Raw genomic sequence first — 110,488 nt, forward strand, 5'->3', positions numbered from 1 at the left:
ACGCGCGCCGCCCCGCGTGACGCGGCACGGCGCCCGCCGCTGCGGCCATCGGACACGCCAGAACATGCCCGACACGAATCGGGCCTAGAATAGCGGATCGGAGGCGGTGCCCGGCGCCGCCTCGCTTCGCCGCCGCGTTCGCGCGGCCCGTGAGAACCCGGCGCGTTGCGCCCTTCTTCCGAATCGCCATGACTACCGCACTCGACCAGCTGAAGCAGTACACGACCGTCGTCGCCGACACGGGCGATTTCCAGCAGCTTGCGCAATACCAGCCGCGCGACGCGACCACGAACCCGTCGCTGATCCTGAAGGCCGTCCAGAAGGATGCGTACAAGCCGATCCTCGAGAAAACCGTCCGCGATCATCGCAACGAAAGCACCGATTTCATCATCGACCGCCTGCTGATCGCATTCGGCACCGAGATCCTGAAGCTGATCCCGGGCCGCGTGTCGACCGAGGTCGACGCGCGCCTGTCGTTCGACACGCAGCGCTCGATCGACAAGGGCCGCGAGCTCATCAAGCTGTACGAAGCAGCCGGCATCGGCCGCGAGCGCATCCTGATCAAGCTCGCGTCGACGTGGGAAGGCATCCGCGCGGCCGAAGTGCTGCAGAAGGAAGGGATCAAGTGCAACATGACCCTGCTTTTCTCGCTCGTGCAGGCCGCCGCGTGCGCGGAAGCCGGCGCGCAGCTGATCTCGCCGTTCGTCGGCCGCATCTACGACTGGTACAAGAAACAGGCCGGCGCGGAGTGGAATGAAGAGAAGGACGGTGGTGCGAACGATCCGGGCGTGCAGTCGGTACGCCGCATCTACACGTACTACAAGACGTTCGGCTACAAGACCGAAGTGATGGGCGCGAGCTTTCGCACGACCAGCCAGATCACCGAACTCGCCGGCTGCGACCTGCTGACGATCAGTCCCGATTTGCTGCAGAAGTTGCAGGACAGCAACGAGACCGTCACGCGCAAGCTGTCGCCGGAAGCGCTGCAGGACAAGCCCGCCGCACGCGTCGCGATCGACGAGGCCGCGTTCCGCTTCCAGCTGAACGACGATGCGATGGCGACCGAGAAGCTCGCCGAAGGCATCCGCGTATTCGCCGCCGATGCGGTGAAGCTCGAGAAGCTGATCGACTCGCTGCGCTGAGCCGCGACACGCGTCAGCGGCTGTCAGCAACACTGGCAACAGCCGTCAGCACGCACGCCGCATACGGCCGCGAACGTCATGTTCGCGGCCGTTTTTATTTTTCATTCCATCGTCAAGCACGCGCACTACAATCCACGTCACGGGTGCGTCGGCCGCCTCCCGAGGCCCCCTTTCCCAGTCAGTCTCGCACGACGCCGAACCCGCGCGGATGCGCAGGCCGGCTCCCCCACTACAGGAGACAACGATGCAAGTCCAACCGTACCTGACGTTCTACGGTCGCGCCGACGAAGCCCTTCAGTTCTACGAAAAGGCAGTCGGTGCGAAGACGATGTGCAAGATGCACTTCAAGGACGCGCCGCCGAATCCCGACTACCCGATGAAGCCGGAGATGGCCGACAAGGTGATGCACGCGAGCTTCACGATCGGCGACTCGATGATCATGTGCTCGGACGGCGACTGCAGCCAGCCCGGCGGCGGCACGCATGCCGGCTATTCGCTGTCGCTGAACCCGGCGACGGTCGAGGAAGGCCAGAAGCTGTTCAATGCGCTCGCCGACGGCGGCGAAGTGACGATGCCGTTCGGCAAGACGTTCTGGGCGCTCGGCTTCGGGATGGCGAAGGATCGTTTCGGCGTGCACTGGATGGTCAACGTCGAGGACCTGTCGCAGCGCGAGGACCTCGCGCAACGCGCGGGCCAGTAACGCACGCGTCAGCCGCCCGGACCGCCGCGCAGCCGCGGCGATCCGGGCGGGACCGTTACTTGCGCAGCGCCTGCTCGAGCGTGTCGCTCGAGCGGCACGCGACGCGCGCGCCCTTCTGCTTGCCGGCCGCCACCACGCCGGCCATGCCCGCGACGTCGATCGACACGGTCACGCCCTGCTTCGCTTCGTCGATGCGCGTGACGACCTTCAGCGTGTGCGTCACGTTCGACGTCTGCTTCAGTTCGGAACAATCCAGGAAGTTGCCCGTATTCGGATAATCGGCATACGCGGCAGCAATGAGCCCCGCGTCGCGATCGCTGACGCGCGCCGCGAGCTTGTGGGCCGCATGGAACTGCGCGACCGCCGCCCACACTTCGTCATACTTGCTTGCGATTGCCGATCACGATGTGCGATGCGGCGCCATCCTTTGACGCGCCGGACGCATCGTCGGCCGCGAAACGAGCACACGGCCACACGCGGCGTTCGCGGCGCACCATGCAAAACGCCCGCGATTTGCATCGCGGGCGTCGTGTCGAAACTGCGACAAAAGACCGGGGAATCAGCCCTCGACGACGTCGAGATAGTCCTCCGGCCGCGTGCGATCCTCCGCATGCGCCATGCCCATCACGCGCACCAGCACGCTCACCGCTACGGCCACCACCAGGTTCACGATCAGCGACCACACGGCTGCATAGCCGGGAATCGCGAGACCGAACAGGTGGATCGTGAAGATCGATCCGGCCAGCTTCAGCGAGATCGCCATCCACGTGCCGCATACGATGCCGGCCGCCCAGCCGGCCAGCAGGCCGCGATGGTCGAGCACGCGCGTGTACAGGCCGAGCACGATCGCGGGCAGCGTCTGGATGATCCAGATCCCGCCGAGCAGCTGCAACTGGATCGCATAGGTCAGCGGTAGCCCGAGAATGAACGCGACGGCGCCGACCTTCACGATCAGTGACACGAGCTTCGCGACGTGCGTTTCCTGCTCGTGCGACATGTTGCGGTTCACGAACTCGCGGTGAATGTTGCGCGTGTACAGGTTCGCGGCCGCGATCGACATGATGGCTGCCGGCACCAGCGCGCCGATGCCGATCGCCGCGAACGCGACGCCGACGAACCACGACGGGAAATACTGGAGGAACAACGCGGGCACCGCGAAGTTCGGGCCGAACGCCTTGAAGTACGGCGCGTACTGCGGCATGTCCTTCACGCCGGAAGCAAGCGCCATGTAGCCGAGCAGCGCGAGCAGTCCGAGCACGAACGAATACGCCGGCAGCATCGCCATGTTGCGGCGGATCGAGTTGCCGGACGACGACGACAGGATCGCCGTCACCGAGTGCGGATACAGGAACAGCGCAAGCGCCGAGCCGATCGCGAGCGTCGCGTACGCACTGTAGCCGTTCAGGCTCGTCGCGTCGGGCGCCTTCAGCAGCAGCTTCGCGGGCGGCACGCTCGCGAAGATGTGCCCGAAGCCACCGAGCTTCGCCGGGATCACGATGACCGCCGCGGCGATCGTGATGTAGATCAGGACGTCCTTGACGATCGCGATCATCGCGGGCGCGCGCAGGCCCGACGTGTACGTGTACGCGGCGAGGATCGCGAACGCGATGATCAGCGGCAGGTCGCCGACGAAACCGGTCGTATCGAAGCCGAGCGCGCCGATCACCACTTCGATGCCGACGAGTTGCAGCGCGATATACGGCATCGTCGCGAGAATGCCCGTCACCGCGATCGCGAGCGCGAGCATCCGGCTGCCGTAGCGCGCGTTGACGAAGTCGGCGGCCGTCACGTAGCCATGCCGCTTCGCGATGCTCCACAGCTTCGGGAACACGACGAACGCGAACGGATAGATCAGGATCGTGTACGGCAGCGCGAAGAAGCCCATCGCGCCGGCGCCGAATACGAGCGCGGGCACCGCGACGAACGTATAGGCCGTGTAAAGGTCGCCGCCGAGCAGGAACCACGTGACGATCGTGCCGAAGCGGCGGCCGCCGAGGCCCCATTCGTCGAGATGGGCGAGATCGCCGCGGCGCCAGTTCGCGGCCAGGAAACCGATGATCGTGACGCCGATGAACAGCAGGACGAAGACGAAGGTTGCACCGAGATTCATCGCGTACCTCCCTGCGGGCCGCTCGCCTTCCACGCGTTCTTGGTCTTGAAGTACACGAACGCGGTGATCACCGCGCTAATGAAGACCCAAAGCAGCTGGTACCAGTAGAAAAACGGAAAACCCAACCATTGCGGTTCGATCTTGCTGTACGACGGTACCCAGACCATCGCAATCAGCGGCAGCACCAGCAGCCAGAGCCAGCGCTTGGCGGCCCGGTTGGCGTCGGCATCGTGAGCCATGACGTCTCCTCTTCTATCCCGGTTATCGATCTTGTTGAGCGGGTACGGCGCCGAGAGGAGCGCAAAACGGGTAGGCTGCGGCTCCCCTGGCTTCGCGCCAGTATAGGAGCCGCCAGCACACGGTCAAGCGGGGGCGAACCCGAGGTGATCCGCCCCTTGTCGCGTGGTTGCACCGGCATGCCGCCGGTGCATGAAGCGTCAGATCGCGAACGAGGTGTCGCGTGCGCCGGTCGTTTCTTTCAAAGCTTTCACCCACTTGCGTGCGGGCAGCTTCAGCGTGTCCTCGATCAGCTTCGCCCGTTCGTCGAGCTGCGCGAACGACACGTCGAGCGCGGGGCCCGAGAACGCGATCGCGATCCGGTTGCCGTCATGCACTTCCGGCAGCGCGATCACGCGATGATCGAACGCCGCGTTCAGGTGCTTCATGTTGCGCACGAAGCTCGGATGATCGCCGAACAGGTTGATCGTCGCGATGCCCGCGTCGGCGAGACAACCGCGCACCGCGCGGTAGAACGCGACGCTGTCGAGCACGGGGCCGCGCGCGGTCGCGTCGTACAGGTCGATCTGGATCGCGCCCGTCGTGCCGCGGTTGGCCGCATCGTTGACGAAATCCCAAGCGTCGGCTTCGTGCACGGCGAGACGTGCATCGTCGGGCGGCAGCGCGAACATCGTGCGCGCGGCGACGATCACGGCCGGGTTCAGCTCGACGGCCTCGACCTTCGCGTGCGGCAGGAAGCGATGCGAGAACTTGGTCAGCGCGCCGGTGCCGAGCCCGAGCTGAACAATCCGCCCGGGCGTTTCGAGGAACAGCAGCCACGCCATCATCTGCTGTGCGTACTCGAGCTCGATATGCAGCGGCTTCGAGATCCGCATCGCGCCCTGCACCCACTCGGTGCCGAAGTGCAGGAAGCGCACGCCGCCCTCTTCGGAGAACGTGACGGGCGCGAAGCGCGGCTTGCGCGGCGCTTCGAGCACGGGCACATCGTCGTGTTCGTCGATGTCCGGGCGGCGCTTCACGCGCGGCGGCTGGAGTTTCTCGGAGCCGTTGTACGCGGACGGCTTGCTGCGCTTGGACGCGCGCGCCTCGGCGGACGCGCGCTTGATCAGTCGGGTCATGTGTGAATCTCGCTGGGTGAAGCTGGTTTTAGCGGACGAGAGGATAGCATTGGCGACGATCCCGCCGCCGAACCGACACGCCTTCGCCACTTCGACGCCATGGCTGTCGGGCCACTTCATCGGAATCGCATCGCTCGCTGATGCGAGAGCAGGGCCTCGCCACCTGGCCGACTCTCTCGCACGCAACGTTTGTCGCGCCAACGCACGGACACGCCTGCGCTGCTCCCGAAATATTCCGTAATCCATGCGCGCCGGCGGTCGCATCAAACAGCTCGCCTGTCGCTCGTCACGGTGCCCTCTACACGCTATGCTCCGACGTCGGCCACGCGTCGCGATGCTTTGAATCTTACGGATTACAAACAAAAACGAGAGACCCCATGACACAGAAAGCACTTCTGGCACACGCCGGCTACGCGGCCGCATTGACCGGCACCTTGCTGCTCGCCGCCTGCGGTGGTGGTGGCGGCGACAGCGGCACGTCGAGCGCGCCCGCCAGCAACCTTAGCGCCGCCCAGCAGAACTATGAAAGTTTCGCGCTGACCACCAACGGCGGGCTGCACTACCTGCACGCGCAGTTGTCGATCTCCACGTCGAGCAGCGGATCGGTGAGCATCGGTCAGGGCAGCTATTTCTATACGGAAGATCAAAGCCTCGCGCAAAGTCCGTCCGGCGGACCGCAGCTATTGACGAAAGGCCTGTCATCGGTCGCCGCGTCACTGCCCGTGCCGACGCTGGCCGACCAGCGTTATGTCGTCAACGGTGCAGTCGTCACGAGCACGCAGGAACAGGTCAGCTACAGCGGCTCGAACGTCCAACTGACGGATCTTGCCGCCGATGGTCACACCGCCGCGATGACGGTTCTCGGCACGAACTACGCGGTCGTGCCGCTGTCCGGAACGATCGCCAGCTCGCCGGCCGAACTGTTCGACGACAGCGCACTCGGCGTCATCACGAACACGATCAACGGCACGTCGCTGTACAACAAGCAGGCAACGTGGCAATCGGGCGCCGCCTATATGAAGGTCACACGCCAAGTGGTCGGCGACACGGTGCTGACCGGCGACTGCGCCGCACCGCAGACCTCCGGCACGACGCCGACGCCGTGCAGCACGTCGGCATCGACGCTGGAAACGTTCTTTCCGTACACGAGCACGGCGGACAACAAGACCTACAACCTGGGCGACGGCCAGATCGTCACGCTTGCGGGCGTCCGTGCGTGGGTCGCCAATACGGCACTCGATGCGCCGACGACCGAATATCGGGTCTTCTATCAGAACAACGGGCAGATCGACGTCGGGACCGTGATCCGCGACGGCACGACGCTCGCGATCACGTCCGCCGGCAGCGCGACGCCGCAGAACTTCTACATCCTGCTGAACAGCGCAGCGATCCAGTCCGTGAAGGCTGCGATCACGTTCTGACGCAGCGTCGTGTTCCGGGCGCGGGCGCGTGCGTGTCGATGCGAACGGTGCCGGGCGATTCGTCACCCTTCGCATGAAGGGACCTGGAGGTAGCCGCCGGCGCGCCATGCCTGGAACGGAATCGGCGCACAATGCGATCAGGTGTCCGCGCGGCGTCGAGGAGGTTCCATGGAGTCGACCAACAAGAAGATCTGGTTCCCGGCGAAACGCTACGGCTGGGGATGGGGGTTGCCGGTCGCGTGGCAAGGCTGGGTCGTCCTGCTGCTCTTTGTGCTCGGGATCGTCGCGGTTGCGACGCACGTCTCGCCCGCCCGGTCACCGCTGGCGTTCGCGGCATGCATCGTGGCGCTGGTGGCTGCGCTCACGGTCGTGTGCTGGCTGAAAGGCGACAAGCCGAAGTGGCGCTGGGGCAAGGACGAATGAGCGACGGATCCGTCAATGCGTCAGGCGCGAATCCCGCGCCACTGCACCAGCTTCTGCTCAAACGTCAGCATCGCGTTCGCCGGGCTCGACGAAGGCAGCACGAGCGTGTCGTACCCCGCCGCGCCGATCACCTCCGCAAACCGCCCCGCCGTCTTGCCGTTGAAGCAGACCTTCTTCAGCAGCGGCGCATGGGCTTTCAACGCATCGAAATCATTCGGCTTCGCGTGGCGGATCGCCGAATCGAGGCTGCCCTCGCGATGGCACGCGGCCAGTACGTCCCAGATGCCGATCCCGTGCGACAGCACGCGTTCGAGCCGCGCGTCGTACGCGAGCTCGTGCAGCCCGTGCTCGCCGAGCACCGTGCCGAGCAGCCGCCAGAACTGGTTGCGCGGATGCGCGTAGTACTGCGCGGCATCCAGCGACGCCTCGCCCGGAAAGCTGCCGAGGATCATCGTGTGCGTATTCGCCGTGACGACCGGCGGGAAGCCCCGCAACATTACGCGCCTCCGCCCGGCCCGCCCGAGCGCGGCCCGTCGCCGTGCGCATCGAGATGGCGCCACAGCGCCGGCAGCATGCACTCGGTGACCATCAACGGCTTGCCGTGACGCTGGAACACCGAGCGCCGCGCGACGAACGCATGCGGCGCTCCCGCACCGCCAAGCGCATGGGTCGCCAGCGCATACAGCGGATGGCCGGCGATCACGCGCCGGCTGACGAGCGCCGAACGCTCGACCTGCGGATCGCTGTACAGCAGCTCCGCGAGCGGCCGCGTGCGCAGTCGCCGCATGGCCTGCCACACCCCCTTGCTGGCGGAAAGCGGCGCGATGCTGTGCGCGGCGACGAACGGCGAGCCGTCGACCGAGAGGATCACCTCGCGCACCCACATCGGCGCGCGCGGTGCACTGGCGACCGCGTCCGGCTCGTCGAACCACGGACAGTCGACGGCCTCGCGCGTCACGCGCACGTTCACGCGGCCGAGCCGCGCGAGGTGCGCGGTCAGCGATCCGCCGCGCGTCAGCCAGTCGCGCTGGTCGAGCGTGCAGCCAGGCCGCGGCGTCTCGCGCCAGCCGGCCTGACCGCCGTCGAATCGCAGGCGCGTCTTCACGCGGCGCGCGACAGCAGCAGCGCGTTGGTCCGCTTCACGAAGCTCGCCGGATCGTCGAGCATGCCGCCTTCGGCCAGCAGCGCCTGATCGAACAGCAGATGGCACCAGTCGCCGAAATCGGCGCTGTCGGCGTTCAACTGCTTCACGAGCGCGTGCTCCGGATTGATCTCGAGGATCGGCTGCATCGCCGGCGCGTTCTGGCCGGCCGCCTTCAGCATCCGCTGCAGGTAGCCGCTCATGTCGTTGTCGTCGGCAACGAGGCACGACGGCGAATCGGTCAGGCGGAACGTGACGCGCACTTCCTTCACCTTGTCGCCGAGCGCTTCCTTCATCTTCTCGACGACGGGCTTGATCGCCTCGCCGGCCTGTTCCTGCGCCTTCTTCTCTTCGTCGTTCAGCTCGCCGAGATCGAGGTCGCCGCGCGCGACGCTCGCGAGCGGCTTGCCGTCGAATTCATGCAGGAACGACAGCATCCATTCGTCGACGCGATCGGTCAGCAGCAGCACCTCGACACCCTTCTTGCGGAACACTTCGAGATGCGGGCTGTTCTTCGCCGCTTGCCACGTATCGGCCGTCACGTAGTAGATCTTGCTCTGCTCGGGCTTCATGCGCGACACGTAATCGGCAAGCGACACGTCCTGCGCATCGGTATCGCCGTGCGTGGACGCGAAGCGCAGCAGCTTCGCGATGCGCTCGCGGTTCGCGTGATCCTCGCCGAGGCCTTCCTTCAGCACCTGGCCGAATGCGCCCCAGAACGTCTTGTACTTTTCCTTGCCGGCATCCTCTTCCGCGTTCGCGAGCTCTTCGAGCATCGACAGCGCGCGCTTCGTCACGCCTTCGCGGATCGCCTTCACGTCGCGGCTTTCCTGCAGGATCTCGCGCGACACGTTCAGCGGCAGGTCGGCCGAATCGACGACGCCCTTCACGAAGCGCAGGTATTGCGGCAGCAGTTGCTCGGCGTCGTCCATGATGAACACGCGCTTCACGTACAGCTTCAGGCCGCCGCGATAGTCGCGGTTCCACAGGTCGAACGGCGCATGCGACGGCACGAACAGCAACTGCGTGTACTCGCTGCGGCCCTCGACGCGGTTATGCGTCCACGTGAGCGGATCCTGGTGATCGTGCGCGATGTGCTGGTAGAACTGCGTGTACTGCTCGTCGGTGACGTCGCCCTTCGAACGCGTCCACAGCGCGCTCGCCTGGTTGACGGTCTCGTCCTCGTCCTTCAGGACCATCTCGCCCTTTTCCTGATCCCATTCTTCCTTCTGCATCAGGATCGGCAGCGCGATGTGGTCGGAATACTTCTGGATGATCGACTTCAGGCGATGCGACGACAGCAGTTCGTCCTCGCCTTCGCGCAGGTGCAGCGTGATCGTCGTGCCGCGCTGCGCGCGCTCGATCGCGTCGATCGTGAAATCGCCCTCGCCCGCGCTTTCCCAGCGCACGGCTTCGCTCGCCGGCAGGCCCGCGCGGCGCGTCTCGACGGTGATCTTGTCGGCGACGATGAAGCCCGAGTAGAAGCCGACGCCGAACTGGCCGATCAGCGCCGCATCCTTCTGCTGGTCGCCGGACAGCTTCGTGAAGAATTCCTTGGTGCCCGAACGCGCGATCGTGCCGAGGTTCGCGATCGCCTCGTCGCGGCTCATGCCGATGCCGTTGTCGTCGATCGTGATCGTGCGCGCGGCCTTGTCGTAGCCGATGCGGATGCGCAGGTTCGGATCGTTCTCGTACAGCGCGTTGTCCGCGAGCCCCTCGAAACGCAGCTTGTCGGCCGCGTCGGACGCGTTCGACACCAGTTCGCGCAGGAAGATTTCCTTGTTGCTGTAGAGCGAATGGATCATCAGGTGGAGGAGTTGCTTGACCTCTGCCTGAAAGCTCATCGTTTCATGTGCCATGGATGCTGTTTCCTCTTACTTGAACTTGGATGGTGTGGCGCAGGCGGCCGGCGCGCGATGCCGCGAGGCCCGCGAACGGGCGACCGCCCGGCGCCGGCGGTTCGCGCGCCTATCTGGGGGTGGCGCGTGCGATTTCAAGGGCCGGCGTGCGGCGCCGCGTCACGACGCGCGCCGCACGGCCGAGTCGATATAGCGCGCGAGAAACCCCGGCAACGCCGGATCGCCGCAGTTCGCGACGTTGAAGCGCGTCCACGTCGACGACGACTGCTGCGGCGAAAACAGGCTGCCGGGCGTCAGCAGGAACCCCGCTTCGTGCGCGGCGGCCGCGAGTGCGTCCGAATCGACCCCCGTGTCGGCCCACAGGAACATCCCGGCCGCCGGCATCGTGAAGAGCCCCAGCCCGGTGCGCTCCAGCATCCGCGCGGTCTTGTCGCGCACGCCGTCGAGCCTCGCGCGCAGCCGCTCGACATGGCGCCGGTAATGCCCTTCGGTCAGGATCTTGTACAGCACGCGCTCGTTGAGCTCCGGCGTCGTCATCCCGACCAGCATCTTCTGGTCGGTGATCGCCTTCGCGATCTCCGGCGCGCACGCGACGTAGCCGACCCGCAGGTTCGCCGCGAGCGTCTTCGAATAGCTGCCGAGGTAGATCACGCGCTTGAGCTGGTCGAGACTCGCGAGGCGCGTGGCCGGATAGCTCGGCGGGCACAGGTCGCCGTACACGTCGTCCTCGACGACGAGGAAGTCGTACGCCTCCGCGAGCTTCAGGATCCGGAACGCCTGCGCGGCCGACAGCGACGTGCCGGTCGGGTTCTGCAGCACCGAGTTGATCACGAGCATCTTCGGCCGCCACATCTGCACGAGCGTCTCGAGCGCGTCGAGATCGGGGCCGTCCGGCGTGTACGGCATCCCGACGAGCTGCGCGCCCTGCGCCGCGAAGCGGCCGAACATCTGGAACCACGCAGGATCGCCGACGATCACCGCATCGCCGGGCTTCACATAGATCCGCGAGATCAGGTCGATCGCCTGCGTGATCCCCGACACCAGCACGATCTGTTCGGGCTTCGCGCCGATCTCCACTTCGGCGAGGCGCGTCTGCAGTTGCTGACGCAGCGGCAGGAAGCCCTGCGCGGTGCCGAAACCGAGCATCTGCGCGCCGGACTGGCGCCCCAGCGCGCGCAGCGCGCCGGTGATCAGCTCGCCGTCGAGCCAGCGGCCCGGCAAATAGCCGAGACCCGGCCCCTTTTCCGGGCTGACGGTATGCAGCATGTTGCGCAGCAGCCAGACGACGTCGATCGTGTTGTGCACCGGCGCGGCCTCGGCCACGCGCGCGACGCTGTCGGCCAGCTGCGGGCCGGCGGCCGTGCGCTCGCGCACGTAGAAGCCCGAGCCGCGCCGCGAGTCGAGGTAGCCCTGCGCGACGAGGCGCTCGTACGCCTCGACGACGGTGAAGCGCGACACGCTTTTGTCGAGCGCGAGCTTGCGGATCGACGGCATCCGCATGCCGGGCCGGAACACGCGTTCGTCGATGCGCCGCCGCGCCCACTGGACAAGCTGGTCGACGAGCGTGAGCGTGGCGGTGTCGTGCGGCACGGGAATCTGGGCGAGTGGGACGGTGGACATGGGCGGCAGCTCCAACTGTACCGAAGGCTATCGCACCGATTGTACCGTTACTGTGCCGGTAGCGACGATTACAGTTGACCGGAATGGCGACGGTGCGGCCACCGTTTCGGCCCCGCCGCACCTGGCACCGCGCCCACCGGCCTGCATTGCGGCCGGTACGCCGGCCGGTCCGGCCACCGCCCCGCGCGTCGCCTGCCCACCATGACACTTTCGCTTCCTGACCGACGTTCATGCCAGCCCGCTCCCTGACACTCGACCATCTCGTGATCGCCGCGCGCACGCTCGACGAAGGCGTACGCCATGTCGCCGACGCGCTCGGTATCGAACCGGCCGGCGGCGGCCGCCACCCGTTGATGCGGACCCACAATGCGCTGTTCGGCGCGTGGGGCGGGCTCTACCTCGAAGTGATCGCGATCGATCCCGATGCGCCGGCGCCGAACGACGGCGCCGCGCCCCCGCGCACACGGCTGTTCGGGCTCGACGACCCGGCCATGCACGCGCGGCTCGCGCAGGGCCCGTTTCTCGCGCACTGGGTCGCGCGCGTCGACCGTCCGCGCCAGCTCGCGCTGTGGCAGCGCCAGTATCCGGCGCGCATCCCGCCGGTCGTCGCGATGCGGCGCGGCGACCTGAGCTGGGGCCTCACGGTGCCCGATGACGGCACGTTCCCCGCGTGGCAAGGCGTAGGCGACGGCCTCCTGCCGTCGCTGATCCAGTGGGACAGCGCCCGCCACCCGGCCGAGTCGCTGCCGGGTGACGGCGTCGCGCTGACGGCGCTCAAGGGCACCCACCCGCATGCGGACGCGATCCGCGAGCAGCTCGACTGGCTCGGCGCCGCCCACCTGCTCGACCTCGAAGCCGCCGACGGCCCGCCCGCGCTGGTCGCCGAATTCGACACGCCGCAAGGCGCGCGCACGCTGCGCTGAGCGCCCCGCCGCCCCTTCGACTACACCGACACTGCAACACGGAGACACCCACGACATGAATTCGCGCGAAACCCGGGGCATGCTGCTCGGCCTCATCGGCGTGATGATCTTCAGCCTGACGCTGCCGATGACGCGTATCGTCGTCTCCGAACTCCATCCGCTGCTCAACGGGCTCGGCCGCGCGCTCGCCGCCGCGGTGCCGGCCGGCCTGCTGCTGTGGTGGCGCCGCGAGCCGCTGCCGACCCGCGCGCAGCTGAAAAGCCTCGCGATCACGTCGGCGGGCGTGATCATCGCGTACCCGGTGTTCTCCGCGTGGGCGATGAAAACGGTTCCGGCCTCGCACGGCGCGGTGGTCAACGGCCTGCAGCCGCTGTTCGTCGCGCTGTACGCAGCCTGGCTGTCGCACGAGCGGCCGTCGAAGGCGTTCTGGGTCAGCGCGGTGGCCTGCAGCGCGCTCGTGATCGCGTTCGCGCTGCGCGACGGCGGCGGCACCGTGCAGGCCGGCGACGCGCTGATGCTCGTCGCGGTCGGCATCGGCGCGCTCGGCTATGCGGAAGGCGCGCGCCTCGCGCGCCAGATCGGCGGCTGGCAGGTGATCTGCTGGGCGCTCGTCGTGTCCGCGCCGTTCCTCGTGCTGCCGGTCGGCTGGCTCGCGTGGATGCAGCATGCCGCGCATCCGGGCCCGCTCGCGCTGCGCACGTGGCTCGCATTCGGCTACGTGACCCTCTTTTCGCAATTCATCGGCTTTTTCGCGTGGTATGCGGGGCTAGCGATGGGCGGCATCGCGCGCGTCGGTCAGGTGCAACTGCTGCAGATTTTCTTCACGATCGCCTTTTCCGCGCTGCTGTTCGGCGAAACTGTGACGCCGTCGACGTGGCTGTTCGCCGCCGCGGTGATCGCCACCGTGGTGCTCGGGCGCCGCTCGGCGGTCGCCGCCGCCCCGCAACCGGCTCGCGCCGGCTGAACAGCTGCGCCATAATGGACGTTTTGCCTGATCGGTTTGCCCACCCGGCCGCGAAGGCTCGATCGCGCTCGTGCCTGCCCACCCGGCGGCGTCGAAGCGATTTGCCCGAACGACCTTTCTTGACTGACCACGATATCCGAACGAGGAGACTATGAATCCGAGCGACCTGCATCCGCCGCACTGGCAGCTTTCCGAACGCGCACGCAAGCTGACGAGCTCTGCCATCCGCGAAATCCTGAAGGTCACGGAACGCCCCGAGGTCATCTCGTTCGCCGGCGGCCTGCCCGCCCCTGCCACGTTCCCGGCCGAACGCATGCGCGCGGCCGCCGATCGCGTGCTGCGCGACGCGCCGGCCGCCGCGCTCCAGTACAGCGCGACCGAAGGCTACCTGCCGCTGCGCGAATGGATCGCCGAGCGCTACAGCGTGCGCGTGTCGCAGGTGCTGATCACGACCGGCTCACAGCAGGCGCTCGACCTGCTCGGCAAGGCGCTCGTCGATCCGGGCAGCCCGATCCTCGTCGAAACCCCGACCTACCTCGGCGCGCTGCAGTCGTTCTCGCTGTACGAGCCGCGCTACGTGCAGGTGCCGACCGACGAAAAGGGCCTGCTGCCGGACGGCCTCACGCCCGAACTCACGCAAGGCGCGCGCCTGCTGTACGCGCAGCCGAACTTCCAGAACCCGACCGGCCGCCGCCTGCCCGTCGAGCGCCGCCGCGCGCTTGCCGCGTTCGCGCAGTCGAGCCCGTTCCCGGTGCTGGAAGACGATCCGTACGGCGCGCTGAACTACCGCGGCGAGCCGCTGCCGACGATGCTGTCGATGGCGCCCGACCACATCGTGCACCTCGGTACGTTCTCGAAGGTGCTCGCGCCGGGCCTGCGGATCGGCTACATCATTGCGCCCGAGGAACTCCACTTCAAGCTCGTGCAGGCCAAGCAGGCCACCGACCTGCACACGCCGACGCTCACGCAGCGCATCGCGCACGAAGTGATCAAGGACGGCTTCCTCGACGAGCACATCCCGACGATCCGCGAGCTGTACAGCGCGCAGTGCGACGCGATGCTCGGCGCGCTCGAGCGCCACATGCCGGAAGGCGTCACGTGGAACCGCCCGGAAGGCGGGATGTTCATCTGGGTGAACCTGCCCGGGCAGATCGACAGCATGAAGCTGCTCGCCACGGCCGTCGACAACCACGTCGCGTTCGTGCCGGGCGCGCCGTTCTTCGCGGACAACGCGCAGCAGAACACGCTGCGCCTGTCGTTCGTGACGGTGCCGCCCGAGAAGATCGAGGAAGGCGTCGCGCGCCTCGGCAAGCTGCTGCGCGAGCGCCTCTGATCCCCTTTTTCCTGTCACGACCCTTTACGAGGAATCGAACACATGGCTAACGTCTACGACAAGCTGAAGTCGCTCGGCATCGAGCTCCCGACCGCCGGCGCACCGGCCGCCGCCTACGTGATGAGCGCACAAAGCGGCAACACGGTCTACCTGTCGGGCCACATCGCGAAGAAGGACGGCAAGGTCTGGGCCGGCAAGCTCGGCGCGGATCTGCAGACGGAAGACGGCAAGGCCGCCGCCCGCTCGATCGCGATCGACCTGCTCGCGACGCTGCACGCCCACACCGGCGACCTGAACAAGGTCACGCGCATCGTCAAGCTGATGAGCCTCGTCAACTCGACGCTCGACTTCACCGAACAGCACGTCGTGACGAACGGCGCGTCGGAACTGATCGCGGAAGTGTTCGGCGACGCAGGCAAGCACGCGCGCTCGGCATTCGGCGTTGCGCAGATCCCGCTCGGCGCGTGCGTCGAAATCGAACTGATCGCCGAAGTTGCGTAACGGACGCACCGTGATGTCCGGTCATCGGGTCCGCTTCAAGCAGGTCGACGTGTTCACGTCGGTGCCGTTCAAGGGCAACGCGCTCGCCGTGGTGTTCGACGCCGATTCGCTCGGCGACGCCGACATGCTCGCGATCGCCCGCTGGACGAACCTGTCGGAAACGACGTTCGTCTGCACGCCGACCGATCCGGAAGCCGACTACCGCGTCCGGATCTTCACGACGGAGGGCGAACTGCCGTTCGCCGGCCACCCGACGCTGGGCACCGCGCATGCTTTCCTGGAAAGCGGCGCACAGCCACGCACGCCGGGTCGGCTGATCCAGCAGTGCGGGGTCGGCCGGGTCGCGCTGCGCGAGCAGGCCGACGGCTGGGCGTTCGCCGCGCCGCCGGCCCGCGTCACGCCGCTCGACCGTTCGGACTACGGGGCGCTGGCTGCCGCGTTGCGCAGCGACGCGCTCGATCTGGATGCCGAGCCTTGCGCGGTCGACAACGGCGCACCGTGGCTGGTCGTGCGGCTGAAGTCGGCGGACGCCTGCATCGGCCTGACGCCCGATCCGGCCGCGCTGGCGGCGCTCACGCGCCGCTACGGCACGGACGGCGTCGCGCTCTACGCGCCGCACGCCGAAGGCGGCCCCGCGACGTTCGAAATCCGCTGCCTGATGACGGGCGGCAACTTCGGCTTCGGCGAGGATCCCGTCACCGGCAGCGCAAACGCCGCGCTCGCCGGGCTGCTGACGCGGCAGGAACGCCGCCCCGGCCAGTCGTATACGGCCCGCCAGGGTACGGCGATCGGCCGCGACGGCCGCATCTTCGTCAGCTACGACGAAGACGGCACCACGTGGGTCGGCGGCCATGTCGTCACGGTCGTCGACGGCACCTTCCTGTCACCCGTCTGACATTTCGCGATGTGCGACGGCGCCGGCCCGTCCGGCGCCGCCTACGATTCGCCCGGCTATCGCAAAAACGTTCCAGCCAGTAATATCGGGCCTAATCCGTTGTTTCGGAGGTCTGTCCATGGTTGCGTGTCCCGCGAACGAACAGACGTCGGGACAACCCGAACCATAGCCAGCCATCCGGACGGATGGCGTACGCGAGCAGGACGCCACCCTCTTCGATGAGCTCCGCCCGGTCCAACCACACGCCGCCGACCCGGCCGCTACGCGCGCCGCGCAGATCGCGCCGGCGTGCGCTATTTGCGATCCCGCTGCTCGGGATGCTGGCGCTTGCGCTGCTGTGGGCCGTGATCATCGCGCGTCTGTCGGTGGAAAAGGACAGCGCGTACAAGGAAGCCGCGGCTTCCGCGGCGATCCTGTCGTCCGCGCTCGAACAGCATACGGTCAAGGCGATCCACCAGGTCGACCAGATCACCCGCTTCGTCAAGTTCGAATTCGAGAAGTCACCGGCCCGCTTCAACCTCGCCAGCGCCGTCGAGAAAGGCGTCGTGCCGAGCGACACGCTGATCCAGGTGTCGCTCGTCAACGCGAAGGGCATCCTGTTCGCGAACACGGCCGAGCTTCACCCGCAGCCGATCAACCTGTCCGACCGCGAGCACTTCAAGGTCCACCTCGCGCACAACGACGACCGCCTGTTCATCAGCAAGCCCGTGCTCGGCCGCGTGTCGAGCCACTGGACGCTGCAGATGACGCGGCGCCTGAACAACCCGGACGGCAGCTTCGCGGGCATCGTCGTCGTGTCGGAAGACCCGAGCTATTTCACGAACGACTTCTACAACAACGCGGCGATCGGCAAGGAAGGCGTGATCGCGGTCGTGTCCGACACGGGCGCCGTGCTCGCGCGGCGCACGGGCTCGCTCAGCAACGCGCCCGGCGCGTTTTCGGCGTCGGGCGTCTACCCGATCGCCGAGCGCGTGACGGGCACGATCATCGACCCGATCGACGGCGTGACGCGCATCGTGTCGTACCGCCACCTCGACGGCTACCCGCTCGCGGTGATGGTCGGGCTGTCGCAAACCGAGGAATTCGCGGACTACTACCACACGCGCAACGTCTACCTGCTGATGACGAGCTTCATCACGCTCGCGATGCTCGCGTTCTTCGGCGTCGCGACGGGCCTGATCGGCAAGCTGCTCGGCCGTGAGCGCGAAATGACGCAGCTCGCCGAATACGACCTGCTCACCGGCCTCGCGAACCGCTACGCGACGCTGCGCGGGTTGCGCAACGACGTGTCGATGCCGACGAGCCTGTCGCGGCTCGGGCTGCTGTTCATCGATCTCGACAACTTCAAGACCGTCAACGACACGCTCGGCCACAACGCCGGCGACATCGTGCTGCAGATGACCGCGTCGCGCCTGTCCGATGCAGTCGGCGACGAAGGCTCGCTCGCGCGCATCGGCGGCGACGAATTCATCGTGGTGATGAAGGGCGACGACGTCGAGCGGCGTGCGGTGCGGCTCGCGGAAGCGATCATCCGGATGTTCGGCGACCCGTTCGACGTGCGCGGCAGCTCGTTCGTGCTGCATGCGAGCATCGGCATCGCGCTGCACTCCGTCGCGAACGAAAGCGAGATCGACCTGCTGAAGAAGGCCGACCTGGCGATGTACAGCGCGAAGGACGCCGGCAAGAACTGTTACCAGTTCTATGCGCCGCACCTGTCGCACCGCGCCGACCACCTGATGCGCTGGGAACAGCAACTGCGCGTCGCGCTCGCCGAGGGGCAGCTGTTCCTCGCGTACCAGCCGAAGATCGACCTCACGCACCGCCACATCACCGGCTTCGAGGCGCTCGCACGCTGGGATCACCCCGAGCACGGGATCATCTCCGCGAACGAATTCATTTCGATCGCCGAATCGACCGGCCTGATCGTGCCGATCGGCGACTTCGTGATCCGCACCGCGTGCGAGCAGATCGCGCGCTGGCGCGACGAAGGCCACGACACGCTGACGCTCGCGGTCAACATCTCGCCCGTGCAGTTCTGGCGCGGCGACCTGATCGAGACGATCTCGCGCACGCTGCAGGAAACCGGCATCGACGCGAACCGGCTCGAAATCGAGATCACCGAAACCGCGATGATGGAATATCCGGAGCTCGTGTCCGAGAAGATCGTGGCACTGAAGAAGCTCGGTATCCGGATCGCACTCGACGATTTCGGCACCGGCTATTCGTCGCTGTCGTACCTGCACCGCTTCTCCGTCGACACGCTGAAGGTCGACCGCTCGTTCGTGCAGGCCATCCCGAACGACCGCAGCGTATGCGTGATGGTGTCGTCGATCGTGCATCTCGCGCGCTCGCTTGGCCTGACCGTCGTCGTCGAAGGCACGGAAACCGAGGAGCAGATCACGTGGCTGGCCGCGCTCGGCGAGATCGAGGCGCAAGGCTTCCTGTTCTCGCGACCGGTGCCGGCCGACGCGATTCCTGCGCTGATCGCACGCTTCGGCGTGCGCGGCGACTCGCCGAACGTGATCGCGCACCGCGCGACCGGCAGCACGGGCGCGTAAGCGCCCCGCGGCCGTGGCGCGCCGTCATTGTTTCGGTTTCCGATCCGATTATCTGGTTCATGAACTAGCGTTTTCGCGCATGGCAGTGTCACGGTGCGCGGCGGACAATTGGGAGGGCCAACGTGTCGGCGGGCCGCCGGCATGGCCACACGCGAGAGATCGGGCTCCGCGCCCACACCACCAACATGACCACCGTCGAAATCGAAGCGACCGCTGATGTCGAACAGGCGCAGGCTTCCCTGTGGGACCTGTTCAAGGTCGTCGCCAGCATTTCGGCGGTCTCATGGGGCGGGCTGTCGATGATGGCGCAGCTCGAACGCCACTACGTGGAACGGCTGCGGCGCATCGAGCCCAACGTATTCGGCGATCTCGTCGCGCTTGCCTGGCTGGTGCCGGGCCCCGTCGGCTGCAACGTCGCGGTGCAGGTCGGCCAGATCCTGCACGGCCGCGTCGGCGCGTGGATCGCCGGCATCGCCAGCGTGCTGCCGTTCTCCATCCTGATGACGCTGTTCGCGATCTTCTATCGCACGCCGCTCGTGCGCTCGCTGGCCGCGCCGATGCTGATCAATCACTTCGGGATGGTGCTCGCCGCGCTGATCGGCGTCACGTGGGCCAAGCAGCTGCGCTCGCTCGCTCGCACGCGGCGCGAACAACTGATCGCCGCGCTGTCGACGATTCTGCTCGCTTTCGCGCATAATGCGGCCGCTTTCGTCGGGATTCTCTTCGCCGCATTCGCGGCGGGCTGGCTGACGGGGCCGCCGCAACGCGACGCAGTCGATTTCACGCTGTCGACCCGCGACCGCAACCTGCTCGTGCTGCTCGGCGTGCTCGTCACGCTGTTCGCGGTGCCGCTACCCGGCGATTACCAGGCGACGCTGCTGTGGCCTCGCCTCGCCGGCGCCGGCATGACGCTGTTCGGCGGCGGCTTTTCCGCGCTGCCCGTGCTCAAGACGCTGTTCGTCACGCCCGCAACGGGCATCTCCGATCACGACTTCACGCTTGCGTTCGCACTGTCCCCTGTCTCGCCGGGACCGCTGCTGAACGTCGTGCCGTTTCTCGGCTACCTGACCGACGGCTGGGTCGGCGCGCTGCTCGCGACGGCCGCGCTGTTCATTCCGTCGGGGTGCCTCGTCGTGTTTGCGCAGAACCACCTGTTCCGGCTCAAGCGCCATTCGCGCTTCGAGCACGGGATGCGCCTGCTGCGTGCCGCGACGACGGGTTTTCTGGTCGTCGCCGTCGTGAGGATCCTGTACCGCGAACCAGCCGACCCCGTTTACTGGCTGACGGGCGCCTTCGCGACGCTATGCTTTGCGCGCTTCAAGGTGCCCGTCTATGCCGTGTACGGCACGGTCGCGGTTGCGTGCGGCGTGTGGCTGCTGGCCGCCGCGCGCTGACGGGCGACCGCCACCGCCCCGCCAGGTGTGCTACCTGCACTCGCCCCTCTCGCCCGTCCAGTCTGTCCTCAACCTGCCTGCACCGCGACCCGGCGCGCCATCCAGCGGGCGCGCAGCGCGTCGTACGCGAGGTTGAAGCAGAACGTGTAAGGCAGGAAGAACAGCACGATGCCGAGGTCGAGCAGCAGCGCCTCGACGAGGCTCACGTTCAGCCACCACGCGGCTACCGGTACCACCATCGCGACGAGGCCGAGCTCGAACATGACCGCATGCGCGATCCGCATGCCGAGCGTGCGCGTCAATCCCGCCCGTCGCTCGAAGCGGTCGAACAGCGTGTTGAACGCCATGTTCCACGCCATCGCGATCAGCGACACCATCACCGTCAGCACGCCGACGTGCGCCACCGGCATGTCGAGCAGCCACGCGCCGATCGGCGCGCACAGCGCGATCGCAACCAGTTCGAACGTCAGTGCATGCAGCAGCCGTTCCGTCACCGTTTTGTTGACCTGTTTCATGATGCCCTCCGATTCGTGTACTTCACTGATGGCAGCCATTTTGATCGGCTAAACCGTATGAATCCAGTTTGATATCATCGGCTTTACCGATATATCGCCATCCGGAGCGCCGCATGCGCCACGCACCCGAAGCCCTGCTCGCATTCGCCGAAGCCGCCTCGCTCGGCTCGTTCACGGCCGCTGCGCGCAAGCTCGGCAAGCGCCAGTCAACCGTGTCGGAGGCGATCGCGAACCTCGAGATCGATCTCGGCGTGCAGTTGTTCGACCGCTCGACGCGCGCGCCGACGCTGACCGACGCCGGGCGCACACTGTTGCCGCAAGTGCAGCGCGCGCTCGAAGCCGGCGCGGCGATCGACCGCATGGCCGCGCGGCTGGCGCGAGGCGAAGAAGCGCGGCTGACGCTGGTCGTGTCCGATACGTACCAGTCGAAGCGCTACGAGGAAACGTTGATGGCGCTCGAACAGCGCTTTCCGGCGCTCGAGCTCGAATGCCAGATCGCCGAGCATGAGGACGTGCTCGACCTGATCCAGCAGGGGCGCGCACAGCTCGGGCTGATGGCCGCGCGGGCGAGCTACCCGGCCGATATCGGCGCGGCGACGATCGCGGAGGAGTCGGAGATCGGGCTGTTCGTCGGCCGCACACACGCGCTCGCCGAATACGGCGACGCCGACGTGCCGCACGCCGCGCTGCGCGACGTGCGCGAACTGCGCCTCAATACCTATGTGAAAACGGAAGGCCGCGGCGCCGACGACCGGATCGTCGTCGGCACGCAGCACTGGCTGGCACCGAGCTACCTGATGCTGCTGGAGATGGCCGTGCTGGGCTTCGGCTGGGCCGAACTGCCGCGCTGGATGGTCGACCACTTTGCGCGCGATCGCCTGTGCGAGCTGCGCGCACGCGGCTGGCCGCGCCGCGTACGGGTCGATGCGGTCTGGTCGCGCAACCGGCCGCTCGGCCCGGTCGGCTCATGGCTGCTCGATGCGATGCTGGCCGCGTAACGGCGCTTGCCGGTGCAGCGGCGGCTGGACGCGGGCCGGCGGGCCCCGGTCGATCAGAACCCGCGCGACAGCACCGCCGCGCCGATCGTGACGACGCCGAGCACGAGGTTCACGAGGACGAGCAAGCGCACCGTATTCACCGCGCGTGCGCCGTCCGGCCACTTCTGCGCCTGCACCGCACGGCGGATGCGCGGGAACAGCGCGAACCGGATATGCCCGAAGATCAGCATCATCACGACGCCGAGCCCGGCCATCGCGTGCAGCGACCACGTCGCATGCGCGCCGCCGAATTCCACCAGCAGGAAGCCGCCGGACAGCAGGATCACGATCACGGAACCCGAAACCCAGTTGAAGAAGCGGCCGAACACGCCTTCGATCAGCGGCAACCGAAGCTGCGGCGACAGGTCGGACAGCGCCGGACGCAGGCAGAAGTTGGCGAAGACCATCCCGCCCACCCACACGGCGACGGCCAGCAGATGAAGAAACAGCGCGACGGAGACAGCATGGGACATGACGGCGATCCTGTGAGGAGTTGGGTGCGGCGAACGGCCGCGTCGTACGCGGCTCAAGCGACGTTCGACCGGATTGTCGCCGCACGGTTCAGACCCCAGGCGCGATTTCACACTATTTTGCAAGTTCCGCGCGACATCGCCACGCTTGCTTACCCGAATCCCCCCGCCAAAAGAAAAGGCCGCACGTCCGCCGAAGCGGAGGTGCGGCCTTCGATCGCGGCCGAGCCGGACGATCGAACGAGCGCAGCGTCAGCCGAGTAGCGGACGCAGCTCGCTGACGACCTTGAGCTTCGTGTCCGGCGTGCGGCCCTTGCGTGCGCGCTTGCCGACGTGCGGCGCCAGCCCCGCATACGACAGCGTCTCGTCCATCGCCTTGCCGCCGCGGCCGGTGCCGATCAGCACGACGCCCGCCGGATCGATCGCGAGCGCCTGAACGAGCGTTTCCTTGTCGTCGAGCGCCATCAGGATCACGCCGCGCCCGCCGCCGGACAGCGTCTTCATCTCGTCCATCCCGAACACGAGCAGGCGGCCGCCGCTCGACAGGCACGCAATCTGCGTTGCTTTCGGCAGCACCGGCATCGGCGCGAGCGGCACCGCGCCTGCGTCGATCGTCATGAACGCCTTACCGGCCTTCACGCGGCTCACCATGTCGCCGACCTTCGCGAGGAAGCCGAAGCCGTTGCTCGACGCGAGCAGCAGTTGCTGGTCGGCCGGCGCCGCGAAGTAATGCATCAGGTGCGAGCCCGATTCGAGCTCGATCAGCGACGTGACAGGCACGCCGTCGCCGCGCCCGCCCGGCAGCACCGACACGTCCACCGAGTACACGCGCCCGCTGCTGCCCCATGCGATCAGGCGGTCCGGCGTGCGGCACTGGAACGCCGCGTACAGGTGGTCGCCCGCCTTGAACGTGAAGCCGGCCGGGTCGAGCCCGTGGCCCTTCAGCGCGCGCACCCAGCCCTTCTGCGACACGACGACCGTCACCGGTTCGTCGACCACCTTCGCCTCGAACGTCGCGCGCTTTTCCTGCTGGATCAGCGTACGGCGATCGTCGCCGTACTGCTTCGCGTCGGCCTCGATCTCCTTGATCATCAGCCGCTTCATCGCGCTTTCGTTCGCGAGCAGTTCCTCGAGCTTCGCCTTTTCGTCGCGCAGCGCTTCGAGTTCCTTCTCGATCTTGATCTTCTCGAGCCGCGCGAGCTGGCGCAGGCGGATTTCGAGAATGTCTTCCGCCTGCCGTTCGCTGAGGCCGAACGCGCTCATCAGCGCGGCCTTCGGCTCGTCCGACTCGCGGATGATGCGGATCACCTCGTCGATGTTCAGGAAGACGATCATCCGCCCTTCGAGGATGTGGATGCGGTCGTCAACCTTCGCGAGACGATGGCGCGTGCGCCGCGTCATCGTCAGCTGGCGGAACTTCACCCATTCGTCGAGGATCGTCAGCAGCCCCTTCTGGCCCGGCCGGCCGTCGGCGCCGATCATCACGAGGTTCAGCGTCGCGTTCGATTCGAGGCTCGTATACGCGAGCAGCGTGTTCACGAATTCCGTCTGGTCGATCGTGCGCGACTTCGGCTCGAACACGAGCCGCACCGCCGCTTCCTTGCCCGACTCGTCGCGCACTGCGTCGAGCAGGTCGAGCATCGCCTTCTTCGTGTTGAGCTGCTCGGGCGTGAGCGTCTTCTTGCCGAGCTTGAGCTTCGGGTTCGTCAGCTCCTCGATTTCCTCGAGCACCTTCTGGCCCGACGTGCTCGGCGGCAGCTCGGTGACGACGAGCTGCCACTGGCCGCGCGCCAGATCCTCGATCTTCCATTTCGCGCGCACCTTCAGGCTGCCGCGGCCGGTTTCATAGGCCGCCGCGATTTCCGTGTCGCTCGAGATGATCTGGCCGCCGCCCGGGAAATCCGGGCCGGGAATCAGGTTCATCAGCTCCGCGTGCGTGAGCTTCGGATTGCGGATCAGCGCGACCGCCGCCGCCGCGACTTCGCGCAGGTTGTGCGAAGGGATTTCGGTCGCGAGACCGACCGCGATGCCCGACGCGCCGTTCAGCAGCACGAACGGCATGCGGCTCGGCAGCGTCTTCGGCTCCTCGAACGAGCCGTCGTAGTTCGGCATGAAGTCGACCGTGCCCTGGTCGATCTCGTCGAGCAGCAGCTTCGCGATCGGCGTGAGGCGTGCTTCGGTGTATCGCATCGCCGCCGCGCCGTCGCCGTCGCGCGAGCCGAAGTTGCCCTGCCCGTCGATCAGCGGGTAGCGCAGCGAGAAATCCTGCGCGAGACGCACCAGTGCGTCGTACGCCGACTGGTCGCCGTGCGGGTGGTATTTGCCGAGCACGTCGCCGACCACGCGCGCCGACTTCACCGGCTTCGCGTCCGGGCCGAGGCCCATTTCGTTCATCGCGTAGAGAATCCGGCGCTGCACCGGCTTCTGGCCGTCGCAGACGTCGGGCAGCGCGCGGCTCTTCACGACGCTGACCGCGTAGCTGAGATACGCCTGCTCCGCGTAGTTGCCGAGCGTCAGCGCTTCGGCGTCCGGTGCATCGGAGCCGGCGAAGAGATCGGAAGTGTTGTCGTCCATCTGAATTCCGTATTCGTAAGTGGCGTGAGGCCGGGCCGGGTGTCATCCCCGGCCGCGCGGGCGCTCGGCTTAGATATCCGCTTCGACGTCGTTGCCCTTTTCCTCGAGCCAGCCGCGCCGCGCGGCTGCCTCGCCCTTGCCCATCAGCATCGTCATGCGCGCGACGGTCGCCTCGTAGTCGAGCTCGCCGAGCTTCACCGGCATCAGGCGGCGCGTGTCGGGGTTCATCGTCGTATCCCACAGCTGCTCGGCGCTCATTTCGCCGAGACCCTTGAAGCGGCTGATGCTCCATTGCGTCTCGCGCACGCCGTCCTTGCGCAGCTTGTCGAGGATCGCTTCGAGTTCGCCGTCGTCGAGCGCATAGAGCTTCTGCGCGGGCTTCTTGCCGCGCGCGGGCGCATCGACGCGGAACAGCGGCGGACGCGCGACGTACACGTGGCCGCGCTCGATCAGTTGCGGGAAATGCTTGAAGAACAGCGTGAGCAGCAGCACCTGGATGTGCGAGCCGTCGACGTCCGCGTCCGACAGGATGCAGATCTTGCCGTAGCGCAGGTTCGACAGGTCGACGGTGTCATCCGGGCTGTGCGGATCGACGCCGATCGCGACCGAGATGTCGTGCACCTCGTTGTTCGCGAACAGGCGGTCGCGCTCGGTTTCCCACGTGTTCAGCACCTTGCCGCGCAGCGGCAGGATCGCCTGGTATTCCTTGTCGCGGCCCATCTTCGCGGAGCCGCCCGCCGAGTCGCCCTCGACGAGGAACAGTTCGTTGCGCGCGATATCTTCCGTCTCGCAGTCGGTCAGCTTGCCGGGCAGCACCGCGACGCCTGAGCTCTTGCGCTTCTCGACCTTCTGGCCCGCACGCGTGCGCGCCTGCGCCTGCTTGATCACGAGTTCGGCGAGCTTCTTGCCGTGCTCGACGTGCTGGTTCAGCCACAGCTCCAGTGCCGGACGCGAGAACGACGACACGAGCTTCACCGCGTCGCGGCTGTTCAGGCGTTCCTTGATCTGCCCCTGGAACTGCGGATCGAGCACCTTCGCGGACAGCACGAACGACACGCGTGCAAACACGTCTTCCGCGAGCAGCTTCACGCCCTTCGGCTGCAGGTTGTGCAGTTCGACGAAGCTCTTGACCGCCTGGTAGAGACCGTCGCGCAGGCCGGATTCGTGTGTGCCGCCGGCCGGCGTCGGGATCAGGTTCACGTACGACTCGCGCACGAGCGAGCCTTCCTCGCTCCATGCGACGACCCACGACGCGCCCTCGCCTTCGGCGAAGGTGTCGTCGCCCGAACGCGAATCGGCGAAGCGCTCGCCTTCGAACAGCGGGATCAGCAGCTCGCTGCCGTTCATTTCGTCGAGCAGGTAGCCGCGCAGGCCGTCTTCATATTTCCAGGTCTGGCGCTCGCCCGACTTCTCGTTGACGAGCACGACCTCGACGCCCGGCAGGAGCACGGCCTTCGAGCGCAGCAGGCGCTGCAGTTCGCCGAGCGGCAGGTTCGGCGAATCGAAATACTTCGGATTCGGCCACACCTGCACGCGCGTGCCGGATTTCTTCTCGCCGCGGCCCGCACCCTGCGTCGCGAGCGGTTTCACGACGTCGCCGTCGGCGAAGCCGAGTTCCGCGATCTTGCCGTCGCGCCAGACCGTCACGTCGAGGCGCGTCGCCAGCGCGTTCGTCACCGACACGCCGACGCCGTGCAGGCCGCCGGAGAACGTGTAGGCGCCACCCGCGGCCTTGTCGAACTTGCCGCCCGCGTGCAGGCGCGTGAATACGATCTCCACGACCGGCACACCCTCTTCCGGGTGCATGCCGAACGGGATGCCGCGGCCGTCGTCCTCCACGGATACCGACTGGTCCGCGTGCAGCGTGACCGTGATCTGCTTGCCGTAGCCGCCGAGCGCCTCGTCGGACGCGTTGTCGATAACTTCCTGGATGATGTGCAGCGGATTCTCGGTACGGGTGTACATGCCGGGGCGCTGCTTGACCGGCTCGAGACCCTTGAGCACCTTGATCGATGCTTCGCTATAGGCCGCGCTGGGTTTCTTCGTTGACATAGGCGCTGAATTTCGTCATTCATCGGGACGTTGTCCACACCTCGTGTGGATAACGTCGTGGACAAAACGTTGAGTTCCGTAAAAAAGCGAATCGAAACAACGGTGTGCTTGGACTGCTCCGAAAGCGGGCGCGCGGCGTGCGCTGCGCTGCCCGGGACGCGCGGTATTTTACTGGTTCCGCGTGGCACGCCAATCGCGGAATCGCGCGCGGCGGCCGCCGGCCGCGCGACGCGACAAGCGTTTTACGCGGGCTTGCGCTTCGCCTCGAGCGTTTCCCACCGTTCGAGCGCGGCGAGCAATTCGTCGTCGATCGCCGCGAACCGCTCGGTCAGGCGCGTGCCTTCCTGCGGATCCTTCGCGAAAATCGAGCCGTCTTCGAGCTGCGCATTGATCGTCTTCTGCTCCTCTTCGAGCGCGGCAATCTTCTCCGGCAGCGAATCGAGCTCGCGCTGCTCGTTGAACGACAGCTTCACCGTGCGTTGCGCGTTGCGGCCCGCAGCGCTTTTCGCCGCCTCTTCCTTGACGGGCGCCGCGTCCTTGACCGCGCGCTTTGCCGCTTCCTGCTGCGCGAGCTGATCCGCACGCGCACTCTGGATCTGCCAGTCGGTGAAGCCACCGACATATTCGCGCCACTTGCCGTCACCCTCGGCCGCGATCACCGACGTCACGACGTTGTCGAGGAACGCGCGATCGTGGCTGACGAGCAGCACCGTGCCGTCGTAGTCGGCCAGCAGCTCCTCGAGCAATTCGAGCGTCGGGATGTCGAGGTCGTTGGTCGGTTCGTCGAGCACCAGCACGTTGGCCGGACGCGCGAACAGGCGCGCGAGCAGCAGCCGGTTGCGCTCGCCGCCCGACAGCGACTTCACCGGCGAACGCGCGCGTTCCGGCGCGAACAGGAAATCGCCGAGATAGCTCATCACGTGCTTGCGCACGCCACCGATCTCGACCCATTCGCTGCCGGGGCTGATCGTATCCGCGAGGCTCTTTTCCTGGTCGAGCTGCGCACGCATCTGGTCGAAATACGCGACCTGCAGGTTCGTGCCGGTGCGCACCGTGCCTTCGTCCGGCTTCAGTTCGCCGAGAATCAGCTTGAGCAAAGTCGTCTTGCCGGCGCCGTTCGGGCCGATGAAGCCGATCTTGTCGCCGCGCATCACCGTCGTCGAGAAGCGGTCGACGACCGTGCGGCCGCCGTAGCGCTTCGTCACGTCGGCCAGCTCCGCGACGATCTTGCCGGACTTCTCGCCCTGCGCGACGTCGAGCTTCACGTTGCCCTGTGCATTACGGCGCTCCGCGCGCTCGTTGCGCATCTGGACGAGCCGCGCGATGCGGCCGACGCTGCGCGTACGGCGTGCTTCGACGCCCTTGCGGATCCACACTTCCTCCTGCGCGAGCAGCTTGTCGAACTTCTCGTTTTCCACGCGCTCGATTTCGAGCTGCTGCGCCTTGCGCGTCTGGTACGCGGAGAAATTGCCCGGGTACGACAGCAGCCGGCCGCGATCGAGATCGACGATGCGCGTCGCGACGCGGTCGAGGAACGCGCGATCGTGCGTGATGAACAGCAGGCCCGCGCGCTGCGCGACGAGCAGCTCTTCCAGCCAGCGGATGCCGTCGAAGTCGAGGTGGTTGGTCGGTTCGTCGAGCAGCAGCACGTCGGGCTGCAGCACCAGCGCGCGCGCCAGCGCGACGCGCTTCTGCATCCCGCCCGACAGCGCGTCGACCGGCGCGTCGACGTCCGCCAGGCCGATCTGCGCGAGCGTCATCGACACACGTGTGCGCCAGCTCCACGCGTCGTGCGCGTCGAGCGACGACTGCAGCGCGTTCATCCGCGCGAGCAACGCATCGTGCTCGGCGCCTTCGGGGATATCCGCGAGGCGGTGCGCGATCGAATCGTATTCTTCGAGCAGTTCGCGCGTGTGGGCCAGCCCCGATGCCACTGCGTCGAACACCGTCGCGCCCGGCTCGAATTCAGGCTCCTGCGGCACATAGACGGTCACGAGCTCCTGCTGGCGCGTGACCAGCCCGTCGTCGGGCTTCGCGAGCCCGGCGACGATCTTCAACAGCGACGACTTGCCCGCGCCGTTGCGGCCGATCAGGCCGACGCGCTCGCCGGCTTCCAGCGAGAAATCCGCGTGATCGAGCAACGCGACGTGACCGAACGCGAGCTGCGCGCCGGAAATGGAATAGAGCGACATGGGGAGACGGCGATGAGAGAAATCGGAAGCGCCCATTGTACCGGTCGCGGGCGACGCCACCGGTATGGCCGGACGGATAAGCCCGGCAAACGGGTTGAGGGGCGGGCTGGAACGCGCTTTCGACGGCTGGCAGGCAGTGTCCAGCGAAGCGCGTCGACGCGATGCGATGGTACACCGGGTGCGCCCGGCTTCCGGTCGCGGACGCCGGCCTCGGGTTCCGGGCAAAAGGCCCGCGTCGGCCAGATGCCTGCGGCCGGCCGATCGATCATGCCGCGCCGGACGCCCAAGGCGCCCGTACGCGGCACACGCGATTACTTCACATTGATCGAGATCGTCGAGCTCATTTCGGGGCCGTACGACCGGTGCATGCCGTCGCCGAACTGTAGCGTCAGCGTATGCTGGCCGGGCGGCAGCTTGATATCGGTTTCGGTCTGCGCCTTGCCGAAGTGCAGCGAACGTTGGTTCGCGGGAATCACGTCGCCCTTCGGGACCGGCTGGCTGTCGATCAGCAGGTGATGATGGCCGGTATTCGGCGTCATGTCGCCGGCCGGTCGAAGTTCCATCCCTTCGACCCCGAACTTCACGTGCACCGGGTTCGACACCGTCGCGCCCTCGCTCGGCGCTTCGAAATACACGCGCGCCTCGGCCCGCGCCATCGTCGACACGGCCATCGCCGCCACACACACCGCACCCGCGATCCACTTTCTGTTTAGCATCGTATTCTCCTTATGATTGGACAGCCCGGGAAGCATACACCGCACGCAGGGCATATGTGCTTCGGTGGCGTTGTTCGCGATGCGTACGTTTAACACGACGTTGCGGAGCCGTTCGGCGAAATTCCGGTACCATTGCGCCTTTCGTCCGCCGGCCAGGCCGCGGACGGCATCACCGGATTTCCATTTTTCCCGAGCGCTACATGAGCGAAGTAACCGAATACCAGAGCTGGGTCTGCCTGATTTGCGGGTGGGTCTATAACGAAGCGGAAGGGCTGCCCGACGAAGGCATCGCACCCGGCACCCGTTTCGCCGACATTCCCGCCGACTGGCGCTGTCCGCTGTGCGATGTGGGCAAGGAAGATTTTGTTGTCGTCGATTTCTGATTCGCTGACGCTCTGATTTTCCGGTCGCGGCCGATTGCGCGATCACGCGCGTCGGCGTGCATTCCGCCCCGCCGACGCGCCGCGTGTTTGCTATACTCTGCGCGCTGTCCACACCGCCGTCCGGTTCGCGTGTTTTGCGATTACCCGGACATGGCTCTCCCCGTAGTTCAATGGATAGAACAAGCGCCTCCTAAGCGCTAGATACAGGTTCGATTCCTGTCGGGGGGACCATCTAAGTTCCCAACACTTCCCAAGGTTGCCCAAAAAGTCGCACACAGCCTTGTGGCGCCTAGGCTTTTGCTGCCATCATTGCCCAAGGTTGCCCAGTACAAGCCAAGTGCATTGGGGGTATCAGTGGGAATATACCCCGAAGCGCTCGGCATCGATACCCCCAAGCCAATGCCAAAGCGAACTGATCCGCTAACCGAACTGCAAGTGCGTCGCGCAAAGCCCGCCGAACAGCCATACCGCTTAGCTGACGGCAAGGGGCTCTATCTGCAGGTCATGCCGAACGGCTCCCGGTACTGGCGCATGAAGTACCGGTTCGACGGAAAGGAAAAGCTTGCGTCGTTCGGCGTCTATCCGGAGGTGACACTGGCCGAGGCTCGGCAAGCCTGCCTCAATGCACGGAAGCAACTAGCCGCCGGTATCGATCCGACCGAGCAGAAACGGGAAGTCAAGCGCACGCGGGCGATCGAAGCGGCGTCGACGTTTGAGGCTGTCGCGCGCGAGTGGTTTGCTACTCAGAAAGACGGCTGGACCGAAGTGTATGCGGGCAAGGTGATCAACTCGCTGGAGGTCGACGTTTTCCCCCGGATCGGCCATCGTCCGATCCGAGACATCGAGGCGCCCGACATGCTCGAGATCCTGAGGGCTGTCGAGTCCCGCGGCGTGCGAGAGACGGCAAAGCGCATCCTCCAGCGCTCACGGGCGGTATTCCAGTACGGAATCATGACCGGGAGATGCCCCCGCAATCCTGCCGCGGACATCGACGCTGAGACTGTCCTCAAGAAAGGTACGGGCGTCAAACACATGGCGCGAGTCAAACCCGTCGAGATTCCGCAACTCATGCGGGACATCGCGGCCTACCAGGGCGATCTCGTCACTCGGCTGGCGCTTCGCTTCATGGCCCTGACGTTCACTCGGACAACCGAGATGATCAACGCGGAGTGGGACGAGTTCGACGAGCGCGCCGCCGAATGGCGGATTCCGCCCGAGCGGATGAAGATGCGCGACCCGCACATCGTTCCGCTGTCGCGACAAGCGCTCGACACATTGGCCACCTTGCGTGAGCTGAACGGCGGCCACCGGCATGTCTTCTACAGCGTCCAGGGCCGAAGCCACATCTCGAACAATACGATGCTCTATGCGCTCTATCGTATGGGCTACAAGTCACGAATGACCGGCCACGGGTTCCGCGGGTTAGCTGCGACTGTGCTACGCGAGCTCGGTTATAGTCGCGATGTTGTCGATCGGCAACTTGCCCATGCTGAACGCAATCAGGTTACCGCAGCATACGTGCATGCCGAGTTCTTACCCGAACGTCGGAAGATGATGCAACACTGGGCAGATCACCTCGATGCACTGGAAGCTGATGCTCCGGTGATCCCGATCAACGCCGCGCGGTAAACGATCACGAACAGAACCTAGCGATATCCTGGCGGCTCATATACGGCGAGGCCCGACGGATAGACGGGCCCCTTGTACGCAATCGTGCGTACTCTTAAGTAACTAGGGGAACTTCGCGTGAAGATTGGCGACATCAACCGCCAGCGGCCCAAGATCCCGCTGAATTGTTGCCCAAACTTTAGCGGGATCAACGGCGAAGTAGTGATGAGCCAACAGATCACGCATTCGTTTGGCGTACTTTAGAGCAGTAGCCAAGGTCGCTGGACATTGCCCAATCTCACTCTGGCACACAGTCAGCAATGAACTGGCGGCCTCCCCAATGATTACAAATCGATAGCAACATGCCGCCACCAACCCGTCAGAAGCAACAAACGCCTGTTCGTCGTGTCCGTTCACTTCGCTCAAGATAGCCTGTGCCGAGCGAAGTATGTCTTCGCAGCGCTCGCGGGGCGTTGGCACGACTAGACCTTCTGGGCAATGCTCAGAATACGGTCGCGATCACTCCCCTTTAACCCACCTTCGGTGAGTATTGCTACCCGAGCGTGCAGTTCGTCAGTCAACGCATCCTCCATCTTGAACACGTCGAAATACGATACCTGCCCCTCCGGCTGCACAAGCAAGACCACTTCAGCCTCGCCCACTACCTCGGGAATGTAGCGGGGATTTTGGACATGAAAGCGCGCCAAGACCCCGTTGATCGCGGTCTTGTGGTCGCGAACATAATCGATTGGCTTCATGGCTCGGCGCTCCACTACCTGTCGCGCGGCACCGCAGCTTGACAGGTGCATTTTTTTCACTATGAAAACTACGACTTCACTCTATCCCGCTGATTCCAGCGTGTCCATAGCAGATAACGACAAACTGTGACCAAATCTTAGGGTGTCGCGATCCCATCACTAAACGACGCAAGATTTACACCACCATCCACTCGGCGGCCTTCTAAACGTTGTTCAGGGCTCGAGAGCTCAGAATGAGTCCTCCTTCTGTTACATCCACGAAACACTCGCTTGCCACGACAATTTAGTGACAGAATCAAACGCCGGTCATTTGCCGGTCATCTTGGAGTTGTCGCGATGTCAGAAATTCCGAATCTGATTGGCGCCTTGATCGTTGATACCCTCACTGCTGCATCGAGTTCAATCGCGAGTTTCGGCGGAGCGGCCCTTAGCTCAGCGTTGAGCGCAGTAATGGAAAGGCGTCAGGGGGCAGCTCGAGAAATCCTGTTAGATGAGATCCGCCACGGGGGCGCCTCTCCGACCACTGACGACATCGATGAATCCGTCTCAATCCTGTATCGATACTGGCGCGCCGCCCAAGAAGGGACGGGCCGCTTGAATCTCCGCTTGCTGGCTGCCGTATATGCCGGCCAGGTGCGCGACAAAGCCATCGTAGCCGACGATTTCCTGTACTACGCCGACCTACTGGCGTCACTGCGCCGAGATGAAGTCATCCTACTTGGAACGTTTCTACGGCACTCAACGGCCCCAGATGACACACCAAGAATCGGCCATGAACCACTGCACCTCACGCGAACAGAGCTAGTGCCCAACGTATTTGTGGCCCCTGAAGACTTTAAGGCCGCGCTTGGGGCCCTTCAGCGAACAGGACTGATCTCTGCCGACGCTGTAGGTGGAGCAGTCGGAGGTGGATCGAGCATGGTCTATCAAGTCACGAACCTACTACGACAGCTCAATCGACTTGCGGAGATTGAGCAGGTTGTGAGCCGCGATCATGCCGCATAGCCTCGCAAAAATGGCCGTCGACCTGGCTACCTCTTGTTTCTAACGACGAAAAGGTCCACCAAGCTACCGCACCGCTCATCCAACTGGCCTTTTACAGGCAATCACCATCGACCGCTCGTTCGTCTTCGCTCCGAACAGGCCACCACCACCCGCCCCGACCGAAGCAGCGCTTTCGTCGCTTCGATCCAGTACATCATAGCCGGCTGTCTTGCAGAGATTGCCTGCAGCCTCGAAGCACTTGTCCCACCCTCGTGCGAGGCCGCTGCAATTCAGCGTATAGGCAGGACGGCCATCGGGCGCGTAACTCTCATGGACCGAGGCACAGGATATGAGCGTCAGGCACAACAGGAGGGAACATATCTTTTTCATTACTTCCCCGCATGATTCCGGCAACACGAGTCTCGAACTGCCTCATACGCCGATATCAAAACTGACTGATGACCTTAGCCTTGATGGTTTCGTATTCGGAATCGCTTATAAGCCCTTGATCGAGCATGGCCTTAGCTTTCTGTAGCCGCTCCGTCGGACTTTCACCAGCCGCTGCCGCGGAGTCACCGAAGCTGCCCTGAAACCCACCGGATTTGGCACGCATTTCCTCAAGCTCGCGCTGCCGGCGCTTTTCGCGCCACGCCTGCTCCTGCGCCTGGCAGATACGGTAGATTGCTTGTGCCTCTGCTTTGCGCAAACCGGAGAATTGAAACCCACGGAGCGCGCCGCCGCTCGCCAAGTCGGGTTGAGTCAGGGCGGTAACCGTCAACGTACTGCCGAAAATGCCCGCCTTGATATGGGCCGTCTTGATGTCCTGCCAGCGGAGGTCAACCGGCGAAAACCCTCCGATTAGGCCTCGCGTCAGCCCGATTAGACGACCGGATGTCGCCGCCACTAGGGCGCGTCGATGCAAAAGCGCAAACAGTCGGCGCTGCACCGTGCTCTCTTGAACGGTTTCCCCTGCGACAAGCATTGAATCAAGATACGACTGTCAGCGTCGGATAGATACTCCCCACTTTCGTCGAAGTAATTTTCCCCAGTTTTTTATCTGATGGCGCCGCGGTAGCGGCGCCGTCCTGTCGATCGCCGACCATATCGCCCTGGAGATCCGTCGTGGGGGTGTCGGTGGTCGAGCTGGAGGAAGTGATGACGATTCTGGAATTGCATCGGCAAGGGCTGAGTATTTCGGCCATCGCTACTCGACTGGGTATGGACCGCAAGACCGTTCGTAAATACATCAGGAATGGCGTTCAGGCGCCGCGTTACGGTCCGCGCGCACCGCGACCGTGCGTGGTCGATCCGTTCGTCCACTACGTCACCGAACGTGTGCGCGAGTTTCCCGACCTGAGCGTCGAGCGACTGCTGCGCGAGATTCGGGCCATGGGGTACACCGGTGGCCGCACGGCACTGGGCGACCTGGTTCGGGAGGTCCGGCCGCCCCGCCAACGTGGCTTCGAGGTGCGCTTCGAGACGCCTGCCGGGCATCAAGCGCAGGTGGATTTCGCCCACTTCAATGTCGAGTTCGGCGACGCGCCTGGCCAGCGACGCTCGATCTGGCTATTCTCGATCGTGCTTGGGCACAGCCGCTATCTCTGGGGACGTTTCGTCGAGCATCAGGACCTGCAGACCGTCCTGCGCTGCCACATGGATGCGTTCGAGCACCTCGGCGGCGCTCCGCGCGAGATTCTGTACGACCGGATGAAGGCGGCCGTGCTGGGCGAAGTCGAGAAGCACATCGTCTACAACGCGAAGCTGGTCGCGTTTGCGCAGCACTACGGCTTCGCGCCGCGCGCCTGCAAGGCATATCGCGCCAAGACCAAGGGCAAGGTCGAGCGGCCGTACCGCTATATCCGGCAGGACTTCTTCCTGGCGCGTCGTTTCCAGAATCTCGCCGACTTGAACCGACAGTTGCGCGAGTGGCTCGACACGGTGGCCAATGTGCGCGTGCACGGCACGACGCACCGCGTCGTCGCCCAGCACTTCGGTGAGGAGCGTCCCGCACTGCAGGCGTTGCCGGCCGGCACCTTCAACGGCGTGATCCGGCTCGAGCGTCGCGTGAGTCACGAAGGCCTCGTCTCGGTCGGCGGCAACTACTACAGCGTGCCCGATCGAACACGCAAGCGCACGCTCGACGTCCACAGTCTGGCCCACGAGATCCGCATCTACGAAGACGGTGAACTGCTGGCGGTTCATCCCGTGCTCGAAGGCCGGCGACGAACCTCGCTGTTGCCCGGCCATCGGCGCGCAAATCAGCGCAAGCAGCCAGCACGACACCCATCACCATCGGTAACGGTAGCCGTAGCTCGCCGGCCTCTGTCGTTCTATGACCAGGTCGCAAGACGCCTCGCAGATGCTGGGAGGACCGCATGAGCGGCATGCCTGCCTCGACACTGGAACGCATCCGGCGCTATCTCGTCGGCTTGCGCATGCCGCGCGCGCTCGAAACGCTGGACGCCACCCTGAATCGCTTCGAGCAAGGCGACAGCTCGATGCTGGAAGTGTTGGAAACGCTGCTGGGCGAGGAGTTCACGACGCGCGAGACCCGCCGCATCCGGATGGCGCTGCAGACCGCGCGGCTCGGCACGATCAAGACGCTGGCCGGTTACGACTTCAGCTTCCAGCCGAGCCTCGACCGAGATCGCATCATGACGCTTGCGCAACTTGAGTTCATCGAACGACGGCAGACCGTGCACTTCCTTGGGCCGCCCGGCACGGGCAAATCGCACCTGTCCATTGCGCTGGGCGTGGAAGCCGTGCGCGCCGGCAAGAGCGTCTACTTCGGCTCGCTGGCCGAGATCGTGAACTCGATGGCCAAGGCCGAGCGGGAGGGCAACCTGGCGCAGCGCGTGCGCTTCCTTGCACGCAACAGCCTGCTCATCGTCGACGAGATCGGTTACCTGCCGATCGGCTCCAACGGCGGCAATCTGTTCTTCCAGCTCGTCAACGCCTGCTACGAGCGCTGCGCGATCATCCTGACGTCCAATCGCAGCTTCGGCGAATGGGGCGAAGTGTTCGGCGACAGCGTGGTCGCCGCGGCGCTGCTCGACCGGCTGCTGCACCACGCGATCGTCGTGCAGATTGAAGGCACATCGTACCGCCTACGAGAACACGCCGATCTGCTGCCCGACCATCTGCGCAACCGACCATCTTCCCTGAATCACCCGTCCGCTGAACCGGTTCGTCGGCGCCCGGGCCGTCCGCGAAGGAGCTCATCCGATCACATCGCCGGCTGATCACCGTCCGAACAGGGTGGGGAATTTTACTTCGACACTTCTGGGGAAATTACGTCCGACGTTGACATACGACCACGCTTTCGGCATCTCGGCTGCAAGGCTGGTTGAGCTCTTATCTGCCATGGCATTCCCCGTCAATTGTGATTGTGTTGTCGCAGTCATTGCGCTGCGGTTCGGAAAATCCTAGCAGATTTGAACGGCGACGCTGCATGGAATACATGGGCAAAAGACCATTCCCGGTAGCTGGCGCCGTGCTGGATCTCAGCGGCTGGACCGCACTGCTCGAACGCTCCCACACAATCACGTTTATTCGTCTCATTCATCTCTGTATTGCAAGGGATCGGAAAGATAGCGATGAATCTCGACGTTCTTCCACACCGTGCACCGCGATGACAATTGAATCGGTTGCGGTGCCCTTCCGGAAAGGCAGAGCTTTCGCCATGTCTCCCTGCACACGCCCACAAACGGAGCGATTTGCCTCCAGCGCGAGTGGCCAACTTCCGGCAGCGTGTCGACGTGCTTATGCATGCTTCGCCTCCGCACCGGCCAGCGCCTCACGCCCATAGACGCGCTCCACCCACGTCCCGCGCCCGTCCCCGTGGCCAAGCCATGTCGACACCCCAGCGGCCGCCTCCCGGCGCGATACGCCGGCCGCCTTCTGCCGTTCTAGATGTTCGGTCGCATACGCATACCGGAGGCTATGCGGCGCTCGTTCATCGGTCATACCGGCCTTGCGCACGACGTAGTGGTAACGCTCCATCGCCCGTTTCAGATCCGGCTTGCGTACCAGCTTCCCGCCGTACTCGTTCGACAGCCTGATCGCACGCTCCACCAACTCGGCGGCGCGCTGCCGATCCAGCGGTGGGCTTCGACGCGTCTTACCTCCCTTCGTCCCGTGAATGATGGTCACGAAGCCATCCCCGATTGGGTTCGAAAGCGCGCGGCGCCATTCAGCAAGTGACTTGATGCTTTGAACCGCCTCCCTTGCACGCAGTCCGAGTTCAAGCTGCAGCTCGAGCACAATCGCAATGCCCGGGTCGATCGCAGCAACGGCGGCGCGGTACGGTTCCAACTCGTCACGCATCATCGGCCGCTTCGTGCCGGCCCGGCTTGCACCCGACAAACCGAGCGCAGCATTGCTCATCTTGTCAGCGAACGGCCGACGACCGATCCCTTCGAGCGCCGTTCGGATGTGCGACATATTGTTGACGGCCGTCCGATTCGAACGCCCTCGGCGGGTCATGTCGTTCGACCAGGCGATCAGATGCTTCTCTTTGAGCTGACCGGTCGTGTGAACCTGAAAGCCCATGTCCCACAGAAACCGCGCGAAACGCGCGAGCGACTTCTCGCGACCTTTCCAGGTCGAGTTTGCCTGTTTGCCACGCGCCCCGCGCGCAGCACGGCACAGGTCGGCCGTGAGAGATTTGTGCGACATGCGTACCCCGCATCCATGACTTGAGGCTCGACCCCAGTTGCCTCCCTGTCCGCTGGACGGAGCCGCGAAAACGCAGCTGGGAGACAACAAACGGGGGCACGAGCCTCGGCCTGGTGAGATTGGGAGCGTTCTACGCCAGCTAGCTGACGCAGCCCGGCACGCATGAACCCAATGAGGTTCAACGCGTGGCGGGAAGACGCTTCCCCCGTTTGATCCGTGTTTTGGCTTTGCGACCGATCGGGGGGCGCCAATGCCCCGACCGCGCGAATTGATGCGTGCCGAGCGAGTCGACACGAGATTCCAGACGCCGCGGCCAAGGACGCCGCTAATCGTCACGAAGGCGATTGAGACGGACGCAGCAAGACACGGCGTAAGCGCTGGGGAGCGCACGTCACGGATTGATTGCCACAGGAGCGGCATACGGGGATTGCACATCGCGCCTTCCGCAGAAAGCAAAAGGCGATGGAGGGCTTCACCTACCGGCGAAGCAGTCACGAGCCCATCAGGAAACGATGGACGGATTTTGGGCGTAGGCCCTACTCAGTTCATTCGGTGATCAAGTCACCGCGCTCGCAGAGCGAGCTTTCAAAACAATTGCCGATTAGTCTCGGCGCACTTCGGTCGATGCCCTTAACCCGGGCTAGGTATGAAGGAAGATTAGCGGGGCTCGCACGGCTTGGCAACAATTTTTCAGCGGCCCCTGTCCTGCGCTGAAGAGTGGCAGCCACGTCTACAGAGTGACACACGCATACTGTCGCGACGGCATTCGGTCTACGCGAGATATCGCAAAGTGATGCGCCGCTAGAGCAGGAAAAGCGAGTTGTTGTCGTGCCGCGACAACCGAAACTAGATGTCAGATACGCAAGTCAAGACCTGATCTCTCAGTCACGGTCAGATCAGGTCTGAGATTGCTTGGCCGTCACTTCATCAAGGGCCGTGATCGCCCCGGAGCTGCCGGTCGCGGATGCAAGGTAGCTTGCTAGGAAGCCGCCGTCGGACACTGCTCGTCGGCAACGCACACTCACGCCCAATCTGCTTTTTCGCCAAGTACGATTCGACGTCCGAATTCGGTCATTCGACTCCAGGGATTCAACGGCCTAAGAACACTGTAAAATTGGCCCAACAGTGGGCCGCGATGGGGTGGCTTCTATCATTGGGCTCAAGGAGCGAGGCCATGGCATCACTCAACTGCGGACGCGATGGCGATTTCTGGATTGCACATGCGCTTGAGTGCATCCCCGACGAAATCTGGAACGAGCATGGCGACAGGTTCGCCTTCGTTTCCACCACTGACTCCGACGGCCGCCGATTGGGGCGCGCATTCGCCGCAGACAAGCACATCATCGTACTTGCCGAGCGCGTCATCCCGCGCGGTCCTGTGGCTGAAGACCACCCAGGTGTCCGCTACCTACACTTCGTCGTACTGCATGAGGTAGCACACGCAGTACGCAACCACCGGCCGCCCAGTGAAATCACACCGGAAGCCAACCAGGCCCAGGAAGACGAGGCCAACGCCTTGGCATTCGAGTGGTTCAATGCTTACTTGGCAACCAAGATGGCCAACGGCCTCGCACTGTACACAGCAGATGAACTGAACGAGGCACAGGCACACATGCGAGAAAGGATGATTGCTGCCAGCCATGCTCCTTGGTAATCGTGGACGAATATGTTATTCCCGCGGACTGGCTAGCTTTCTGCGAAATTGATTCGTGGCACCCAGAGAGCAAGTGCTATCCTTGGTCCGGCACCCAGGCGGTCGAACTGGTGGCCATTGAAGACATCCAACCGCCCCGGCGTAACCCTGGCATGGAGCCGTTCCGCAAGTATAAGTTGGTGCCAGTCCTCTTGGCGTTCATGTCACCGAAGTGCGCTCTGCCGCCGGTGGCAGTCGAACCGTTACCCAATGGCTCTGGCTTCAGATACCGGGTGATAGATGGCTTTCATAGGTTCTACGCGAGTCGCGCTGTGGGCTACGCCTGTATTCCTGCCGTCATCGACGAGGCATTAGAGTTGCAGGCGTCCGCTGAAACGAATGCATAGAAGCCTACCCTGAAGCGGACGTTCGTGGCTGACCGGTTGTGGCCGAACTAAGTCCGACGAACTTACGCTGTCTGTTTGGTCTAGTCCAGCTTTATACACGTCAGAAGTGGGCATCGTTTTCGGCGGCGCGCGACACATACTTGCGCAGTTGCCAGTCTCGAATCTGTAGCAGCGCGTTTGCCCACTGCCCAGGCGTCAGCGACCTCCACGACGCCTCCGGTTTCGGCCACACACGTCGAACGCGGAAACCGTCGATGTCATGCCATGCGGGACTAGTGGGATTCGCCTGTTGCGCGGGTGTGTAAAGCGCAACGAATGCCGGCAGGTTCGCCATCTTCGCCAGTTCCCGAATAACGCCAGTGGGCTTCTCTTGCCCGATGTCCTGAGCGACCTCGACAAGAGCCAACGGAAGCTTGTTCCCGTACCCGTATTCGACGAACAGGACGCTATCCAGGTCGGCCATCGTCAATGATTGTGCTTTTCGACGCTCAAGATAGCGTCCAATCGATCGCGGCCGATGCCAGACGCCGTAGCATCGGTCACGGATCAGAAATTGTTCTTCTTGCATATTTTTCTCTGCCTGCTGACGGCTCTAAGGATGGCCCCTCAGAAGCCAACCAACACAAGAGAGGTTATGAATCAACGGTTCAAGGCACTCCGATACCGTACAAATACTCGGCGGGATCTTCCAATTCTTCGACTGGCTCCCAGTTTTCCAAAATCGGAAGGTTCCGCTCGATTACAGCTCGCACACAGGACGCGAAGCAGTCCTCCATGCCCAAACGAACGTCCCCGCTCGTCTGAGCCAGTTCACATCGAAGCTCTTCCGGGAATCGCACATTTACGCTCCAGTCCGCTCGACAACGCTCTTCCCAGCGGATAAGCAACGCGTGAGCACGTGAAACGCCGAAACAGTAATCGGGAGAGAGATCGCGCTTAGCCATGATTGGTCCCCGCTGCCGTCGTGAATTTTCCCGCTTGCGCGTCAGCCTGCTGTCTGATTATGGCGGCCGCGTACGCAATGCGCTCGAGCCGGACCGACAAGTCACCCTCACCCTTGCAAAGACCGAGGATTACATTTGCAGCCGCCTCGATTCTTTCGATCTCAGCCATGGCACACCTCCTTACCATCGGCCTCAATAGCCGATACAGCAGAATCAAGTAGTCCCTTGGCCATCGCTGCGACTGCGATAGCGGCGTACATCTGGCTCGAGCATTCAGTGCTATTGGATGCAGCGTCTCTAAGCACGTCCAGCACGACGCTGAGATGGCATGACGAAGCCTCCAGGGCTTCAAGAACCGGCATACCAGCCGTGACCGAAAAATATCCAGTCATCGCATTGCCATCAAGAGGCTCCTCAGCGAGAGTCTTAAGCGTGCGAATGTCAGACATAGTTCACCTCTTCTTGGGGGGTGCCGGACGCACCAATCACGATTCCTCTGTCAGCTAGCACCTTTGCGAAACAACCGGTTGCACCCACGCCGAGTGCGGAAATTGCACTGTCGAGCCGGCCGCCAATCAACGGCAGCAATTCGCTCGCCATAGAACACGCTGCGCCCTCCCTGTCACTGCCAAGCGAGCCATCGAGGATTATCCAAAGATCGCTCAAGGCCTGGACGGCGCCGGAAATGTCTCGTGCAGCAGTTTCTCGATTGTCGATTTCAGCCATTGCCCACCTCCACCTCAAGTTGGCAGAACGCGGTGCTCACGCTCTTGACCTTGCGGCACGCCTGCAACAAAACACATTTGAGAGGCAGTTCGTCGATGGCGTCATCAGGTGTGACTTCATACAGAATGTCGAGCAGCCCATCAAGCTCCCCCAAATCGAATAGGGCTTCGTTGAATCTCTCTTTAAGGTTTTTCTTATCCACGCTGCACCTCCGTACGGGCAATTTCGACGAGGCGGCACAGTGCGTCGCCAGCGATATCCAACGCATCTGCATCTGTGGACGCAATCGAGGCGTTACGCAAAGCGTCTCGGACGATTCGTTCGACGAGGCGGGACGAATCCTCGCGATCAGTTGATTCATTTTTAATCATCATGTTGTCCTAATCATTAGGCACAAAAAATGCTGTCGACTGGGGTCACTCCGTCAACCATCCTGCTCTTCGGTCAGTGACAACTCCATGTCATCCGTCTCGAGCGAAAACAACTGACCGCCCTTCACCAAGGCATGATTCGTGATCGCCGGCAGGTTGGTGCGCGCGTCGACGCACCAGAGTGGACTGCCCAGTATTTCGACCTTCCAGTCGAGGCAGATGTCCGCAGCGCGCGATAGGACGCGGATGATTCGCGTCTCGTGGCGAGTCGACAGAATCGCAAGTTGACCAACGCGAACGGGCACGGAACTTTGCTGCATCGATGCTTGGGCGCGCATAGCTATCTCCTCATCGCTGTGGATGGCAACACTGGGGATCACGGTGACTTCATGATATACACCACGGTGGTTCATTGTCAACACCACCGTGGTCCATCATAATCACGACATGACACGTGAAGATCCACAAATGAAGCTGCGCCTGCCGGTCGAATTGAAGGACCGGCTGACAGAGCTCGCGGAGGAGAACGGCCGATCGCTGAATGCGGAGGTCGTGAGGCGGCTCGAAGAAAGCCTTGAACGGGATGCGAAGGGAGTACCGCCAGTCGACGACCGAACGATGGACCTCTTCGCCGACACCGTGGCCGGCAAGGTCGTTCAGGCGCTCGATGAGCGGGAGAAGCGGCACAAGCGTTAGTGCAATAGCCACTGCCGACCTGACCGACCGCAGCGTTGCACTACGTGGTTGGCGAGTAACCGTACTACTAACCTAGATGCACTAGTCGCTGCCTAGCCAATGGCGGAAGCAGGTTCCGCCAGCTGGTGATGATTATTATTTAAGGACAGTTCAAAGCAGCGATGGTATCGCGAAGCCAACGAATACCTCTGTTCGAGATATCGAGTTCAACCTGCAGAGCACATCGCAAAACGGAGCAGAAGAGCGCGGGGGGAAGCGTCTGTACCGTCAGAGAGGTCTGACCGCTACCGACTTGCTGATTGATTAGATAAGAGTCGACGATTTTGATACTACTGAACTCCACCCAGCTTTCCAATACAAGAAAGCCACCCTGAATACCAACATAGTGACCGGCACGTGGCGTACCAGTCGAACATGCCGGGTCGTCGGTCAACCCATTGGGTTTAGAGGTAAATACTGCCGTCAAGGCATCCGATCCGTCCGGACTGGTCGCCATCACCAAATAATATTTACGCTCCCATTGCTGTGTTTTCGTATTGAGATAATAGCGATCGTCCTTCCAGATCTGTCCAGAAGTAAAAAGTGGGGGCGGCATTAGTGAGCGTACTGACCGTTATTTTCAGCTTCGAGCGCTGCCTGATACATCGCTTCCTCTGCTGCTATTTCCAAGATGTCCGCACGATTGGGCGCATCTTCAGGTACAGCAAGATCATACGGGATAGTTTTGAATGCGCCTTGGCCGCCGTGCCATACCTTGTCCCAAGCTCCATTCTGCTCGTGTGTAACATCGATCATTGTCGGCGACCGGGTGTTCGAATAACGATCAGCCAAGCCGCGCATAATATTGATTTGACGAGGAGTAAAATCATCCCCATCAAATATTACACCCTCCCTTACTTTGACCGTTTGCCTAACATAATCGATGATCCGCTCTTCCTCGATATATACGACGGACGCAAGATCGGCATTAAGCCCCTCCCATTCCTGCATCAACTCAATGGGCACCGGCCCAAACTTCCATGCTTGATACTCGAACCCGGTAACACTCTTGCCGGTGTGGCTGAAATTCTCGAAGTCGAGCAGATACAAAAGCTTAAAGAGCTTTATTTTCCCGCAGAAATGAGTGTTCTGAGCGAAGAAAATAATGGCATTAATCAGGCGATTCCGGCTAACTGTAGACATACCCCCCTCTCTTGGGGCACCCAAAAAGCCCCACAACCTGTTGATTTCATGGAGATAGTTTAGCACGGCCATGTCGTTCATGCGTGCCGATAATGGAGGCCGCCCGAAAGTGGCCAGCATCAAGTTCCAGCCGGGTATGCCGGAATTGTGGGAAGCAGCTGTGTGGGATCGCTCGACTTGGCACCCAGAATCGCGCGCAGCGCCTTACGGCATGCGGTCCATGCCGGAGGTACAGCAATCGCGCTCCCGCAGCAGCAGAGAATCGTGGTGTCCGAGGCTTCAACAGCAACTTTAACGAGTGTTAGGGGACCGACCAAGCAGCGACAACCTGTGGCGACGCGATCTGAACTGCAGCGGATGACGCCGGCAAAATTTGCCAGCTAGTGCACCGTTCGGGCGGCCGCGAAGAGCCGGATCTTCTGACTAAGACGGGGACGGAAATTGGGCTAGCCTCAACTTTGGGGGTGCCCGATCGCCTGTCGAACAAGTGCAAGCTCTCGGGCGCGACGTTACCCAAGATGATTGCCCCCATGACGTTTGATGACGCCCGGCTTTCCGACACGTGTCACTGGCTACGATGAGTGGAATCCGACTCCACTCAAGTTTTTGTGGGCAGCGCCGATACTATATTCAACGAGCACTCCCCAAAGGAGAGGACCAGTGGAAAACGATTCGACCAAGGACGCTCACGACGAGGACGAAGAAGCCGATCGCAGATTGTTGGAAGGTGCTGAGAACTGGAACATCGAATACATGAACCTCTCCGAAGACTGGTCGAAGATGGTCAACGGAGACGGTAGCAAGGAACGGTCAATCGCGGGACTTAAACTACTTGGGAAAGGTGCATTCAACATTGGCAAGTGGACATTAACCGAAGGGCTTCCCAAGTTTGCCGAGGCATACAAAAAGTCTATCGAAGATCAAATCGCCAAATCAAAGAAGTAACAGAATCAGGAAATGACAATGCCGACATATGGAATCGAAGCCGTTGCGTATGACAAGGATGGGCGCCGTCTGAACGGAAATACTCACACAATCGTCGCGGACAATATGCGAGACGCCGAGCGTATCGCGGCAAGCCGACAGAAATTTCATGTTGGAACTGTTCGTGTGGAGACTCGGGTGCTTCACCAAAGGTGAACCGAGACACATCAAAGCGTGTGGGAACGAGGCTGATCGCAAGCCCATTGCAACCGCCTGGTGGCTTCGCTATCGCCGCTTTTTCCTGTTCCCCCCGCTATTATGGGGACTCGAAAAACCCGCTCGATTACAGCTTTCCTTAACGGTCGATGTCAGGTCTCGACCTGACAAAACCGTGCGAACGTGACTGCGAACCGCCTAAGTGCAAACCGGCACGCAGACGATTCGACTTTGGACAACTCAGAGAGCCAATGTGGACCCACTGAACGAGGTTTCCCACCGCCCGTTAGGCGTCTCGCTTTCGAGGTCATGTGCAATGTCGAATAGGACGAACTTGCCGTTGGCGAAAGGCAGCTCGCTTTGTATCTGGCACGTCTTGCCGATGGCGAGCTGTGGATTGAATAGCGTGCGCACATTCACCAGGCCGTTGATTCCGCCGCTGGAGGGGTAGCCAATCATTCCCGTGCCCGGCGAGATGAGCGGTACCGAGCCGCCGCGACTACCGCCCTTCGGCCAGATGGCCAGCGTCCCGTTATCGATTGTCCAGTTGATATCGGCCGCTGTGGCGCAGGCCATCATCTGACGCCTCGGGGAGCCGGGAAAGTAGGGCGTCGACAGCATCACCGAGACACCGTTATTTTCAAACGTGTAGCCGTTCTCCGTGGCAAGGTTTTGCATGATGACTGCAGCATCGGCGGAGCCCGGAAAACTCAACGCGGGCGTCATCTTGACCGCCTCAAGCAGGCCGCCGTGCGCCGTGACAACCAGACTCACATCGGGTGCGCGCCCGAAATCGGGAACAGCCTGCGAGATCTGCCCCTGGAAAATCCTGCTCATGCCAGCAATATCATCCCCGGCTTCGATGGTGAGCTGGTTGAACTGAATCGATAGTCGACCATCAGCCGCCCGGTTGACGTTGGAAAGCTGGTTTCTCAGGGACGGCGAGAGCCCATGCACGATCACCGAGGCCTCGCCCATTGATGCTCCCCCTGCATTGGCAATAGTCGCCTGAATGCGCAGGCCGGTAACGGTCACCGTGTCATATTTGCCATCGAATGTGTATTGCACGCCATTCGTGTCCTGTCCCAGCTTGAAGGTTAGATTGATTTTCTTGCGCGTGAAGCTCATAGGATTTCCGTTAGGTTTGGTTCAGTTGCTTCCTGCAGGCGTGCAACAAGGTCGTTAGCGAGCCCGCTACGGGCTCGCCACCCCACACCACCACGTTGATGACGTTTCCGTTTTCAATGATGGCGTAGTTGCTCATAGCATCACCATTCGATAAGAACGAATCCCGGAGCACCCGCAGCACCGCTTCCACCGGGCACCGCGGAAGCGGAACCATAGCCGCCACCGCCGCCGCCGCCGCCCGAACCAAATCCATAAGCTGCAGCCGCTCCGTTTGCAGTGGTACCAGCTCGGCCATTCGGACCACCTCCGCCAAAGGGACACGACGCGCCAACGCCGCCGTTCCCTGCATAGTTGCCATCGGAGCCGTTGCCGCCTATCGGATAACCTGCGCCACCTGCTCCACCCGCACCACCGCCGCCGGGGCTGTTCGATTGAACAGAGTTGCCGCCAATACCAGAGGCGCCGCCAGTCAACGTAATAAGCGAGCCTACGATGGTATTGCCACCGGCCGTACCAGCGCTCCCAGCGCCGTTCGATGGCGACGGACCTCCTGTGCCAGCTGCGCCGATCGTGATCGGGATGTTTGCCCCAGGTGTAACGGTATAAGGTTGGCGAATAATGCTTTGACCAGCTCCACCGCCGCCGCCGCCCCCGCCACCAACAAGACTCGACTGACCTCCGTTGTTGCTCGCGCCACTGCCGCCACCACCACCGCCAGCACATGCGCTGATATAAATCGTGGTCACAAGAGCAGGCACCGTAAATGTGCTGCTTGATGTGAAACGAGAAATACCCTTCAAACCACCAAAGAGTTGGTTGGCTTGTACGGCGTGTTGGTTCTGAGTCGCAGATCCAACTTGCCAGGCATCGACGTTGGTATTCGCACCATCACCACGAATCTCAATGGCGCCCGGGACAATGACTAAGGGTGTGCCACCGTTTTCAAGTACAGAAAGGGTGTACGAACCAGGCACGGTCTGATTGACCACGTACCAAGTTTGCGTGGTGTTCGGGAATGTGACTTGAACGTTGCCGGTAAGTGTTCCGGTGATAAAAATAATGCGTTTTGAATATTGAGCCGCCGTCAAAGTGATGTTGGCATTCGTTACCGGAATCGTCGTCGAACCATAGAACGAACCCGGCAACCAATTAGAACCGCCAGCGGCAGTAATTGTGGTGCTTGAAGCTGTCTGCGAACTGTTAACCGTGTACGTTCCAGTGCCACCAGTCCCGGTTCCGAGCGCAAGAATTTGCGTTCCCGTCGTAATGCCCGTGCCAGATAGAATCTGTCCTACTTGCATGGTGCCAGACGACACCGCCGTCACAGTAAGTGTGGTGCCAGAAATCGAACCAGTGAACGAAGCAGGGCCTGCGTCCGGATCACTTTTGTTATTGTCGACAGTGTTACGCCAAAATCCCGAACCGTCACCACTTTGAAGTACAGCACCGTTCGGATATCCACCAATCGCGTTCGCAAAGGTCGCGTTATAAACCGGCTGACCGCCGACTTGTTCCCACTGGACGCCGGCAGTGATCTGATTGAGCAAGCCATTCATATCCTGCCCAAAGGGCGGGACACCCCCGGCATTGACAGCCAGGAACGCAAGGGGAGGGAATCCATCCGCCAAACTTGCGGCACCGTTCTGAATGCCAATTTGGCTGGCAACGGGGATCGGACGGATGTAGCCGGCCTCCGCAGAATTGGCAAAAGGGATTGGGAAACTAGTGGGTACTTGACTGGCTTGCATGTTTTAGAAGTTCCAAAAAAGTAACGTCCGCACAAAGCGTGCTGGAGTTGGTGTCTTCCCCGAGATTGAAGGTCGGGCTGATTTTCCAGTGTGTAAGGCACACGGTCGCCCTCTTAGAGTTGTTTTGTGCACGCCCTGAAGGCGCGCAGCAGGTCGTTAATACGCTTCCGGTAGGCGAGCCAGTCACGGGCGCGCAAGCCATGTACGAGCGCGTTTTGTGATGCCGCGGCTTTACCCTCATCAGTCACCGGGCCCGTGGATTGCTCCCACGGTTTCCATCTGCGGATCTTTTCCGCCTGTGCAGCCCGCTGCTCAGGCGTCCAGCGTCGCGGCATGGTTGCTCCCTCGTTCGTCTCTTAATAGTTCGTTTGATCGTTCCGGCGATTCTTCGCTCGTGCGCGCGGACGTGCCTTGCGTCACCGGTCCGTTGTTGACCTGCTGGTTGCCCGCCGCATTGTTCTGCTGCTTGATGAACGCGACCGACTTGGGCGCCTTCAACTCGCCCAGAACTCGCAGTGTTTGCGTACATTGAGCCTGGGCTTTCAGAGCCATACGCATGAGGACTTCGGCCTGCGGGAGGCGCTTGGCGATATTCGCGCCCGCGAGCTGCGCGCACTCGTTGTAGATCGAATTGAGCGACATGGCCTGCGCGATAAGCAGCGCCTCGGGCGTCGTCATATCGCCCTCGCAAACGCCTTTCACACGCCTGTGAAACTCCTCGTACATGCTGATAACGTTGGCCGGGCCGTACGCCTTCATCGAGTCCGGAATAAAGCTCATTGCCGTGTGAGCCGCCATGAATGACGGTCGCGCCATCAAATCGGCGGTGGTTTCGGCGGCGGTCGTTCCGCGCTTTTCCGCACGCTCTTTGTCCGCATGCGTAGCGGAGGCGGCGGGCTGGCCGCCGGTCTCGATCGCCGCGACGGAACTGGATGCAATCGCCGGCTCAGCCGCTTCCATCTGTTCAGAACGAGCCGTCGTCATTGATCCCCTCCCGGTAGTCGATCTGGTCGAAGTTGTTCCTGCGCATCGGTTTTCGATTTCGATTCACATATGCAACAGGGTCGAACTTGCCACGTTGCTGCGGCACTGCCTTGCCATGCACACGCGCCGCCTGTTCACCCTGGGCTGTCAGTACGCAATCACCGTCGGCGTAGCGCCACAAACGGTACCAGTTGTCCCGGACCGCATTCCGGAAGGCCGCCCGCCAGTCCCGGTATTTCTTTGCCGTGTTGTCGAGATGGCGCTCACGAAACTCCAGCCAGGCGATCTCAAGGAAATCATCGGGAATGCCGGCGCGCTCGGCGTAGCGATAGGCCGGATCATCGGCAGGGATGGCCTTTTCGCCAGCGGCCTTGCACGCATCAAGGAACTCGGCCATCGTGACCTCTTCCTGCCGCCGCTTCTGTTTCAGTAACGTTTCGGTATCGGGCAGCATCGATTGCTGGTTCATCGCTGCACCTCCTTCTGGGAAATTGCCTGTGTAGATGGCTTCTCTAGAGGGTCACCGTCTGGCGGTGTAGAGAGAGTGGCAAAAACGGCCTCTATTGCACCGTCTGGCGGTGTAGGAGAGACGGTCTCTACACCGTCTCCCGGTGCAATAGGAGTGCTCCCTACACCGTCTCCCGGTGTAAGGGCATCGTTTTGAGATAGGCACTTCGAACGAAGCCCGCTTCCGCTCCCTCGTCGTACCCATCCAGTCGATCCAATGTCTGCCACGTCAGTGCGTACCAGCTCGCTCGATTCGGTCGCCGTCCCTTTACCGTCTCGTAGATCAATCCAGCTTCCAGTAACTCCTGCTTGGCTCGCTGAATCGTGTCGTACGAAGTCCAGCCCCGAGGCCCGAGATACGCCAGCGTCGCTATCAAGCGCCCGTTGTCGTCCCCGTGGTACTGCCTCGCCATTTCGAGCAAGAGCGACTTGGCAGGGTGAGAAAGACCCAGATACGCCCGACTGTCGAGCACGCTCCATGGAATCGCGAGAAAGCCACCAGCATCGCGGCTGGTCTTGCTGTGTCGCCGCTTGTTCGCCATACATCACGCGGCCTCCATCATGTCGACAAGATCCGGTTCGCGATCAAGCAGGCTGTATCGCGCCACATTGGCGTGCAAGAAACCGTCTGAGTCGACGGCCGAGACGCGATGCGAGCAAATGCGATAACCGAGCCGGACAAGCTCCTTGATGCGTTGCGCGGGATGGCTAATACCTCTGGCACGCAAGCTGTAGGTCGTTTGCCCATCGGCCCTGAGATATTCGAGCACGCGCTTACATTGCGCAGCGGCTGACATATCTTTATTATTGGAATTGACGTTCCTGGCTGCCTTGTTTTGCGGGGTGGCCATTTTTTTATTCATCCTAGGCCTCCCGTCAAACTCCGCACATCGATTGCTCGATGCAGTCCACCCGATAACTGACGGGATCGGCGAACCAGCGATGGAGTTCACGGTTCGGCCACGCAGTGCAACGTGGAGAGAGATGTTGCCGGCGCGGGAAGCGACCTTCCCTCTCGCGCTTGCGGAGCGTTTCACGGCAGAAAGGGATAAAGGGTCGCAGATCACTCCATCGCGAAAAACCATCAAGCGGGAGTGAATCCGGGATGGAAAGGTGCGCGCCACCGAGCGATTGCGCGTTTGCTGCCTTGTTCGTCATTGCTGTGCCTCCTTAGGCGTTGTTTGCAATGACAAGGTATATTTTCGTTCGTCGGCTATCCTAAGGCGCGTTTCCGTTTTTCTTCTTAATCACGCCCGCATTTTTTAGAATGTCACGTACTCGTCGGTCTGAATACTTAAAGTGCCGTGCCGTTATTGATGCCAACTCATGAGGTTTTTTCCCTTTTTCGAGTTGCTGGCAAGCGTATTTGACTATAGCATCATGCACCGACGCTACGTCGGGCTGACGCACCGAAGCAGTAGCCCTCCCGCCCTCGATTGCAGCCTCGCGACGCTTTACTTTAGTCTCCACATAGGACGCCGCGTTGCTCACCAGTTCTTTCTCAAGTGCTCGGATCAATTCAGGGTTGCCGTGTGCGCTACGCTTCGCGATGTCGAAGTGCCGCCTAAAGTCTTCATCTTCAAATACGGCAGATAGCGGTATATGGCCCCTGCGCTTTTCTAACCGCCTGCCCCGTTCGGTCTGCATTGCAAGGCGCCGCTTATTTTTCGAGCGTGCAGCCGCATTGCCAATCAGCTCGTCAAACGCATCCGGCTTTTTCGCTTCTTTGGTCATCCCGCATCCCTCAATGCGATCCCTCACGAGCAGGTGCCCATACCAGGCCGATGAAGGTTTCCGGCTTTTCGCTCCATCGAGCTAGGCAGGGGCAAACCTGTTTATGCTATCTGTCATATGGAGCTGCGCCTAATCTCACGCAACGCCCATTGCCGCGCAGCGATATCCTTCGGATCGTTCCAATGGAAAAAGAACGTTCCGCGCATTCGGTAAGCACGTGGATGCTTGCCTTTGATCTCAGCGTGGGCTTTTCGACACGCCTGCTTTGTCGCAAGCATCGGCGATAAAGGAACACCAAGATATCGATGCCCATCTGGCAGCCGCCTATCCTCCACAACCTGCCAGTAGGTTACATTGAAAGCGGCTTGCGCTCGGTCCAGCCTATCCCATCGACGAAGCTGCTTTGTCGTCGGATGGAAGTCAGGCAGACCGGCAAGCTCGGTTGGATTCGCGTCAGCCATGACAACCTCCACTAAAGGTTCCGTGGTCAGATGCTGATCGAAGCTGCCCCACCTTCCAGCACCGTTTATCCGCCTGATACCGTCTGGCAACGGTCGAATGCCTTCACACGCCGCAGTCTGGACGCCGCCCGTCGAGTAGTTCCTTCACTTCCTCCAGCATTTGCACTACCGGAGGCAAATGTTGGTCGCGCACGTGGTGACGGCGTGCCTGATAGAGGTGGAACAGAGCAACATCCAGCTTGCCTTGCACGATTTCGACTTCGTATTCGTTCATCATAGGCACTCGGTATCGATCAGGCAGCTGACAGACCGACACCCAATCATCTATCAATCGGGGGTATTTTTGGGGGTACAAATCCACACAAATCCCCCGTCAGCTCCATGTACTAACTAGGCATGAATTCTGTCGGGGGACCAGTCATGCTCCAAACCATCCCCAAGATTCACAAGAAACTCCCCGCTCAAGCCCGTCTGGCGGCCATCTCGCGCCCATCGTTACCCAACGTTGCTCAGTGACAGCCGGAGAAAGTGTTGGTATTTTTGTTGGTATCAGCCGATACCAACAACACAGATACCAACAATGCCTCTCACTGACATACAGGTGCGAAACGCGAAGAGCGGATCAACATCCTCCTCGCGACCTCGCTCATTTCGCCTCACTGCCGGCAATGGGCGGGGCGCGTCGATGTTGGACTGCCCCCAGCTTACTCGTCGAACGGCCCGGCTTCAAAGGTGGCCACTCCGTCGGCATACTCTCGCACCCATATATCGCGGTGATCTTCGCCAGAGCCCTTTACTCCGAACGACGCATGCGGGAGGCATGAAGCCAACTTGTCGAACAGCATGACGATCGCCATGCTGTTCAGAAAGAAGAGAGTTGAAGTTGGTAGAGCCGAACCACATGCCTCGGTGAGGTCGGTCAATACGTCGTGGCTTAGCGAATATTCGTCAAGAAACTTCAAGAGTTCGTCGCGGACGCTAGCAACATTCAACGGCTCGCCATCGAACAGATGAACCCAAACCTGAGTGTGAAAGCTCATTTGAACTTACTCCGTTATTTTTCTCATTCAAGCACTGGCTCTTCACGGCGTGCAGAGTGCATCGTGATTGTTGACGATCTAGCGCCCGTTGTCGATCGGCCGAGTTTGGCCTTTCGTGGGCAGCTTAACCGCCTCCGGAAGCTCATAGCACCACCTGTTACGTTCTCGAGGTTGGCGTCCGGCGACATTGCCGCAATCTGTCATCTCCGCCCCGTTGACAGACCGCGCTTCGTTTAAGGCGTAACAGTATGGATATGCCCTCCCTTGTCGCGCGCCTCCCAACGAGTTTTCAGAGTTGGCACCGTACTGCCTGTCCACTGCATTTCGGTATGAATATGACCCCCTTGGAGTGTCGCGGCTAGAGAGAAAACGCGGGTGTGAGCCCCCGCGTCTTTGCCCTAGACGCAGAGTCCCCTGCTTTCCGGCCGCGCTAACACTTGCGGCCGGCGCAACAATGCCCGATCGGGGCGCATCGCGGACACCCCCCTCGAAAACACGTTGTCGACGCCCCTCGAATCCCGGAGAGCATTGCCCCGTTTGGCTTTGCGGTCGACGCAGACTGTCGTCGCCTGTCCGCTTAGTGCAAAACGAGTTGGAGATTTGGAGATAAACGCCTGAATCGGCCGCTCAGCCTTGTCGGGACCAGCCATCCTCATACCTTCATCCACTTCCCCATGATCAAGCACCGCAACGACGGCGACGAAAAGCGCCTGACGTCGAAGCAGATCAGGAAGCCTCGGCAGCCAACCTGCACGCCAGATCGTCACGCTTGATGAAGGTGAAGCGCAGATTCATTCGACGCAAAGCACCAATCGATTGACTCCCCACATCAGCCCTAGTACACTTCGCGCCGCGGGGTGGAGCAGTCTGGCAGCTCGTCGGGCTCATAACCCGAAGGTCATAGGTTCAAATCCTATCCCCGCAACCAATACCGAAGCCCGCTCTGCGAAAGCAAGCGGGCTTTTTGCTTTCCGCATGCCCTGTTGCGTGTGCGCTGACTGGCCGCACCGCGCACAAATTGCAGAACATTCAGCCCCCGGCGTCTCCTGCGACACACGATCGCACCCCGTCCGATCGCTCCTGCCTCTCACGCATACATTGCGTAGAATTCCGAACCTTCTTCAGCACCCGGACTCCCGCAATGATTCGAGCGATCGCGGCACTCGCCGCGCTTTCAGCGATCACCGGCACGGCAAACGCCGCCGACACCTTCACCGCGCCCGCGAAGCAGCGCTATGTAAGCCCTGGCATCGCCAACATCACGAACGCAGCAGCACCGCACGCGGAAACCTCCTCCCCCAACTCACGCTGCCGTGAACTGGCCGCCGGCATCGACGCCGTCACGCATGCCCCCGACCGAGGCCAGAAGGTCGTGCGCGGGATGGGCCGGGACGGCAAACCACGCAACGAGCTGCGCGCTTACGACAAGCGCGCCGATCTCGAAACCGAGCATCACCGGCTCGGCTGCCGATAACGAACGCAACGCCACCCGGTCGAAAAATCACGCCGGCTGCCTGGTCGTGCTCTCAGCGCAACACCCGGCCGAGCGTTCCGACACGGTTCGGCAGACGCTGATCGCGATACGCGAGCGCACGGTGGAGAATCTGCGCGAGCGCCTCAGCCAAGGTGTCGCGACCGGCGAAATCGCGGCGCAAGCTAACCTCGACGCGATCGCGCGGTACTACGTGACGGTCCAGCAGGGGATGCCGATTCAGGCGCGCGACGGTGCAAGCCGTCGCGATCTGGAGGCCGTCGCGCAAGCCGCGCTGGCAGCGCGGCCAGCGCTCGTCGATACGCACGGCACGTAACGGCAGGACGTCGCGGCCGCGCCGTAACGTTACTGCTTCGCCGCGTGCTGCACGTCCTTCGACGCATGCCACACGCGATAGCGCACCTCGAAGCCATCCGGCACATAGACGACGAGCGGCAGGCGGCTGTTGTAGCGCAGCAGCTGGCCGTCACCGCGCACCTGCACGAACCGTTGCTGCGGCGCCTGGCCCGGGCACGCCATCAGCGTCGATGCCGGCCCTTTCACGTCGGTGAGCTGGTAGTACGTATAGCCCCAACCCTTCACGTCCTCGGCGGTCAGCTCGCCGCCGAACCACTGCTGGTTGCAGTCGGTCTGCAGCATCTTGCCGATCATCAGCTCCACGCGCGCATCGCCTTCGTTCTCGAGTGCGGGCAGCGCAATCACGACGCGCTGCTGGCCGGCCGCTGCCTGCGGAAACATCTTGATCGACTCGGCCGGCACGGCGGGCGCCGACGCAGGCCCGGCCACGCAGGCGGCAGCAGTCGTCACGCAGAAGGCGGCCAGCGCGGCCCGGATCGCGAATTTCATCGATGTACTCCTGAAAAACAAATGAGCCCCGGATGCTAACACTTTCGTCGCAACACCTTACGGCACTGTAATTTGACGACACAATTGCAAACAGCTGGCAATCCCCTTGCGCGGTACTTATAGGGGAACCAACGGAGAACATCATGCTGAAGCTCATTGCCGCCGCCGGCGTCGCCACCCTGCTGGCCGGCTGCGTCGTCGCCCCGGATGCCGGATACGGCTACGGGCAGCCCTACTATTCCGCGCCGGGCTACGCGTACGCCCCGTCGCCGGTGTACGGCACGGTCAATATCTGGGGCGGTGGCGGCGGACGCGACTGGGATCGTGGCCGGCGCGATTACCATCGCTGGGACGGCGATCGTGGCAACCGCGGCAACGGCTGGGGGCACGGCGGCGGACACCGCGGCGACTGGAACGATGGCGGCGGAGGCGGAGGCCATCGCCACTGACCCATGCATTTGCAACCGTTTGTATCCGCACTCCGCGCGTCAGGATGACCGACGCGTCACGCAGACGAACGGACGGCCGCGCAAAAAGCGAAGGCCCTCGCATGAAGCGAGGGCCTTTTGTCGTCCGGTGCGGCGAAGCGAACGGCGGTGGCGCCGACCGTTCGCGCTTCACGCGGCCGCCTGCTTACCAGCCGGCCGGCTGCGCGTAGCCGCCCGATACGGGCGCGCCGCACACATACGCGCGCTGGTAGCGGTCGTAGCAATAGTTCGGGCCGTCGTCCTGGTACTGCGCCTGCTGGTAGGTCGGATACGCAGGCTGCTGGTACGCGGGGGCCTGGTAGTACGTCGGCGGCTGATAGGCCGGTGCCTGGTACGCGGGCGCCTGATATGCAACGGGCGGATTCATCGCGGACGTCACGATCGCGCCCAGCACCGCACCGCCGATCAAGGCGCCGATGACGGCGCCACCGTCGCGACCATGTGCGGACGCCGGACCTGCCACGGCAAGCGAACCGGCGAGGACACACACTGCGGCAATTTTTTTCATGATGGACTCCCACGCGAAGTGGTACTGGATGCGATGCATTGTGGCGGCTTGCGGCCGTAATAGATGCAGCAAGTGGTAACGCGCGATTACCGGTATCACGCACATCGAAATGCGCCGGCGCCGTGCTACGATTTTCGGCATACAGGAGACGCCGTCATGCAGCCCGAAACCGCCCGCCGTTTCGATACCGAATTCGCCCCGCGCATCGCACAGGCGATCGCCGCCTTCTTCGCCGATCACGTGCTGACCGACGTCGTCCCGTATGGCGGCCACGGGCACCCGACGTGCGTGCAGATCCGCAGCGCACCGCACGAGCATGTCAGCGGCTTCGAGCATCCGCTGAACCTCGAGCTGACCTGGGACACCGACGAAATCGAGCGGCTGATGGAGCCGGACGGCCCGCAACGCTTCGAGCACTATCTGGCCGCGCTGCCGAAAAAGCTGGGCGCGTGGCAGGGCGCGCGCGACATCGATCTCCTGTCGCGCACACAGGCCGACCCGCTCGTGCGGCTCGGCGGCCTCGACTTCGAAGGCTGAGTGCCGGCGTCGCGCCATGCGGCCCGGTGATACACTCGACCGGCCCGCTCCAGCACAGTTGCGCCGGCCGGGCCGCTCATCGCCGCCTCCACCCTTTTCGCATGGTTGCGCACGCAACCGGCAACCGGGCGCGCGGACAACCACGCATCTGCTCCCGCCATGAACGCCGATACCGGCCTGCCGCTTCCGCAACGCTACTGGGCGATCGTCTGCGTCGCACTGGGCATCACGCTCGCCGTGCTCGACGGCGCCATCGCGAACGTCGCGCTGCCGACGATCGCGCACGACCTGCACGCATCCGACGCCGCGTCGATCTGGATCGTCAACGCGTACCAGCTCGCGGTCACGATCACGCTGCTGCCGCTCGCATCGCTCGGCGAGCGCATCGGATATCGCCGCATCTACATCGCAGGGCTCGCGCTGTTCACCGCGGCGTCGCTCGGCTGCGCGCTCGCCGGCTCACTGCCGATGCTGGCCGTGATGCGCGTAATCCAGGGCTTCGGCGCGGCCGGCATCATGAGCGTCAACGCGGCGCTCGTGCGGATGATCTACCCGTCGTCGATGCTCGGGCGCGGGCTGTCGATCAACGCGATGGTGGTGGCGCTGTCGTCGGCGATCGGTCCGACGGTCGCGTCCGCGATCCTGTCGTTCGCATCGTGGCCGTGGCTGTTCGCGGTCAACGTGCCGATCGGCATCGCCGCGGTACTCGGCAGCCTGCGCGCGCTGCCGGCCAACCCGCTGCACGATGCGCCGTACGATTTCCCGAGCGCGCTGATGAACGCGTGCGTGTTCGGGCTGCTGATCACGGCCGTAGACGGGCTCGGCCACGGCGAAGGCCATGCGTACGTCGCGGCCGAGCTGGCCGTCGCGTTCGTCGTCGGCTACTTCTTCGTGAAGCGCCAGCTGTCGCAGCCGGCGCCGCTGCTGCCGGTCGACCTGATGCGCATCCCGATGTTCGCGCTGTCGGTCTATACGTCGATGGCGTCGTTCACGTCGCAGATGCTCGCGTTCGTCGCGCTGCCGTTCTGGCTGCAGAATTCGCTCGGCTTCTCACAGGTCGAGACGGGCCTGTACATGACGCCGTGGCCGCTCGTGATCGTGTTCGCCGCGCCGCTCGCGGGCGTGCTGTCGGATCGCTATTCAGCTGGCATCCTTGGCGGGATCGGGCTCGCGCTATTCGCGGCCGGGCTGTTGTCGCTCGCGACGATCGGCGCGCACCCGGGCACCGTCGATATCGTGTGGCGGATGGCGCTGTGCGGTGCGGGCTTCGGGTTGTTCCAGTCGCCGAACAACCGCGCGATGCTGTCGTCGGCGCCGCGCGAGCGCAGCGGTGGCGCGGGCGGCATGCTGAGCACCGCGCGGCTGACCGGGCAGACGCTTGGCGCCGCGCTCGTCGCATTGATTTTCGGGCTCGCGCCCGATCGCGGGCCGACGACTGCGCTCTATGTCGCCGCGGCATTCGCTGCGGTGGCCGCGGTCGTCAGCATGCTGCGCATCACGTCGCCTCGCCCGGACACGGCGACCTGAAGCCGCCACGCACCACGCGCGCGGCCGGGCATCATGCCGCGTCGAGCGCGTCCATTACGAAGCGCACGCGCGCCTGCACGCTATCGCGCGGCAATTCGATCAGCCGGTAGCCATATGACGTGTAGCACTCGACCATCGCGTCGTAGGTGCGCACGGCTTCCGCGAAATCCTGCCGGCGCTCGGTGTCCTGCGCATAGATGTCGGGCCACGGCGGCGCGATGAACACGCGCGGGTGATAGCGGAAACGGCGGGCCGCGGCTTGCGCATGCGCGGGCACCGGCAGCCCCGTCAGTCTCAGGTAGCCGACCACGTCCGGCACGCCACGATCGAAGAACACGGGCCCGCGCGCGCGGCGCGCGAGATCGTACGAGCGTATCTCCCAGCTCAGCATCAGCTCGGCGAACGCGGCCGGGTCGCGCCATGGCAACGCCTGACCGTCGATCGCCATCTGGTCGCGGGTCACGCCGCGGCCCGCTTCCTGCGAGCGCGCGAAACCGGCGTGCTCGAGCGCATCGAGCAACGTGCTCTTGCCCGAACCCGGGCCACCGGTCACGACGAAGAAGCGGCGTACGGCGTCTTCGCTCGCGTCGTCGGCGGCGCCGGGCTCCTGCATGAAATCACGCATGCGCAACCCGCCGGCCCGCGCGCCGCGTGACCGACGCGGCGGCCGCGACACTGCGCAAGTCGGCAACGAACGTATCGCGCCAGACCGACAGGTCATTCACGCGCAGCCGCGCGAGGTTCTCCTCGTGGCGTGCCTGCCGCTCCGCGAGCGGCATCGACAGCGCGCGCTCGAGCGCCTCGGCCATCTGCGACAGGTCGTACGGATTGACGAGAAGCGCGCCGGTCAGCTCCGCTGCCGCGCCCGCGAACTCCGACAGCACGAGCACGCCCGGATCGGCCGGATCCTGCGAAGCGACGTACTCCTTCGCGACGAGATTCATCCCGTCGCGCAACGGCGTCACGTAGCCCACCTGCGACATCCGGAAGAACGCCATCAGCAGGTTGCGCTCGTACTTGCGGTTCAGGTACTGGATCGGTGTCCAGTCGAGCTGCGAGAAGCGGCCGTTGATCCGGCCCGCCTCGCCTTCGAGCGTTTCGCGAATGTCCTGATAGGTCTTCACGTCGGAGCGCGTCGGCGGCGCGATCTGCAGGAGCGACACGCGCCCCTGCCAGCCCGGCGCATTCGCGAGCATCCGCTCGAACGACTGGAAGCGCTCCACCAGCCCCTTCGAGTAATCGAGGCGGTCGACGCTCATCACCAGCTTGCGGCCGTCGAGCGCCTCGCGCAGCATCTTCACCGGCTTGCGTGTGCCGTACTGGACGGCCGCCTGCGCGATCGCGTCGGGATGCACGCCGATCGGATAGGCGGCGACCTTCACGACGCGACCGTGCGCGTGCAGCATCCCGTCGTCGCTCGCCGCGCCGATCCCGCGCCGCTCGATGTAGTCGGTAAACGCCTGCTTGTCGTTCTCGGTCTGGAAGCCCGCGACATCGTACGCGCACATGAACTTCACGAGTTCCTCGTGCGGCGGCACGAGACGCAGCATGTCGGGCGACGGAAACGGAATGTGCAGGAAGAAGCCGATCGGGTTCTTCACGCCGAGCTCGCGCAGGTAATGCGCGAACGGCAACAGGTGATAGTCGTGTACCCAGATCAGGTCGTCGGGGCGCAGCAATGCGGCAAGCTGCTTGGCGAGCATCGCGTTCACGCGGAGATAGCCCGCGTACTCCTGGCGGTCGAAGCGCGCGAGATCGCCGCGGTAATGGAATACCGGCCACAGCGTCGCATTCGAGAAGCCGCGGTAGTACTGGTCGTAGTCGCGCCGGGTCAGCCCGACCGTCGCATAGGTGACGTTGCCGTCCCGCTGGATCGCGGGCTCGGCGTCGGGCGCGCCGACGATCTCGCCGTTCCAGCCGAACCAGACACCGCCCGTTTCCTTCAGCGCGTCCATCACGCCGACCGCCAGGCCACCCGCGCTCGGGCGCGTGTCCTCGCCGGCGGCGACACGGTTCGATACCACGATCAATCTGCTCATGCGGCTTCCCCTCCTCGATTCGATTGGCTGGCGCGCGACGCGCACCACGGCGGACACGGCTCCTCGAAGGCGGCCGTGCGGCGATTCAGACGTGAGCAATGCAGGTGTGAAAGACAGCGGCCGAGTGCGGCGGCAATGACATCAAGCGTCCTGCTCCTGGCCGAGATCCCGCTGATAGTCGAGCCCTTCCGGACGAGCGCCGCCCTGGTTGTGATCGCCGTCGGACGGCGTCTCGCCGGGCGCGCCGGCAGGCGGTGCCGCTGGCGCGTCGGTCCGCGGACGCGGGTGGTCTGCCGCTGGGTCCGGCGGCCGGGGCGAAAACCGTTTCGAACGACGCATGGCTGGGTGTCTCATGTGCGGCGCGGCCCGAGGCCGTCGTAGAAACGTTCCATGACTCAAAAGTCTAGGTCGCTTCCTTGCATGCCAAGGTAACAATTGCCTTCAATTTGTAACGTTTCGACCCCTCTGGATTCATCTGTCCGACAATGACGCCGCGCGCACGCGCGCGGCCTGCCGTCTGGCGATTTGTCAAAGCTTTGCAATTTTCCTATGACAATTGCGAAACAATGACGCGGCATGACGGCGTGCATGCGACGCCGCTCACCCAGACAGGACTTGCACTCAGGGATGAACAATCGTTTCGAATCGCCGCGCCGGGCCATGCCGGCGCGCGTCGTGCTGGCCGTGATCGCCACGGCCGCACTGCTGTCCGGCTGCAACTCGCTGTACAGCGAGGGCGCGACAGCCGGCGCCGGTATCGCGGGCGCCGCGATCGCCTCCAAGGTCACCAGCAACGCCGCCGTCGCGACGGGCATCGGCCTCGGCGCCGTCGCCGGCGCGCGAGCAGGCGTCCAGTACACGCAGCGCGTCGCACACCGCTACACACAGGAACAGATCGCGAAGGCCGCCGGCCCGCTCGACGTAGGCGGCGTCGCGCCGTGGTCGACGCACCACGCGTTCCCGATCGAGGACGACGAGCAGGGTCGCGTGACGGTCAGCCGGATGATCAGCATCGGCCCGCTCGACTGCAAGGAAATCGTGTTCGCGGTCGACACGCCCGCCAAGGGCGACAAGGCTGCGCAATCGGCGTTCTACGTCGCCACGATCTGCCGCGACGGCCCCGTGTGGAAGTGGGCGTCGGCCGAACCGGCGACCGAACGCTGGGGCGCGCTGCAATGAGCGTCGCGCTTCGTATCGCGGCCATCGGCGCGCTGTGCGCGGCGACGGCCACGCTGTCGGGCTGCGGGTCGGTCGGCGCGGCGAGCGGCGCACTCGCCGGCGCGGCGACGGGCCTCGTCACCGCGAACCCGGCGGTCGGCGTCGGCGTCGGGATTGCCGTGCAGGCGGCGACCGACGAAGCCGTCAACCGCACGATGAAGCAGCTCCATCAGAACCAGCAGGACGCGATCGCGAAGGTGGCCGGCAGCCTGGCCGTCGGCGATGTGAAGCCGTGGAAGGTGAAGAACACGCTGCCGCTCGAAAACGGCGAAGGCGAAGTGCGCGTCACGCGCGCATACTCGTCGGCGCTCGCGATGTGCAAGGAATTCGCGTTCTCGATGAAGGACGGCGACAAGGCCGACTGGTATTTCGCGAATGCGTGCCAGCAAGGCGCGCACTGGAAGTGGGCGTCGGCGGAACCGGCGGTCGACCGGTGGGGGAATCTGCAGTAACCGTGCGATGCGCGGTGTATGACGCGCGGCGGATACACACTTGCCGGGCCGTACGGCCCGGCATGTCGATCAAGACTCGACGTCCTCGAGACTGAAAATCTCGGTCTGGTCGTTGTACGAAAAGATCTCGCCATAACGGCCCCAGTCGATCACCGCGTCGAGCGTCTCCTCGGCGGCGCCGTCCGACAGGAAATCCTCCAGCTCCTGCTCGAAGCGCACGCGCGGCGCACGATGGCCCGGGCGCTCGTTCAGCACCTTCTTGATCCGCGCGGCGAGCGGCACATGCTTCAGCAGGTGATCCGCGAACATCAGCTTGCGCTCCTGCGTGCCGAATTCCGCGAACACGCGCCCCGGCGGCGTCAGGAACACGTCCCCTTCCCGCACGTCCGCGAAACCGAGGTACTGCAGCACTTCGGCGATCGGGAACAGGTCGTCGACCTCGAGGTGCAGCGTGCGCGCGATTTCCGGCATGTCCGCGCGGCCGTGGTACGGCGCCATCGCGAGCGTCTCGATCAGGCCGGCCATCAGGTTGGTCGACACCTGCGGCAGCCAGCTGCCGAGTTCGAGCCCCTTCTTCGTCGCCTCGCCGGTCTGGCGGGCCGTCATCTTCGCGTAGATGTCGTCGACGAGCTTGCGGAACGCCGGGTCGAGACGATTGCGCGGATGCTTGAACGGCACCTTGATCTCGGCGATCACGCGGCCCGGGTTCGACGACAGCACGAGGATCCGGTCGCACATGAATACCGCTTCCTCGATGTTGTGCGTGACGATCAGCACCGACTTGATCGGCATGCGGCCCTGCGTCCACAGGTCGAGCAGGTCGGTACGCAGCGTCTCGGCCGTCAGCACGTCGAGCGCGGAGAACGGCTCGTCCATCAGCAGGATCGTCGGATCGACGACGAGCGCGCGCGCAAAACCCACGCGCTGGCGCATGCCGCCCGACAGCTCGCGCGGATACGCGTTCTCGAAACCGTCGAGACCGATCAGGTCGATCGCGGCAAGCGCACGCTCGCGCCGCTCGCGTGCGCCGACGCCGAGCGCTTCGAGGCCGGCCTCGACGTTCTGCAGCACGGTGAGCCACGGGAACAGCGCGAAGGTCTGGAACACCATCGCAACGCCTTCGGCCGGGCCGCGCAGCGGCTGGCCGAGATAGGTCACTTCGCCGCCGGTCGGCTCGATCAGCCCGGCGATGATGCGCAGCAGCGTCGACTTGCCCGAGCCGGAACGGCCGAGCAGCCCGACGATCTCGCCTTCGCGCAGCGACAGGTTCGCATCGTCGAGCACGAGCAGCTCGCCCTGCGTCTTGTTGAAGCCGCGACAGACATGATCGACGCGCAGGATTTCCTCACCGAGGCGCGGCGGTTGGTTCGTCTGGACGGGGGCGTTTACAGCATTCGGATTGTGCATCGCGTTTCGCTCTCAATCGGTCTCAGTCGAGCCGCAGCTTCGCTTCGGCGAAAGCATACAGCGGACGCCACAGCAGGCGGTTGAACAGGGTAACGAACAGGGACATCACGGCGATGCCCAGGATGATCTTCGGAAAATCGCCGGCCGCGGTGGTCTGCGCGATATAGGCGCCGAGGCCGTGCGCCTCGATCTTGGTATTGCCCCACTGCACGGCTTCCGACACGATGCTCGCGTTCCAGGCACCGCCCGATGCGGTGATCGCGCCGGTCACGTAGTACGGGAAGATGCCGGGCAGGATCGCCTGCCGCCACCACTGCCAGCCACGGATGCGGAAGTTCGTCGCCGCTTCGCGATAGTCGTTCGGGTAGGACGTCGCGCCGGCAATCACGTTGAACAGGATATACCACTGGGTGCCGAGCACGATCAGCGGCGACAGCCAGATGTCGGGGTTCAGGTGGAAGCGCGCGATCACGATCACGAACACCGGAAACAGCAGGTTCGCCGGGAACGCCGCGAGGAACTGCGCGAGCGGCTGCAGCTTTTCGGCGAGCTTCGGGCGCAGCCCGACCCACACACCGATCGGCACCCAGATCACCGACGCGATCGCGATCAGCACGACCACGCGCAGCAGCGTGATGAGCCCGAGCACGAGCACATGGCCGACGTCGGTCATCGTCACCCCGGTCGACACGAAGCTGATGACGCGCCACACGATATACGCCGTGCCGATCAGCAGGAGTCCCGCCCACGCAATGTCGACCGTGCGCGACGCCTTCTTCTCGACTTTCGGCAGCGAGAAGCGCATCGCACCCGACAGCGGCAGGCGCAGCGGAATCCGCGCGGCCTTCGCGAAGAACCAGCCGGCCGGCACGAGCAGCTGATGAATCAGCCGTGTGCGGCGCACGAGGTCGAGCAGCCAGGACTGCGGTGCATCGCCCGATGCGGTGTTTTCCATCCGGAACTTGTCGGCCCACGCGATGAGCGGGCGGAACAGGAGCTGGTCGTACGCGAGGATCACGACGGTCATCGTGAGGATCACCCAGCCGATCGCACCGAGGTTCTTGTCCGAGATCGCCTGCGCGAGGTACGCGCCGATGCCCGGCAGCGTGATGGTCTGGTTGCCGACGGTGATGGCCTCCGACGCGACGACGAAGAACCAGCCGCCCGACATCGACATCATCATGTTCCAGATCAGGCCCGGCATCGAGAACGGCACTTCGAGCTTCCAGAAGCGCTGCCACGACGTCAGGTGGAAGCCGCGCGACACTTCGTCCAGGTCGCGCGGCACCGTGCGCAGCGACTGGTAGAAGCTGAACGTCATGTTCCACGCCTGGCTCGTGAAGATCGCGAAGATCGCCGCGAGCTCGGCGCCGAGCACGCGGCTCGGGAACAGCGCGAGGAAGAACGTGACCGTGAACGAGATGAAACCGAGCACCGGCACCGACTGCAGGATGTCGAGGATCGGGATCAGCACCATGCCGGCACGCCGGCTTTTCGCGGCGAGCGTACCGTAGATCAGCGTGAACGCAAGCGACGCAACCATCGCGGCGAGCATCCGCAGCGTGGTGCGCAACGCGTATTCGGGCAGGTTCGACGGGTCGAGCGAGATCTTCTGCGTCTGCAGGGTGCCGATCGGCGCCATCGTTTCGTGGAAACCGACGATCGCCATCGCGAGCAGGCAGATGATCAGCGGAAACGCGATGAAATCCCACCGGTTCGGCAGGACGCGCCACGCGGACGCGTTGGCGGTCCGGTTCGGATTGAAGAATCCGACGTCCATCAGGCGCTCTCCCCGGTAAGGCCGAACGAAGCCGGCAGTCGATGTTGATTCATGGCAAAGCGCACGGGTGCGGTAATTCGATTGACTGACGATCGCGCGAGCGCGGGGCGCCGCGCGTGCATGCGCTGCCGCGCCCCGGACGAGCCGGCCCGCGACGGCACGACACTACACCAACCTGTATTTCAGGTACAACCGTCCGGGAACGGCGCACGCGGTGCACGGATCGTGCCTGGCGGGCGCGTGGGCGGAAGGCGGGTGCGCGGGTCGAGCAGCCCGGCCGCAGTCTTTCGGCTGGCATGCAGGCACGAATTATGCCGTGATCCGGGCCGCCCGTGAACCCGCCATCCGCCCACGCGCGCAAACCCTGTCGGACGTCACCAGCCGGATACGACTAAGCGGGTATGATCAGGGCTGGCCCGTGGGGTCTGTTGCGGACGGTCCGATGGCAACGCATGCGCGTGCCCGATGTCAACAGGCCCTGGGGATCAATCGACGAGCGGGAGGAAAGGGAATGGCAGGAAACTTGGTGATCGTCTGCCGCGATCAGGATGCCGACGCGTTCTACGAATTGATGCAGGAGTACGGGTCGTTCCAGACGCGATTGTCGTCGACGGCGTGGTACCTGAACATGAACGTCGTGCCTGAATCGCTGCAGGAGGAAATCCTGGAACGCCTCGGCCGGTATACGACCGTCTACATCTTCGAGGCCACCAGCGTGACCTACAACACCATCGACAGCAACGCGGCCGAGACGCTCGGTACGCTGTTCGGCGAATGATGCCGCGCGGCGCCGGCCCGGCCGGGCTGGCGCCGCAGCCGCTCATGCGGCCTGTGCGTGGCGTTCGTCCTTCGGCACGACCTCGAACGGGAACGTCATCGCGACGCGCAGGCCGCCTTCGGGGCGGTTGCCGATGTCGCACGCCCCGCCCAGCCTGAGTACGAGCCGCTCGACGATCGCGAGCCCGAGCCCGCTGTGGCCGTTGCCGCCGCGCGCGGGGTCGAGCCGCACGAACGGCCGCGTGGCCGCCGCGAGGTCGCGCGGCGCGATCCCGCCGCCGCTGTCGCTGACCGACAACACGTAGCCGGTCGACGTGCGCGCCGTCTCGATGAGCACGGGCGGCGCACCGTACGCATGGGCGTTGTCCAGCAGGTTCGACAGGATCCGGTCGAGCGTCGCCGTCGGCAGCCGGAAGCCCGGATCGGCGTCGAGCCGGGTCTGGACCGTCGGCGCATTCGGCGCGACCGCGCGATAGCTGCGCGCGATCCGCTCGCACGTCTGATCGACCGGCACCGGCTCGCTGCGATCGGACCCGCCGTGCGCAAACACCAGGAATTGATCCACGATGTGCGACATCGAATCGACGTCGCGCACGACGCCATCGCGCAACCGGACGTCGTCCATCATTTCCGCCCGCAGGCGCATCCGCGCAAGCGGCGTGCGCAGGTCGTGCGCCACGCCCGCCAGCATCACCGCACGGTCGCTCTCGGCTTGCGACACCTGTTCCACCATCTGGTTGAAGCCATGCGTGAGCTGGCGCAGCTCGCGCGGGCCGCGCTCGCGCAGCGGCGGCACCGGCTGGCCGCGGCCGAAGCGCGCGACCGCGCGCGCCAGCGAACGCAGCGGCTGCTGCAGCTGCCAGGCGGCAAACAGCGCGGCGATCACGCCGGCCGAAAAGATCGTGCCGAGCCACAACAGCATCCGGTCGAGCGAGCGTGGCGGCCGCAGCGGCTGAACCGGCACCACGATCCAGTTGCGATCGGTCGGCTCCTTCACCCACAGCACGGGCGGATGGCCGGGCGCGCCGATCTCGACGCGCGTGCCGGGCGGCATCCGCTCGCTGACATCGTCGCGGAACCGCTTGAGCGGCGCCGGCAGGTTCTCGTCGCCGCCCTTCGGCACGTCGGCGCTGTCCGGCGTCACGAGCCGCACGCGCGACGGCAACGGCTGGTCGGGCGTGCGCTCGACGTGCTGGCGCACCGCGTCGACCAGGAACGCGGCCTCCTCGACCGCATAACGCGTCTGCATCTGGTTGCGCTCGAGCCGCATCGCGAAAAACCACGCGAAATGCGACAGGAGCAGGACGCCAACGACGAGCAGCGCCAGCCGCCCGAACAGCGAATCAATGGGTTTGCGCATGGGCCTCGCCGTCGGGCACGAACACGTAGCCGCGCCCGCGGACCGTCTGGATGAAGCGCGGCGTCGACGGATCCGTTTCGAGGATGCGGCGCAGGCGCCACACCTGGACGTCGATGCCGCGGTCGGTTCCGTCGTACTCGGGCCCGTGCAGGAGCTCGAGCAACCGCTCGCGCGTCAGCGTGCGCAGCGCATGGTTCACGAAGATCTTCAGCAGCGCGAATTCACTGCTCGACAGCGTGGCCGGCTTGCCGTCGACCGACAGCGTGCGCGCCTGGAAGTCGAGCACGAAGCGGCCGAATGCGAACGGCTCGCGCTGTTCGGGAGCCGCCGCCGACGGCGTCGCGCGGCGGCGGCGCAGCACGGCCTGCACGCGCGCGAGCAGCTCGCGCGGGTTGAACGGCTTGCCGAGGTAGTCGTCCGCGCCGAGCTCGAGCCCGACGATGCGGTCGACGTCGTCCGCGCGGGCGGTCAGCATGATCACGGGGATGTCGTCGCCGGCCGCGCGCAACTGGCGCAGCGCGGTGAGGCCGTCGACGCCCGGCATCATCAGGTCCAGCACGATCAGGTCGGGCCGCTCTCGCTCGAGGCGCTTCTCGAGCGTCGCCGCGTCGTGCAGCACGGACACTTCCATCCCCTGGCGCACGAGGTAGTCGCGCAGCAGGTCTCGGAGTTCTTGGTCGTCGTCGACGATGAGGATCTGGGTAGTCATGGCTCGAAGTTTACCGCGCGAGGGCGGGGTCAAAGAACGAAACAAAGGGACGAAAGGGTTACTGCGGGTTACCGCGCAAGGCAAGTGTAATGCGCGGTAACCCGGTCGCCGCCCCACGTAACACCGGCAGCGGCCTGCATCGCTAACCTGCGTCTTACCGGATGCGGTACTCGGCGTTCCCGGCACCGCATCGCCGGACCCTTTGGATACAAGGAGTTTCTGAAATGTATAAGAAGACTTCCCGCGTGGCCATCGCGGCCGCCACCGTGCTCGCTCTCGCATTCGGCACCGCGCATGCCGCGCAGCCCAACGACATGCCGCCTCCGGGCGGCCCCGGCGCCCACCAGATGCACGGCGGGCACGAAGGCGGCCCGTTCGGCGCCATCATGAAACTGCACGACCAGCTGAAGCTCAATGCGTCGCAGGAACAGCAATGGCAGGCGGCCGTCAACACGATGAAGCAGAATCGTGAAGCGATGCGCAAGAGCCACGAGCAGATGCGCGACCAGTTCAAGGCGCAGCAGAACCAGCCGATCCTCGACCTGAGCGCGATGCACTCGGCACGCCAGCAGGCCGAGTCGCAGAACGCGCAACTGCGCGAGCAGACGTCCGCCGCATGGCTCACGTTCTACAACGGGCTGAACGACCCGCAGAAGACGATGGTCAGCACGGCGCTCAAACAGCAGTTCGCGAAGATGGAACAGCGCCACGAGAAGATGAAGGAGCGCTGGCAGCAGCATCGCGCGGCCAAGGCCGCGTCGGCGCCGGCGCAGTAAGCCGGCGGGCCGCTCCCCGGAGCGGTATCGAAGGGGACGCGGGCACCGGCCCGCGTCCCCTTTTTGCGTTTCAGGCCACGTCGAACAGCAGCACCTCGGCCGCCCGGCCGCGCGTGAACGACACCGCGTCCACGTCGCCGATCCGCGCGCCGTCGCCCGTGGCCAGCGCGCGGCCGTTCACCTCGAGGTCGCCGCGCACCACGTGCACGTATGCGCGGCGCCCGGCCGGCACGTCGAACGCCGCCGCTTCATCGCCGTCGATCAGCCCCGCGAAGATGCGTGCGTCCGCCCCGATCGACAGCGCACCATCGCCACCGTCCGGCGCCGCCACCAGCCGCAGCCGCCCGCGTTTCTCGTCGTCGGCAAAGCGCGTCTGCGCGTAGCCGGGACGGGCGCCCGCGCCGGCCGGCGCAAGCCAGATCCGCAGCAGGCGCAACGGCTCGTCACGCGATGCGTTGGTTTCGCTCAGCATGACGCCGGTGGCGGCGCTCACGCGCTGCACGCCGCCCGCGCGGACGATCGCCCCGTTGCCGAGGCTGTCGCGATGCGCGAGCGCGCCGCCGAGCACGTAGGTGACGATTTCCGCGTCGCGGTACGGCTGCATCCCGTAGCCGCGGGTCGGTGCGATGCATTCCTCGTTCAGTTCGCGCAACGCGCCAAACGCCGCCGGCCCGCTCCGGCCGGACGAGAGAGGAAAGCTGTGAAGAAATTCGTGCCAGCCATGGCTGCGCTGGTCGCGATCGGCGGCGCGGCGGATCTGGAACATGGGACGGACACTCCGTGAGATGCTCGGTTCTGGTATTCCGTCACTGTATGAGTGTGCCAATCGCGCCACAATCCGCCGCTTGCGCACCGCATCGTTGCACCCGCGGTTGCAATCGATGCAATGCTCAATGCGAATGCGACGATTATCGCAACAGCCGGATCAATGTGTCGAAGAATCGATCGGTCCGCCCGGATTGCCGGTTTCCGGGTATCGCGTTCGGGTAAAATACCGGCCTTTTGGCGTTCGCCGTTGCGGCGGCCGCCATTGCCAGAGCGCCGATCGGCGATTTTTGGCCGTCTAGAATACGCCGCGGCGCCCGGTCCAACCGGCCGCGAGCGCTCCCGGAAAGTCAGCAACAAAAGGATGGAAATGAAGAAGGCCGCCCTGTGCGCCGCCCTCGCCCTCGTGGCGGGCAGCGCCTTCGCGAAGGAGTGGAAGACCGTGCGGATCGGCGTCGACGCCAGCTACCCGCCGTTCGAGTCGACCGCGCCGAGCGGCGAGATCGTCGGCTTCGACGTCGATCTCACCAAGGAAATCTGCAAGCGAATCAACGTGAAATGCGTGTGGGTGGCGCAGGATCTCGACGGGATCATCCCGGCGCTGAAGGCGAAGAAGTACGACGTCATCGTGTCGTCGCTGACCGTCACGGACAAGCGCCGCGAACAGATCGACTTCTCCGACAAGGTATACGACGCGCCGGCGCGGATGATCGCGAAGACCGGCTCGCCGCTGCTGCCGACGATCGCATCGCTGAAGGGCAAGCGCGTGGGCGTCGAGCAGGGCTCGACGCAGGAAACCTATGCGAAGGCGTACTGGGAGCCGCAGGGCGTGACGATCATTCCTTACCAGAACCAGGACCAGGTCTATGCCGATCTCGGCTCGGGCCGTCTCGACGCGACGCTGCAGGACGAGCTGCAAGCCGACTACGGCTTCCTGCGCACGCCGCGCGGCAAGGGCTTCGCGTTCGCCGGGCCGGAAGTGAAGGATCCGAAGACGATCGGCGACGGCACCGCGATCGGCCTGCGCAAGGAAGATACGGACCTGAAGCTCAAGATCAACAAGGCGCTGGCCGACATGCACAAGGACGGCACGTACGACCGGCTGTCGCACAAGTATTTCGCGTTCAGCGTCTATTCGGCTTCGGCCCGCTGAGCAACGAAAAGAAGCGGCAACGGATGCGGGGGCGGCCCCGCATCCGCGCAGTACAGGCAGTCGACCACGCGCCGCCCGCCCCCTCGCCCGCCGCTCGCGCGACGGACAGGCCCGGCACCGTTGCCGGGGCGGACGGTCATGATACGCACGGGGCGTTCCGCGCAGCTTGGCGGACGCGTCTTTCGCGGCGCACCGCGTGCGCCCTAAGGGACCACACCAGGGACCACATATGTTTCTACAAGGTTACGGCCCGCTGATCCTCGCTGGCACCTGGCAAACCGTCAAGCTGGCGGTGCTTTCGCTTGCGCTGTCGTTCCTGCTGGGCCTGCTCGGCGCGGGCGCGAAGCTGTCGCGCAACCGGTTCACGAACGGCGTCGGCACCGTCTACACGACGCTGATCCGCGGCGTGCCCGACCTCGTGCTGATGCTGCTGCTGTTCTACAGCCTGCAGATCTGGCTGAACATGGCGACCGACGCACTCGGCTGGGACCAGATCGACATCGACCCGTTCCTCGCCGGCGTGCTCGTGCTCGGCTTCATCTACGGCGCGTACTTCACCGAGACGTTCCGCGGCGCGTTCCTGTCGGTGCCGCGCGGCCAGCTCGAGGCCGGCAGCGCGTACGGGATGACGAGCTGGCAGGTGTTCACGCGGATCATGTTCCCGCAGATGATGCGCTTCGCGCTGCCGGGCATCGGCAACAACTGGCAGGTGCTCGTGAAGTCGACCGCGCTCGTGTCGATCATCGGTCTCGCCGACGTCGTGAAGGCGTCGCAGGATGCCGGCAAGGGCACGCTGCGGTTCTTCTTCTTCACGCTGATCGCGGGCGCCGTCTACCTCGCGATCACGACGATCTCGAACTTCGTGCTGATGTGGCTCGAAAAGCGCTACTCGACCGGCGTCCGCAAGGCTGACCTATGATCGAACTCATCCAAGAATACTGGCGCAACTATCTCTACACCGACGGCTATCGCATCACCGGTGTCGCGATCACGCTGTGGCTGCTGGTCGTGTCGATCGGCCTCGGCTTCTGCCTGTCGATACCGCTCGCGGTCGCGCGCGTGTCGAAGAAGAAGTGGCTGTCGAGCGCCGTGTGGCTCTACACGTACGTGTTCCGCGGCACGCCGCTCTACGTGCAGCTGCTGCTCTGCTACACGGGCCTCTACAGCCTGCAGGCCGTGCGCGGCACGCCGATGCTCGACGCGTTCTTCCGCGACGGGATGCACTGCACGCTGCTCGCGTTCACGCTGAACACCTGCGCGTACACCACCGAGATCTTCGCGGGCGCGATCAAGGCGACGTCGTACGGCGAGATCGAAGCCGCGCGTGCGTACGGGATGTCGACGTTCACGATGTATCGCCGCGTGATCCTGCCGTCGGCGCTGCGCCGCGCGCTGCCGCTGTACAGCAACGAAGTGATCCTGATGCTGCACGCGACCACGGTCGCCTTCACCGCGACCGTGCCGGACATCCTGAAGATCGCCCGCGACGTCAACTCGGCGACCTACATGTCGTTCCATGCGTTCGGCATCGCCGCCCTGCTCTATCTCGTGATCTCGTTCACGCTCGTGTGGCTGTTCCGCCAGGCCGAGCGCCGCTGGCTCGCGTATCTGCGCCCGCAAGGCAAGTAAGTTTTCGCAGGACTATTGATGAATTCCCAGACTCAGAAGCTTTTCGTCGACGATCTGCACAAGCGGTACGGCGACAACGAGGTGCTCAAGGGCGTGTCGCTGAAGGCGAACTCGGGCGACGTGATCAGCGTGATCGGCTCGTCCGGCTCCGGCAAGAGCACGATGCTCCGCTGCATCAACTTCCTCGAACAGCCGAACGCCGGCCGCATCTTCGTCGACGGCGAGGAAGTACGCACCGCCCTCGACAAGGCCGGCGCGCTGCGCGCGGCCGATCCGAAGCAGCTGCAGCGCGTGCGCACCAAGCTGTCGATGGTGTTCCAGCACTTCAATCTCTGGTCGCACATGAACGTGATCGAGAACGTGATGGAAGCGCCCGTCAACGTGCTCGGCATTCCGAAGAAGGAAGCCGAGGAGCGCGCCCGCGCGTATCTCGAGAAAGTCGGCCTCGCGCCGCGCGTCGAGAAGCAGTATCCGTCGCACCTGTCGGGCGGCCAGCAGCAGCGCGTCGCGATCGCGCGTGCGCTCGCGATGCACCCGGACGTGATGCTGTTCGACGAGCCGACGTCGGCGCTCGACCCCGAACTGGTAGGCGAAGTGCTGAAGGTGATGCAGAAGCTCGCCGAGGAAGGCCGCACGATGATCGTCGTCACGCACGAGATGGGCTTCGCACGCAACGTGTCGAACCACGTGATGTTCCTGCACCAGGGCCGCGTCGAGGAAGAAGGCGTGCCGTCCGAGGTGTTCGCCAACCCGAAGAGCGAACGCCTGCGCGGGTTCCTGTCGGGCAGCCTCAAGTAACGCACGCCGCACGAGCGGGCGCCCGCGGTTCGCCGCGCGGCGCCCGTTTTGCGTTTACGCGGTCACCGGCGCGCTGTCGGCGAACGCGCGCAGTTCGTCGCCCGCGAGCCGGTAGCGCACCCATTCGCTCTGCGGCGCCGCGCCGACGCTCTCGTAGAAGCGGATCGCCGGCTCGTTCCAGTCGAGCACGCTCCACTCGAAACGCCCGCAGCCCGACTCGACCGCGATCCGCGCGAGCGCCTTCAGGAGCCGCAGCCCGGCGCCCGCACCACGAAAACGCGGCGACACGTACAGATCCTCGAGATACAACCCCTGCCGGGCAAGCCACGTCGAATACGAGAAGAAATACACGGCAAAGCCGGCCGGCTCGCCGTCGACCTCGCACATCAGCGCGCGCGCCGGCGATCCCTCGCCGAGCAGGCTGCGCTCGAGCGACGCGGGCGTCGCGATCACTTCGTGTTCCGCCTTCTCGTAGATGGCCAGTTCAGTGATGAAACGCAGGATCTGCGGCACGTCGGCGACGGTGGCGGAACGGATGTCGATTTGCACGGGTTGAGCCCTCCTCCGGCCCTGACTTGAAACGGAACACGGCGCCGCGCAGCCGCGCTGGCGCCAATCAGGTCGTCATGCTACGTTCACGCTGCGCCTGCAGGAAGTGCAGTTTCTTCATCCAGACCTGAACATGATGCATCCCGATCTGCGCCGCCTCGACCTGAACCTGCTGCTCGTGTTCGATGCGCTGTACCGTCACCGCTCCGTCGCCGCGGCCGCACACGAGCTCGCGTTGAGCCCGTCCGCGCTGAGCCACGCGCTTGCACGGCTGCGCGACGCGATCGGCGACGCGCTGTTCGTGCGCCTCGGCAACGAGATGCAGCCTACCGTGCGCGCCGACGACATCGCGACCTGGGCCGGCGACGCACTCGACGCGATGTCGAAGGGGCTCGCCCGCGCGCGCCGCTTCGATCCCGCGCACAGCGACCGCACGTTCGTGTTCGCGGCGACCGACTACACGGCATTCGCCGTGCTGCCGGCGTTCCTCGCCCGCATCCAGCATGTGGCACCACGATTGCGGATCCGCGTCATCCATTCCGACCGGAAGATCTCCGTCGACGAGCTCGCCGCCGGCCGCATCGATTTCGCGCTCGGCTACCACGAGGAATCGGCGGCCGACGCACCCGGCATCGAGGACTTCGACTGGTTCTCCGACGACTACGTCGTGATCGCGAGCGCCACGCATCCGGACATCCGCCGGCGGCTGACGCTCGACCAGTACCTGGCGGCACGCCACGTGGTCGTCACGCCGTGGAACGAGTCGCGCGGCGTCGTCGACCATGTGCTCGACCGGCTCGGCCTCGCGCGCCAGGTCGCCGTGCAGTTGCCGACCGTGCTGGCCGCGCCGTTCGTGATCGCGGAATCCGCGCTGCTGATGACCGTGCCGCACCGCGCCGCGCAGGCGCTGCGACACGCGGCGCCGATCCGCATCTTTCCCGCGCCGTTCGAGATCCCGCGCTACACCGTGAAGGTCTACTCGCACGCGAAACATGCGCGCACCGATGCACATCGCTGGATTCGCGCGCAGTTGCTCGACGCAAGGCCGGAGCCTGCCTGACCGATGCACGCCGGTGCATCGCGTTGCGCGTGATCGAGCGGGCACGACAAGCACCGGCCGGCGGCGTCCGGCAGCCGCCCGTTCATTACGAAATACTTACCAATTTCTCATGTCGGGCGCTTACGCTTGCGCCCTCGCAACGTCAATAGTGGCAATCCTTGACCCCTGTTTGTGAAATTCGTGTCTGCCTTGCGGGACAAGGGTTTTCCGTTAATTGCAAACCCTTGGCGCACCGGTTGCGCACCGTGTTGCATGGCAATTTGACGACAGGTGTTAGTCAAACAACGATTTCCATCGCCACAAAATTGTATTTTTGCTAAATTAGTAACCAAAGTAGCAAAACGAAGTTCGTGAAATGTAGTTTAGCTTCACGACACTACAAGGAGACCCCGCAGGCCGACCCGGCTGCGCGGGACCAATCAACGGTTTTCCGTCCGCTTGCCCGCGTGCTGCGCTTACCGGCCCTGCACGAGGTCTCCCTGGTTATCCCGCTTTTGCCCGGCGCTCGCGCTCCGGGCATCTCGTGCAGTCTGGGTTGACTTTTTGACAGGGTATGGAGGAGATGATGAAGAAAGCTTTGGTCGCGGCCGCGCTGATGGCTGCTGGGGTGGTGACGGCGCACGCGCAGAGCAGCGTCACGCTGTATGGCCGCCTGGATGCCGGCATCGAGTACATGAACGGCCTGCAAAACGGCCACCAAGTGCGCGCGGAAAGCGGCGACTGGGGCACGAGCCTCTGGGGCTTGAAGGGCACCGAGGACATCGGCGGCGGCAACAAGATCCTGTTCCACCTCGAAGGCGCGTTCAACACGATGACAGGCGGCTTCAGCGGCTCGATCTGGGATCGTTATGCAACGGTCGGTATCTCCAACGACCGCTACGGTACGCTGCTGTTGGGTCGCGAACTCGCGATCGCCAACGGCGTGTGGGACTTCGACCCGTTCGGCCAGTCGGCCTGGTCGACGGCATCGCTGGTGCGCGGCCGCAACTGGAACAAGACCAGCAACAACGTGTCGTACCAGTCGCCGCAGTTCTACGGCCTCGACTTCTACGGCCAGTTCTCGTTCTCGAACTCGACCAGCTTCAACGGCAACACGACGGCCGGCGCAGCGGGCCGTGCAGCCGGCGCACAGGTCACCTATACGAATTCGCTGTTCCAGTTGCGCGGCATCTATGACGAAACGCGCGACAGCAACGGCCGCTTCTCGGACGTGTTCAACTACTCGCGCGAATACTTCGCGGGCGTGAATGTGTTCCTCGGCCAGTTCAAGGTGCAAGCGGCCTACCAGGCCTCGCGCGCGGACGGCAGCGGCGGCCCGGCAGTCAATGCCGGCATCACCGGCACGCAGCAGGTTTGGGGCGGCGTGACGTGGCAGGCGACGCCGGCAGCGGCGCTGATCGCGGCCGCGTATCACGTGAACGCGAACCACGGCGGCGGCAACGCGAACATCTACACGGTCGGCGGCTCGTACAACATCTCGAAGCGTACGCTGTTCGACCTGCAGGTCGCGACGGTGCGCAACAGCAAGAACGCCAACTTCGGCCTGAACGCGAACGGCGCCGGTACGGCCGTGTCGACGGGCAACCCGAATCCGGGCGGCAGCCAGACCGGCGTCTACGCCGGTATCCAGCACCTGTTCTGATCAGGCGCCGTACTCAAAGAATCGATTCGACGACGTTTTCCACGCTGCTGCGAGAGGCGCGTATCGGTGCGGTACCCAACCGGGTATCGCACCGTTTTTTATTGGCGGGCCGGTTTCGTGCGGCCCACTGACGAATGCGGCGCTCAGACGGCCGCTTCGTTCTCCTCGCCGGTGCGGATGCGGATCACGCGCTCGACGTCCGACACGAAGATCTTGCCGTCGCCGATCTTGCCGGTGCGCGCCGCGCCGATCACAGCATCGATCACCTGGTCGACCTGCGCTTCCGCGACGACCACCTCGATCTTCATCTTCGGCAGGAAGTCGACGACGTATTCGGCGCCGCGATACAGCTCGGTATGGCCCTTCTGGCGGCCGAAGCCCTTCACTTCCGTCACGGTCAGGCCCGTGAGACCCACTTCGGCGAGCGCTTCGCGGACTTCGTCCAGCTTGAACGGCTTGATGATGGCGGTGATGCGTTTCATGATGGTTGTCCCTCAATGCTCGTTTGGATGAAAAATCGCGATCCCGATTGTAAGCCGGCGAGCCGCGCACGGCGCGACACGGCTCAATCGAGCCGTTCGGTAAAGCGTGACGTGATCGGGTAGCGCCAGTCGCGCCCGAATGCGCGATGCGTGACACGAATGCCGATCGGCGCCTGGCGGCGCTTGTATTCGTTGATCTTGATGAGCCGCGTCACGCGCTCGACGTCGGCCTGGGCATAACCCGCCGCGACGATCTCGGCGAGCGGCCGGTCCTCTTCCATGTACATCCGCATGATCGCGTCGAGCACGTCGTACGGCGGCAGGCTGTCCTGGTCGGTCTGGTTCTCGCGCAACTCGGCCGACGGCGCGCGCGTGAGGATCCGCTCGGGGATCACGTCGCGCAGCAGGTAATCGGCCGCTTCGTTGCGATAGCGGCAGAGCCGGTACACGAGCGTCTTCGCGATGTCCTTGATCACCGCGAACCCGCCGGCCATGTCGCCGTACAGCGTGCAGTAGCCGACCGCCATCTCGCTCTTGTTGCCGGTCGTCAGCACGATCGAGCCGAACTTGTTCGACAGCGCCATCAGCAGCGTGCCGCGAATGCGCGCCTGGATGTTTTCTTCCGTCGCGTCTTCCGCGCGGCCCGCGAACTCGCCCGCGAGCGATGCGCGGAACGCATCGAACATCGGCGCGATCGCGATCTCGTCGTAGCGCACGCCGACGCGCCGCGCCATTTCCGCCGCGTCGGTGGTCGAGATGTCGGCCGTGAAGCGCGACGGCATCATCACCGCGCGCACGCGCTCGGGCCCGAGCGCATCGCATGCAACGGCCAGCACCAGCGCCGAATCGACACCGCCCGACAGCCCGATCAACGCGCCCGGAAACCCGTTCTTGCCGATGTAGTCGCGCACGCCCGTCACGAGCGCGCGGTACACCTGCGCCTCCGTCGACAGTTCGGGCGCGATCGCGCCCGGCAGCGGCCGCGCGCCGTCGAATTCGACGATCGCGTGCCCTTCGTCGAACTGCGGCATCTTCGCGACCAGCGCGCCCTGCGCGTCGAGCACGAACGAGCCGCCGTCGAACACGAGCTCGTCCTGCCCGCCGACGAGGTTCACGTACACCATCGGCAGCCCGGTTTCGCGAATCCGCGCGCGCAGGATGTCGAAACGCACCGCTTCCTTGTTCATGTGGTACGGCGAGCCGTTCGGGATCAGCAGCACCTGCGCGCCGGCCGCCTTCGCGATCTGCGCGGCCGATGCGTGCCACGCGTCCTCGCAGATGATCACGCCGAATTTCACGCCGTTCAGCTCGAACACGAGCGGCTCGGCGTCCGTCGCGAAGTAGCGTTTCTCGTCGAATACCTCGGCGTTCGGCAGATCCTGCTTGCGGTAGGTGCCGACGATCTCGCCGCCGACGATCAGCGATGCCGCGTTGTAGGTATCGGTGGGCGGCACGCCGCGCTCGATCGGGCGGTTTGCATTACCATCGACGGCTGACGCGTGCATGCCTTCGCCCGCGCCGCGCAGCGGATGGCCGACCAGCACCGCGAGCCCGTCGAACGCCTTCAGGGCGTCGGCGAGCGCGTCGAGCGCAGCCGCGGCCGCCGCATAGAACGCGGGCCGCAGCAGCAGGTCTTCCGGCGGATAGCCGGACAGTGCGAGTTCCGGCGCGACCATCAGCTGCGCACCATCGTTGTGCGCGGCGCGTGCGGCCGCGACGATCCGCGCGACGTTGCCGGCGAAGTCGCCGACGGTGACGTTGATCTGGGCGAGAGCGAGTCGGGTCTTCATGGCGGGATCGGCGCAGCCCGGCGGCGCGCCCTGAACGGCTGACGAAAACGTCCCGGTGCGGGCCGCGCAGGCCCGCGCATCCGGCGACACAGAATGGTACGGATTCACGCTTGAAACACGAACGCATCGATTATCGCACGGGCATCCTGTCGTCCCCCGCGGAGGTGCCGGCCGAGGAATGGAACGCGCTGCTTGCCCGCGACGCGCAGCCGACGCCCTTCCTGCGCCACGAATTCCTCGACGCGCTGCACGTCGCGCGCTGCGCGGTCGACGATACCGGCTGGTCACCCCACTTCGTCACGCTGACCGACCCGCGCACCGGCCGCCTCGCGGCCGCCGCGCCCGTCTACGCGAAACAGCATTCGTACGGCGAATACGTGTTCGACTGGGCCTGGGCCGACGCGTACCAGCGCAACGACCTGCCCTACTACCCGAAGCTGCTGTGCGCGGTGCCGTTCACGCCCGTGCAGGGCACGCGCCTGCTCGCGGCCGACGACGACGCGCGCCGCCGGCTCGCGGCCACGCTGCTCGCGTTCGCCGAGCAGAGCGACGTGTCGTCGCTGCACGTGCTGTTCCCGACCGGCGACGAAGCGGCGCTCCTCGAATCGATGGGGATGATGCTGCGCGAAGGCGTGCAGTTCCACTGGATCAACGACGGCTACCGCCACTTCGACGATTTCCTCGGCACGCTCGAGCAGAAGAAGCGCAAGAACATCCGCGCGGAGCGGCGCAAGGTGCACGATGCGGGCGTGACGTTCAGGCGGCTCACCGGCGACCGGATCACCGACGCCGACTGGCGGTTCTTCTCGCGCTGCTACCGGCAGACCTATCGCGAACACTATTCGAGCCCGTACCTGAACCTCGACTTCTTCCGCACGATCGGCGCGACGATGCCCGAGAACCTGCTGCTCGTGATCGCGGAAGCCGGCGGCCAGCCGATCGCGAGTGCGCTCGCCGTCTACCGGCGCGGCGAAAACGGCGGCGGCACACTGTACGGCCGCTACTGGGGCGCGGTCGAACATGTGCCGTGCCTGCATTTCGAAACGGCCTACTACCAGTTGCTCGAATTCTGCATCGAGGCCGGGCTCGATACGTTCGAAGGCGGCGCGCAGGGCGAGCACAAGCTCGCGCGCGGCTTCCTGCCGACCGTCACGCACTCCGCGCACTGGCTCGCGCACCCGGCCTTCTCGGACGCGGTCGCGCGCTTTCTCGAACGCGAGACCGAGCATATTCACGCGTACGTCGACGAACTGCGCGAACACGATCCGTTCCGGCGCGGCACCGGGTAACGCGAGACGGCTCGCGCGCCGGCCCGCATCGGAAGCATCCGGCGCGTGGCCGGCCGGGGCGCCGCCCCGGGCCCGCCCGATGCATGACGCGGCCGGTCAGCGTGCCGCGAGCGACACCGCCTGCGACAGCGCCTGCGGATCGCGCGACGACGCGGCGGCCGTGAGCGTATAGCTGCCCGCACTGACCCGCCATGCATGCGTGGTCACGTCCCAGGTCGCGAAACGCTGCGACGGAATCGCAATGCCGACCGTGCGCGCCTCGCCAGGCTGCAGCGTGACCTTGGTCCAGCCGACGAGCCGCTTCGGCGGCTCGCCGAGCGACGCGGGCAGCGCCGCATAGACCTGCACCGTCTGCACGCCGGCCCGCGCGCCCGTGTTCGTCACGGTCACGCCGACCGTCACGTTGCCCGATGCATCGGCCGCCGCGGTCATCCCGGAAAGCGTGTACGTCGTGTACGACAGCCCGTAGCCGAACGGGAACAGCGGCTCGATTCCCTTCGTGTCGAACCAGCGATAACCGTATGCGAGGCCTTCCGCATAGACCGATTGCTGGCTCGCCGGATCGATCGCCGGCTGCGGCAGGTCGGCCTCCTGCTTCGGGAACGTCAGCGGCAGCCGGCCCGACGGGTTCGCATCGCCGAACAGCAGGTCGGCGATCGCCTGGCCGCCCTGTGCGCCCGGATACCACGCTTCGAGCACGCCATGCACGTTCGCGAGCCACGGCATCAGCACGGGACTGCCGTTCTCGAGCACGACGATCACGCGCTTCGCCTTCGCCGCGACCGCGGCGATCAGCGCGTTCTGGTCGTACTGCTGGTTGTACGAGTCGGCCTTCGCGTCCGGCAGCGACAGGCTCGCGAGGTCGAGCCCTTCCGTCTGCCACTGCATTGCGAACACGATCGCGACATCGGCCTGCGCGGCCGCGCTCGCCGCGGCATTCGCGTCGGTCCCGTCGAGATAGCTGACCGATGCGTTCGGCGCCTTCGCGCGGATCGCCGCGAGCGGCGCGGACTTGTACCAGGTCGCGCAGCCGCCGAACAGCGTACCGGCCGGTTGCTGACAGGTCGTCACCGCGTTGCCGTCGATCGCCGGCACCGCGCCCGAGCCGCCGCCCGACAGCACGCCCGCGTCCGCATGCCCGCCGATCACGACCACCGACTTGAGCGCGCCGGCCGCCAGCGGCAGCACGGGCTGCGCATCGCCGGGCGCGGCCGCGTTCTTCAGCAGCACCGCGGATTGCCGTGCGATCGCGAGCGCATCGGCGTTGCCGGCCGCTTCGTCGATCGCGCCGCCCGGCTTCGGCGGTGCGTCCATCACGCCGACGCGGATCAGCGTGCGCAGCTTGCGCTGCACCATGTCGTTCAGCCGCGACGCAGACACGCTGCCGGCCTGCAGCGCCGCGCGCAGCTTCGTGTTGAAGAACGAGCCGAGCGGCGCGTTGTTATCGTCCGCCGCGCCCGGTTCCTCCTCGTCGAGCCCCGCCTGCACGGCCGCGACCGTCGAATGCGTCGCGCCCCAGTCCGACTGCACGACACCCTTGAAGCCCCATTCGTTCTTCAGCACCGTCGTCAGCAGATACGGGTTCTCGCACGCATACACGCCGTTCAGCTTGTTGTACGAGCACATCACGTTGCCCGGCTGGCCGTCCTTCACGGCAATCTCGAACGCGAGCAGCTCGGCCTCGCGCATGGTTCGCTCGTCGACGACCGAATCGATCGTCATCCGGTTGGTTTCCTGGTCGTTGAACGCGAAATGCTTGATCGTCGCGATCACCTTCTGCGCCTGTGTCGCCTGCGTGCGCGCGGCGCCAAGCGTGCCCGCGAGCACCGGATCCTCGCCCATGTATTCGAACGTGCGTCCGTTGCGCGGCTCACGCGCAAGGTTCACGCCGCCGCCGAGCCCTTCCGCGAAGCCGAGCGCGCGCAATTCGAGCGCGATGCGCGTGCCGTAGGTACCGGCGAGCGCCGGATCCCATGTCGCCGCAAGCGCGACCGGCGCGGGCAGCGCGGTCACGCGCGCGTTCTTCACGTTCACGCCGCCTGCCGAATCGGCGCTGCTGACGCCCGGAATGCCGAGCCGCGGCACGCCCGGGATGTAGCTCGCGCCGTTCAGCGCGTCGGCCGGAAACGGGCCGCCCAGGTCGAGCGCGGGCATTCCCGTGCCGTGCACGAGCTGCAGCTTCTCGTCGGTCGTCAGTTGCGCGACGAGCGCGGCCGCGCGCTGGTCGGCCGCGGCATCGGGGTCGGCCGGCGCGGCCGGGCCTGCGTGGATGTCGTCGCCGCCGCACGACGCGAGCAGCACCGTGAGCGCACACGCGGACGCAATCGTCGAACACCGGAACAGCGAAGTTTTCATTGATCCTCCTGAATCGATCTGTTGTACTTGTCGCCACACTCCAGCGTCCGAGTCTAAGAATCGACCGGTCACCACGCTTGACCGGCAGGAGCAGCACTTGACCTCTCGCAGCGGGGACAAACCCGAAGGTCATGGAGAGAGACATGGAGTTACGACAGAAATCGGTATCCGTCCGGGTGTACCGACAGGCGCTCGACGACATGCGCCGCGACGGCTTCGACGTCGCGCCGCTGTATGCGACGCTCGGCATCGGCGCGGCCGATCTCGCCGACGACGCGCGGCGCATCCCCGGCGATCGGCACGTCGCCGCGATGCGGCTGATGAGCGAATGGCCGTTGTCCTGGCATCGACCGCCGCCGCAGGTCGTGCCGTGGCTCGCGCCGTTCCCCGAGCTCGCGGGCATCATCTGCAACGCCGCGACGCTGCGCGACGCGCTGCACGGCTACCTGCGCTACCGCGAACTGATCGGCAACGTCGACTGGGTGTTCGCGCATGAAACCGGCGGCGCGATCGCGCTCGAGTACGTGAACGAGGGTGACGGCCGGCCCGCCAGCAGCGCGTTCGCGAATTTTGCGATCCTCGCCGCGCTCGCGCGCCTGTACGATCCGCACGTGCAGGTCGACGAAGCCGCATTCGCGGGCCGCGCGTTCGCGCCGACTGCCGCGTTGCGCGACCTCCTCGGCGCGGCCGTGTCGTTCGATGCCGCGCACAACCGCGTCGTGCTGCGCTCCGCGCGCTTCGACACGCCGTTCGAGCGCTACAACGCGCCGCTCGCGGCCATCCAGCGCCACGCAGCCGACGTCGCACGCGAACGCGTGCGCGCCCGCTCGACGTTCGGTTCGTCGGTCGAGCAATGCGTGCGTGACTGGCTGCGCACGTCCGACGACGCCGACGTGCCATCCGACACGCTGATGGAGCACGTCTGCACGCGCTTCGCGATGTCGCGCTGGACACTGCGCCGGCGCCTGCATCGCGAAGCGGTCGGGTTTCATGCGCTCGTCGCGCAGGCGCGGCTCGGCGAAGCGCGCGACCTGCTGTTGAACACGCAACTGCCGATCGGCGAGATCGGCGTACGGGTCGGCTTCCGTTCGACGAGCGCGTTCACGCGCTTCTTCACGCGCGAACTCGGCGCGGCACCGAGCCGCTTCCGCGACGGGCACGGCGATCGGTGGCGTTGACGGGCACTTTTTCTGAGACACTGGCGGCTTCGCATCCCGCCGCCTTGCCATGTCCTGGTTTCTGTATCTGATCGAATGCGCCGACGACAGCGTCTACACCGGCATCACGACCGACGTTGCCGCGCGCTTCGACGAACACGCTTCCGGCAAGGGCGCGCGCTACACGCGCTCGCGCAAGCCGCGTGCGGTGCTCGCCTCGTTTCCGATGCCCGACCGGTCGAGCGCGTCGCGCGCTGAATACTGGGTGAAGCGGCTTACACCCACGCAGAAGCGTGAGCTTGCGGCAGGGCTGCGGACGCTGGAATCGGTGCTGCCGACGGGGGTGGCAGTCGACGGGAGCGGTGAGGTTGCAGGATTGAAGGCGGGTACGCGCGGGCGGAAGAAGGTGAAGAAGGAGGAGGACGTCGATAGCGCGACGCAGACAGCTGAAATTGAGCAGCCTGGCGCGAAGACGGCAAAAGCCGGGAAAGCCGGGAAAGCCGGGAAAGCCGACAAGTCTGCGAAAACCGCGAAGCCGCGACAAGCCGCCCAGGCACCGAAGGCGGCAAAAGCTGCGCCGGTCGCGAAACGCGACGGCGATGCGGTCGCAAAAAAGACCGCATCGCGCGGTACGCCGTCGCAAAAGAACCGACAGGGCGCGTCTCCGTCGTCGAAAGGAAAAGCGCCATCAGCCAGCGGCAAGCCCGTCACGAACGGACGCGACACTACGGCCCCCGCGCCGACTCGCCGCCCCACGTCAGCCGCGAAAACCGCCGAAGCCGCCGTGCTCTCCGTTGCCGCTCGACGCGCCAAACGCACGACGGGCACGACTCGCACGACTGGCGCGAAGGTCGCGTTGGCCACCGCCGCCCCGCCCGCATCCCCTTCCGCACGCAAGCAGACCGCACGCACAAAACAAAACCGCGCGGCCTCCTGAGGAGACACGCGCGGTTTGCGTTTCGCACGAACCGGCCGTCGGCCGGTATGCCGCTTACTTCTTGTAGTTCGCTGCGCCGTCGGCGATTTCCTTGTGCGCGGCTTCGATGCCGGCCCAGCCTTCGACCTTCACCCACTTGCCCTTCTCGAGCGCCTTGTATTGCTCGAAGAAGTGCTTGATCTGATCCTTCAGGTACTCGGGCACGTCGTCGATCGACTTCAGGTTGGCCGTCATCGGGCAGACCTTGTCGTGCGGCACGGCGACCAGCTTCGCGTCGACGCCCGACTCGTCGGTCATCTGCAGCATGCCGAGCACGCGCGAACGCACGATCGAGCCCGCCAGCAGCGGGAACGGCGTGATCACCAGCACGTCGACCGGATCGCCGTCGCCCGACAGCGTCTGCGGGATGTAGCCGTAGTTCACCGGGTAGCGCATGCCCGTGCCGATGAAGCGGTCGACGACGAGGAGGCCCAGTTCCTTGTCCGCCTCGTACTTCACCGGATCGCTTTGCGCGGGAATCTCGATGATCACGTTGAAATCTTGCGGCAGGTCCTTGCCGGCCGGAACATGATTGAAGCTCATGAGCACTCTCTGTAGGTCGATGGGAATTCGGGACAGGGCGCCGCGGCCGATGCACCGCCGCAGGCGCCCCGCAAGGCAATGCGCCATTATAGCCAATCGACCGGTGGCGTCCGGATGACGATCGGCCGATAATCGTTCCGGATGCCCGGCCGTCGGACCGCCGGCCGCGTTATGTGGAATCGATGCGGGCGTTGAAGTGGTGTCGCCGGTCGATGGCGAAGCATGGGGCTCGAGTAAGCGCAAAGGCGCTAATTCGGATCTACCGCAAAGCATGGGACCCGAGCAGGTGGTGAAGCGCTAACCCGGGTCGACCGCAAAGCATGGGACCCGAGTAAGCGCTGAAGCGCTAACTCGGGTCGACAGGAGCTGGCATGGAAGAGGCGAAGCACTTCATCGCGGGCGAATGGACGTTGCCCACGCAACTGGAAACCATCGCGGTCGTCGACCCATCCGACGGCCAGCCATTCGCGTCGATCGCCCGCGGCACGGCGCCCGACATCGAGCGCGCGGTCGCCGCGGCCCGCGACGCATTCGCAGGCCCGTGGGGCGCCGCCAGCGCCGCCGAGCGCGGCCGCGTGCTGATGCGGCTGTCAGCGCGTGTCGCCGCCGCGATCGAGGAACTCGCCGCGATCGAGGCGCGCGACACCGGCAAGCCGCTGAAGCAGGCACGTGCCGACGCAGCCGCGCTCGCGCGCTACTTCGAGTTCTACGCAGGCGCCGCCGACAAACTGCACGGCGAAACCCTCCCCTATCAAGCCGGCTACACGGTGCTGACGGTGCGCGAGCCGCACGGCGTCACGGGCCACATCGTGCCGTGGAACTACCCGATGCAGATCTTCGGGCGCAGCGTCGGCGCCGCGCTCGCGGCCGGCAACGCCTGCGTCGTCAAGCCGGCCGAGGATGCGTGCCTGTCGTTGCTGCGCGTCGCCGAGCTGGCCGCCGAGGCCGGGTTGCCGGCCGGTGCGCTCAACATCGTCACCGGCTACGGCCATGAAGCGGGTGCCGCGCTCGCACGCCATCCCGGCATCGACCACATCTCGTTCACGGGCTCGCCGGCCACCGGCAAGCTGGTGACGCAGATGGCGGCCGAGAACCACGTACCCGTCACGCTCGAACTCGGCGGCAAGTCGCCGCAGATCGTGTTCGCCGATGCCGATCTCGAAGCGGCGCTGCCCGTGCTCGTGTCCGCGATCGTGCAGAACGGCGGGCAAACCTGCTCGGCCGGCAGCCGCGTGCTGATCGAGCGCGCGGTGTACGAGCCGCTCGTCGAGCGGCTCGCCACCGCGTTCAACGGGCTGCGCGTCGGCCCGAGCCGAGCCGACCTCGATTGCGGCCCCCTGATCAACGCGAAGCAGCAGCAGCGCGTGTGGGATTTCCTGTCCGACGCGCAGCACGACGGCATTCCGATGGCCGCGCACGGGCAGGTCGTCGCCGACGCGCCCGAAAGCGGCTTCTACCAGGCGCCCGCGCTGTTGCGCGACGTGCCGCCGTCGCACCGGCTCGCGCAGGAGGAAGTGTTCGGCCCCGTGCTCGCCGCGATGCGTTTCGTCGACGAAGACGAAGCCGTCGCGCTGGCGAACGGCACGCCATACGGCCTCGTCGCGGGCATCTGGACGCGCGACGGTGCACGCCAGATGCGTGTCGCGCGGCGCCTGCGGGCAGGCCAGGTGTTCATCAACAACTATGGCGCGGGCGGCGGCGTCGAGCTGCCGTTCGGCGGCGTCGGCCACTCGGGGCATGGCCGCGAGAAAGGCTTCGAGGCACTGTACGGCTTCACCGTGCTGAAGACGATCGCGATCCGCCACGGCTGATTGCGTAGCAAGCGGCACGCGGCACATGGCCGGCAGCGCCCGGCCGCGCGCCGAAACACGACGGCACTCATATCCAGCACAGGAGACACACCATGCGGTTGAGCGGCAAGACGGCAATCGTCACGGGCGGAGGCTCGGGGTTCGGCGAAGGCATCGCGAAGACGTATGCGCGCGAAGGCGCGAACGTCGTCGTCAACGACCTGAACGGCGCGGCGGCCGAGCGCGTCGCGAGCGAGATCGCGCTCGCGGGCGGCAAGGCCATCGCGGTGGCCGGCGACGTGTCGAAGCGGGACGACTGGCACGCGCTGCTGCAGGCCACGCTCGACGATTTCCACGCGGTGCAGATCGTCGTGAACAACGCGGGCACCACGCACCGCAACAAGCCGGTGCTCGACGTGACGGAAGCCGAATTCGACCGCGTGTACGCGGTCAACATGAAGAGCCTGTTCTGGTGCGTGCAGACCTTCGTTCCGTACTTCCGCGAACAAGGCGGCGGCGTGTTCGTGAACGTCGCGTCGACGGCCGGCGTGCGGCCGCGGCCGGGCCTCGTCTGGTACAACAGCACGAAGGGCGCGATGATCACCGCAAGCAAGTCGCTCGCGGCCGAACTCGGCGCAGATCGCATCCGCGTGAACTGCATCAACCCCGTGCTCGGCGAAACGGGGTTGATGACGGAATTCATGGGCTGCGAGGATACCCCCGATAACCGCAGCCGTTTCCTCGCGACGATCCCGCTCGGCCGCTTCTCGACGCCGCAGGACATCGCGAACGCGGCGCTTTACCTCGCATCCGACGAGGCCGAGTTCATCACGGGCGTCTGCCTCGAAGTCGACGGCGGGCGCTGCATCTAGCCGTATCCCGGCTGTCCGGCCGGCACAATGTTCACGCAGGTATCGCACGAAACCGGGTCCGGCGCCCCGCGCCCGCCCCGGCCCATGACAAACAAAAAGGACAGGAGACAACATGGCAACATCGACGCAGTCGCTGCCGGGCTCGTCCGGCGCATTCGAGGAAGCAACCTACCGCAAGGTGTCGTGGCGACTCACGCCGCTTCTGCTGCTGTGCTACGTGGTCGCGTATCTCGACCGCGTAAACGTCGGATTCGCGAAGCTGCAGATGGCGAGCGACCTGAACCTCAGCGATACCGTCTACGGGCTCGGCGCCGGGATCTTCTTCTTCGGCTATTTCCTCTTCGAAGTGCCGAGCAACATCATCCTGCACAAGGTCGGCGCGCGCGTGTGGATCGCACGCATCATGGCGACGTGGGGCGTGATCTCGATCCTGACGATGTTCGTCACGACGCCCACGATGTTCTACGTGATGCGTTTCCTGCTCGGCGTCGCCGAAGCGGGCTTCTTCCCCGGCGTGATCCTCTACCTCACCTACTGGTATCCGGCGCACCGACGCGGCCGCATGACGACGTTCTTCATGACGGCTGTCGCGCTGTCCGGCGTGATCGGCGGGCCGCTCTCGGGCTTCATCCTGAAGGCATTCGACGGCATGAGCGGGTGGCACGGCTGGCAATGGCTGTTCCTGCTCGAGGGTATTCCATCGGTGCTGGTTGGCGTCGTCGTGTTCCTCAAGCTGGACGAGCGGATCGAGAAGGCAAACTGGCTGACCGACGACGAAAAGGCGCTGCTCGCGCGCAACGTCGATGCCGAAGAAGCCACCAAGGAAGACCTGCCGCTCGGCGCCGTGCTGTCGAGCCCGCGCGTGTGGCTGATGGCGCTGATCTACTTCTCGTTCGTGATGGGGCTCTACGGCGTCGGCTTCTGGCTGCCGACGATCATCAAGGCCACCGGCGTGACCGACACGTTCATGATCGGCCTGCTGTCGGCGATTCCGTATGCGGCCGCCGTGGTCGCGATGATCCTGATCGCACGCAGCGCGGACCGGCACCGCGAACGCCGCTGGCACGTCGCGATTCCGGCCGCGATCGGCGCGCTCGGGCTCGTGCTGTCGGTAATCTGGGCGCACCAGACCGCGCTCGCGATGCTCGGCCTCACGCTCGCGACGATCGGCATCCTGACGACGCTGCCGCTGTTCTGGAGCCTGCCGACCGCGTTCCTCGGCGGCACCGCGGCCGCGGCCGGCATCGCGATGATCAACTCGATCGGCAACCTCGCCGGCTTCCTCAGCCCGTACATGATGGGCTGGCTCAAGCAGGCAACGGGCGCCAACGATTCGGGCATGTATATGCTTGCCGGGTTCCTCGTGCTCGGCGGGTTGCTGGCGCTGTCGGTACCGAAGCGGCTGGTCGACAAGTGATGCGGAGCGCGACACGATCAGGACGACGGAGCCAACCCGCATGCCCCATCGAATCCTCCAGGCAGCCGGCCGCCGTGTGCTGGTCCGCGATCCTGCCGCCGGGCCAGTCCAACGCGAAAGCGATGCGCTCGACCTCGTCACGCTCGCGCACGAGCACGAAGCCGACTGGGTCGCGGTCCCCGCGAACGCGCTGCACGACGACTTCTACCGGCTCGACAGCGGGCTGGCGGGCGCCGTCCTGCAGAAGCTCGTCAACTACGGCGTCAGGCTCGGCGTGGTCGGTGACATCGAGCGCTGGCTTGCGCGCAGCGAAGCGCTTCGCGCGCTCGTGCGCGAATCCAATCGCGGGCAAGCGGTGTGGTTCGTCGCGAACGAGGACGACCTGCTGCGCAAGCTCGGCACGTGACGTGTCGTCCAGCTCCGCTCCGGACGAAAAAAAGCCCCGAAGGCCGGACAACCTTTGGGGCTTTTTTGCGCAAGTTGCGCGAGCCGCCTGCAGCAGGCAACCCGAGTGACCGGCGTCAGACCACCGTAATCGCGAGCGCGCTTTCGCGGTAATGCTTCGCAGCCTTGTCGGTTTCGCCGAGATGCTCGAACAGGCGTGCGAGCGCCCGATGCGCACGCACCTTCAGCGCCTCGTTGTCGGCCAGCTTCAGTGCCGATTCCAGGAACGACTGCGCCTTGCCCCACAGTTGCTGCTGCTGGCACAGGCGGCCGAGTGCGAACAGCAGGTCGGCGTCTTCCGGGTGATCCTTCTTCCACCCTTCCGCTTTCTGGATCAGCGGCAGCGCATCGGCGCCGGCCGTGTCCGGGTAACGGCGCAGCAGGCGGGCGTCCCAGTTGTGCGCGAGCGCGTCCTCGACGATGCGGCGCGCTTCGTTGCGGCGCTCGAGCGAGACGAGCAGATCGGCCGCGAGATCGGCGAGACGCGGCGACTGGCGCTCGACCGGCGACAGCGACTGCCACACCTCGAGCAGCGCGTCCGGGTCGTGCCGGCGTTCGCGCAGCAGGTTTTCCGCAGCCTGCTGGCGCAACCGTACGGCCGCGGCCGGATGCAGCGCCTCGCGCTTCTCGAGCGCCTTCGCAAGCTTCAGCACCTCGGCCCAGTTCTTCAGCTGCTGCTGCGCCCGCAGCGCGACCTGCTGCGCATGGATGCGCTTGCCGCCCGCCTGCAGGTCGGCCAGCGCGGCAAGCGCGCCGTCGGCATCGCGCGCATCCGCTCGCATGTCGGCCGCGGCGAGCAGCCGTGCGTCCTGCCATTCCGGCGCGTCGACCTTCGACAGCCAGTCGTCACGGCGCGTGTACTCGTGCATCCGGTGCGCGGCCGTGGCCGCGACGAGACTCGCCGCGCCCTGGTTCGCATCGACCGACAGCGCTTCGCGTGCAGCCTTCTCCGCCCGCGAGAAGCGGCCCGCGTACAGGTTCGCGATCGCGTCGCGCAGCGATGCCTGCGCCTTCTCGTTGCGCGAACGCGCCCGATACGCGGCGACCCGCTGCGGCATGCGCCAGATGTTGCGCACGATGCGCAGCAGCGCATACACGACGATGAACAGCACGACGATGGCGATCACGAACAGATTCAGCGACACGTCGATCCGGTACGGCGGATAGACGAGCAGTACCTGCCCCGCGTCGAAACGGCCGACGGTGGCGAGCGCAGCGGCGATCGCGAACAGGACTGCGAGCCAGACGATTCCTCGAAGCGTCATCGTTACCCCCGGCTCTTGAACTGCTGAACGGCGTTCAGGCTGGTGTTCAGGTTCGGCACCGCAACCGTCAGCGAGGCGCCGTCAACCTGCTTGAGCAGATCCTCGACGGTCTGCGTGTCCTTCGATGCCTGGTCGAAATACTTCCCGAGCGACGCCTGCGCGGCGTGCAGGTCGGCCTTCATCGCGCTGTCGTTGCGCGCGAGCAGCGACAGGCGCGCGGTCAGCAGGCGCAGCTTCACGTTCTCGCGCACGAAGTAGCCCTGGTCGGGCGATGCGAGCATGGCGTCCGCGTTGTCGATCCGGCGCACCTGCACGAGCCCCTTCAACTGCTGGCCGAGGCCGGCCGAAAAGTCGTGCCACCACACCTTCCAGCGCGGCTCGCCGGCCACGGCCGACGACGCGGCATCGGCCGGCGCGGCCTTCGGCGCCTCGTGCGGGACGATCGCCTCGCCGGACAGCGGCAGCGCGTCGATCTTCGCGATCGCGTCGTCGAGCTTGATCGCAAGGCCGGTGAGGTCGGCCGCCGGTGCGGCCTTCAGCTTCTCGATGTCCAGCGCGAGCGCCTTGCGCACCGTGACGGCCTGCGCGCTCTGCGACGTCGCGAGGCGCGCGTCGGCGTTCTGCAGCGCGATCAGCGCGAGCTGCGTGTTGCCGGTCAGTTGAAGCTGCTGGCTCGCGCTCGACAGCATCTGGTCGACTTCCTCGAGCATCCAGGCATCGCGGTTGCGCGACAGGTCCTGGTATTGCTGCTGCAGCGCCTGCTGCGCGCTCTGCGCGTCGGCGAGCTTGCCGTCGAGCTGCGCGAGCTGCGTGTCGACCTGGTGCGTGCTCGCGAGCGCCTGCTCGGTCTTCAGGCGCGTCTCGGCCGTCTGCGCATCGAGCGCCTTCTGGCGCGCGACGAACGTGCCGTCGAGCCGGTCGATCTTGCGGTTCAGCGCGTAGCCGCCGACGCCCGCCGCGCAGCCGAGCACGACGACGACGAACCACAGCACCGCGCTGCCGCCGCGGCGCGCGGGCGGTTCGGACGCCATGTAGGCGGGACGGGACGGCGGTGCGGATGCAGCGGCCGGCTGGGAAGCGACGCTGTTGGAATCGTTGGTATCTGTCATGCGTTTAGTCACCGGTGCGGCTGTCGCCGGTTGGACGGCCTGGTCGGCCATCGTTCGAAACGCGCGGACGATGCGCTCATCGCCCGCGCCGGTCAGCGTAATCCTATCAAAACCCAATGCGCGCGCGGTCTGCTCGATCCGCGGATGCGGCGTCACGAGCGGCGCGTGCTTCAGCGCGTCGATCTCGGCATCGTTCAGATGCGCCCGCGCGAGTTCGTGCAGGTTGCGCACGCCTTCCGAGCTCGTGACGAGCCACGCATGCGGCTCGCCGTCGAGCAGCGCATGCACGCGCTCCCACGCGCCGACGCGCGGATCGGGCACGACGCGCCGATACGCGGCGACGAGCGTGACATCCGCGCCGGCCTCGCGCAGCCGGTCGGCGAGCCATTCGCGCCCGCCGTCGCCGCGCACGATCAGCACGCGCTTGCCCGCCAGCGCCTGCGTACCGCCGAATGCGGCCTCGATGCACGCGAACAGGCTTTCCGAATCGTAATGGGGTACGCCTCCGTCGGCCGGCGCCTGCGGCGCGATCACGCGATACGCGGGCGCCGCGATGCCGTGACGCTCGAGCGCCGCGACACTGCCGGGCCCGACCACGCCGACCGGCAGCGCGTTCGGCCAGATCGCGCCGTACTGCGCGAGCGCGCGGTCGATCGCGTTCGGCGACACGAAAATCACCAGCGCGTAGTCGGCGAGCGCCGCGAACGCTGCGTCGAGCGGCGCCGGATCGTCGAGCGGCGCGATGTCGATCAACGGGAATTCGAGCACGTCGCAGCCGGCCTCGGCCAGCTGCGACGCCAGCGCGCCGGACTGGCCGTCCGGGCGCGTCAGGACAGCGGTGAACGCGCGCGCGCCGCCCGCCATCAGGCGTCGCCCTTGCCGGCGGGCGGCGAGCCCGCGAGCAGCGCCTGGACGATGTCGAGCGCGCCTTGCGCCTCGAGTTCGTCGGACACGGCGCGGCCGAGCGCGAGCGCATCGGCGACGGTCATGACGGCCCCGCACGCCTCCGCCGTCAGCACGCGTTTGCCGTCGGTCGTCGACACGCGGCCTGTCAGGTACAGTTCGCCCGCGCGCCACACCGCGTGCGCGGCGAGCGGCACCTCGCAGCTGCCGCCGAGCGCGCGCGACACCATCCGCTCGGCCTCGACCGCGAGCGCGGTCTGCGGGTCGTGCAGCGGCGCGAGCCACGCCGCGACGTCGCTGCGCTGCGATGCGATCTCGATGCCGAGCGCGCCCTGGCCCGCGGCGGGCGGGCTCGCCTCGACGTCGAGCAGCGCGCGGATCCGCGCGTCGAGGCCGAGGCGTTTCAGGCCGGCGGCTGCGAGGATGATCGCCGCGTAGTCGCCGCGATCGAGTTTCGACAGCCGCGTGTCGAGGTTGCCGCGCAGCGGCCGCACTTCCAGGTGCGGGTAGCGCGAGCGCAGCATCGCCTCGCGGCGCAGGCTCGACGTGCCCACCACGGCGCCGGCCGGCAGCGCGTCAAGCGACGCGTAGTCGTTCGACACGAATGCATCGCGCGGGTCCTCGCGCTGCATGATCGCGGCGAGCGAGAAGCCGTCGGGCAGCGCCATCGGCACGTCCTTCAGCGAATGCACGGCGAGATCGGCGCGGCCGTCGGCCAGCGCGGCCTCCAGTTCCTTCACGAACAGTCCCTTGCCGCCGACCTTCGACAGCGTGCGATCGAGAATCTGGTCGCCGCGTGTCGTCATCCCGAGGATTTTCACGTCACAAGCTGGATATAATTTGCGCAGCGCATCACGCACATGTTCGGCTTGCCACATCGCCAGGCGGCTTTCGCGCGAAGCAATCGTCAACGTCGCGGGCGGCTGTGCCTGTTGCGGCCCGGCCGCAGGGGTCTCGGAATTCATTGCTGGAACATCGAAGGACGGGATTGAAGATCGAACAATGGTAGCACGCACGCCCCTGCCCGCCCGGGCCCGGAGCCTGCGTCCGGCCTGCCGCCGAGCGGGTCGCGGCGCCGATGTGCGGATGTGCCGCACGTAGCTGGTTGCTTGACCGCAGTTTCGCAGTTTCCGCAGTTCCTTTTGACTCGAGCTTTCCCAAGGAAACCCATCGTGAAGTCTTCCGGATCGGCGCGTACGGCGCGCCGCAATGCTGCCCTATCCTCCTCCGACGCCTCGACGGACACCGTCGCCACCACCGCGAACGGCCGTGCGAAAACGGCAACGAAACCGAAAGACCCGATACGTCAGACAAAACGCACGGCGAACGCCGCCGGCCCGGCTGCCCGCACCGCGGCCCGCACGGCCGGTGCGACGAAGTCCGGCACGCGCACGCGCGAGGACAAGGACGGCCCGCTGTTCGAGGACATCCGCTTCCTCGGCCGGCTGCTCGGCGACGTCGTGCGCGAACAGGAAGGCGACACCGTGTTCGACGTCGTCGAGACGATCCGCCAGACCGCGGTCAAGTTCCGCCGCGAGGACGACAGCGAAGCCGCGCAGACGCTCGAGAAGAAGCTGCGCAAGCTGACGCCGGAGCAGACGGTGAGCGTCGTGCGCGCGTTCAGCTATTTCTCGCACCTCGCGAACATCGCGGAAGACCGCCACCACAACCGCCGCCGCCGCATCCACGCGCTGGCCGGCTCCGCGTCGCAGCCCGGCACGGTCGCGTACGCGCTCGAACAGCTGAAGACGACCGGCAACGCGTCGAAGCGCCTGCTGCAGCGCTTCTTCGACGATGCGCTGATCGTGCCGGTGCTGACCGCGCACCCGACCGAAGTGCAGCGCAAGAGCATTCTCGACGCGCAGCACGACATCGCGCGCCTGCTCGCCGAGCGCGACCAGGAACTGACGAGCCGCGAGCGCCAGCACAACGAAGCGATGCTTCGCGCGCGCGTGACCGCGCTGTGGCAGACCCGCATGCTACGCGACGCGCGCCTGACGGTCGGCGACGAGATCGAGAACGCGCTGTCGTACTACCGCGCGACGTTCCTCGACGAACTGCCCGCGCTGTACGGCGACATCGAGGCCGCGCTCGCCGAGCACGGCCTGTCCGCACGCGTGCCCGCGTTCTTCCAGATGGGCAGCTGGATCGGCGGCGACCGCGACGGCAACCCGAACGTGACCGCGGCGACGCTCGACGAAGCGATCAACCGCCAGGCCGCCGTGATCCTCGAGCACTATCTGGAACAGGTGCACAAGCTCGGCGCCGAGCTGTCGGTGTCGAACCTGCTCGTCGGCGCGAACGACGCCGTGAAGGCGCTCGCGGCAGCGTCCCCCGACCAGTCGCCGCACCGCGTCGACGAGCCGTATCGCCGTGCGCTGATCGGCATCTACACGCGCCTCGCGGCAAGCGCGCGCGTGCGTCTCGGCGAAGGTACGGTGCCCGTGCGCAGCGCGGGCCGCGGTGCGCCGCCCGTGCGCGCGATCCCGTATGCGGATTCCGACGCGTTCGTCGCCGACCTGAAGGTGCTGACCGCGTCGCTCGACGAACACCACGGCACGTCGCTCGCCGCGCCGCGCCTCGCGCCGCTCGTGCGTGCAGCCGAAGTGTTCGGCTTCCACCTCGCGAGCATCGACCTGCGCCAGAGCTCCGACATCCACGAAGCCGTGGTCGCCGAACTGTTCGCCCGCGCGGGCGTCGAGGCCGACTACGCGGCACTCGCCGAGGAAGACAAGCTGCGCGTGCTGCTCGCCGCGCTCGCCGATCCGCGTCCGCTGCGCTCGCCGTACATCGAATACTCGGCACTCGCGCAGAGCGAGCTCGGCGTGTTCGAAAAGGCGCGCGAAGTCCGCGCGCAATTCGGCGCACGCGCGGTGCGCAACTACATCATTTCGCATACGGAAACCGTCAGCGACCTTGTCGAGGTGCTGCTGCTGCAGAAGGAGACGGGCCTGCTCGAAGGCGCGCTCGGCGTACCGGGCGGCGATGCGAGGAACAGCCTGATGGTGATCCCGCTGTTCGAGACGATTCCCGACCTGCGCGACGCCGCGCGCATCATGCGCGAGTACTTCGCCCTGCCGGGCATCGACGCGCTGATCGCGCACCAGGGCGCCGAGCAGGAAGTGATGCTCGGCTATTCGGACAGCAACAAGGACGGCGGCTTCCTCACGTCGAACTGGGAGCTGTATCGCGCGGAGCTCGCGCTCGTCGACCTGTTCCGCGACCGCAAGATCACGCTGCGCCTGTTCCACGGCCGCGGCGGCACGGTCGGCCGCGGCGGCGGCCCGACCTACCAGGCGATCCTGTCGCAGCCGCCGGGCACCGTGAACGGCCAGATCCGCCTGACCGAACAGGGCGAGGTGATCGCGAGCAAGTTCGCGAACCCGGAGATCGGTCGCCGCAACCTCGAGACGGTCGTCGCCGCGACGCTCGAAGCAACGCTCCTGCCGCAGAACAACGCGCCCGCGCAGTTGCCGGCGTTCGAGGCCGCGATGCAGACGCTGTCCGATTCGGCGATGGCCGCGTACCGTGCGCTCGTCTATGAAACCCCGGGCTTCACCGACTATTTCTTCTCGTCGACGCCGATCACCGAGATCGCCGAGCTGAACATCGGCAGCCGCCCGGCTTCGCGCAAGCTGCAGGATCCGAAGCAGCGCAAGATCGAGGACCTGCGCGCGATTCCGTGGGGCTTCTCGTGGGGCCAGTGCCGGCTGCTGCTGACGGGCTGGTATGGCTTCGGCAGCGCGGTGAGTGCGTATCTCGACGGCGCGCAGGACGACGCCGAGCGCACGAAGCGCGTCGCGCTGCTGAAGAAGATGAACAAGACCTGGCCGTTCTTCTCGAACCTGCTGTCGAACATGGACATGGTGCTCGCGAAGACCGACCTCGCGGTCGCGTCGCGCTACGCGCAGCTCGTTTCCGATCGCAAGCTGCGCAAGCACGTGTTCGAGCGGATCGTCGCGGAATGGGAGCGCACGTCGCAGGCGCTGGCGGAAATCACCGGGCAAGAAGGCCGCCTCGCGACCAACCCGCTGCTCGCGCGCTCGATCAAGAACCGCTTCCCGTATCTCGATCCGCTGAACCACCTGCAGGTCGAGCTGATCAAGCGTCACCGCGCGGGCGACACGAACGCGCGGCTGCGCCGCGGGATTCACCTGACGATCAACGGGATCGCAGCCGGCCTGCGCAACACCGGCTGACCCGCCTGCGGCGCGGTGTGATGCCGCGCCGACCGACATCGTGGAAGCCGCGATACGCGAGGGTGCGTATCGCGGCTTTTTTCATGCGCGGGCAAAACCGCAGCGGCCCACCTCGCGCTCAGTGCGCGTCGATCAGCAGCGCGTCGTGTTCGAACGAACCGTCGGGCTGCACCGCGTAGTAGCCGCGCACCTCGTCGGGCGCATGCGCCCACAGCGCGCGAATGCCGGTCACGCAGTCGGCCGGCGTGCGGATGCGCGCGACCCACGTATCGAAATCGATCGGCAGCCGCCAGCGGCTGTGCACGTGCGCGTCGAAGCCGGCCTCGCGGAACATCGCGAGCCATTCGTCCGCACGGTAGTCGCGTACGTGCGACGCGTCGCGCAGCACTTCCGCGGCCTGCAGGTAGGTGTCGAGAAGCGGATGGTCGTTGCCGGCGATATCGATCATCAGCACGCGGCCGCCCGGTTTCAGCACGCGGCGCACCTCGGCGAGCGCAGCGCGCATGTCGTGCCAGTGATGCGCGCTCATCCGGCTCACGACCCAGTCGAACGTCGCCGGCTCGAACGGCAGTTGCTCGGCCGGGCCCTGCTGCGTGCGCATGTTCGCGAGCCCGCGTTCGCGCGCGGCCGCGTCGACGGTCGCGAGCATCTGCGCGGCGAGATCGTAGGCGACCACGTCGCGCACGTGCGGCGCGACCGCGAAGCTCGCATGGCCGGCGCCGCAGCCGAGATCGAGCACCGCGGCGTCGGGCGTTGCGCGCACCGCATCGGCGAGCGTCTGCAGATCGGCGCCCGTCGCATGGACCGTGCTCGTCAGATAGGCGGCGGCCGTCGTGCCGAATGCGTCGGCGACCTGGTCGTGGTGTTTCATCGTTCGCTCCTTTGTCCAGTTGCCGGCACGACAGACGCCTGCGCGCCTGTACCGGCCCCATGCAACGCGTTTTGTGGGACGCGCGCTGCCCTGCCAGCACGCGAGCCGCTACAATAGGCCTGCGTTTGTACCAGTACAAGTTAAGCAGTTATTCTGGTATTTGATACACCTGCCTGATCGTTGCCGCGTCCCCGCTTCCATTTCACCGTTTCCGCATGAACCACCCGTCCTCCGCCCCGGTCCCGCCGCTCGACGCCACACCCGCCCGTGCACTCGGCGAATTCATCCGCGCCCACCGCGAGCGGCTGTCGCCGCAGGCCGTCGGCCTGCCGCCCGGCCCGCGCCGCCGCACGCCGGGGCTGCGGCGCGAGGAAGTCGCGCAACTGTGCGGCGTCAGCCCGACCTGGTACACGTGGATCGAGCAAGGCCGCCCCGTGTCCGCGTCGGCCGACGCGCTCGCGCGGATCGCCGTTGCGCTGCAACTGTCGAAGGCCGAACGTGCGTACCTGTTCGAGCTGGCTGCGCAGCGCGACCCGGCCGAACCCGACGTCGCGGGCGGCGACCTGCCGCCGACGCTCGCCGCGACCGTCGCGGCAATCGCGACACCCGCGTACGTGCTCGACCGGCAATGGAACGCACTCGCATGGAACGCACCGGCCGCCGCGCTCTTTTCCGGCTGGCTCGACGGCGAGCACGACCGCAACCTGCTGCGCTTCACGTTCATGTCGCCCGCCGCGCGCACGCTGATCGTCGACTGGGAAACCCGCGCGCGGCGGCTCGCGGCCGAATTCCGCGCCGATTCGATCCGTCACCTGACCGATGCGCCCACTCGCGCGCTGATCGACGCACTGACCGCCGGCAGCGATGCGTTCGCGCAGTACTGGGCGTCGCAGGACGTGTTCGAACGCGAAGGCGGCCTCCGCGAATTCGACCATCCGGCCGACGGTCGCCTCGTGTACCAGCAGATCACGCTGAAGCCCGCGCACCGCGAGGACCTGAAGCTGGTGGTGCTGGTGCGCGACTGAACGGGCCGGGCCGGCTCGCGCCTGCGCGCCGCCGCGAACGGCGGCGCGGCGCGGCGGGCAGGCCCGCGAATGTTAGAATCGCGGGATTCCCTCGGCGGCGCACGCCGCCCAAACATCCCCCTTCGAAGAATCGCCATGACGTCCCAACTGCACAAAAAGGGCGAGGCCTGGTCGGCCCGCTTCTCGGAACCGATGTCGGAGCTGGTCAAGCGCTACACGTCGTCGGTGTTTTTCGACAAGCGCCTCGCGCTCGTCGACATCGCCGGCTCGCTCGCGCACGCGTACATGCTCGCCGCGCAGCAGATCATCAGCGCCGACGACCTGGCCGCGATCGAACGCGGGATGACGCAGATCAAGGGGGAAATCGAGCGCGGCGAATTCGAATGGCAGCTCGACCTGGAAGACGTCCACCTGAACATCGAGGCGCGCCTGACCGCGCTGATCGGCGACGCCGGCAAGCGCCTGCACACGGGGCGCTCGCGTAACGACCAGGTCGCGACCGACATCCGCCTGTGGCTGCGCGGCGAGATCGACCGTATCGGCGGCCTGCTGAACGACCTGCGCGGCGCGCTGCTCGATCTCGCGGAACAGAACGCCGACACGATCATGCCGGGCTTCACGCACCTGCAGGTTGCCCAGCCAGTCACGTTCGGCCACCACCTGCTCGCGTACGTCGAGATGTTCTCGCGCGATGCGGAGCGCATGCGCGACTGCCGCACCCGCGTGAACCGCCTGCCGCTCGGCGCGGCCGCACTCGCCGGTACGAGTTACCCGATCGATCGTCACGCCGTCGCGAAGACGCTCGGCTTCGACGGTATCTGCACGAACTCGCTCGACGCGGTGTCGGATCGCGACTTCGCGATCGAATTCACGGCCGCCTCCGCACTCGTGATGACGCACGTGTCGCGCTTCTCCGAAGAACTCGTGCTGTGGATGAGCCCGCGCGTCGGCTTCATCGACATCGCCGACCGCTTCTGCACCGGCAGCTCGATCATGCCGCAGAAGAAGAACCCGGACGTGCCCGAGCTCGCGCGCGGCAAGACGGGCCGCGTGAACGGCCACCTGATGGCGCTGCTGACGCTGATGAAGGGCCAGCCGCTCGCGTACAACAAGGACAACCAGGAAGACAAGGAACCGCTGTTCGACACGGTCGATACCGTCGCCGACACGCTGCGGATCTTCGCCGAGATGGTTGCCGGCATCACCGTGAAGCCGGACGCGATGCGCGCGGCCGCGCTGCAGGGCTTCTCGACCGCCACCGACCTCGCCGACTACCTCGTGAAGCGCGGCCTGCCGTTCCGCGACGCGCACGAAGCCGTCGCGCACGCCGTGAAGATCTGCGACGACCGCGGCATCGACCTGGCCGACCTGACGCTCGACGAAATGAAGCAGGAACTGCCGAATGTCGCGCACCTGATCGGCGAAGACGTGTTCGGCTACCTGACGCTCGAGGGCTCGGTCGCCAGCCGCAACCACCCGGGCGGCACCGCGCCCGACCAGGTGCGTGCGGCAGTCAAGGCCGCGCGCGCCGCGCTCGGCCAGTAAGCCCGCTGTTCCGGACGGACGCCTTAGGCGTCCGTTTTTCGTTCGGGCGGCTGTCGTGCCGCCCATCGCCCTCCCTGCTTCCCGAATGCCGCCGATGACTTTTTCCGCCGCGCTCTTCGACATGGACGGCCTGCTCGTCGATTCCGAGCGGACCATCATGAACACGTGGATCGACGCGTCGAATGCGCACGGCGTCACGCTGACCACCGCCGACTACCTGCAGATCGTCGGCCGCTCGTTCGCCGAAGGCCAGATCATCCTCGCACGCCTGATCGGCAACCCCGATACGTTCGACGCCGTGCGCACCCGTGTGCGCGAGCAGCTCGCGGCGCCCGAACCGCATCCGAAGTTTCCGCTGAAGTCCGGCGCGTTCGCGCTGCTCGACGCGCTCGCGCAGGCCGGCATTCCGTGCGCGGTCGCGTCGTCGTCCGCGTGCGACGTGATCCGCGCGCGGCTCGACGCGGTCGGCGTGCTGCCGTTCTTCCGCGCGATCGCGGGCGGCGACGAAGTCGCGCGCGGCAAGCCCGACCCGGCCGTCTACCGGCTCGCGGCCGAGCGCCTCGGCGTGCCGGCACACGCGTGCGTCGCATTCGAGGACAGCGACTTCGGCGCGCAGTCGGCCGCCGGCGCGGGCGCATCGGTCGTCACCGTGCCCGACCTGAAGGCGCCGACGCCCGAAATCGTCGCGCTGAGCCTCCACGTGCTCGCCTCGCTCGACGATGCGGTCGCGCTCGTGCCGTCGTGGTTCGGCGGGCGCGACACGCAACGGCCGGCATAGATCGCCTGCCGCCCAATGCAAAAACGGGCACCCTTGGGTGCCCGTTTTGCGTTATCGCCATACAACCGGCTTCGCGATTGCGCTTACTCGTTGCCGGCCGTCTCCGACAGCCGCTTCATCGTCGCAATGCGCGCGCCGATCAGGTCGACGCGGCCGTCCTCGCCGACGAGCGGCGCCGTCGCATCGCGGAACCCGACCCACGCGCGCTGCGCGCGGACGAGCGTCGCGGCCGAGTGCGCGGGCATCTTGCGGCGCAGCTTCTGGTAATAGCGGTTCAGGTCGAACAGCGCGTGCTCGCACGCGGCGTCCTGTTCGCACGGCCGCACGCGGCGCACGGCCGGATCGCGCGGCGCGCTCGCCGGCTTGCCGTTCGGCTTGGCCGCGCTCGGGGCACCGCTCGCGCTACCCTGCGCGCCGCTCGCGGCCGCGACCGGCACGGCGGCCGGCGGAGGCGCATAGCGATCGGCGGCACCGCGCAGCGCCAGCGCGCGATCGCGCACGGGCTGCAGTTGCAGGTCGGCTCTCGACATCGCGTACGACGTGCCGCGCGTCGTGTCGTACACCGCCTTCAGCAGATGCGCTTCGTCCTTGCGCCACGTGAGCCAGTGACGCTGGCTGTCCTGCCAGCCGCGCTTCGCGTCGGCCGGCGCATCCTTCAACAGGCGCTGATTCGCGCCGTCCATCACGGCCTGCCACTGCTGCTGCGCTTCGCCCATGCACTGGATCTGGCCGGCCGGCGAGGACCGGTCGCGCCGCGCGAGGCATTGCCGCATCGCGACGTCGATCGGGTCGGCCGCCGCGACTTCCGCGTGCGCGACACCCGCGCCCGCCAGCCCGGCCGCCCCTGCCGCCCAGACGACGAGCGCGGCCAGCGCCGCGCGCATCGCCTGGATTCGTCCGTGCGCAGCCATCAGTCGCGCACGCAGTCGACGAAGTACTCGACGCGGCCGTTCACCTCTTCCGCGACGAGGCCGTGGATGTCGGTGTGGAAGCCCGGGAAGCGTTCGTTGAAGTCGCGCGCGAACCGCAGGTAGTTCACGATCGTCTTGTTGAAGCGCTCGCCCGGGATCAGCAGCGGAATGCCCGGCGGGTACGGCGTGAGCAGGATGCTCGTCACGCGGCCTTCGAGCTCGTCGAGCGGCACGCGGTCGATCTTGCGGTGCGCGAGCTTCGCGAACGCGTCCGACGGCTTCATCGCCGGCTCCATGTCCGACAGGTACATCTCCGTCGTCAGGCGGGCGATGTCGTTCGCGCGGTACACGTCGTGGATCTGCGTGCACAGGTCGCGCAGGCCGACACGCTCGTAGCGCGGATGCTGCGCGACGAATTCCGGCAGCACGCGCCACAGCGGCTGGTTGTTGTCGTAGTCGTCCTTGAACTGCTGCAGCTCGGTCACCATCGAGTTCCAGCGGCCCTTCGTGATGCCGATCGTGAACATGATGAAGAACGAATACAGGCCGGTCTTCTCGACGATGATCCCGTGCTCGGCCAGGTACTTCGTGACGATCGCGGCCGGAATGCCGGTTTCGCCGAACTCGCCGTCGACGTCGAGCCCCGGCGTGATGATCGTCGCCTTGATCGGGTCGAGCATGTTGAAGCCTTCCGCGAGCGGGCCGAAGCCGTGCCAGTGGTCGTTCGGCTTCAGCATCCAGTCTTCGCGCGAACCGATGCCTTCCTCGGACAGGTTGTCCGGGCCCCACACGCTGAAGAACCAGTCGTCGCCGTATTCGGCGTCGACCTTGCGCATCGCACGGCGGAAGTCGATCGCTTCCGCGATCGATTCCTCGACGAGCGCGGTGCCGCCCGGCGGCTCCATCATCGCGGCCGCGACGTCGCACGACGCGATGATCGCGTACTGCGGGCTCGTCGACGTGTGCATCAGGTACGCCTCGTTGAAGCGGTGCTTGTCGAACGTGCGGTTCTCCGAATCCTGCACGACGATCTGCGACGCCTGCGAGATGCCCGCGAGCAGCTTGTGCGTCGAGTGCGTCGCGAACACGAGCGCGCCGGTGCGCGGACGGCCGTCGCCGATCGCGTGCATGTCGCGGTAGAAATCGTGGAACGTCGCATGCGGCAGCCACGCTTCGTCGAAGTGCAGCGTGTCGAGCAGGTCGCCGAGCAGGTCCTTGATCATCTCGACGTTGTAGACGACGCCGTCGTACGTGCTCTGCGTGATCGTCAGGATCCGCGGCTTCATGTCCGGGTTCTCGCGCAGCGCCTCGCGCGCGAACGGGTTCGCCTCGATCTTCTTGCGGATGTTCTCCGGCTTGAATTCGTCGCGCGGGATCGGCCCGATGATGCCGAAGTGATTGCGCGTCGGCGTGAGGAACACCGGAATCGCGCCCGTCATCGTGATCGCGTGCAGGATCGACTTGTGGCAGTTGCGGTCGACCAGCACGATGTCGCCAGGCGCGACCGTCGCGTGCCAGACGATCTTGTTCGACGTCGACGTGCCGTTGGTCACGAAGAACAGGTGATCGGCGCTGAAGATGCGCGCCGCGTTGCGCTCGGACGCCGCGACCGGGCCCGTGTGGTCGAGCAGCTGGCCGAGTTCGTCCACCGCGTTGCAGACGTCCGCGCGCAGCATGTTCTCGCCGAAGAACTGGTGGAACATCTGGCCGAGCGGGTTCTTCAGGAACGCGACGCCGCCCGAGTGGCCCGGGCAGTGCCACGAGTACGAGCCTTCGTCCGCGTACTTGACGAGTTCCTTGAAGAACGGCGGCGCGAGCGAGTCGAGATAGACCTTCGCCTCGCGGATGATGTGGCGCGCGACGAACTCCGGCGTGTCCTCGAACATGTGGATGAAGCCGTGCAGCTCGCGCAGGATGTCGTTCGGCAGGTGGCGCGACGTGCGCGTCTCGCCGTACAGGAAGATCGGGATGTCCGCGTTGCGGCGGCGCACTTCGGTGACGAACGCGCGCAGTTCGATGATCGCGGTCGCCAGCTCGGGCAGTTCGCCGTCCGGGCCGGTTTCGCCGAGCATGAGTTCGTCGTCGTCGATCGACAGGATGAAGCACGACGCGCGGCTCGACTGCTGCGCGAACGACGTCAGATCGCCGTAGCTCGTGAGACCGAGGACTTCGACGCCCTCCTTCTCGATCGCTTCGGCCAACGCCCGGATGCCGGAGCCCGAGATGTTCTCGGAGCGGAAATCTTCGTCGATGATGACGACGGGGAAACGAAACTTCATGGGCGATTCTCCAAAAAGAACGACCGCGGCGCGTCACGCGCAGCGGTCACCCGGAAACTGGTGAGACGTTATGCAACCAGATCAGGTTTTCGGCAGCGTGACACCACGCTGCCCCTGATACTTGCCGCCGCGATCGGCGTACGACACGTCGCACACTTCGTCGCTCTCGAAGAAGAGCACCTGCGCGACGCCTTCGTTCGCGTAGATCTTCGCGGGCAACGGCGTGGTGTTCGAGAATTCCAGCGTGACGTAGCCTTCCCACTCGGGTTCGAACGGCGTCACGTTGACGATGATCCCGCAGCGCGCATAGGTCGACTTGCCGAGGCAGACCGTCAGCACGGTGCGCGGGATGCGGAAATATTCGACGGTGCGGGCCAGCGCGAACGAGTTCGGCGGGATGATGCACACGTCGCCCTTGAAATCGACAAACGAACCCTCGTCGAAGTTCTTCGGGTCGACGATCGTCGAATTGATGTTCGTGAAGATCTTGAATTCGTCCGCGCAGCGGATGTCGTAGCCGTAGCTCGACGTGCCGTAGCTGACGATCCGGCGGCCGTCCTCGGACGCACGAACCTGATCGGGCACGAACGGCTCGATCATCTTGTGCTCTTCGGCCATGCGCCGAATCCATTTGTCGGACTTGATGCTCATGCCAGCCTCCGTCGGGCCGTCCCAAGAAGGCTGACCGCCCCCTCGAGGGGCAGCGAACAAAGTGAGCGTGGGGGTCGATTCATATCGGGGCGCCAGGAAACGCTGCGTGACGGAAAACGGAGGCCGCCATTCAGGACGGCGGCCGGGGAAAGGCCGACATTTTACGCGATCATCGGCCCGCGCACGCGGCGGCCGTCAACGGATCACGCCGCAGGCAAGCGCGGGCCCCGCGCCATGCTGCGCAAACGCGGGATCGCTCGGGTCGCGGTGCACCAGCGCCGCGCGGTTCATCGCCGAGCGCACGCCGTCGAGGGCCAGATCGGGCGCGACGATGAAGCCGGCCGCGACGCCGTTCGCATCCGCGTGGATGTTGCCGAGATCGCCGGCGACGCGAGCGCCCGCGCGCAGCCGGTCGGCCGCCGGTGCGAACACCTGGCCGGCGCTCGAGCCGTCGCCCGCGTTGCAGTCGCCGCGTTCGTGTACCTGTAAAGCGTGATCGCTGTTCGGCGGCAGCCCGGCCAGGTTGTAGGTAACCTGCACGCCGTCCGGACGCTCGACGAACGTCACCGCGCCGCGCGCCTGCGAGCCGACCGTCGGCTGCAGTTGTGCGTCGGCCCGTTTTTCGTGCGACGAGGAAAAGGAGGTGCAGCCGGCCAGCAGGCCCAGCGCGGCGGCGGCCAGCAGCGCGCACCGCACGCGGCCGGCGCGCACGCCGTGATGTCGTTGTTTCATTCGATCCTCATGCCGGCTGGCAGCCGTTTGACACGACGGCCGCGCCGGGCAGGTAAAGGGACCCGGGAAAAGTCGCCATGATACCGCGCCTCGCGGCGCCGTAAACAGCGTGAGGCCCCGCCCCGCAAGGGTTTTACGTATTTTGAACAACGATCGACGGGAACTTCGACGTCATGTCGCGCGATCGCTCGGCAATCGCCAGCGCGACCCCGCGTGCGATGTCGCGGTAGCGACGCGCCAGCGCGCCTTCGGAATCGGCCACGACCGTCGGCGTGCCGCTGTCGGCCCGCTCGCGGATCGCGATGTCGAGCGGCAGGCTGCCGAGCACGTTCACGCCATAGTCCTTCGCCATCCGCTCGGCCCCGCCGGCGCCGAAGATGTGCTCCTCGTGGCCGCAGTTCGAACAGATGTGGATGCTCATGTTCTCGACGATGCCGAGGATCGGAATCCCGACTTTCTCGAACATCTTCAGGCCCTTCTTCGCGTCGAGCAGCGCGATATCCTGCGGCGTCGTGACGATCACCGCGCCCGTGACAGGCACGCGCTGCGCGAGCGTGAGCTGGATGTCGCCCGTGCCGGGCGGCATGTCGACGATCAGGTAGTCGAGCTCGCGCCAGTTGGTCTGGCGCAGCAACTGTTCGAGCGCGGAGGTCGCCATCGGGCCTCGCCACACCATCGGGTTGTCTTCCTCGATCAGAAAGCCGATCGAGTTTGCCTGCAGCCCGTGGCCGACGAGCGGGTTCATCGACTGGTTGTCGGGCGACTCGGGGCGCTGGCCGTGGATACCGAGCATCGTCGGCAGCGACGGGCCGTAGATGTCGGCGTCGAGAATGCCGACCGACGCACCTTCCGCGGCGAGCGCGAGCGCGAGGTTGACGGCCGTCGTGCTCTTGCCGACGCCGCCCTTGCCCGACGCAACCGCCACGATGTTCTTCACGTTCGGCAGCAGCTTCACGCCACGCTGCACCGTGTGCGCGACGATCTCCTGCGACACCGCGACGCGCGCGTCGCGCACGCCGGCCACGGCCTGGAGCGCTGCGGTGATGCGAGCACGCACGTCGTCGTGCTGGCTGCGCGCGGGATAACCGAGCACCACGTCGAGCGCCACGACGTCGCCGTCGATCGCGACGTTGCGCACGCCCTTGTTCGCCGCATACGGACGGCCGGTATTGGGGTCGACGACGGCCGCCAAAGCGGCGTCGACTTGTGCCCGGTCAATGCTCATCGAAACTCCGTGAAAACGTTTTTCTCGCGCGCAAACGTCAAGAAATATCAAATTACGCTGCGAAAATCGGGAAAAGTGAAAGAATCTGTTGCACGCCATTGCGCGAACGCGCGACCCGGCGCACTCTTCGCGTGCGGCATGCTATGGGGCCAAATCGGCCGCTTACCGCCTATATTGTAGAGGCTGACGCGTCGCCCTGTCCCAACAGCCACGCTGACGGACAGGGCATGCGGCCACCTCGGCGGCTGCCGCGGGCGCAGGCCCGCCCTCCTTTTTCGGGCGGCCCGCGCAGGGAGCCGTAACTGTTGTTGTCGTCGTTGTCGACTCGTTCAACCAAGAGAGGAATCCAAGATGAACATGAAAATCGCGACCCGCTTGTCCGTCTTCGCATTGGCCGGCGCACTGCTGGCAGGCTGCGCCACGCAGCAAGGCAATAACACGGCCGTCGGTACCGGAACGGGTGCGGCGCTGGGCGCAGGCATCGGCGCGCTGGCGGGCGGCGGCAAGGGCGCGGCGATCGGCGCAGGCGTCGGCGCGCTGGTCGGCGGCGTGACGGGTTACAACTGGCAAGCGATCAAGAACAAGCTCGCGCCGTCGGCAGCGCAAACGGGTACGCAAGTGACCGAGCAGCCGGACGGCTCGCTGAAGCTGAACGTGCCGAGCTCGGTGACGTTCGCGACGAACCAGTACGCGATCACGCCGGCCTTCACGCCGCTGCTGAACGACCTGGCGACGACGCTGAACCAGAACCCGCAAGTGACGGCATCGATCGTCGGCTACACGGACAGCACGGGCTCGGCCCAGCTGAACCAGACGCTGTCGCAGAACCGCGCGCAAAGCGTCGTGAACGCACTGGCCCAGCGCGGCGTGAACGGCGGCCGCCTGTCGGCGCAAGGCATGGGCGCATCGAACCCGATCGCGGACAACGCGACCGAAGCCGGCCGCGCACAGAACCGCCGCGTCGAAATCTACCTGCGCGCAGCGCAGGCGCATTAAACGCACGACGAGGGGAACGCGCGGGCTCGCCGCCCGCGCAGCCCCGCCGGACAAGGCTTCCGGCGGAGCCGGTAACCAATCGAAAAAATTTTCGAACTTCTGTCGCGGGCCGTGGTCAGTATTTATGGTACGCGGCTGGTGTTGCCGGCGCGTCACCATTCTCCTCTTGTCGTTGTTGCTCCGGGGCCGTATCCGCCCCGGTTTTTTTTGCCCGCAGAAATCGTGCTGCAATGCAGCACAACACCGTCGGGCCTACCGCTTGCGTAGCCCGTCCGTTTCGGCGCCCGGTCAAGGGCGCCTGCCCGCGTCGCTGGCGCGCGCCCCTGCTAGAATCGCAGTTTCCCGTCGTTTTACCGCTGTCCCTCTACAGACCCTATGTCCGCATCCGACCTCACTCCCGTGCAGGCTGCGGCGCCGCAAGGCCGCCGCCAGATCCTCGTTACGTCCGCACTGCCCTATGCCAACGGGCAGATCCACATCGGCCACCTGGTCGAGTACATCCAGACCGACATCTGGGTGCGGACGCTGCGAATGCATGGCCATGAGGTCTACTACATCGGCGCCGACGACACGCACGGCACGCCGATCATGCTGCGCGCGGAGAAGGAAGGCCTGAGCCCGAAGCAGCTGATCGATCGCGTGTGGACCGAGCACAAGCGCGATTTCGACAGCTTCGGCGTGTCGTTCGACAACTTCTACTCGACCGATTCGGACGAGAACCGCGTGCTGAGCGAGAAGATCTACGTCGCGCTGAAGGACGCCGGCTTCATCGCCGAGCGCGAGATCGAGCAGGCATACGATCCCGTCAAGGAAATGTTCCTGCCGGATCGCTTCATCAAGGGCGAGTGCCCGAAGTGCCACGCGAAGGACCAGTACGGCGACAGCTGCGAAGTGTGCGGTTCGACCTACCTGCCCACCGAACTGCTGAACCCGTATTCGGTCGTGTCGGGCGCGACGCCGGTGCGCAAGACGTCGAAGCACTACTTCTTCCGCCTGTCCGATCCGCGCTGCGAAACGTTCCTCCGCGAATGGGTGAGCGGCCTCGCGCAGCCCGAAGCGACCAACAAGATGCGCGAATGGCTCGGCGACGCCGGCGAGGCCAAGCTCGCCGACTGGGACATCTCGCGTGACGCGCCGTACTTCGGCTTCGAGATCCCGGGCGCGCCCGGCAAGTATTTCTACGTGTGGCTCGACGCGCCGGTCGGCTATTACGCGAGCTTCAAGAACCTGTGCGACCGCAACGGCATCGACTTCGATGCGTGGGTCCGCCCGGGCTCGACCACCGAGCAGTATCACTTCATCGGCAAGGACATCCTGTACTTCCATACGCTGTTCTGGCCCGCGATGCTCGAGTTCTCGGGCCACCGCACGCCGACCAACGTGTTCGCGCACGGGTTCCTGACGGTCGACGGCGCGAAGATGTCGAAGTCGCGCGGCACGTTCATCACCGCGCAGAGCTACATCGACACCGGCATGAACCCGGAATGGCTGCGCTACTACTTCGCCGCGAAGTTGAACGCGACGATGGAAGACATCGACCTGAACCTCGACGACTTCCAGGCGCGCGTGAACAGCGACCTCGTCGGCAAGTACGTGAACATCGCGAGCCGCGCGGCAGGCTTCCTGATCAAGCGCTTCGACGGCCGCGTGCAGGACAGCGCGATGAACCATCCGCTCGTCGCGAAGCTGCGCGAGGCAATCCCGCAGATCGCCGCGCACTACGAAGCACGCGAGTACGGCCGCGCACTGCGCCACACGATGGAGCTCGCGGACGAAGTGAACGCGTACGTCGACGGCGCGAAGCCGTGGGATCTCGCAAAGGATCCGGCCAACGCGGTCGCGCTGCACGAAACCTGCAGCGTGAGCCTCGAATCGTTCCGCCTGCTGTCGCTCGCGCTGAAGCCGGTGATGCCGCGCGTCGCCGTTGCCGTCGAATCGTTCTTCGGGATCGCGCCGCTCGCATGGGCCGATGCCGCAAAGCCGCTGTCGTCGGAACAGCCGATCAAGGCGTACCAGCACCTGATGACGCGCGTCGACCCGAAGCAGATCGAAGCGCTGCTCGCCGCGAACCGCGATTCGCTGCAGGCCGAAGCCACCGGCGCGGCTGTCGCGAGCGCGAACGCCGCGAAGGATGCGAAGAACAACGCGAAGGCGAAGGCGGACGCGAAGCAGGCGGTCGTGAACGGCGCGGACGATGCCCCCATCTCGATCGACGATTTCGCGAAGATCGACCTGCGCATCGCGAAGATCGTCGCGTGCCAAGCCGTCGAAGGCTCGGACAAGCTGCTGCAGCTCACGCTCGACGTCGGTGAGGAAAAGACCCGCAACGTATTCTCGGGCATCAAGTCCGCGTACCAGCCCGAGCA

111 protein-coding genes, 2 tRNA genes and 1 pseudogene (2 of these 114 only partly in view) are annotated in these 110,488 nt (G+C 65.3%); 52 read left to right on the top strand and 62 right to left on the bottom strand.

What is annotated here, in order from left to right; all coding sequences use genetic code 11:
• The 3 genes from ACPTTC_RS13685 to ACPTTC_RS13695 all read left to right on the top strand — a co-directional run.
• Positions 1-20: the end of a benzoate/H(+) symporter BenE family transporter gene (locus tag ACPTTC_RS13685; protein WP_175951076.1), read on the top strand. It extends 1,192 nt beyond the left edge of the window; only the last 20 of its 1,212 coding nucleotides appear in the window; its start codon lies off the left edge, out of view; its stop codon occupies positions 18-20.
• Positions 21-188: 168 nt separating this feature from the next.
• Positions 189-1,142 (top strand): transaldolase, encoded by a 954-nt coding sequence (gene tal / locus ACPTTC_RS13690; protein WP_175951075.1) that lies wholly within the window; start codon positions 189-191, stop codon positions 1,140-1,142.
• A 244-nt stretch (positions 1,143-1,386) separates the two neighbouring features.
• The gene (locus ACPTTC_RS13695) at positions 1,387-1,842 is read left to right on the top strand and encodes a VOC family protein (RefSeq protein ID WP_423392777.1); all 456 of its coding nucleotides are present in this window, start codon (positions 1,387-1,389) and stop codon (positions 1,840-1,842) included.
• Positions 1,843-1,897: 55 nt separating this feature from the next.
• On the opposite strand, the gene ACPTTC_RS13700 is transcribed toward ACPTTC_RS13695, so the two are convergent.
• The 4 genes from ACPTTC_RS13700 to ACPTTC_RS13715 all read right to left on the bottom strand — a co-directional run bounded on the left by ACPTTC_RS13700 (position 1,898) and on the right by ACPTTC_RS13715 (position 5,307).
• Entirely contained in the window at positions 1,898-2,215 is a 318-nt protein-coding gene (locus tag ACPTTC_RS13700; protein ID WP_423392778.1) for a hypothetical protein, read from the bottom strand.
• A gap of 186 nt (positions 2,216-2,401) precedes the next feature.
• Positions 2,402-3,952 (bottom strand): monocarboxylate uptake permease MctP, encoded by a 1,551-nt coding sequence (gene mctP / locus ACPTTC_RS13705; RefSeq protein WP_423392779.1) that lies wholly within the window; start codon positions 3,950-3,952, stop codon positions 2,402-2,404.
• Positions 3,949-4,191, bottom strand: a complete 243-nt coding sequence (locus ACPTTC_RS13710; protein ID WP_423392780.1) for a DUF3311 domain-containing protein — start codon at positions 4,189-4,191, stop codon at positions 3,949-3,951. Before ACPTTC_RS13710 ends, mctP begins: the two co-directional genes overlap by 4 nt.
• Positions 4,192-4,389: 198 nt before the next feature.
• Positions 4,390-5,307: a spermidine synthase gene (locus ACPTTC_RS13715; protein WP_423392781.1), complete on the bottom strand. Its 918-nt coding sequence runs from the start codon at positions 5,305-5,307 to the stop codon at positions 4,390-4,392.
• A 377-nt stretch (positions 5,308-5,684) separates the two neighbouring features.
• Between ACPTTC_RS13715 and ACPTTC_RS13720 the strand changes: the two genes are divergently transcribed.
• Together ACPTTC_RS13720 and ACPTTC_RS13725 are read left to right on the top strand one after the other, a co-directional pair.
• A complete protein-coding gene (locus tag ACPTTC_RS13720; RefSeq protein ID WP_423392782.1) occupies positions 5,685-6,728 on the top strand; it encodes a hypothetical protein in 1,044 nt (347 codons plus the stop codon).
• A 168-nt stretch (positions 6,729-6,896) separates the two neighbouring features.
• The gene (locus ACPTTC_RS13725; RefSeq protein WP_423392783.1) at positions 6,897-7,151 is read left to right on the top strand and encodes a hypothetical protein; all 255 of its coding nucleotides are present in this window, start codon (positions 6,897-6,899) and stop codon (positions 7,149-7,151) included.
• 20 nt (positions 7,152-7,171) lie between these two features.
• On the opposite strand, the gene ACPTTC_RS13730 is transcribed toward ACPTTC_RS13725, so the two are convergent.
• The 4 genes from ACPTTC_RS13730 to ACPTTC_RS13745 all read right to left on the bottom strand — a co-directional run bounded on the left by ACPTTC_RS13730 (position 7,172) and on the right by ACPTTC_RS13745 (position 11,771).
• Positions 7,172-7,648, bottom strand: coding sequence for a DNA-deoxyinosine glycosylase (locus ACPTTC_RS13730; protein WP_423392784.1), 477 nt, complete (start codon positions 7,646-7,648; stop codon positions 7,172-7,174).
• Positions 7,648-8,244 (bottom strand): chorismate--pyruvate lyase family protein, encoded by a 597-nt coding sequence (locus ACPTTC_RS13735; RefSeq protein ID WP_423393361.1) that lies wholly within the window; start codon positions 8,242-8,244, stop codon positions 7,648-7,650. Before ACPTTC_RS13735 ends, ACPTTC_RS13730 begins: the two co-directional genes overlap by 1 nt.
• A gap of 8 nt (positions 8,245-8,252) precedes the next feature.
• Positions 8,253-10,151 carry a molecular chaperone HtpG gene (gene htpG, locus ACPTTC_RS13740; RefSeq protein WP_226198800.1) on the bottom strand — a complete coding sequence of 633 codons (1,899 nt, stop codon included), beginning with the start codon at positions 10,149-10,151 and terminating at the stop codon, positions 8,253-8,255.
• A gap of 159 nt (positions 10,152-10,310) precedes the next feature.
• A complete protein-coding gene (locus ACPTTC_RS13745) occupies positions 10,311-11,771 on the bottom strand; it encodes a PLP-dependent aminotransferase family protein (protein ID WP_175951066.1) in 1,461 nt (486 codons plus the stop codon).
• Between the two features lie 230 nt (positions 11,772-12,001).
• Between ACPTTC_RS13745 and ACPTTC_RS13750 the strand changes: the two genes are divergently transcribed.
• The 7 genes from ACPTTC_RS13750 (at position 12,002) to ACPTTC_RS13780 (ending at position 20,339) form a co-directional block, all read left to right on the top strand.
• Complete coding sequence (locus tag ACPTTC_RS13750) at positions 12,002-12,694, top strand: VOC family protein (RefSeq protein WP_423392785.1); 693 nt, start codon at positions 12,002-12,004, stop codon at positions 12,692-12,694.
• 55 nt (positions 12,695-12,749) lie between these two features.
• Entirely contained in the window at positions 12,750-13,658 is a 909-nt protein-coding gene (locus tag ACPTTC_RS13755; protein WP_423392786.1) for a DMT family transporter, read from the top strand.
• 151 nt (positions 13,659-13,809) lie between these two features.
• The gene (locus ACPTTC_RS13760; protein WP_423392787.1) at positions 13,810-14,991 is read left to right on the top strand and encodes a PLP-dependent aminotransferase family protein; all 1,182 of its coding nucleotides are present in this window, start codon (positions 13,810-13,812) and stop codon (positions 14,989-14,991) included.
• 42 nt (positions 14,992-15,033) lie between these two features.
• Entirely contained in the window at positions 15,034-15,492 is a 459-nt protein-coding gene (locus tag ACPTTC_RS13765; RefSeq protein ID WP_006478174.1) for a RidA family protein, read from the top strand.
• A 13-nt stretch (positions 15,493-15,505) separates the two neighbouring features.
• Positions 15,506-16,387 (top strand): PhzF family phenazine biosynthesis protein, encoded by an 882-nt coding sequence (locus ACPTTC_RS13770; protein WP_423392788.1) that lies wholly within the window; start codon positions 15,506-15,508, stop codon positions 16,385-16,387.
• Between the two features lie 218 nt (positions 16,388-16,605).
• Positions 16,606-18,945 (top strand): bifunctional diguanylate cyclase/phosphodiesterase, encoded by a 2,340-nt coding sequence (locus ACPTTC_RS13775; protein WP_423392789.1) that lies wholly within the window; start codon positions 16,606-16,608, stop codon positions 18,943-18,945.
• 185 nt (positions 18,946-19,130) lie between these two features.
• Positions 19,131-20,339 (top strand): chromate transporter, encoded by a 1,209-nt coding sequence (locus ACPTTC_RS13780; protein WP_423392790.1) that lies wholly within the window; start codon positions 19,131-19,133, stop codon positions 20,337-20,339.
• 68 nt (positions 20,340-20,407) lie between these two features.
• Here ACPTTC_RS13780 and ACPTTC_RS13785 read toward each other — a convergent pair whose 3' ends face one another.
• The gene (locus ACPTTC_RS13785) at positions 20,408-20,854 is read right to left on the bottom strand and encodes a multidrug/biocide efflux PACE transporter (RefSeq protein WP_226198795.1); all 447 of its coding nucleotides are present in this window, start codon (positions 20,852-20,854) and stop codon (positions 20,408-20,410) included.
• Between the two features lie 113 nt (positions 20,855-20,967).
• Between ACPTTC_RS13785 and ACPTTC_RS13790 the strand changes: the two genes are divergently transcribed.
• Complete coding sequence (locus tag ACPTTC_RS13790; protein WP_423392791.1) at positions 20,968-21,852, top strand: LysR family transcriptional regulator; 885 nt, start codon at positions 20,968-20,970, stop codon at positions 21,850-21,852.
• Positions 21,853-21,905: 53 nt separating this feature from the next.
• Here the strand turns inward: ACPTTC_RS13790 and ACPTTC_RS13795 are convergent, their stop codons facing one another.
• The 5 genes from ACPTTC_RS13795 to ACPTTC_RS13815 form a co-directional block, all read right to left on the bottom strand.
• Positions 21,906-22,364 carry a CopD family protein gene (locus tag ACPTTC_RS13795; RefSeq protein ID WP_085041971.1) on the bottom strand — a complete coding sequence of 153 codons (459 nt, stop codon included), beginning with the start codon at positions 22,362-22,364 and terminating at the stop codon, positions 21,906-21,908.
• Positions 22,365-22,613: 249 nt separating this feature from the next.
• Positions 22,614-24,935 carry a DNA topoisomerase IV subunit A gene (parC, locus tag ACPTTC_RS13800; protein ID WP_423392792.1) on the bottom strand — a complete coding sequence of 774 codons (2,322 nt, stop codon included), beginning with the start codon at positions 24,933-24,935 and terminating at the stop codon, positions 22,614-22,616.
• 69 nt (positions 24,936-25,004) lie between these two features.
• Positions 25,005-26,987, bottom strand: a complete 1,983-nt coding sequence (gene parE, locus ACPTTC_RS13805; protein WP_423392793.1) for a DNA topoisomerase IV subunit B — start codon at positions 26,985-26,987, stop codon at positions 25,005-25,007.
• 242 nt (positions 26,988-27,229) lie between these two features.
• Positions 27,230-29,179 carry an ATP-binding cassette domain-containing protein gene (locus ACPTTC_RS13810; RefSeq protein ID WP_423392794.1) on the bottom strand — a complete coding sequence of 650 codons (1,950 nt, stop codon included), beginning with the start codon at positions 29,177-29,179 and terminating at the stop codon, positions 27,230-27,232.
• Positions 29,180-29,490: 311 nt separating this feature from the next.
• Positions 29,491-29,895, bottom strand: coding sequence for a DUF4399 domain-containing protein (locus tag ACPTTC_RS13815; RefSeq protein WP_175951054.1), 405 nt, complete (start codon positions 29,893-29,895; stop codon positions 29,491-29,493).
• Positions 29,896-30,095: 200 nt separating this feature from the next.
• Here ACPTTC_RS13815 and ACPTTC_RS13820 point away from each other — a divergent pair, with 200 nt between their 5' ends.
• The 3 genes from ACPTTC_RS13820 to ACPTTC_RS13830 all read left to right on the top strand — a co-directional run bounded on the left by ACPTTC_RS13820 (position 30,096) and on the right by ACPTTC_RS13830 (position 31,907).
• Positions 30,096-30,278: a rubredoxin gene (locus tag ACPTTC_RS13820; RefSeq protein ID WP_006398668.1), complete on the top strand. Its 183-nt coding sequence runs from the start codon at positions 30,096-30,098 to the stop codon at positions 30,276-30,278.
• A gap of 156 nt (positions 30,279-30,434) precedes the next feature.
• Positions 30,435-30,509 (top strand) — tRNA-Arg (locus tag ACPTTC_RS13825).
• A 168-nt stretch (positions 30,510-30,677) separates the two neighbouring features.
• Positions 30,678-31,907, top strand: coding sequence for a tyrosine-type recombinase/integrase (locus tag ACPTTC_RS13830; protein WP_423393362.1), 1,230 nt, complete (start codon positions 30,678-30,680; stop codon positions 31,905-31,907).
• A gap of 102 nt (positions 31,908-32,009) precedes the next feature.
• On the opposite strand, the gene ACPTTC_RS13835 is transcribed toward ACPTTC_RS13830, so the two are convergent.
• Together ACPTTC_RS13835 and ACPTTC_RS13840 are read right to left on the bottom strand one after the other, a co-directional pair.
• Complete coding sequence (locus ACPTTC_RS13835; RefSeq protein ID WP_368076027.1) at positions 32,010-32,366, bottom strand: DUF86 domain-containing protein; 357 nt, start codon at positions 32,364-32,366, stop codon at positions 32,010-32,012.
• Between the two features lie 2 nt (positions 32,367-32,368).
• A complete protein-coding gene (locus ACPTTC_RS13840; RefSeq protein ID WP_174916487.1) occupies positions 32,369-32,644 on the bottom strand; it encodes a hypothetical protein in 276 nt (91 codons plus the stop codon).
• 336 nt (positions 32,645-32,980) lie between these two features.
• On the opposite strand from ACPTTC_RS13840, the gene ACPTTC_RS13845 reads away from it, so the two are divergent.
• A complete protein-coding gene (locus tag ACPTTC_RS13845) occupies positions 32,981-33,649 on the top strand; it encodes a hypothetical protein (protein WP_423392795.1) in 669 nt (222 codons plus the stop codon).
• A 424-nt stretch (positions 33,650-34,073) separates the two neighbouring features.
• On the opposite strand, the gene ACPTTC_RS13850 is transcribed toward ACPTTC_RS13845, so the two are convergent.
• Complete coding sequence (locus ACPTTC_RS13850) at positions 34,074-34,574, bottom strand: SHOCT domain-containing protein (RefSeq protein WP_423392796.1); 501 nt, start codon at positions 34,572-34,574, stop codon at positions 34,074-34,076.
• A gap of 176 nt (positions 34,575-34,750) precedes the next feature.
• Here ACPTTC_RS13850 and istA point away from each other — a divergent pair, with 176 nt between their 5' ends.
• Both istA and istB read left to right on the top strand, forming a co-directional pair.
• Positions 34,751-36,007, top strand: coding sequence for an IS21-like element ISBcen28 family transposase (gene istA, locus ACPTTC_RS13855; protein ID WP_423391356.1), 1,257 nt, complete (start codon positions 34,751-34,753; stop codon positions 36,005-36,007).
• The gene (gene istB, locus ACPTTC_RS13860; RefSeq protein ID WP_124681121.1) at positions 36,004-36,870 is read left to right on the top strand and encodes an IS21-like element ISBcen28 family helper ATPase IstB; all 867 of its coding nucleotides are present in this window, start codon (positions 36,004-36,006) and stop codon (positions 36,868-36,870) included. Before istA ends, istB begins: the two co-directional genes overlap by 4 nt.
• Positions 36,871-37,390: 520 nt before the next feature.
• Here the strand turns inward: istB and ACPTTC_RS13865 are convergent.
• On the bottom strand, positions 37,391-38,305 hold the full coding sequence (locus ACPTTC_RS13865; protein WP_423392797.1) for an integrase domain-containing protein: 915 nt from the start codon (positions 38,303-38,305) through the stop codon (positions 37,391-37,393).
• A gap of 1,174 nt (positions 38,306-39,479) precedes the next feature.
• On the opposite strand from ACPTTC_RS13865, the gene ACPTTC_RS13870 reads away from it, so the two are divergent.
• Positions 39,480-39,959, top strand: coding sequence for a hypothetical protein (locus ACPTTC_RS13870; RefSeq protein WP_423392798.1), 480 nt, complete (start codon positions 39,480-39,482; stop codon positions 39,957-39,959).
• Positions 39,960-40,069: 110 nt separating this feature from the next.
• On the top strand, positions 40,070-40,345 hold the full coding sequence (locus tag ACPTTC_RS13875) for a ParB N-terminal domain-containing protein (protein ID WP_423393363.1): 276 nt from the start codon (positions 40,070-40,072) through the stop codon (positions 40,343-40,345).
• Between the two features lie 100 nt (positions 40,346-40,445).
• On the opposite strand, the gene ACPTTC_RS13880 is transcribed toward ACPTTC_RS13875, so the two are convergent.
• The 6 genes from ACPTTC_RS13880 to ACPTTC_RS13905 form a co-directional block, all read right to left on the bottom strand.
• Positions 40,446-40,913, bottom strand: a complete 468-nt coding sequence (locus ACPTTC_RS13880; RefSeq protein ID WP_423392799.1) for a hypothetical protein — start codon at positions 40,911-40,913, stop codon at positions 40,446-40,448.
• A 368-nt stretch (positions 40,914-41,281) separates the two neighbouring features.
• Positions 41,282-41,458, bottom strand: a complete 177-nt coding sequence (locus tag ACPTTC_RS13885) for a hypothetical protein (RefSeq protein WP_423392800.1) — start codon at positions 41,456-41,458, stop codon at positions 41,282-41,284.
• Positions 41,451-41,738 carry a DUF3077 domain-containing protein gene (locus ACPTTC_RS13890; RefSeq protein WP_423392801.1) on the bottom strand — a complete coding sequence of 96 codons (288 nt, stop codon included), beginning with the start codon at positions 41,736-41,738 and terminating at the stop codon, positions 41,451-41,453. Before ACPTTC_RS13890 ends, ACPTTC_RS13885 begins: the two co-directional genes overlap by 8 nt.
• Positions 41,731-42,015: a hypothetical protein gene (locus tag ACPTTC_RS13895; protein ID WP_423392802.1), complete on the bottom strand. Its 285-nt coding sequence runs from the start codon at positions 42,013-42,015 to the stop codon at positions 41,731-41,733. Before ACPTTC_RS13895 ends, ACPTTC_RS13890 begins: the two co-directional genes overlap by 8 nt.
• Positions 42,008-42,376, bottom strand: a complete 369-nt coding sequence (locus ACPTTC_RS13900) for a hypothetical protein (protein ID WP_423392803.1) — start codon at positions 42,374-42,376, stop codon at positions 42,008-42,010. Before ACPTTC_RS13900 ends, ACPTTC_RS13895 begins: the two co-directional genes overlap by 8 nt.
• A 63-nt stretch (positions 42,377-42,439) precedes the next feature.
• Positions 42,440-42,799 carry a hypothetical protein gene (locus ACPTTC_RS13905; protein ID WP_423392804.1) on the bottom strand — a complete coding sequence of 120 codons (360 nt, stop codon included), beginning with the start codon at positions 42,797-42,799 and terminating at the stop codon, positions 42,440-42,442.
• Positions 42,800-42,833: 34 nt separating this feature from the next.
• Between ACPTTC_RS13905 and ACPTTC_RS13910 the strand changes: the two genes are divergently transcribed.
• Positions 42,834-43,082: an Arc family DNA-binding protein gene (locus ACPTTC_RS13910; protein ID WP_423392805.1), complete on the top strand. Its 249-nt coding sequence runs from the start codon at positions 42,834-42,836 to the stop codon at positions 43,080-43,082.
• A 139-nt stretch (positions 43,083-43,221) separates the two neighbouring features.
• Here ACPTTC_RS13910 and ACPTTC_RS13915 read toward each other — a convergent pair whose 3' ends face one another.
• Both ACPTTC_RS13915 and ACPTTC_RS13920 read right to left on the bottom strand, forming a co-directional pair.
• Positions 43,222-43,677, bottom strand: a complete 456-nt coding sequence (locus ACPTTC_RS13915) for a hypothetical protein (RefSeq protein ID WP_423392806.1) — start codon at positions 43,675-43,677, stop codon at positions 43,222-43,224.
• Positions 43,677-44,384, bottom strand: a complete 708-nt coding sequence (locus ACPTTC_RS13920; protein ID WP_423392807.1) for a Panacea domain-containing protein — start codon at positions 44,382-44,384, stop codon at positions 43,677-43,679. The genes ACPTTC_RS13915 and ACPTTC_RS13920 overlap by 1 nt, the downstream gene beginning before the upstream one ends.
• A 540-nt stretch (positions 44,385-44,924) precedes the next feature.
• On the opposite strand from ACPTTC_RS13920, the gene ACPTTC_RS13925 reads away from it, so the two are divergent.
• The gene (locus ACPTTC_RS13925) at positions 44,925-45,209 is read left to right on the top strand and encodes a hypothetical protein (RefSeq protein WP_423392808.1); all 285 of its coding nucleotides are present in this window, start codon (positions 44,925-44,927) and stop codon (positions 45,207-45,209) included.
• Positions 45,210-45,644: 435 nt separating this feature from the next.
• Here ACPTTC_RS13925 and ACPTTC_RS13930 read toward each other — a convergent pair whose 3' ends face one another.
• The 12 genes from ACPTTC_RS13930 to ACPTTC_RS13985 all read right to left on the bottom strand — a co-directional run bounded on the left by ACPTTC_RS13930 (position 45,645) and on the right by ACPTTC_RS13985 (position 53,006).
• Complete coding sequence (locus ACPTTC_RS13930; protein ID WP_423392809.1) at positions 45,645-46,532, bottom strand: baseplate hub protein; 888 nt, start codon at positions 46,530-46,532, stop codon at positions 45,645-45,647.
• 10 nt (positions 46,533-46,542) lie between these two features.
• Positions 46,543-46,668: a hypothetical protein gene (locus tag ACPTTC_RS13935; RefSeq protein WP_423392810.1), complete on the bottom strand. Its 126-nt coding sequence runs from the start codon at positions 46,666-46,668 to the stop codon at positions 46,543-46,545.
• A 4-nt stretch (positions 46,669-46,672) separates the two neighbouring features.
• Complete coding sequence (locus ACPTTC_RS13940) at positions 46,673-48,280, bottom strand: hypothetical protein (RefSeq protein WP_423392811.1); 1,608 nt, start codon at positions 48,278-48,280, stop codon at positions 46,673-46,675.
• A 312-nt stretch (positions 48,281-48,592) separates the two neighbouring features.
• Positions 48,593-49,264, bottom strand: coding sequence for a hypothetical protein (locus ACPTTC_RS13945; RefSeq protein WP_423392812.1), 672 nt, complete (start codon positions 49,262-49,264; stop codon positions 48,593-48,595).
• Positions 49,245-49,733: a hypothetical protein gene (locus ACPTTC_RS13950; RefSeq protein WP_423392813.1), complete on the bottom strand. Its 489-nt coding sequence runs from the start codon at positions 49,731-49,733 to the stop codon at positions 49,245-49,247. The genes ACPTTC_RS13945 and ACPTTC_RS13950 overlap by 20 nt, the downstream gene beginning before the upstream one ends.
• 160 nt (positions 49,734-49,893) lie before the next feature.
• Complete coding sequence (locus ACPTTC_RS13955) at positions 49,894-50,313, bottom strand: hypothetical protein (RefSeq protein ID WP_174916468.1); 420 nt, start codon at positions 50,311-50,313, stop codon at positions 49,894-49,896.
• A gap of 3 nt (positions 50,314-50,316) precedes the next feature.
• Positions 50,317-50,634, bottom strand: a complete 318-nt coding sequence (locus ACPTTC_RS13960; protein ID WP_423392814.1) for a helix-turn-helix domain-containing protein — start codon at positions 50,632-50,634, stop codon at positions 50,317-50,319.
• A gap of 13 nt (positions 50,635-50,647) precedes the next feature.
• Complete coding sequence (locus ACPTTC_RS13965) at positions 50,648-50,929, bottom strand: helix-turn-helix transcriptional regulator (protein WP_174916466.1); 282 nt, start codon at positions 50,927-50,929, stop codon at positions 50,648-50,650.
• 60 nt (positions 50,930-50,989) lie between these two features.
• Entirely contained in the window at positions 50,990-51,505 is a 516-nt protein-coding gene (locus ACPTTC_RS13970) for a hypothetical protein (RefSeq protein ID WP_423392815.1), read from the bottom strand.
• 113 nt (positions 51,506-51,618) lie between these two features.
• Positions 51,619-51,966, bottom strand: coding sequence for a hypothetical protein (locus ACPTTC_RS13975; protein WP_423392816.1), 348 nt, complete (start codon positions 51,964-51,966; stop codon positions 51,619-51,621).
• A 103-nt stretch (positions 51,967-52,069) separates the two neighbouring features.
• Complete coding sequence (locus ACPTTC_RS13980; RefSeq protein ID WP_423392817.1) at positions 52,070-52,240, bottom strand: hypothetical protein; 171 nt, start codon at positions 52,238-52,240, stop codon at positions 52,070-52,072.
• Positions 52,241-52,670: 430 nt separating this feature from the next.
• The gene (locus ACPTTC_RS13985) at positions 52,671-53,006 is read right to left on the bottom strand and encodes a hypothetical protein (RefSeq protein WP_423392818.1); all 336 of its coding nucleotides are present in this window, start codon (positions 53,004-53,006) and stop codon (positions 52,671-52,673) included.
• Positions 53,007-53,857: 851 nt separating this feature from the next.
• Here ACPTTC_RS13985 and ACPTTC_RS13990 point away from each other — a divergent pair.
• The 3 genes and pseudogenes from ACPTTC_RS13990 to ACPTTC_RS14000 all read left to right on the top strand — a co-directional run.
• Positions 53,858-53,934, top strand: a tRNA-Met gene (locus ACPTTC_RS13990).
• A 213-nt stretch (positions 53,935-54,147) separates the two neighbouring features.
• Complete coding sequence (locus ACPTTC_RS13995; RefSeq protein WP_423392819.1) at positions 54,148-54,480, top strand: hypothetical protein; 333 nt, start codon at positions 54,148-54,150, stop codon at positions 54,478-54,480.
• 13 nt (positions 54,481-54,493) lie between these two features.
• A pseudogene (locus ACPTTC_RS14000) lies at positions 54,494-54,814 on the top strand (TetR family transcriptional regulator C-terminal domain-containing protein); the annotation flags it as partial.
• Positions 54,815-54,843: 29 nt separating this feature from the next.
• Here ACPTTC_RS14000 and eco read toward each other — a convergent pair.
• The gene (gene eco / locus ACPTTC_RS14005; protein ID WP_175951052.1) at positions 54,844-55,344 is read right to left on the bottom strand and encodes a serine protease inhibitor ecotin; all 501 of its coding nucleotides are present in this window, start codon (positions 55,342-55,344) and stop codon (positions 54,844-54,846) included.
• 143 nt (positions 55,345-55,487) lie between these two features.
• Between eco and ACPTTC_RS14010 the strand changes: the two genes are divergently transcribed.
• Complete coding sequence (locus ACPTTC_RS14010; protein ID WP_423392820.1) at positions 55,488-55,793, top strand: hypothetical protein; 306 nt, start codon at positions 55,488-55,490, stop codon at positions 55,791-55,793.
• A 184-nt stretch (positions 55,794-55,977) separates the two neighbouring features.
• Here ACPTTC_RS14010 and ACPTTC_RS14015 read toward each other — a convergent pair whose 3' ends face one another.
• Complete coding sequence (locus tag ACPTTC_RS14015) at positions 55,978-56,379, bottom strand: hypothetical protein (RefSeq protein ID WP_011352835.1); 402 nt, start codon at positions 56,377-56,379, stop codon at positions 55,978-55,980.
• Between the two features lie 117 nt (positions 56,380-56,496).
• On the opposite strand from ACPTTC_RS14015, the gene ACPTTC_RS14020 reads away from it, so the two are divergent.
• Positions 56,497-56,877: a DUF5594 family protein gene (locus ACPTTC_RS14020; RefSeq protein ID WP_175951049.1), complete on the top strand. Its 381-nt coding sequence runs from the start codon at positions 56,497-56,499 to the stop codon at positions 56,875-56,877.
• A gap of 159 nt (positions 56,878-57,036) precedes the next feature.
• The gene (locus ACPTTC_RS14025) at positions 57,037-58,404 is read left to right on the top strand and encodes an MFS transporter (protein ID WP_226198785.1); all 1,368 of its coding nucleotides are present in this window, start codon (positions 57,037-57,039) and stop codon (positions 58,402-58,404) included.
• 31 nt (positions 58,405-58,435) lie between these two features.
• Here ACPTTC_RS14025 and ACPTTC_RS14030 read toward each other — a convergent pair whose 3' ends face one another.
• The 3 genes from ACPTTC_RS14030 to ACPTTC_RS14040 form a co-directional block, all read right to left on the bottom strand.
• A complete protein-coding gene (locus tag ACPTTC_RS14030; RefSeq protein ID WP_423392821.1) occupies positions 58,436-59,029 on the bottom strand; it encodes an AAA family ATPase in 594 nt (197 codons plus the stop codon).
• Positions 59,022-60,443 carry an alpha,alpha-trehalose-phosphate synthase (UDP-forming) gene (gene otsA, locus ACPTTC_RS14035; protein ID WP_423392822.1) on the bottom strand — a complete coding sequence of 474 codons (1,422 nt, stop codon included), beginning with the start codon at positions 60,441-60,443 and terminating at the stop codon, positions 59,022-59,024. Before otsA ends, ACPTTC_RS14030 begins: the two co-directional genes overlap by 8 nt.
• Positions 60,444-60,584: 141 nt before the next feature.
• Positions 60,585-60,782, bottom strand: coding sequence for a hypothetical protein (locus ACPTTC_RS14040; protein WP_226198782.1), 198 nt, complete (start codon positions 60,780-60,782; stop codon positions 60,585-60,587).
• A 288-nt stretch (positions 60,783-61,070) separates the two neighbouring features.
• Here ACPTTC_RS14040 and ACPTTC_RS14045 point away from each other — a divergent pair, with 288 nt between their 5' ends.
• Both ACPTTC_RS14045 and ACPTTC_RS14050 read left to right on the top strand, forming a co-directional pair.
• The gene (locus ACPTTC_RS14045; RefSeq protein WP_423392823.1) at positions 61,071-61,622 is read left to right on the top strand and encodes a hypothetical protein; all 552 of its coding nucleotides are present in this window, start codon (positions 61,071-61,073) and stop codon (positions 61,620-61,622) included.
• Positions 61,619-62,113, top strand: coding sequence for a hypothetical protein (locus ACPTTC_RS14050; RefSeq protein WP_423392824.1), 495 nt, complete (start codon positions 61,619-61,621; stop codon positions 62,111-62,113). The genes ACPTTC_RS14045 and ACPTTC_RS14050 overlap by 4 nt, the downstream gene beginning before the upstream one ends.
• A gap of 69 nt (positions 62,114-62,182) precedes the next feature.
• Here ACPTTC_RS14050 and ACPTTC_RS14055 read toward each other — a convergent pair whose 3' ends face one another.
• Together ACPTTC_RS14055 and ACPTTC_RS14060 are read right to left on the bottom strand one after the other, a co-directional pair.
• On the bottom strand, positions 62,183-63,520 hold the full coding sequence (locus tag ACPTTC_RS14055) for an AAA-associated domain-containing protein (RefSeq protein WP_011352844.1): 1,338 nt from the start codon (positions 63,518-63,520) through the stop codon (positions 62,183-62,185).
• Between the two features lie 22 nt (positions 63,521-63,542).
• Entirely contained in the window at positions 63,543-65,300 is a 1,758-nt protein-coding gene (locus ACPTTC_RS14060) for an ABC transporter permease (protein ID WP_226198778.1), read from the bottom strand.
• A gap of 511 nt (positions 65,301-65,811) precedes the next feature.
• Here ACPTTC_RS14060 and ACPTTC_RS14065 point away from each other — a divergent pair.
• The gene (locus tag ACPTTC_RS14065; protein ID WP_027786765.1) at positions 65,812-66,078 is read left to right on the top strand and encodes a hypothetical protein; all 267 of its coding nucleotides are present in this window, start codon (positions 65,812-65,814) and stop codon (positions 66,076-66,078) included.
• Positions 66,079-66,120: 42 nt separating this feature from the next.
• Here ACPTTC_RS14065 and ACPTTC_RS14070 read toward each other — a convergent pair whose 3' ends face one another.
• A complete protein-coding gene (locus tag ACPTTC_RS14070; protein ID WP_423392825.1) occupies positions 66,121-67,437 on the bottom strand; it encodes an ATP-binding protein in 1,317 nt (438 codons plus the stop codon).
• Positions 67,421-68,146 carry a response regulator gene (locus ACPTTC_RS14075; protein ID WP_009693256.1) on the bottom strand — a complete coding sequence of 242 codons (726 nt, stop codon included), beginning with the start codon at positions 68,144-68,146 and terminating at the stop codon, positions 67,421-67,423. The genes ACPTTC_RS14070 and ACPTTC_RS14075 overlap by 17 nt, the downstream gene beginning before the upstream one ends.
• 224 nt (positions 68,147-68,370) lie before the next feature.
• Between ACPTTC_RS14075 and ACPTTC_RS14080 the strand changes: the two genes are divergently transcribed.
• Positions 68,371-68,922: a periplasmic heavy metal sensor gene (locus ACPTTC_RS14080; protein WP_423392826.1), complete on the top strand. Its 552-nt coding sequence runs from the start codon at positions 68,371-68,373 to the stop codon at positions 68,920-68,922.
• Positions 68,923-68,992: 70 nt separating this feature from the next.
• Here the strand turns inward: ACPTTC_RS14080 and ACPTTC_RS14085 are convergent, their stop codons facing one another.
• The gene (locus ACPTTC_RS14085) at positions 68,993-69,688 is read right to left on the bottom strand and encodes a pirin family protein (RefSeq protein WP_423392827.1); all 696 of its coding nucleotides are present in this window, start codon (positions 69,686-69,688) and stop codon (positions 68,993-68,995) included.
• A 369-nt stretch (positions 69,689-70,057) separates the two neighbouring features.
• On the opposite strand from ACPTTC_RS14085, the gene ACPTTC_RS14090 reads away from it, so the two are divergent.
• The 4 genes from ACPTTC_RS14090 to ACPTTC_RS14105 all read left to right on the top strand — a co-directional run bounded on the left by ACPTTC_RS14090 (position 70,058) and on the right by ACPTTC_RS14105 (position 73,267).
• Positions 70,058-70,840, top strand: a complete 783-nt coding sequence (locus tag ACPTTC_RS14090) for an ABC transporter substrate-binding protein (RefSeq protein ID WP_175951039.1) — start codon at positions 70,058-70,060, stop codon at positions 70,838-70,840.
• A gap of 229 nt (positions 70,841-71,069) precedes the next feature.
• On the top strand, positions 71,070-71,759 hold the full coding sequence (locus tag ACPTTC_RS14095) for an ABC transporter permease (RefSeq protein ID WP_027786761.1): 690 nt from the start codon (positions 71,070-71,072) through the stop codon (positions 71,757-71,759).
• Positions 71,756-72,469 carry an ABC transporter permease gene (locus ACPTTC_RS14100; protein ID WP_059233487.1) on the top strand — a complete coding sequence of 238 codons (714 nt, stop codon included), beginning with the start codon at positions 71,756-71,758 and terminating at the stop codon, positions 72,467-72,469. The genes ACPTTC_RS14095 and ACPTTC_RS14100 overlap by 4 nt, the downstream gene beginning before the upstream one ends.
• A gap of 18 nt (positions 72,470-72,487) precedes the next feature.
• Complete coding sequence (locus ACPTTC_RS14105; RefSeq protein ID WP_226198775.1) at positions 72,488-73,267, top strand: ABC transporter ATP-binding protein; 780 nt, start codon at positions 72,488-72,490, stop codon at positions 73,265-73,267.
• A gap of 54 nt (positions 73,268-73,321) precedes the next feature.
• On the opposite strand, the gene ACPTTC_RS14110 is transcribed toward ACPTTC_RS14105, so the two are convergent.
• Entirely contained in the window at positions 73,322-73,816 is a 495-nt protein-coding gene (locus ACPTTC_RS14110; protein WP_423392828.1) for a GNAT family N-acetyltransferase, read from the bottom strand.
• Positions 73,817-73,949: 133 nt separating this feature from the next.
• Between ACPTTC_RS14110 and ACPTTC_RS14115 the strand changes: the two genes are divergently transcribed.
• Both ACPTTC_RS14115 and ACPTTC_RS14120 read left to right on the top strand, forming a co-directional pair.
• Positions 73,950-74,876: a LysR family transcriptional regulator gene (locus ACPTTC_RS14115; RefSeq protein WP_226198773.1), complete on the top strand. Its 927-nt coding sequence runs from the start codon at positions 73,950-73,952 to the stop codon at positions 74,874-74,876.
• A 562-nt stretch (positions 74,877-75,438) separates the two neighbouring features.
• Positions 75,439-76,518, top strand: a complete 1,080-nt coding sequence (locus ACPTTC_RS14120; RefSeq protein WP_423392829.1) for a porin — start codon at positions 75,439-75,441, stop codon at positions 76,516-76,518.
• A gap of 143 nt (positions 76,519-76,661) precedes the next feature.
• Here the strand turns inward: ACPTTC_RS14120 and ACPTTC_RS14125 are convergent, their stop codons facing one another.
• Both ACPTTC_RS14125 and ACPTTC_RS14130 read right to left on the bottom strand, forming a co-directional pair.
• Positions 76,662-77,000 (bottom strand): P-II family nitrogen regulator, encoded by a 339-nt coding sequence (locus ACPTTC_RS14125; RefSeq protein WP_006398637.1) that lies wholly within the window; start codon positions 76,998-77,000, stop codon positions 76,662-76,664.
• A gap of 83 nt (positions 77,001-77,083) precedes the next feature.
• Positions 77,084-78,790 (bottom strand): NAD+ synthase, encoded by a 1,707-nt coding sequence (locus tag ACPTTC_RS14130; protein ID WP_423392830.1) that lies wholly within the window; start codon positions 78,788-78,790, stop codon positions 77,084-77,086.
• A gap of 110 nt (positions 78,791-78,900) precedes the next feature.
• On the opposite strand from ACPTTC_RS14130, the gene ACPTTC_RS14135 reads away from it, so the two are divergent.
• Complete coding sequence (locus ACPTTC_RS14135; protein ID WP_423392831.1) at positions 78,901-80,079, top strand: GNAT family N-acetyltransferase; 1,179 nt, start codon at positions 78,901-78,903, stop codon at positions 80,077-80,079.
• Between the two features lie 96 nt (positions 80,080-80,175).
• On the opposite strand, the gene ACPTTC_RS14140 is transcribed toward ACPTTC_RS14135, so the two are convergent.
• Entirely contained in the window at positions 80,176-82,434 is a 2,259-nt protein-coding gene (locus tag ACPTTC_RS14140; protein WP_423392832.1) for a glycoside hydrolase family 3 C-terminal domain-containing protein, read from the bottom strand.
• A gap of 143 nt (positions 82,435-82,577) precedes the next feature.
• Here ACPTTC_RS14140 and ACPTTC_RS14145 point away from each other — a divergent pair, with 143 nt between their 5' ends.
• Positions 82,578-83,612, top strand: coding sequence for a helix-turn-helix domain-containing protein (locus ACPTTC_RS14145; RefSeq protein ID WP_423392833.1), 1,035 nt, complete (start codon positions 82,578-82,580; stop codon positions 83,610-83,612).
• Positions 83,613-83,661: 49 nt separating this feature from the next.
• Positions 83,662-84,528, top strand: a complete 867-nt coding sequence (locus ACPTTC_RS14150) for a GIY-YIG nuclease family protein (protein ID WP_423392834.1) — start codon at positions 83,662-83,664, stop codon at positions 84,526-84,528.
• Between the two features lie 54 nt (positions 84,529-84,582).
• On the opposite strand, the gene ppa is transcribed toward ACPTTC_RS14150, so the two are convergent.
• Entirely contained in the window at positions 84,583-85,110 is a 528-nt protein-coding gene (gene ppa, locus ACPTTC_RS14155; RefSeq protein ID WP_027786751.1) for an inorganic diphosphatase, read from the bottom strand.
• Between the two features lie 371 nt (positions 85,111-85,481).
• Here ppa and ACPTTC_RS14160 point away from each other — a divergent pair, with 371 nt between their 5' ends.
• The 4 genes from ACPTTC_RS14160 (at position 85,482) to ACPTTC_RS14175 (ending at position 89,595) form a co-directional block, all read left to right on the top strand.
• On the top strand, positions 85,482-86,921 hold the full coding sequence (locus ACPTTC_RS14160) for an aldehyde dehydrogenase family protein (protein WP_226198766.1): 1,440 nt from the start codon (positions 85,482-85,484) through the stop codon (positions 86,919-86,921).
• Between the two features lie 92 nt (positions 86,922-87,013).
• Positions 87,014-87,772: an SDR family oxidoreductase gene (locus ACPTTC_RS14165; protein WP_423392835.1), complete on the top strand. Its 759-nt coding sequence runs from the start codon at positions 87,014-87,016 to the stop codon at positions 87,770-87,772.
• A 112-nt stretch (positions 87,773-87,884) separates the two neighbouring features.
• Entirely contained in the window at positions 87,885-89,189 is a 1,305-nt protein-coding gene (locus ACPTTC_RS14170; protein WP_423392836.1) for an MFS transporter, read from the top strand.
• Positions 89,190-89,229: 40 nt separating this feature from the next.
• Positions 89,230-89,595 carry a DUF4180 domain-containing protein gene (locus ACPTTC_RS14175; RefSeq protein WP_423392837.1) on the top strand — a complete coding sequence of 122 codons (366 nt, stop codon included), beginning with the start codon at positions 89,230-89,232 and terminating at the stop codon, positions 89,593-89,595.
• A 115-nt stretch (positions 89,596-89,710) separates the two neighbouring features.
• On the opposite strand, the gene ACPTTC_RS14180 is transcribed toward ACPTTC_RS14175, so the two are convergent.
• The 3 genes from ACPTTC_RS14180 to hemC are packed head-to-tail and all read right to left on the bottom strand — an operon-like array spanning position 89,711 to position 93,875.
• A complete protein-coding gene (locus ACPTTC_RS14180) occupies positions 89,711-90,898 on the bottom strand; it encodes a heme biosynthesis protein HemY (protein WP_175971280.1) in 1,188 nt (395 codons plus the stop codon).
• A gap of 2 nt (positions 90,899-90,900) precedes the next feature.
• Positions 90,901-92,871, bottom strand: a complete 1,971-nt coding sequence (hemDX, locus tag ACPTTC_RS14185; RefSeq protein WP_423392838.1) for a fused uroporphyrinogen-III synthase HemD/membrane protein HemX — start codon at positions 92,869-92,871, stop codon at positions 90,901-90,903.
• A complete protein-coding gene (gene hemC / locus ACPTTC_RS14190; RefSeq protein ID WP_423392839.1) occupies positions 92,871-93,875 on the bottom strand; it encodes a hydroxymethylbilane synthase in 1,005 nt (334 codons plus the stop codon). Before hemC ends, hemDX begins: the two co-directional genes overlap by 1 nt.
• Positions 93,876-94,082: 207 nt before the next feature.
• On the opposite strand from hemC, the gene ppc reads away from it, so the two are divergent.
• Positions 94,083-97,109 (top strand): phosphoenolpyruvate carboxylase, encoded by a 3,027-nt coding sequence (ppc, locus tag ACPTTC_RS14195; RefSeq protein ID WP_423392840.1) that lies wholly within the window; start codon positions 94,083-94,085, stop codon positions 97,107-97,109.
• A 118-nt stretch (positions 97,110-97,227) separates the two neighbouring features.
• Here ppc and ACPTTC_RS14200 read toward each other — a convergent pair whose 3' ends face one another.
• Positions 97,228-97,980 carry a class I SAM-dependent methyltransferase gene (locus ACPTTC_RS14200; protein WP_423392841.1) on the bottom strand — a complete coding sequence of 251 codons (753 nt, stop codon included), beginning with the start codon at positions 97,978-97,980 and terminating at the stop codon, positions 97,228-97,230.
• Positions 97,981-98,195: 215 nt separating this feature from the next.
• Here ACPTTC_RS14200 and ACPTTC_RS14205 point away from each other — a divergent pair, with 215 nt between their 5' ends.
• The 3 genes from ACPTTC_RS14205 (at position 98,196) to ACPTTC_RS14215 (ending at position 101,328) form a co-directional block, all read left to right on the top strand.
• Complete coding sequence (locus ACPTTC_RS14205) at positions 98,196-99,005, top strand: helix-turn-helix transcriptional regulator (protein WP_039368575.1); 810 nt, start codon at positions 98,196-98,198, stop codon at positions 99,003-99,005.
• 135 nt (positions 99,006-99,140) lie between these two features.
• Complete coding sequence (gene argH, locus ACPTTC_RS14210) at positions 99,141-100,550, top strand: argininosuccinate lyase (RefSeq protein WP_423392842.1); 1,410 nt, start codon at positions 99,141-99,143, stop codon at positions 100,548-100,550.
• 94 nt (positions 100,551-100,644) lie between these two features.
• Complete coding sequence (locus ACPTTC_RS14215; protein ID WP_423392843.1) at positions 100,645-101,328, top strand: HAD family hydrolase; 684 nt, start codon at positions 100,645-100,647, stop codon at positions 101,326-101,328.
• Positions 101,329-101,411: 83 nt separating this feature from the next.
• On the opposite strand, the gene ACPTTC_RS14220 is transcribed toward ACPTTC_RS14215, so the two are convergent.
• The 5 genes from ACPTTC_RS14220 to apbC form a co-directional block, all read right to left on the bottom strand.
• Positions 101,412-102,239: a lysozyme inhibitor LprI family protein gene (locus ACPTTC_RS14220; RefSeq protein ID WP_423392844.1), complete on the bottom strand. Its 828-nt coding sequence runs from the start codon at positions 102,237-102,239 to the stop codon at positions 101,412-101,414.
• Positions 102,239-104,518 carry an arginine/lysine/ornithine decarboxylase gene (locus tag ACPTTC_RS14225; protein ID WP_006497175.1) on the bottom strand — a complete coding sequence of 760 codons (2,280 nt, stop codon included), beginning with the start codon at positions 104,516-104,518 and terminating at the stop codon, positions 102,239-102,241. Before ACPTTC_RS14225 ends, ACPTTC_RS14220 begins: the two co-directional genes overlap by 1 nt.
• A gap of 81 nt (positions 104,519-104,599) precedes the next feature.
• Positions 104,600-105,169, bottom strand: coding sequence for a dCTP deaminase (gene dcd / locus ACPTTC_RS14230; RefSeq protein WP_006398615.1), 570 nt, complete (start codon positions 105,167-105,169; stop codon positions 104,600-104,602).
• Positions 105,170-105,364: 195 nt separating this feature from the next.
• Entirely contained in the window at positions 105,365-105,901 is a 537-nt protein-coding gene (gene sodC / locus ACPTTC_RS14235) for a superoxide dismutase [Cu-Zn] (protein ID WP_175951017.1), read from the bottom strand.
• A 133-nt stretch (positions 105,902-106,034) separates the two neighbouring features.
• On the bottom strand, positions 106,035-107,126 hold the full coding sequence (apbC, locus tag ACPTTC_RS14240; RefSeq protein WP_423392845.1) for an iron-sulfur cluster carrier protein ApbC: 1,092 nt from the start codon (positions 107,124-107,126) through the stop codon (positions 106,035-106,037).
• A 351-nt stretch (positions 107,127-107,477) separates the two neighbouring features.
• Here apbC and ACPTTC_RS14245 point away from each other — a divergent pair, with 351 nt between their 5' ends.
• Both ACPTTC_RS14245 and metG read left to right on the top strand, forming a co-directional pair.
• Positions 107,478-108,122 (top strand): OmpA family protein, encoded by a 645-nt coding sequence (locus ACPTTC_RS14245; RefSeq protein WP_175951015.1) that lies wholly within the window; start codon positions 107,478-107,480, stop codon positions 108,120-108,122.
• A gap of 375 nt (positions 108,123-108,497) precedes the next feature.
• A protein-coding gene (metG, locus tag ACPTTC_RS14250; protein WP_423392846.1) for a methionine--tRNA ligase crosses the window boundary here: on the top strand, positions 108,498-110,488 show its 5' portion. 172 nt of this gene lie beyond the right edge of the window; the window shows 1,991 of its 2,163 coding nt (coding positions 1-1,991); its start codon is at positions 108,498-108,500; its stop codon lies beyond the right edge, outside the window.

Source organism: Burkholderia mycopellens, assembly GCF_964265025.1.
Taxonomy (GTDB): domain Bacteria; phylum Pseudomonadota; class Gammaproteobacteria; order Burkholderiales; family Burkholderiaceae; genus Burkholderia.

Bases quoted from the DNA above. Each gene is read 5' to 3' on its own strand.
- tal (WP_175951075.1), top strand. From the start codon at position 189: ATGACTACCGCACTCGACCAGCTGAAGCAGTACACGACCGTCGTCGCC.
- ACPTTC_RS13695 (WP_423392777.1), top strand. From the start codon at position 1,387: ATGCAAGTCCAACCGTACCTGACGTTCTACGGTCGCGCCGACGAAGCC.
- mctP (WP_423392779.1), bottom strand. From the start codon at position 3,952: ATGAATCTCGGTGCAACCTTCGTCTTCGTCCTGCTGTTCATCGGCGTC.
- ACPTTC_RS13710 (WP_423392780.1), bottom strand. From the start codon at position 4,191: ATGGCTCACGATGCCGACGCCAACCGGGCCGCCAAGCGCTGGCTCTGG.
- ACPTTC_RS13715 (WP_423392781.1), bottom strand. From the start codon at position 5,307: ATGACCCGACTGATCAAGCGCGCGTCCGCCGAGGCGCGCGCGTCCAAG.
- ACPTTC_RS13720 (WP_423392782.1), top strand. From the start codon at position 5,685: ATGACACAGAAAGCACTTCTGGCACACGCCGGCTACGCGGCCGCATTG.
- ACPTTC_RS13725 (WP_423392783.1), top strand. From the start codon at position 6,897: ATGGAGTCGACCAACAAGAAGATCTGGTTCCCGGCGAAACGCTACGGC.
- ACPTTC_RS13730 (WP_423392784.1), bottom strand. From the start codon at position 7,648: ATGTTGCGGGGCTTCCCGCCGGTCGTCACGGCGAATACGCACACGATG.
- htpG (WP_226198800.1), bottom strand. From the start codon at position 10,151: ATGGCACATGAAACGATGAGCTTTCAGGCAGAGGTCAAGCAACTCCTC.
- ACPTTC_RS13745 (WP_175951066.1), bottom strand. From the start codon at position 11,771: ATGTCCACCGTCCCACTCGCCCAGATTCCCGTGCCGCACGACACCGCC.
- ACPTTC_RS13750 (WP_423392785.1), top strand. From the start codon at position 12,002: ATGCCAGCCCGCTCCCTGACACTCGACCATCTCGTGATCGCCGCGCGC.
- ACPTTC_RS13755 (WP_423392786.1), top strand. From the start codon at position 12,750: ATGAATTCGCGCGAAACCCGGGGCATGCTGCTCGGCCTCATCGGCGTG.
- ACPTTC_RS13760 (WP_423392787.1), top strand. From the start codon at position 13,810: ATGAATCCGAGCGACCTGCATCCGCCGCACTGGCAGCTTTCCGAACGC.
- ACPTTC_RS13765 (WP_006478174.1), top strand. From the start codon at position 15,034: ATGGCTAACGTCTACGACAAGCTGAAGTCGCTCGGCATCGAGCTCCCG.
- ACPTTC_RS13770 (WP_423392788.1), top strand. From the start codon at position 15,506: ATGTCCGGTCATCGGGTCCGCTTCAAGCAGGTCGACGTGTTCACGTCG.
- ACPTTC_RS13775 (WP_423392789.1), top strand. From the start codon at position 16,606: ATGAGCTCCGCCCGGTCCAACCACACGCCGCCGACCCGGCCGCTACGC.
- ACPTTC_RS13780 (WP_423392790.1), top strand. From the start codon at position 19,131: ATGACCACCGTCGAAATCGAAGCGACCGCTGATGTCGAACAGGCGCAG.
- ACPTTC_RS13785 (WP_226198795.1), bottom strand. From the start codon at position 20,854: ATGAAACAGGTCAACAAAACGGTGACGGAACGGCTGCTGCATGCACTG.
- ACPTTC_RS13790 (WP_423392791.1), top strand. From the start codon at position 20,968: ATGCGCCACGCACCCGAAGCCCTGCTCGCATTCGCCGAAGCCGCCTCG.
- ACPTTC_RS13795 (WP_085041971.1), bottom strand. From the start codon at position 22,364: ATGTCCCATGCTGTCTCCGTCGCGCTGTTTCTTCATCTGCTGGCCGTC.
- parC (WP_423392792.1), bottom strand. From the start codon at position 24,935: ATGGACGACAACACTTCCGATCTCTTCGCCGGCTCCGATGCACCGGAC.
- parE (WP_423392793.1), bottom strand. From the start codon at position 26,987: ATGTCAACGAAGAAACCCAGCGCGGCCTATAGCGAAGCATCGATCAAG.
- ACPTTC_RS13810 (WP_423392794.1), bottom strand. From the start codon at position 29,179: ATGTCGCTCTATTCCATTTCCGGCGCGCAGCTCGCGTTCGGTCACGTC.
- ACPTTC_RS13815 (WP_175951054.1), bottom strand. From the start codon at position 29,895: ATGCTAAACAGAAAGTGGATCGCGGGTGCGGTGTGTGTGGCGGCGATG.
- ACPTTC_RS13820 (WP_006398668.1), top strand. From the start codon at position 30,096: ATGAGCGAAGTAACCGAATACCAGAGCTGGGTCTGCCTGATTTGCGGG.
- ACPTTC_RS13830 (WP_423393362.1), top strand. From the start codon at position 30,678: ATGCCAAAGCGAACTGATCCGCTAACCGAACTGCAAGTGCGTCGCGCA.
- ACPTTC_RS13840 (WP_174916487.1), bottom strand. From the start codon at position 32,644: ATGAAGCCAATCGATTATGTTCGCGACCACAAGACCGCGATCAACGGG.
- ACPTTC_RS13845 (WP_423392795.1), top strand. From the start codon at position 32,981: ATGTCAGAAATTCCGAATCTGATTGGCGCCTTGATCGTTGATACCCTC.
- istB (WP_124681121.1), top strand. From the start codon at position 36,004: ATGAGCGGCATGCCTGCCTCGACACTGGAACGCATCCGGCGCTATCTC.
- ACPTTC_RS13865 (WP_423392797.1), bottom strand. From the start codon at position 38,305: ATGTCGCACAAATCTCTCACGGCCGACCTGTGCCGTGCTGCGCGCGGG.
- ACPTTC_RS13870 (WP_423392798.1), top strand. From the start codon at position 39,480: ATGGCATCACTCAACTGCGGACGCGATGGCGATTTCTGGATTGCACAT.
- ACPTTC_RS13880 (WP_423392799.1), bottom strand. From the start codon at position 40,913: ATGCAAGAAGAACAATTTCTGATCCGTGACCGATGCTACGGCGTCTGG.
- ACPTTC_RS13885 (WP_423392800.1), bottom strand. From the start codon at position 41,458: ATGGCTGAGATCGAAAGAATCGAGGCGGCTGCAAATGTAATCCTCGGT.
- ACPTTC_RS13890 (WP_423392801.1), bottom strand. From the start codon at position 41,738: ATGTCTGACATTCGCACGCTTAAGACTCTCGCTGAGGAGCCTCTTGAT.
- ACPTTC_RS13895 (WP_423392802.1), bottom strand. From the start codon at position 42,015: ATGGCTGAAATCGACAATCGAGAAACTGCTGCACGAGACATTTCCGGC.
- ACPTTC_RS13900 (WP_423392803.1), bottom strand. From the start codon at position 42,376: ATGAATCAACTGATCGCGAGGATTCGTCCCGCCTCGTCGAACGAATCG.
- ACPTTC_RS13905 (WP_423392804.1), bottom strand. From the start codon at position 42,799: ATGAACCACCGTGGTGTATATCATGAAGTCACCGTGATCCCCAGTGTT.
- ACPTTC_RS13910 (WP_423392805.1), top strand. From the start codon at position 42,834: ATGACACGTGAAGATCCACAAATGAAGCTGCGCCTGCCGGTCGAATTG.
- ACPTTC_RS13915 (WP_423392806.1), bottom strand. From the start codon at position 43,677: ATGCCGCCCCCACTTTTTACTTCTGGACAGATCTGGAAGGACGATCGC.
- ACPTTC_RS13920 (WP_423392807.1), bottom strand. From the start codon at position 44,384: ATGCTGGCCACTTTCGGGCGGCCTCCATTATCGGCACGCATGAACGAC.
- ACPTTC_RS13930 (WP_423392809.1), bottom strand. From the start codon at position 46,532: ATGAGCTTCACGCGCAAGAAAATCAATCTAACCTTCAAGCTGGGACAG.
- ACPTTC_RS13935 (WP_423392810.1), bottom strand. From the start codon at position 46,668: ATGAGCAACTACGCCATCATTGAAAACGGAAACGTCATCAACGTGGTG.
- ACPTTC_RS13940 (WP_423392811.1), bottom strand. From the start codon at position 48,280: ATGCAAGCCAGTCAAGTACCCACTAGTTTCCCAATCCCTTTTGCCAAT.
- ACPTTC_RS13945 (WP_423392812.1), bottom strand. From the start codon at position 49,264: ATGACGACGGCTCGTTCTGAACAGATGGAAGCGGCTGAGCCGGCGATT.
- ACPTTC_RS13950 (WP_423392813.1), bottom strand. From the start codon at position 49,733: ATGAACCAGCAATCGATGCTGCCCGATACCGAAACGTTACTGAAACAG.
- ACPTTC_RS13955 (WP_174916468.1), bottom strand. From the start codon at position 50,313: ATGGCGAACAAGCGGCGACACAGCAAGACCAGCCGCGATGCTGGTGGC.
- ACPTTC_RS13960 (WP_423392814.1), bottom strand. From the start codon at position 50,634: ATGAATAAAAAAATGGCCACCCCGCAAAACAAGGCAGCCAGGAACGTC.
- ACPTTC_RS13965 (WP_174916466.1), bottom strand. From the start codon at position 50,929: ATGACGAACAAGGCAGCAAACGCGCAATCGCTCGGTGGCGCGCACCTT.
- ACPTTC_RS13970 (WP_423392815.1), bottom strand. From the start codon at position 51,505: ATGACCAAAGAAGCGAAAAAGCCGGATGCGTTTGACGAGCTGATTGGC.
- ACPTTC_RS13975 (WP_423392816.1), bottom strand. From the start codon at position 51,966: ATGGCTGACGCGAATCCAACCGAGCTTGCCGGTCTGCCTGACTTCCAT.
- ACPTTC_RS13980 (WP_423392817.1), bottom strand. From the start codon at position 52,240: ATGAACGAATACGAAGTCGAAATCGTGCAAGGCAAGCTGGATGTTGCT.
- ACPTTC_RS13985 (WP_423392818.1), bottom strand. From the start codon at position 53,006: ATGAGCTTTCACACTCAGGTTTGGGTTCATCTGTTCGATGGCGAGCCG.
- ACPTTC_RS13995 (WP_423392819.1), top strand. From the start codon at position 54,148: ATGATTCGAGCGATCGCGGCACTCGCCGCGCTTTCAGCGATCACCGGC.
- eco (WP_175951052.1), bottom strand. From the start codon at position 55,344: ATGAAATTCGCGATCCGGGCCGCGCTGGCCGCCTTCTGCGTGACGACT.
- ACPTTC_RS14010 (WP_423392820.1), top strand. From the start codon at position 55,488: ATGCTGAAGCTCATTGCCGCCGCCGGCGTCGCCACCCTGCTGGCCGGC.
- ACPTTC_RS14015 (WP_011352835.1), bottom strand. From the start codon at position 56,379: ATGCATCGCATCCAGTACCACTTCGCGTGGGAGTCCATCATGAAAAAA.
- ACPTTC_RS14020 (WP_175951049.1), top strand. From the start codon at position 56,497: ATGCAGCCCGAAACCGCCCGCCGTTTCGATACCGAATTCGCCCCGCGC.
- ACPTTC_RS14025 (WP_226198785.1), top strand. From the start codon at position 57,037: ATGAACGCCGATACCGGCCTGCCGCTTCCGCAACGCTACTGGGCGATC.
- ACPTTC_RS14030 (WP_423392821.1), bottom strand. From the start codon at position 59,029: ATGCGTGATTTCATGCAGGAGCCCGGCGCCGCCGACGACGCGAGCGAA.
- otsA (WP_423392822.1), bottom strand. From the start codon at position 60,443: ATGAGCAGATTGATCGTGGTATCGAACCGTGTCGCCGCCGGCGAGGAC.
- ACPTTC_RS14040 (WP_226198782.1), bottom strand. From the start codon at position 60,782: ATGCGTCGTTCGAAACGGTTTTCGCCCCGGCCGCCGGACCCAGCGGCA.
- ACPTTC_RS14045 (WP_423392823.1), top strand. From the start codon at position 61,071: ATGAACAATCGTTTCGAATCGCCGCGCCGGGCCATGCCGGCGCGCGTC.
- ACPTTC_RS14050 (WP_423392824.1), top strand. From the start codon at position 61,619: ATGAGCGTCGCGCTTCGTATCGCGGCCATCGGCGCGCTGTGCGCGGCG.
- ACPTTC_RS14055 (WP_011352844.1), bottom strand. From the start codon at position 63,520: ATGCACAATCCGAATGCTGTAAACGCCCCCGTCCAGACGAACCAACCG.
- ACPTTC_RS14060 (WP_226198778.1), bottom strand. From the start codon at position 65,300: ATGGACGTCGGATTCTTCAATCCGAACCGGACCGCCAACGCGTCCGCG.
- ACPTTC_RS14065 (WP_027786765.1), top strand. From the start codon at position 65,812: ATGGCAGGAAACTTGGTGATCGTCTGCCGCGATCAGGATGCCGACGCG.
- ACPTTC_RS14070 (WP_423392825.1), bottom strand. From the start codon at position 67,437: ATGCGCAAACCCATTGATTCGCTGTTCGGGCGGCTGGCGCTGCTCGTC.
- ACPTTC_RS14075 (WP_009693256.1), bottom strand. From the start codon at position 68,146: ATGACTACCCAGATCCTCATCGTCGACGACGACCAAGAACTCCGAGAC.
- ACPTTC_RS14080 (WP_423392826.1), top strand. From the start codon at position 68,371: ATGTATAAGAAGACTTCCCGCGTGGCCATCGCGGCCGCCACCGTGCTC.
- ACPTTC_RS14085 (WP_423392827.1), bottom strand. From the start codon at position 69,688: ATGTTCCAGATCCGCCGCGCCGCCGATCGCGACCAGCGCAGCCATGGC.
- ACPTTC_RS14090 (WP_175951039.1), top strand. From the start codon at position 70,058: ATGAAGAAGGCCGCCCTGTGCGCCGCCCTCGCCCTCGTGGCGGGCAGC.
- ACPTTC_RS14095 (WP_027786761.1), top strand. From the start codon at position 71,070: ATGTTTCTACAAGGTTACGGCCCGCTGATCCTCGCTGGCACCTGGCAA.
- ACPTTC_RS14100 (WP_059233487.1), top strand. From the start codon at position 71,756: ATGATCGAACTCATCCAAGAATACTGGCGCAACTATCTCTACACCGAC.
- ACPTTC_RS14105 (WP_226198775.1), top strand. From the start codon at position 72,488: ATGAATTCCCAGACTCAGAAGCTTTTCGTCGACGATCTGCACAAGCGG.
- ACPTTC_RS14115 (WP_226198773.1), top strand. From the start codon at position 73,950: ATGATGCATCCCGATCTGCGCCGCCTCGACCTGAACCTGCTGCTCGTG.
- ACPTTC_RS14120 (WP_423392829.1), top strand. From the start codon at position 75,439: ATGATGAAGAAAGCTTTGGTCGCGGCCGCGCTGATGGCTGCTGGGGTG.
- ACPTTC_RS14125 (WP_006398637.1), bottom strand. From the start codon at position 77,000: ATGAAACGCATCACCGCCATCATCAAGCCGTTCAAGCTGGACGAAGTC.
- ACPTTC_RS14130 (WP_423392830.1), bottom strand. From the start codon at position 78,790: ATGAAGACCCGACTCGCTCTCGCCCAGATCAACGTCACCGTCGGCGAC.
- ACPTTC_RS14140 (WP_423392832.1), bottom strand. From the start codon at position 82,434: ATGAAAACTTCGCTGTTCCGGTGTTCGACGATTGCGTCCGCGTGTGCG.
- ACPTTC_RS14145 (WP_423392833.1), top strand. From the start codon at position 82,578: ATGGAGTTACGACAGAAATCGGTATCCGTCCGGGTGTACCGACAGGCG.
- ACPTTC_RS14150 (WP_423392834.1), top strand. From the start codon at position 83,662: ATGTCCTGGTTTCTGTATCTGATCGAATGCGCCGACGACAGCGTCTAC.
- ppa (WP_027786751.1), bottom strand. From the start codon at position 85,110: ATGAGCTTCAATCATGTTCCGGCCGGCAAGGACCTGCCGCAAGATTTC.
- ACPTTC_RS14160 (WP_226198766.1), top strand. From the start codon at position 85,482: ATGGAAGAGGCGAAGCACTTCATCGCGGGCGAATGGACGTTGCCCACG.
- ACPTTC_RS14165 (WP_423392835.1), top strand. From the start codon at position 87,014: ATGCGGTTGAGCGGCAAGACGGCAATCGTCACGGGCGGAGGCTCGGGG.
- ACPTTC_RS14170 (WP_423392836.1), top strand. From the start codon at position 87,885: ATGGCAACATCGACGCAGTCGCTGCCGGGCTCGTCCGGCGCATTCGAG.
- ACPTTC_RS14175 (WP_423392837.1), top strand. From the start codon at position 89,230: ATGCCCCATCGAATCCTCCAGGCAGCCGGCCGCCGTGTGCTGGTCCGC.
- ACPTTC_RS14180 (WP_175971280.1), bottom strand. From the start codon at position 90,898: ATGACGCTTCGAGGAATCGTCTGGCTCGCAGTCCTGTTCGCGATCGCC.
- hemDX (WP_423392838.1), bottom strand. From the start codon at position 92,871: ATGGCGGGCGGCGCGCGCGCGTTCACCGCTGTCCTGACGCGCCCGGAC.
- hemC (WP_423392839.1), bottom strand. From the start codon at position 93,875: ATGAATTCCGAGACCCCTGCGGCCGGGCCGCAACAGGCACAGCCGCCC.
- ACPTTC_RS14200 (WP_423392841.1), bottom strand. From the start codon at position 97,980: ATGAAACACCACGACCAGGTCGCCGACGCATTCGGCACGACGGCCGCC.
- ACPTTC_RS14205 (WP_039368575.1), top strand. From the start codon at position 98,196: ATGAACCACCCGTCCTCCGCCCCGGTCCCGCCGCTCGACGCCACACCC.
- argH (WP_423392842.1), top strand. From the start codon at position 99,141: ATGACGTCCCAACTGCACAAAAAGGGCGAGGCCTGGTCGGCCCGCTTC.
- ACPTTC_RS14215 (WP_423392843.1), top strand. From the start codon at position 100,645: ATGACTTTTTCCGCCGCGCTCTTCGACATGGACGGCCTGCTCGTCGAT.
- ACPTTC_RS14220 (WP_423392844.1), bottom strand. From the start codon at position 102,239: ATGGCTGCGCACGGACGAATCCAGGCGATGCGCGCGGCGCTGGCCGCG.
- ACPTTC_RS14225 (WP_006497175.1), bottom strand. From the start codon at position 104,518: ATGAAGTTTCGTTTCCCCGTCGTCATCATCGACGAAGATTTCCGCTCC.
- dcd (WP_006398615.1), bottom strand. From the start codon at position 105,169: ATGAGCATCAAGTCCGACAAATGGATTCGGCGCATGGCCGAAGAGCAC.
- sodC (WP_175951017.1), bottom strand. From the start codon at position 105,901: ATGAAACAACGACATCACGGCGTGCGCGCCGGCCGCGTGCGGTGCGCG.
- apbC (WP_423392845.1), bottom strand. From the start codon at position 107,126: ATGAGCATTGACCGGGCACAAGTCGACGCCGCTTTGGCGGCCGTCGTC.
- ACPTTC_RS14245 (WP_175951015.1), top strand. From the start codon at position 107,478: ATGAACATGAAAATCGCGACCCGCTTGTCCGTCTTCGCATTGGCCGGC.